The organism is Streptomyces sp. NPDC052701 (assembly GCF_040678355.1).
Classification (GTDB): domain Bacteria; phylum Actinomycetota; class Actinomycetes; order Streptomycetales; family Streptomycetaceae; genus Streptomyces.
This window is the reverse complement of record NZ_JBFATO010000034.1, coordinates 1-85,977: the sequence shown is the minus strand read 5'-3', so window position 1 is coordinate 85,977 and position 85,977 is coordinate 1. Positions and strand designations below refer to the sequence as shown.

70 protein-coding genes and 5 pseudogenes are annotated in these 85,977 nt (G+C 71.8%); 40 read left to right on the top strand and 35 right to left on the bottom strand.

The genetic code is table 11. The features are described from left to right. Window positions 1-262: transposase (locus tag AB0L29_RS28925; RefSeq protein WP_365831091.1), on the top strand; the 262-nt coding region annotated here is incomplete at its 5' end. Window positions 263-319: 57 nt separating this feature from the next. Here AB0L29_RS28925 and AB0L29_RS28920 read toward each other — a convergent pair. Next, complete coding sequence (locus AB0L29_RS28920) at window positions 320-790, bottom strand: hypothetical protein (protein WP_365831089.1); 471 nt, start codon at window positions 788-790, stop codon at window positions 320-322. A 160-nt stretch (window positions 791-950) separates the two neighbouring features. Between AB0L29_RS28920 and AB0L29_RS28915 the strand changes: the two genes are divergently transcribed. Next, the gene (locus AB0L29_RS28915) at window positions 951-1,145 is read left to right on the top strand and encodes a hypothetical protein (RefSeq protein WP_365831087.1); all 195 of its coding nucleotides are present in this window, start codon (window positions 951-953) and stop codon (window positions 1,143-1,145) included. A gap of 875 nt (window positions 1,146-2,020) precedes the next feature. Here AB0L29_RS28915 and AB0L29_RS28910 read toward each other — a convergent pair. Beyond that, window positions 2,021-3,187 (bottom strand): hypothetical protein, encoded by a 1,167-nt coding sequence (locus AB0L29_RS28910; RefSeq protein ID WP_365831085.1) that lies wholly within the window; start codon window positions 3,185-3,187, stop codon window positions 2,021-2,023. Continuing rightward, window positions 3,184-3,549, bottom strand: coding sequence for a hypothetical protein (locus AB0L29_RS28905; protein ID WP_365831083.1), 366 nt, complete (start codon window positions 3,547-3,549; stop codon window positions 3,184-3,186). The genes AB0L29_RS28910 and AB0L29_RS28905 overlap by 4 nt, the downstream gene beginning before the upstream one ends. 37 nt (window positions 3,550-3,586) lie before the next feature. Between AB0L29_RS28905 and AB0L29_RS28900 the strand changes: the two genes are divergently transcribed. Further along, the gene (locus AB0L29_RS28900; protein ID WP_365831081.1) at window positions 3,587-4,135 is read left to right on the top strand and encodes a hypothetical protein; all 549 of its coding nucleotides are present in this window, start codon (window positions 3,587-3,589) and stop codon (window positions 4,133-4,135) included. A gap of 86 nt (window positions 4,136-4,221) precedes the next feature. Here AB0L29_RS28900 and AB0L29_RS28895 read toward each other — a convergent pair whose 3' ends face one another. Further along, window positions 4,222-5,583 carry a DNA-binding protein gene (locus tag AB0L29_RS28895; protein ID WP_365831079.1) on the bottom strand — a complete coding sequence of 454 codons (1,362 nt, stop codon included), beginning with the start codon at window positions 5,581-5,583 and terminating at the stop codon, window positions 4,222-4,224. 131 nt (window positions 5,584-5,714) lie between these two features. Between AB0L29_RS28895 and AB0L29_RS28890 the strand changes: the two genes are divergently transcribed. Further along, complete coding sequence (locus tag AB0L29_RS28890; RefSeq protein WP_365831077.1) at window positions 5,715-6,431, top strand: class I SAM-dependent methyltransferase; 717 nt, start codon at window positions 5,715-5,717, stop codon at window positions 6,429-6,431. Window positions 6,432-6,590: 159 nt separating this feature from the next. Here AB0L29_RS28890 and AB0L29_RS28885 read toward each other — a convergent pair whose 3' ends face one another. Together AB0L29_RS28885 and AB0L29_RS28880 are read right to left on the bottom strand one after the other, a co-directional pair. Next, entirely contained in the window at window positions 6,591-7,148 is a 558-nt protein-coding gene (locus tag AB0L29_RS28885; protein WP_365831075.1) for an XRE family transcriptional regulator, read from the bottom strand. Window positions 7,149-7,161: 13 nt separating this feature from the next. Next, window positions 7,162-9,426 carry a helix-turn-helix transcriptional regulator gene (locus tag AB0L29_RS28880; RefSeq protein ID WP_365831073.1) on the bottom strand — a complete coding sequence of 755 codons (2,265 nt, stop codon included), beginning with the start codon at window positions 9,424-9,426 and terminating at the stop codon, window positions 7,162-7,164. Window positions 9,427-9,622: 196 nt separating this feature from the next. Here AB0L29_RS28880 and AB0L29_RS28875 point away from each other — a divergent pair, with 196 nt between their 5' ends. Beyond that, window positions 9,623-12,070: a Helicase associated domain protein gene (locus tag AB0L29_RS28875; protein WP_365831071.1), complete on the top strand. Its 2,448-nt coding sequence runs from the start codon at window positions 9,623-9,625 to the stop codon at window positions 12,068-12,070. A 264-nt stretch (window positions 12,071-12,334) separates the two neighbouring features. Here AB0L29_RS28875 and AB0L29_RS28870 read toward each other — a convergent pair whose 3' ends face one another. The 4 genes from AB0L29_RS28870 to AB0L29_RS28855 form a co-directional block, all read right to left on the bottom strand. Beyond that, entirely contained in the window at window positions 12,335-12,712 is a 378-nt protein-coding gene (locus AB0L29_RS28870) for a toxin Doc (protein ID WP_365831069.1), read from the bottom strand. Beyond that, window positions 12,712-12,951, bottom strand: coding sequence for a hypothetical protein (locus AB0L29_RS28865; RefSeq protein ID WP_365831067.1), 240 nt, complete (start codon window positions 12,949-12,951; stop codon window positions 12,712-12,714). Before AB0L29_RS28865 ends, AB0L29_RS28870 begins: the two co-directional genes overlap by 1 nt. Before the next feature lie 493 nt (window positions 12,952-13,444). Further along, window positions 13,445-14,677, bottom strand: coding sequence for a GNAT family N-acetyltransferase (locus AB0L29_RS28860; RefSeq protein ID WP_365831065.1), 1,233 nt, complete (start codon window positions 14,675-14,677; stop codon window positions 13,445-13,447). A gap of 2 nt (window positions 14,678-14,679) precedes the next feature. After that, complete coding sequence (locus AB0L29_RS28855) at window positions 14,680-15,075, bottom strand: hypothetical protein (protein WP_365831063.1); 396 nt, start codon at window positions 15,073-15,075, stop codon at window positions 14,680-14,682. Window positions 15,076-15,340: 265 nt separating this feature from the next. Between AB0L29_RS28855 and AB0L29_RS28850 the strand changes: the two genes are divergently transcribed. Beyond that, complete coding sequence (locus tag AB0L29_RS28850; protein WP_365831061.1) at window positions 15,341-15,553, top strand: hypothetical protein; 213 nt, start codon at window positions 15,341-15,343, stop codon at window positions 15,551-15,553. Window positions 15,554-15,755: 202 nt separating this feature from the next. On the opposite strand, the gene AB0L29_RS28845 is transcribed toward AB0L29_RS28850, so the two are convergent. Together AB0L29_RS28845 and AB0L29_RS28840 are read right to left on the bottom strand one after the other, a co-directional pair. Then, window positions 15,756-16,508, bottom strand: coding sequence for a hypothetical protein (locus tag AB0L29_RS28845; protein ID WP_365831059.1), 753 nt, complete (start codon window positions 16,506-16,508; stop codon window positions 15,756-15,758). A gap of 366 nt (window positions 16,509-16,874) precedes the next feature. Continuing rightward, complete coding sequence (locus tag AB0L29_RS28840) at window positions 16,875-17,258, bottom strand: hypothetical protein (RefSeq protein ID WP_365831057.1); 384 nt, start codon at window positions 17,256-17,258, stop codon at window positions 16,875-16,877. A gap of 654 nt (window positions 17,259-17,912) precedes the next feature. Between AB0L29_RS28840 and AB0L29_RS28835 the strand changes: the two genes are divergently transcribed. Continuing rightward, on the top strand, window positions 17,913-18,593 hold the full coding sequence (locus tag AB0L29_RS28835) for an HNH endonuclease family protein (RefSeq protein ID WP_365831055.1): 681 nt from the start codon (window positions 17,913-17,915) through the stop codon (window positions 18,591-18,593). Window positions 18,594-18,616: 23 nt separating this feature from the next. Here the strand turns inward: AB0L29_RS28835 and AB0L29_RS28830 are convergent, their stop codons facing one another. Further along, window positions 18,617-19,519: a hypothetical protein gene (locus AB0L29_RS28830; protein WP_365831053.1), complete on the bottom strand. Its 903-nt coding sequence runs from the start codon at window positions 19,517-19,519 to the stop codon at window positions 18,617-18,619. 260 nt (window positions 19,520-19,779) lie between these two features. Here AB0L29_RS28830 and AB0L29_RS28825 point away from each other — a divergent pair, with 260 nt between their 5' ends. From AB0L29_RS28825 to AB0L29_RS28815, 3 genes and pseudogenes are all read left to right on the top strand, one after another. Then, the gene (locus AB0L29_RS28825) at window positions 19,780-20,118 is read left to right on the top strand and encodes an ankyrin repeat domain-containing protein (RefSeq protein WP_365831051.1); all 339 of its coding nucleotides are present in this window, start codon (window positions 19,780-19,782) and stop codon (window positions 20,116-20,118) included. 488 nt (window positions 20,119-20,606) lie between these two features. Further along, window positions 20,607-22,229: an IS21 family transposase gene (gene istA, locus AB0L29_RS28820; RefSeq protein WP_365831095.1), complete on the top strand. Its 1,623-nt coding sequence runs from the start codon at window positions 20,607-20,609 to the stop codon at window positions 22,227-22,229. Between the two features lie 14 nt (window positions 22,230-22,243). Further along, window positions 22,244-22,459, top strand: a pseudogene (locus AB0L29_RS28815) (AAA family ATPase); the annotation flags it as partial. 157 nt (window positions 22,460-22,616) lie between these two features. Here the strand turns inward: AB0L29_RS28815 and AB0L29_RS28810 are convergent. From AB0L29_RS28810 to AB0L29_RS28800, 3 genes are all read right to left on the bottom strand, one after another. Next, a complete protein-coding gene (locus AB0L29_RS28810) occupies window positions 22,617-24,020 on the bottom strand; it encodes an IS1380 family transposase (RefSeq protein WP_365831049.1) in 1,404 nt (467 codons plus the stop codon). A gap of 316 nt (window positions 24,021-24,336) precedes the next feature. After that, window positions 24,337-27,663, bottom strand: a complete 3,327-nt coding sequence (locus tag AB0L29_RS28805) for a S8 family peptidase (RefSeq protein WP_365831047.1) — start codon at window positions 27,661-27,663, stop codon at window positions 24,337-24,339. Between the two features lie 874 nt (window positions 27,664-28,537). After that, a complete protein-coding gene (locus AB0L29_RS28800) occupies window positions 28,538-29,131 on the bottom strand; it encodes a hypothetical protein (protein ID WP_365831093.1) in 594 nt (197 codons plus the stop codon). A gap of 134 nt (window positions 29,132-29,265) precedes the next feature. Here AB0L29_RS28800 and AB0L29_RS28795 point away from each other — a divergent pair. Next, window positions 29,266-29,424, top strand: a pseudogene (locus AB0L29_RS28795) (IS630 family transposase); the annotation flags it as partial. A 56-nt stretch (window positions 29,425-29,480) separates the two neighbouring features. Here the strand turns inward: AB0L29_RS28795 and AB0L29_RS28790 are convergent. Together AB0L29_RS28790 and AB0L29_RS28785 are read right to left on the bottom strand one after the other, a co-directional pair. After that, on the bottom strand, window positions 29,481-29,879 hold the full coding sequence (locus AB0L29_RS28790; protein WP_189880498.1) for a hypothetical protein: 399 nt from the start codon (window positions 29,877-29,879) through the stop codon (window positions 29,481-29,483). After that, a complete protein-coding gene (locus AB0L29_RS28785; protein ID WP_358569927.1) occupies window positions 29,879-30,154 on the bottom strand; it encodes a hypothetical protein in 276 nt (91 codons plus the stop codon). Before AB0L29_RS28785 ends, AB0L29_RS28790 begins: the two co-directional genes overlap by 1 nt. 427 nt (window positions 30,155-30,581) lie before the next feature. Between AB0L29_RS28785 and AB0L29_RS28780 the strand changes: the two genes are divergently transcribed. The 6 genes from AB0L29_RS28780 to AB0L29_RS28755 all read left to right on the top strand — a co-directional run bounded on the left by AB0L29_RS28780 (window position 30,582) and on the right by AB0L29_RS28755 (window position 36,457). Then, window positions 30,582-30,917 carry a PadR family transcriptional regulator gene (locus AB0L29_RS28780; protein ID WP_365831045.1) on the top strand — a complete coding sequence of 112 codons (336 nt, stop codon included), beginning with the start codon at window positions 30,582-30,584 and terminating at the stop codon, window positions 30,915-30,917. After that, window positions 30,914-31,801, top strand: coding sequence for a hypothetical protein (locus AB0L29_RS28775; protein ID WP_365831043.1), 888 nt, complete (start codon window positions 30,914-30,916; stop codon window positions 31,799-31,801). Before AB0L29_RS28780 ends, AB0L29_RS28775 begins: the two co-directional genes overlap by 4 nt. Before the next feature lie 271 nt (window positions 31,802-32,072). Continuing rightward, window positions 32,073-33,029 (top strand): DUF4184 family protein, encoded by a 957-nt coding sequence (locus AB0L29_RS28770; RefSeq protein ID WP_365831041.1) that lies wholly within the window; start codon window positions 32,073-32,075, stop codon window positions 33,027-33,029. A 391-nt stretch (window positions 33,030-33,420) separates the two neighbouring features. After that, on the top strand, window positions 33,421-33,669 hold the full coding sequence (locus tag AB0L29_RS28765; protein WP_365831039.1) for a hypothetical protein: 249 nt from the start codon (window positions 33,421-33,423) through the stop codon (window positions 33,667-33,669). Further along, on the top strand, window positions 33,669-35,939 hold the full coding sequence (locus AB0L29_RS28760) for a heavy metal translocating P-type ATPase (RefSeq protein WP_365831037.1): 2,271 nt from the start codon (window positions 33,669-33,671) through the stop codon (window positions 35,937-35,939). Before AB0L29_RS28765 ends, AB0L29_RS28760 begins: the two co-directional genes overlap by 1 nt. Beyond that, the gene (locus AB0L29_RS28755) at window positions 35,936-36,457 is read left to right on the top strand and encodes a copper chaperone PCu(A)C (RefSeq protein WP_365831035.1); all 522 of its coding nucleotides are present in this window, start codon (window positions 35,936-35,938) and stop codon (window positions 36,455-36,457) included. The genes AB0L29_RS28760 and AB0L29_RS28755 overlap by 4 nt, the downstream gene beginning before the upstream one ends. 454 nt (window positions 36,458-36,911) lie before the next feature. On the opposite strand, the gene AB0L29_RS28750 is transcribed toward AB0L29_RS28755, so the two are convergent. Next, a complete protein-coding gene (locus AB0L29_RS28750; RefSeq protein ID WP_365831033.1) occupies window positions 36,912-37,541 on the bottom strand; it encodes a hypothetical protein in 630 nt (209 codons plus the stop codon). Window positions 37,542-37,884: 343 nt separating this feature from the next. Between AB0L29_RS28750 and AB0L29_RS28745 the strand changes: the two genes are divergently transcribed. After that, window positions 37,885-38,454, top strand: coding sequence for a peptide deformylase (locus AB0L29_RS28745; protein WP_365831031.1), 570 nt, complete (start codon window positions 37,885-37,887; stop codon window positions 38,452-38,454). Window positions 38,455-38,509: 55 nt separating this feature from the next. On the opposite strand, the gene AB0L29_RS28740 is transcribed toward AB0L29_RS28745, so the two are convergent. The 5 genes from AB0L29_RS28740 to AB0L29_RS28720 all read right to left on the bottom strand — a co-directional run bounded on the left by AB0L29_RS28740 (window position 38,510) and on the right by AB0L29_RS28720 (window position 42,559). Next, the gene (locus tag AB0L29_RS28740) at window positions 38,510-39,100 is read right to left on the bottom strand and encodes a hypothetical protein (RefSeq protein WP_365831029.1); all 591 of its coding nucleotides are present in this window, start codon (window positions 39,098-39,100) and stop codon (window positions 38,510-38,512) included. A 159-nt stretch (window positions 39,101-39,259) separates the two neighbouring features. Beyond that, window positions 39,260-40,024, bottom strand: coding sequence for a restriction endonuclease (locus AB0L29_RS28735; protein WP_365831027.1), 765 nt, complete (start codon window positions 40,022-40,024; stop codon window positions 39,260-39,262). Beyond that, window positions 40,021-40,230, bottom strand: coding sequence for a hypothetical protein (locus AB0L29_RS28730; RefSeq protein WP_365831025.1), 210 nt, complete (start codon window positions 40,228-40,230; stop codon window positions 40,021-40,023). The genes AB0L29_RS28735 and AB0L29_RS28730 overlap by 4 nt, the downstream gene beginning before the upstream one ends. 323 nt (window positions 40,231-40,553) lie before the next feature. Continuing rightward, window positions 40,554-41,921: a UDP-N-acetylmuramoyl-tripeptide--D-alanyl-D-alanine ligase gene (gene murF, locus AB0L29_RS28725; protein ID WP_365831023.1), complete on the bottom strand. Its 1,368-nt coding sequence runs from the start codon at window positions 41,919-41,921 to the stop codon at window positions 40,554-40,556. Further along, window positions 41,918-42,559, bottom strand: a complete 642-nt coding sequence (locus AB0L29_RS28720) for a C39 family peptidase (RefSeq protein ID WP_365831021.1) — start codon at window positions 42,557-42,559, stop codon at window positions 41,918-41,920. The genes murF and AB0L29_RS28720 overlap by 4 nt, the downstream gene beginning before the upstream one ends. Before the next feature lie 230 nt (window positions 42,560-42,789). Here AB0L29_RS28720 and AB0L29_RS28715 point away from each other — a divergent pair, with 230 nt between their 5' ends. Then, window positions 42,790-43,632, top strand: a complete 843-nt coding sequence (locus tag AB0L29_RS28715) for a sugar nucleotide-binding protein (protein ID WP_365831019.1) — start codon at window positions 42,790-42,792, stop codon at window positions 43,630-43,632. Window positions 43,633-43,782: 150 nt separating this feature from the next. Then, a complete protein-coding gene (locus AB0L29_RS28710) occupies window positions 43,783-44,358 on the top strand; it encodes a GNAT family N-acetyltransferase (RefSeq protein ID WP_365831017.1) in 576 nt (191 codons plus the stop codon). 524 nt (window positions 44,359-44,882) lie between these two features. On the opposite strand, the gene AB0L29_RS28705 is transcribed toward AB0L29_RS28710, so the two are convergent. From AB0L29_RS28705 to AB0L29_RS28695, 3 genes and pseudogenes are all read right to left on the bottom strand, one after another. Beyond that, a complete protein-coding gene (locus tag AB0L29_RS28705) occupies window positions 44,883-45,977 on the bottom strand; it encodes an NUDIX domain-containing protein (RefSeq protein ID WP_365831015.1) in 1,095 nt (364 codons plus the stop codon). Between the two features lie 49 nt (window positions 45,978-46,026). Beyond that, window positions 46,027-46,800 carry a PIG-L family deacetylase gene (locus AB0L29_RS28700; protein ID WP_365831013.1) on the bottom strand — a complete coding sequence of 258 codons (774 nt, stop codon included), beginning with the start codon at window positions 46,798-46,800 and terminating at the stop codon, window positions 46,027-46,029. A 293-nt stretch (window positions 46,801-47,093) separates the two neighbouring features. Beyond that, a pseudogene (locus tag AB0L29_RS28695) lies at window positions 47,094-47,813 on the bottom strand (tyrosine-protein phosphatase); the annotation flags it as partial. A 238-nt stretch (window positions 47,814-48,051) separates the two neighbouring features. Here AB0L29_RS28695 and AB0L29_RS28690 point away from each other — a divergent pair. Next, window positions 48,052-49,939: pseudogene (locus AB0L29_RS28690) on the top strand (DNA/RNA helicase domain-containing protein). Between the two features lie 67 nt (window positions 49,940-50,006). Here the strand turns inward: AB0L29_RS28690 and AB0L29_RS28685 are convergent. From AB0L29_RS28685 to AB0L29_RS28660, 6 genes and pseudogenes are all read right to left on the bottom strand, one after another. Beyond that, entirely contained in the window at window positions 50,007-51,935 is a 1,929-nt protein-coding gene (locus tag AB0L29_RS28685) for an ABC transporter ATP-binding protein (protein WP_365831011.1), read from the bottom strand. After that, a complete protein-coding gene (locus AB0L29_RS28680) occupies window positions 51,932-53,626 on the bottom strand; it encodes an ABC transporter ATP-binding protein (RefSeq protein ID WP_365831009.1) in 1,695 nt (564 codons plus the stop codon). The genes AB0L29_RS28685 and AB0L29_RS28680 overlap by 4 nt, the downstream gene beginning before the upstream one ends. Then, entirely contained in the window at window positions 53,623-55,293 is a 1,671-nt protein-coding gene (locus tag AB0L29_RS28675; RefSeq protein WP_365831007.1) for an AMP-binding protein, read from the bottom strand. The genes AB0L29_RS28680 and AB0L29_RS28675 overlap by 4 nt, the downstream gene beginning before the upstream one ends. A 37-nt stretch (window positions 55,294-55,330) precedes the next feature. Next, window positions 55,331-57,145, bottom strand: coding sequence for a condensation domain-containing protein (locus AB0L29_RS28670; RefSeq protein WP_365831005.1), 1,815 nt, complete (start codon window positions 57,143-57,145; stop codon window positions 55,331-55,333). Next, a complete protein-coding gene (locus AB0L29_RS28665; protein WP_365831003.1) occupies window positions 57,142-58,875 on the bottom strand; it encodes a carbamoyltransferase C-terminal domain-containing protein in 1,734 nt (577 codons plus the stop codon). Before AB0L29_RS28665 ends, AB0L29_RS28670 begins: the two co-directional genes overlap by 4 nt. A 144-nt stretch (window positions 58,876-59,019) precedes the next feature. Next, window positions 59,020-59,133: pseudogene (locus tag AB0L29_RS28660) on the bottom strand (XRE family transcriptional regulator); the annotation flags it as partial. 1,329 nt (window positions 59,134-60,462) lie between these two features. On the opposite strand from AB0L29_RS28660, the gene AB0L29_RS28655 reads away from it, so the two are divergent. From AB0L29_RS28655 to AB0L29_RS28615, 9 genes are all read left to right on the top strand, one after another. Continuing rightward, window positions 60,463-61,866, top strand: coding sequence for a lysine 2,3-aminomutase (locus tag AB0L29_RS28655; RefSeq protein ID WP_365831001.1), 1,404 nt, complete (start codon window positions 60,463-60,465; stop codon window positions 61,864-61,866). Window positions 61,867-61,885: 19 nt separating this feature from the next. Continuing rightward, entirely contained in the window at window positions 61,886-63,046 is a 1,161-nt protein-coding gene (gene vioD / locus AB0L29_RS28650; protein WP_365830999.1) for a capreomycidine synthase, read from the top strand. 5 nt (window positions 63,047-63,051) lie between these two features. Next, window positions 63,052-65,004 (top strand): amino acid adenylation domain-containing protein, encoded by a 1,953-nt coding sequence (locus AB0L29_RS28645; RefSeq protein ID WP_365830997.1) that lies wholly within the window; start codon window positions 63,052-63,054, stop codon window positions 65,002-65,004. Window positions 65,005-65,351: 347 nt separating this feature from the next. After that, on the top strand, window positions 65,352-66,386 hold the full coding sequence (gene vioC, locus AB0L29_RS28640) for an arginine beta-hydroxylase, Fe(II)/alpha-ketoglutarate-dependent (RefSeq protein WP_365830995.1): 1,035 nt from the start codon (window positions 65,352-65,354) through the stop codon (window positions 66,384-66,386). An 8-nt stretch (window positions 66,387-66,394) separates the two neighbouring features. Beyond that, window positions 66,395-67,138 carry a hypothetical protein gene (locus tag AB0L29_RS28635; RefSeq protein ID WP_365830993.1) on the top strand — a complete coding sequence of 248 codons (744 nt, stop codon included), beginning with the start codon at window positions 66,395-66,397 and terminating at the stop codon, window positions 67,136-67,138. Window positions 67,139-67,229: 91 nt separating this feature from the next. Continuing rightward, window positions 67,230-69,260 carry an NAD-dependent epimerase/dehydratase family protein gene (locus AB0L29_RS28630; RefSeq protein ID WP_365830991.1) on the top strand — a complete coding sequence of 677 codons (2,031 nt, stop codon included), beginning with the start codon at window positions 67,230-67,232 and terminating at the stop codon, window positions 69,258-69,260. After that, window positions 69,257-69,961 (top strand): PIG-L deacetylase family protein, encoded by a 705-nt coding sequence (locus tag AB0L29_RS28625; protein WP_234372319.1) that lies wholly within the window; start codon window positions 69,257-69,259, stop codon window positions 69,959-69,961. The genes AB0L29_RS28630 and AB0L29_RS28625 overlap by 4 nt, the downstream gene beginning before the upstream one ends. Then, a complete protein-coding gene (locus AB0L29_RS28620) occupies window positions 69,954-71,186 on the top strand; it encodes an ATP-grasp domain-containing protein (protein WP_365830989.1) in 1,233 nt (410 codons plus the stop codon). The genes AB0L29_RS28625 and AB0L29_RS28620 overlap by 8 nt, the downstream gene beginning before the upstream one ends. 128 nt (window positions 71,187-71,314) lie before the next feature. Continuing rightward, window positions 71,315-72,394 carry a glycosyltransferase gene (locus AB0L29_RS28615; RefSeq protein ID WP_064071453.1) on the top strand — a complete coding sequence of 360 codons (1,080 nt, stop codon included), beginning with the start codon at window positions 71,315-71,317 and terminating at the stop codon, window positions 72,392-72,394. Here AB0L29_RS28615 and AB0L29_RS28610 read toward each other — a convergent pair. Beyond that, window positions 72,359-74,050 carry a CocE/NonD family hydrolase gene (locus tag AB0L29_RS28610; RefSeq protein ID WP_365830987.1) on the bottom strand — a complete coding sequence of 564 codons (1,692 nt, stop codon included), beginning with the start codon at window positions 74,048-74,050 and terminating at the stop codon, window positions 72,359-72,361. The two genes, AB0L29_RS28615 and AB0L29_RS28610, sit on opposite strands and share 36 nt — an antisense overlap. 58 nt (window positions 74,051-74,108) lie before the next feature. Between AB0L29_RS28610 and AB0L29_RS28605 the strand changes: the two genes are divergently transcribed. The 4 genes from AB0L29_RS28605 to AB0L29_RS28590 are packed head-to-tail and all read left to right on the top strand — an operon-like array spanning window position 74,109 to window position 78,340. Beyond that, window positions 74,109-75,626: an amino acid adenylation domain-containing protein gene (locus AB0L29_RS28605; RefSeq protein WP_365830985.1), complete on the top strand. Its 1,518-nt coding sequence runs from the start codon at window positions 74,109-74,111 to the stop codon at window positions 75,624-75,626. Further along, complete coding sequence (locus tag AB0L29_RS28600) at window positions 75,623-76,729, top strand: macrolide 2'-phosphotransferase (RefSeq protein ID WP_365830983.1); 1,107 nt, start codon at window positions 75,623-75,625, stop codon at window positions 76,727-76,729. The genes AB0L29_RS28605 and AB0L29_RS28600 overlap by 4 nt, the downstream gene beginning before the upstream one ends. Next, complete coding sequence (locus AB0L29_RS28595) at window positions 76,726-77,565, top strand: alpha/beta hydrolase (protein WP_365830981.1); 840 nt, start codon at window positions 76,726-76,728, stop codon at window positions 77,563-77,565. Before AB0L29_RS28600 ends, AB0L29_RS28595 begins: the two co-directional genes overlap by 4 nt. After that, entirely contained in the window at window positions 77,555-78,340 is a 786-nt protein-coding gene (locus AB0L29_RS28590) for a nucleoside 2-deoxyribosyltransferase domain-containing protein (RefSeq protein ID WP_365830979.1), read from the top strand. Before AB0L29_RS28595 ends, AB0L29_RS28590 begins: the two co-directional genes overlap by 11 nt. On the opposite strand, the gene AB0L29_RS28585 is transcribed toward AB0L29_RS28590, so the two are convergent. Beyond that, entirely contained in the window at window positions 78,316-78,882 is a 567-nt protein-coding gene (locus AB0L29_RS28585) for a GNAT family N-acetyltransferase (protein WP_365830978.1), read from the bottom strand. The genes AB0L29_RS28590 and AB0L29_RS28585 overlap by 25 nt on opposite strands. Before the next feature lie 105 nt (window positions 78,883-78,987). On the opposite strand from AB0L29_RS28585, the gene AB0L29_RS28580 reads away from it, so the two are divergent. The 6 genes from AB0L29_RS28580 to AB0L29_RS28555 all read left to right on the top strand — a co-directional run. Then, window positions 78,988-79,293 carry a hypothetical protein gene (locus tag AB0L29_RS28580; protein WP_365830976.1) on the top strand — a complete coding sequence of 102 codons (306 nt, stop codon included), beginning with the start codon at window positions 78,988-78,990 and terminating at the stop codon, window positions 79,291-79,293. Next, window positions 79,290-82,022 (top strand): hypothetical protein, encoded by a 2,733-nt coding sequence (locus tag AB0L29_RS28575; RefSeq protein ID WP_365830974.1) that lies wholly within the window; start codon window positions 79,290-79,292, stop codon window positions 82,020-82,022. Before AB0L29_RS28580 ends, AB0L29_RS28575 begins: the two co-directional genes overlap by 4 nt. Before the next feature lie 351 nt (window positions 82,023-82,373). After that, window positions 82,374-83,387 carry an ABC-three component system protein gene (locus tag AB0L29_RS28570; RefSeq protein ID WP_365830972.1) on the top strand — a complete coding sequence of 338 codons (1,014 nt, stop codon included), beginning with the start codon at window positions 82,374-82,376 and terminating at the stop codon, window positions 83,385-83,387. Further along, window positions 83,384-83,863 (top strand): ABC-three component system middle component 2, encoded by a 480-nt coding sequence (locus tag AB0L29_RS28565; protein ID WP_365830970.1) that lies wholly within the window; start codon window positions 83,384-83,386, stop codon window positions 83,861-83,863. Before AB0L29_RS28570 ends, AB0L29_RS28565 begins: the two co-directional genes overlap by 4 nt. Continuing rightward, window positions 83,860-85,701, top strand: coding sequence for a hypothetical protein (locus AB0L29_RS28560; protein WP_365830968.1), 1,842 nt, complete (start codon window positions 83,860-83,862; stop codon window positions 85,699-85,701). The genes AB0L29_RS28565 and AB0L29_RS28560 overlap by 4 nt, the downstream gene beginning before the upstream one ends. A 40-nt stretch (window positions 85,702-85,741) precedes the next feature. After that, on the top strand, window positions 85,742-85,977 hold a 236-nt coding region (locus tag AB0L29_RS28555; RefSeq protein WP_365830966.1), incomplete at its 3' end, for a transposase.

Below are 85,977 nucleotides of genomic sequence, written 5' to 3'. Positions count from 1 at the left end.
CGTCCACAAGGCCGCCGACCTGCGGGAATGGGCGGCAGCCCAGGACTGGCTGACCATCTACTACCTGCCGCCCTACGCACCCGACCTCAACCCCGTCGAAGGCATCTGGTCCCTGCTACGGCGCGGCTGGCTCTCCAACGTCGCCTTCAGCACCCCCGAACACCTCGTCCAGCGCATCCGGCGCGGTCTCCGCCACATCCAGTACCGCAGCCACCTCATAGACGGCTGCCTTGCCGAGACAGGACTGACCATCAACCCCTGATCACCGAAGACGACATCACGATTTCAACCTCAGTAACGGAGTCCTATTAGTGACCGATCACTTGCGATAGTAATAGGCCTTGTCGTATCCCATATTACCGCGCACGTTTACATTGTTGCAGTTCAAGTGAGTTGACGAACCCCCTTGGTTTGCCCCTTTGAATTTAACAACATAACCAGGACTGTCCCAAGTTGCGCTAGCAGCTACCGCAATGTGTCCATGGGCGCCCGCGATTCCGGTATTGGCTGCCCAGATAGCAACGTCACCCTTGCTGGGAACAATCCCATGGCCGACATACTTAAAGCCGTTGCGTTTGAGGACAGGCCCCATATCCTTCGCGGAGGGAGCCATCTCCCCCGTAAGGCTGTAGTACCGCCGCACATACTCCCCGCATTGGCAAAATGAAGCAGCCTTAACCTCATAAGTAGGTGTACGCGCGACAGCGGATGCAAACGGTGGATGCAACTGCAGAGAAAGCGCAAATGCTAGGAATCCTGCGCTAGCAAGGCGTAATCCGCTCTTGCCCATACTTTCCTCCAGTGTGACCTAGCCGCCATGTCAGCCAGTGCAACAGGCAGAGGCATGAGGCTATCAGGGCAGCCCTTCCAGGGGGACATCGCTCCGTCGATTACTTCTCGCCCTTCCACTGGGCACCGCCAACGGCAACGAGCGTGGCTGCGAGGGAGGCATGCGCGTTGGCGAAGTGTCGGGAGGGGAAGCGACCGAAGCCGGTGGACTCGCCGCAGCGGATGCGGTCCTCGACGCGGGCGTGCGCCCGGTGGCCTACTTCCAGCTGCTGCAACGAGCCCTGGCGGTAGGGGGTGTCGGTGAGGAAGACCTGGTGGCGCATGCCTTCGGTGACCAGCGTTGCGTCGATGTCTAGGACGAGCCCGGGCAGGTCGCGCCCTCAGCCTGCAAGGCCGGTATTCCCGTCCGGGTCTCGGAGCCTGAAGCCAGGCGGACTTCCCGGGCCGTGGCTTGGGCTGCCCGCAGCGCGGCCAGTGCCTGCCTGGCCGATGCCTGCGAGCACGCGCCAGGCGGTCGGGGTGGAGGTGATCGGGCCGAACACTGCGGCCTGGTCGCGTAGCAGGGCCAGGTCCGTGATCGCCTCGCCGCCGTCGGCGGGCATCACCGCCAGATCAACCGCCACCCTGCCCGGGTCGTGTCCGGTGCCGCGCGGCCGCAGTCGGTGAAGGCACCGGTCAGGCTGGTGGCATCGGCGAGTCCTCCAGCAGACGGGACCCGGCATGGCTGACCACCCCGCGCCCGTCGGAGGAGACGACGAGCTTGGGGCGCGACCCGGTAGTGTGCACGCAGAGAGTGCCTTCCTGCTGGAACGACAGAAACCTTAAACAAACCCTATCGTCCCAGGCCATAAGGCACTTTCGCTTTCCCACTCAAGATCCGGGCGCCACTGCACGTGAAACGCGGAGGCTGGAAGAGGGCGTTCGTCTTTGGCTCCGCCTTCTGCACCGGCTCGCCGATGGGGAAGGTCAACTGTCCCGGATCGGGCCGCTCGGGAAGGTGCCGGCGCACCCGCCCACTCCGCTGGAGGCGCTGGACGGTATCGCGGTGGTGCTTCACTTGGACCGGCACCCGTTGGCGCAGCACGCCAGAACGATTCACCCAGAGCTCCCTGTTCGCCTGGACGTCCTGCCAGTGCCGCTTCGAAACCGTCCCGCTGCGCGGTGGGCCGCCAGGCCGTCCGCTCGACGTCCCCCGGCCTTCGGCCTTCGGTTGCCGTGCTGCGCCACACAGCTATGCGAGGCCTTCCGACTCGTTCATTCGCCGGAGGAGCCACTCGATGATCTCGCCTAGTCTCAGCTCCATCTGGATACGATTTTCCATGAGAGCGACCGGCATCCCGTACTTGAGCGCTGTCACCGGGATACACCGCTCAATGTTTCCGTCCGCTGGCCGACCGTACTCACCCTGGAGCGCGGCGAATTCAAGTTCGCTGATGGCCTCGTTAACCGCGTGCCAGCCAGCATCTACCGACTGCCGTGCCGCGTCAAAGTGCTGCGGGACGAAGCGTTTGAGGGTACCCAGGGTGACCTCGTGCGTGTGCTCGCTCCGCACGATGGGATGGGGATAGCTGCCATTGTCGTAGTCAAACACAACTCCCCGGTGAGTGTCATACAGGCTGAACAGCATGGTTGCAGCGAAAGAGAAACGTTCCAGAATTGCGTCAAGTCCATTGCTGGAGACTCCGATCGGAAACCCTTTCTCCTTCGCTCCTGGAGGATACGCGACCATAATCAGGCACTTAACTAAGGTTATAGCACCCATAATGTCGGCATTAATTTCTAGGCCGCGGCGCAGGACCGACAAGCTGATACCTCGAGGAACCAACGGGTCACCAGCGCGGGCGAGATGAAGAAGCTTGTCGTGACGGCTGCCGAGGTGCACCATCTCATGCATTGCGAGATACATCAGGCACATACTCATGATGTCGTTGGCAGCGGTATCGCGGTCTTGGTCGGCCTCAGTCTCCTGGTTAAACGCTTTCAAAGCATCCCACTGGTTTTTCTCGTTACCCGTGTATTCGCCGTACACGGGCACCAGACCGGGGAGTAACTCCCAGCCGGAGCGCTCATCCACCGGGTTGCCGACAACCCGGACGCGCCTGCGGTGGGCCAGGTGCTGGAGAAACCGCCGAGCCAGTGCTCGAGCGCGTGCGAGGGCGCCCAGCGGAATGAGAATGACGGAGGCCTCCCCACCGTCCACGCGCATCCCTCTGCACCGCATCGAGTTGGCTTTGACGACCTCGACCGACATGGGACCGTCGGGTCGGCCTACGGTTCCTAACCTAATGAAGGACAAGGCCTCACGCGCAGCGGCCGCACCGGCCGGTGTGAGAATGTCCTCGAACGTCTCGGCATCAACCACTCCACCGGCGATCGCCACGGCATCGGCCAGTCTCATACGCCCGTGGACCGCTCCAGCGACGGGCAGAGCTTGTCCACGCCATAGTGAATGATCTGCGCTGACAACGCCGTCACTGGAACCGTCATGCCGTACTGGCTTCCTAACACGTCAACCAAAGCGGTCAGGAGAGCGTTCCGGTCTCGGCCACTTGATGCGAACGCCGCGGCGATGGTCTGATTTCCACAGATCAGCTCCCTGAACTGCGAGAGGTTCGCCTGGAACCAGCGGCGTGCGGCTACGCGACGGTCGGAGTCGCTAGGGTCCTTGCCCCCGAAACCTTCGGCAAGTAGCGCCCCGCCGATCACCAGATCGAGCTCATCAGATGACTTCGCCAAGTAGTCCTGGTTCGAGTACGACACCGTGATACCCCCCCCGCGTCCAGATGATGCTGCATGCATGATCCCAGAGGCAGCACTGCCGTGTTCGCGGATCACTGAATCTCCAACGGCAGTCAGTAGTCGGACGTCCCAGCGCGCCCTGATCGCCGTCTCCAGCCCTGACGCCACGCTCGCCCACAGCGGCCTCCAGGCCCTCGATGAGCCCACCGTGCGCGCCGTGGTCCGCCAGGCCGTCCGCGACGTCCGCACGGCCCCGCCCCCACCGCCCGCCGGTCCGCCGGCGGACCCGACCGTCACCGCGCTGCGCCGAGCCGTCGACGACCTCACCGCCAGCACCCACGCGATCGGCGAGCTGATGCTCGAAGTCGCCCCGGCCTACCTCTCCGACACCGACAACGCCGACGTCCTGGCGCTGCTGTTCCACGCGATCGGCGAACCCCTCGAGCACGGCCTCGCCGCCCGCCGCTACGCGGCGTCCGGCGACGGCCGCGCCCTGCACGGCACCCTCCCTGTGGCGGGGCGAGGTCGGAGGGCAGAACTACGTACGTCGGACGAGGGGGATCACCTGCGCGGACGGTTGGAACAGCGAGGCGAAGGCACTGGTTAGAAGCGACTCTGGGACGTCCGGATCGGCCCTGCGGCCGGGGCGCGATGTGCAGCAGCTGAGAGGCGGCACACCGGCCGCTGCGCGCGTCAGCCCCGATCCTGGCTCGCTGCCACGAGCTCCGTCAGCTCCTGGGCGGGCAGGCGCGACCACGCCGCCACCTCCTCCAGCGCCACTCCCGCGGCGACGGCCGCCGCGGCGGTGTCCACCAGGGCCTGGTCGATCAGGGCGGCACTGTGGCTGAGGTGCTGAAGCAGCGTGCGGGCCACCTCGGCGGTGGTGCCGCTGTGCACGCCCCGCAGCTGCACCAGATGCTCCCGCGCCTGGCCGATCATCTGCTCGATGTGCAAACGGTGTTCGGCGCTCACTGTGGCCCGCCACCGGGTGCCCGAGCCGCCCGACTGCTGCTCGGCCGCCATCACGCGCAGCTGGCCGGCCATCGTGGCGGGCTGCTGTTGCCGCTTCAGCCGCCACGGATCGTCCCGCCACCCTGGCGGCCCTACCTCGCGGCGGGCGCGCACGAGGGCGCCCGCGAAGCCGTGCAGCGGGCTGCCATCGTCGGCAGCGAGCTTCGGCCCGAGCCAGGTGCGGCCCACCCGCTCGCCCATACGGCGGCAGAACGCATCCTCAGCGCCCCGCACCCGAGGCCGCGTTCCCCCGCTTGCCTGCCGGGCCAGCTCGGCCATCCCCGGCTCCAGCAGCGCCCGCGCCACGGCCACCACCTCCGGGAAGATCGCCGGCTCCCGGCCCACGATCCGCCACCACTTAAGCCGGGGACCTGCGTTGCCGCCCGCCAGCAGGTGCAGACGGCGCGGCCAGATCTCCTCCTGCTCCCAGCGCAGAGCCTGCTCCCACCAGCGGGCCACCACCGCATGCGCCACCGTGAACGCCTGCTCCGGGGCCACCCCTGACCGCACCGCACGCCGCGCCACACCCGTCCACCGCCGCTGCGCGGCCACCACCTCCGGCACGCCACGCAAATCGAGGTGCTCCAGCGGCTGGTCGGCGTCCGCGTCCAGCAGCCACCGCCCATGCCGGCCACACACCCGCTGCCAGCGCGGCAGATACCGCACCGCCCGCACCACCTGGCCCGTGCGCCGCGCGGTGCACAGCCGGCAGGCGAACGCCGCTTCTCCCGCCACCGCGCCAGCCGCCCGCCATCGCGCCTGTGCCAGGGCGGCCTCCCTGCCGGTGCCGATCTTGGGATCGTCCACGGTGAACGCCGGCAGGGCCCGGGCCAGCACCGCCGGCTCGACCCCGCACAGCTCGGCGAGCACACCCCGCCCGGCGTCGTTGAGCACGACCTCCGCATCGGCCCGCACGCCACCGCCGTCGTTCCGGGCGGGGGAATTGCGGCATGTCCACAGCCGCAGCACGCCGGCGGCCGGCAGGCCGTAGCGGTCCGCGACCCGGTTGATCAGTGACGAGGTCAGCTCCCCCGCCAGCGGCACGGCCCCTAACGCCCTTGCTGCCACAGCTCCCCCTCCAGTGCCCTTTCCTGTACGACTGAGCGCTTCAGTTGGCCGCTCTGAGTGTCACAGTTGGTCACGTCCCATGCCCTCAGCCAGAAGGAGTGTGCCTGGTGAACTCGATCGTGCAACCGGGCGGAGCCCCGGGCGAGCGGCGGGATCGAGTGGCCGCCGTACGCCGCAACCTCACCGAACACGGGCCGCCGCGGAGTCCAGAGGGCGGTCCGGACTTCGCCACCGTCACGCTGCCGGAGCGCGACTGCGATCAGGTACGTGACCTCCTGGTGGATGAGCGAGTCGGCACGGTCGTCGAGATCGGGCTCGCCTATGCCAGCTCGGCGCTGGCGATCGGCGAGGCGCTGCTGCACACCGGTTCACCGAACCCGCGGCATGTGGTGATCGACCCGTTCCAGTACACGGCGTACGACGGGGTCGGGTGGGAGCTGCTGCGCAGTGCCGGCCTGGACGACATCGCCGAGCTGGTGACCGAACCATCGCAGCGGTTCCTTCCCCGGCTGGCCGACGCGGGTTTCGCCTCGGACGCGGCGTTCGTCGACGGCAGCCACCACTTCCACAACGTGTTCGTCGATCTCCACTTCCTGGGCGAGATCGTCCGACCTGGCGGCATCGTGCTGCTCGACGATGTCTGGTGGCCATCGGTCGGCGCTGCCGTGGCGTACTTCGAGACCAATCTGGGGTGGCGTCCGATACTGGGCGCTTTGGCCGATGGGACCGCTGACCCGGCCAGCGGCCGGGCGCGGATCGGCGCCTACCGGCTACCCGATCCGCGCCCGACGCCGCACTTCAAGGAGTTCCGACCGTTCTGCTGATTCGGGTGGGGCTCGCGAGGCCCACCCGAATCGGGCCGCGGCGCGTCAGTCACAGCGATGGCACCGCGTTGAGCTTGAAGTGTCCAACCCGAGTGCTCACTGGCCAACTGAAGTGCTCAGTCACATCCTGCTTTCCACTTCTGTCCTAGCCCTGACCGGCTACAGCTCGAATTCCAGGTCGAGGAGATCGGTGAGTTCCACTTCGAGGCCGTGGGCGCGGCGGCCGCTGTCGCGGAAGTAGACCTCGCCCAGGGCCTCGGCGGCGACCTGACGGAGCTGGTCCTCGCTGGCGCCGTCATCCTGGGCCTGGAAGAGACGGGCGACCTGCTGGGGCGGCAGCGCGAGGGTCAGGTGACGCACGCGTGCGTCGTCGGTGCTGCCGGGGGCGGCGGTGTAGCCGAACCGGGCACGGACATCGATCATGATGCCGCCGGTGGTGGCCGCGGCCTGCTTCGCCCTGGCCCGGATCTGCGGCTGCCAGCGCGCGCGGACCTCGCGCTGCAGCCGCTCGGCGAGCTCGGGCCGGGGGTTTTTGATCTGGTTCTTCACATACCGCTCGACGGTGCGCTGGCTGATGCCGAGCAGTTCGGCCACCGGCTTCGTCCTACCGCCGTGCTTCCTGACCAGGTACCGCATCTGCGCCCCGGCCGACTTGGGCACGGGCCGCGTGAACGCGCCCTGCACCGCCTTATCGAGCTCCTCCGCGACCGTGACCATCGCCGTAACTCTCCTATTCTCCGGTATCCTTGGCGGTGACCTCGCCGGTCTTGATGTAGCGGGCGAGGTTGGCGACATGGCCATCGGCGCTGAGCTGCTCGAGGATGTCCGCGCCCCACAGCACGCTCTGGGTGCCCTCGTGCTTGACCAACCCCGGGGAGACACCGATCCGGAAGCTGCCCGGCACGGTCTTGCCGTCGGGCCCGTAGGGCAGCACATCCAGCGGGCTGGGGCCGTCGGCGGCGTACACGGCGCAGTCGGAGAGGACCGCGACCGGGTAGCGGCCGGTGGCCGCGGCGAGGTGGAGCATCTTGCGGTGCATGTTGATCCGGGCCCGGGAGATCACGGTTGCGCGGATGTCGGGGCGCCAGGTCGGGCGGGCGAGGGCGGGCCAGGCCTGCCCCGGCTTCCAGCCGCCGCCGCGCGCCTTCTCCTGCAGCTTGCCGATGCCGCCCTTGACGGTCATCTTGACCGCGTCCAGCACGATTCCCAGCTCCGCATCACGGCCCTTGTAGCCCTCCATCGCCTTCAGGTACTCGGCCGGGGCCAGGTGTTCCGCGACGCCGAGGTCCGCCATGGTGGCGACATAGGCGTCGCGCAGCCGCTTGTACCAGCCGTCCAGGAACCGGCCGGCCTCGCGGCGCACCCACGCCTCGAGCGGCGCGACGTCGTAGCCGAGCTCGACGGCGTAGGCGACCGTCGGCGTGGCGTACCAGGCCGGCCCGGCCGGGCACTGGCCGGTCGGCGTGAACGGACTGGGCAGCAGATCGCCGTCCAGCTCGCGCCACTGCTTGCCGACCTTCACCCGGGACAGGTCCACGTGGGAGAGATCGACCAGCCAGGAGCCGGGCACCGCCGAGTCGAAGACCGGGCTGGTGACATGCACGGGCGGCGACGCCAGACCGACGACCGCGCCGTTGGCGGCCGCGCCGAAGGCGAGGTTCACGTCGATGCCGACCAGGTAGCGCTGCATGCACTCGGCGTCGGTCAGATCCCGCGCCCAGTCGTAAGCCTCCTCGGACAGCTTCTCCTCAGGACCGCGCACGTGGAAGCGGAGCAGGTGGGCCAGGACGGGGTGCCCGTCGGTCGCCTCGCACGGCGCGGGGTCCATCGGCTCGGTGCCCAGCGAGCCGGGCCGGTGCTCGCGATGCCGCCTGCCGTTCTCGTCCGGCTCGCTGGCGCGGGTCGGCGGGTTGAGCGCGGTCATCAGCTCCAGCCCGGTCACGGCGGTGGAACCCACCGGCGTCATCACCCTTTGCGCGTACACGCCCAGCACCCGGGCGAGCTCGGCCGGCTCCAGCCGCGCGGCGTGCCCCCAGGCGCGGTCGTCCAGGGCGTCCCAGGAGGGCAGGCACAGCTGCACGCACTGCCGGCGGCCGCCCTGGAGGGGGCGGTAGATCCGCGCCCACGGTCCCAGCCCCCGCTTGGTGAGCTGCCAGCCGGCCCGCTGGAGCTGCTTGATGACCTTGTGCCCCTCCGGGAGCCGCCAGGCCAGCCGCTCGGCCTCGGACAGCTGACCGGGCAGGCCGTAGCGCTCGCACGCCGCCTCGGTGAGCACCAGCAGCGGATCGGCGTCCTTGCCCGAGCCGTGCAGCCTCTCCGCTCCCAGCCGCGCCTCGGTGAGTGTCCACTCCACCAGCGCGGGCAGCGACCTGGCGGGCACGTCCAGGATCAGGCCGCCGATCCCATAGCCGGTCACGTTCCGTTCGGTGTCGGCGTCCAGGACGAGCAGCGGACCGTGCGCGTACGCCCCGCCGGGTGCGGGTGCGGGTGCGGGGGCCGGGGCGGTCTTCGTCGCAGCGGGGCGGGGCGAGGCCTGCGGCGGCCGGGCGGCACGGGGCCGCGCCGGGGCGGCCGGTGCGGCGACGGCCGCCGGAGCAGTGGCCGCTGGAGCAGTGGCCAAGGGCTCCTCGGCCTCCGCCGGGGCAGCAGCTGGTGGTGCCTCGCCGCTGGGCTCGGCCTGCGCTGCGGGCGCCGCGGCGGCGGAGGTCTGTGCCGCCGCCGCGGTGGCCTCCTGCGGGGCGCCGGTGCTGTCGAGGGCGGGGTAGAGCTTGGCGAGCTGCCTGAGCAGGCGCGCGTATGCCTCCCGTTCGGGCGGCCGCGGCTCCGTCTTGCCCGTCTCCCAGCCGCCGACGGTCGCCCGCCGTACGCCCAGGGCGGCGGCCACTTCGTCCAGGGTGAGCGCGTGAGCCTGGCGCAGCCGCCTGCGCTCGGCCGGCGGCGGCAGCGGGGACCGGGACGCGACCAGCGCGTCGACCGCGTCGAACAACTCGGACATGGGGGCACCTCCGCCCCTCACCTTATCCGAATCGACCGGATCGCGTACCTAGTACGTACTTATTGCGTGCATTTTGCGTACGGGTGGTGTTCGGGGTGGTAGCGTCCCCGGAGGCCTCTCCGTGATAGCCGCACTGCCTTTTCGGCCCCTAACCGCCGCCCGGGGCCGTCCGCTTCGGGATCGAGGAAGAGCTGCCATGACAGTGATGGAAATGCCGCGCCCCGAACGCCCTGGGCGGGCGCGGCTCTTCCCCGACCAGGCCGAGGCCGTCGATCGGCTGGCACGGCATCTGCAGCGCGCCGGAACGCGAGGGCTGTTCGTGTCGGCGACGGGAACGGGTAAGACGCTGGTGTCGATCCGGGTGGCGGACGCCCTCGGCGCGCGGCTGGTGCTGTTCGTGGTCCCCACACTGGACCTGGCCGCGCAGACGGCGCTGGCCTGGCGCCGCGACGGCCACGGCGAGCACATGGTGATCGTCTCCTCCCTGGACACCAGTGGCCGCGACGACCTGGTCGCAGAGCGCGTCCTGTCGACCACGAACCCGCACGCGCTGGGCGGGCTGATGTCGGTGGTGGGGGAGAACGAGGACCAGATCCCCGCGTTGACGGTGATCTGCACCTACGACTCCCTGAACAAGATCGAGCAGACCCAGGGCAGCGGCTATGCGGTGCCACCGTTCGACCTGGCGGTCATGGACGAGGCCCACCGGATCGCCGGCCGCGCCGACAAGAAGTGGGCCATCGTCAACGACGCGCAGCGCATCCGCGCGGAGCGCCGCCTCTACATGACCGCCACCCCCCGTATCTTCGCCGCCCCCGAGCTGGCCGAGTCCGCCGACACCACCCGCCCGCGCCGCCGGCGCCCCGCCGCCGCGGGGACGGACGTGGACGCGTCCGCCAACTCCATGGACAACGAGGCCGTCTACGGCAAGAAGGTCTTCGAGTACCCCCTCGCGCAGGCAGTGGCCGACGGCCGCGCAGCCGACTACCGCATCGTGGTGCCCACCCTCACCGACACCGACCTGCGCCGCCGCCTGAACCTGCCCGCCCCCGGCACCGCGGCCCCGCCCGGCACCGCTGCCGAGGAGGAGAAGGACGACGGTGCGCTGCGCACCACCGCCCTGCACCTGGCGGTGCTGCGGGCCATGACCGAGCACGGTCTGAAGAAGGTGCTGGTCTACTTCAATCTCGTCTCCGACGCGCGCCGCTTCGCCCGCGAACTCCCGCACACCCTGCGCCTGCTGGCACGCACCGACCCCGGTCTGTGCCCCGAGCGCACCCCGGAGCTGTTCTTCGCCCACGGCGAGCACACCCCCGCCCAGCGCGCCGACATCTTCGCTTCCTTCGCCGCCGCCGACTGCGCGATCCTGGCCAACTCGAAACTGATCGCCGAGGGCGTCGACATCCCCAGCGTCGACGCCATCGTCTTCGCCGACCCCACCCGCAGCGTCATCCGCTGCGTCCAGGCCCTCGGCCGCGCCCTGCGCCTGGACGTGTCTGGCAAGACCGCCTCGCTGATCGTCCCCGTCTACGTTCCGCCCGGCGCCGACGGCGAGAACATCCTCGGCACCGCCTACGAACCCGTCTGGGCGATCGCCTGCGCGCTGGCCAGCCACGACCACCGCATCCTTGAGCGCCTCCCCGACAAGGCCAACCGCCTGCCCAAGGAGACCAGTACCGTCATCGAGCGCCGCTGGCACTTCGACTTCACCGTCCACCCCGAACGCATCGCCCAGGCGATGGACCTGGTCTCCTTCGATCCCCGCGACCCGGGCGTCTCCCGTTCCCGCCGCCTCGGGCTCGCTGCCGCCCGCTCCTATTGCGACCAGTACGGCCACCTCGACGTCCCCGCCGACTACAGCGACCCCACCGGCTACAAGCTGGGCACCTTCATCACCACCATGCGCGACGCCGCCAAAGCCGGCCGCCTCGAAGCCGACTGGATCGCCGAACTCGACGCGCTCGGCATGATCTGGGACAAGCACGACGCCGCCTGGCGCTCCCGCCTGGCCGCCGCCGCCGACTACCTGCGCACCCACGGCCACCTCGCCGCCCCCGCCACCGCCCCCGTCGGCGCCTGGCTCGCCGAACAGCGTCACCTCGCCGCCAAGAACACCCTCGATGCCGCACGCGCCGACGCCCTCACCCGCCTCGCTCCCGACTGGCGCCTGCCGCACGGCGCGGACTGGCACCGCAAGTACCACCTGCTGCGCGCCCACCTCGCCTCCGGCGCCGACCCGGCCGCGCTCACCCGCGACACCCTCCTGGCCGGTGTGAAGATCGGCTCCTGGCTGCAGCGCCAACTATCCGCCTGGCGCGCCCTGCACCCCGGCCAGCAGCAGCTGATGACCGCAATCGGCCTCACCCCCGACACCAACCCCCTCGCTCCGGCCCGCCGCACCCGCCGCACCTTCGAGGAGACCGTCCAGTTACTGGAGCTCTTCCTCCACCGCGAAGGCCGCGTCCCTGCCGCCCGCGAGACGATCCGGGTCGACGGCGACACCGTCAAGATCGGCGCCTGGCTCGCCAAGGCCCGCACCAAGCACCGCTCTGGCCGGCTCCCCGAAGCCCACGCACGCCTGGTCGCCGCGCTGTTCGACGGGGACTGGACGGCCGAGGGCGCCGTCCCGGCCGCCCTGGTGTAGACACCGGCGCTGTCGGGCGCGACCGGGGGGGGCACAACGCGTGCGGCATGTCGTCTCGGGGCGACATCAGTGTCAAGCAGCGGTGACATTCTGCTGCGCCAGGCCTGGCCCTCTTCGCCGCGCAGGAGTTCGCGGCAGCGCCGCGTGGTGTGCCAGTCGGCCGGCGACGGCTTCCAGCGGGGCCTGCCACTCACGGTGCCCTGCCAGCGCGCCCGGCCGCCTGCCTCATGGCAGAGGGCCGGCCCACCGCTTGATGTGCCTGGATCAGATGCGCCAGGACCGCAGGGCCTGGGCGACGGCGTAGACGCTCAGCCGGGTGTCCCGGACCTTTCGGATGAGGTCGGACAGGGCGCCGTATGGGGGGTCGATGCCTTCGCCGGACTGATCCATGTACTGAGCAGCCACGAAGGCGGCGAAGAGGCTGTTGCGGTGGGGGAGCGGCTCCAGGCGCACGATCGTGTGCAGGAGCGCGGCCGCACGCCAGGCGGCATCCGGGTCGGAGGCCTCAAGCGTCGGCATCCGGGTCTTGTGCCGGGCGACGGCCGCCACCAGCGCGGAGTAGTCCGTCACGGTCACGTCTTCGTGCCCGAGGGCGGCCTCCTGGACATCGAGGAGCCAGGAGACGTCGATGTGCACAACCATCAGGCAGCCGCAGCCCCGTCACCGCGCTGAGAAGGCGGAATCTCCTCGGGGAATGCCTCGTCGAACTCCCCGCGCAGCCTGTCGGCCCAGGCGGTGGCGCCGGCGACGAACCGCTTGCGGTGCATCTCACGTACGCCGAGGTCGTGCAGGTACTGCTTGAGGCTCTTGCCCTCGGCAGTGGCGGCGGCCCGGACGCCTTCCATTTCCTCGTCAGAGAAGGACACGTTCAGTGATGGCATGACCCGATGGTACCTACTTGGTACCACGCTCCTCAAGGCCGGTGAGCATGATCAGAACAAGCCAGACCACCACCGGCGTATGGATCCGATGAGGGGGCATCGGGGACGCAGCAACCGGGATGACGGACCGAGGTGGTGGTGGTGGGGGGCGTGCTTCCACCCCTCTGCTCGCGTCACCTCACCCTGCTGGCACCGGGCATGCCGACGCAGGCGTTTCGCGCAGCCGCCGCCGCGCGCCCTGGCCGGCAGGACGATGCAGGCGTGGACGAGCAGGACCAGGGCGACGTCGCCGGACCGCCGCGGCCGCCGCTTTTCCGCTGCCTGAGCCCGGGGGCCGGGCCCACCGCTGTCCGCCCGGGCCACGCCTGCCCCGCCGCCCGGCGCGCAGTGCCGCCCTCACCCGTGATCTGCGGCCCTGCCCGCCACCGCGGGCCCGGCCCGCTTCGGCCTCCGGCAGCCGGCACCGTGCTCTCGCAGCGGCAGGGTGACAGCACTACTGACCCGGTGCTCTGCCCGGCCGGTGCTCCGCGGACATCTGCTCATGCTCAGGCGCGGCGGGCCGGGACGGGCGCTGCGCAGGCGGGAGCGAGGCACGGGATGCCTGCTCCTTGCGAAGCCAGTCGGCCATGGAACGGACCCGCTGGGCAAGTTCGGCATCCCCGGCAAGAGAAGTCTCCGGTGCGGCAGGAGCGCGCAGGAAACCGTTTTCGTCGTAGCGGGCTTTGTATGCCGCGCTGGCGCGCCACCAGACGTAGGGGGCGATGGCGGCGTCGACGGCGGGCGTGAACGCGGCGGTGTGCGTGCGGTGCGGCTGCTGGGCGTCACGCCAGGACATTCCGGCCAGCTCGACCGGGATGTCGGCGATGGCAGGTGAGAAGTCCACGAGCGCGGACGTCACGGTGTGGGAGGGAAGAGAGGCCCTGCCCAGTCGGCTCAGCGTGAACACCACATGCGTGGCCCCCCGGGGGGAGCTCTGGTCCTGGAAGACCTCTTCGTGGTGGGCGTCCTCGAACGCCTGCTGCCGGGTGGCGTACCACCGGGTACGCGGAAGATTGCCGTGACCAAGATGCTCCAGAAGCGCCTCAGCCCGCGAAGCGGCGTCCTGGCGTTCGTCATGGACGTGAGCGTGCAGACGGGGCGGCAGAAAGAGCCGCGTGGCCCCATAAAGAGGCTGGGCAGCCGGATCCAGCATCGCGGCCCGCACCGGACGGTAGAGCCAGAGATAGCCGTCCGCCTCCTGCTCGCCGCGCTCCCCGTAGCGGTAGACGGCATCACGGTGGCCGTCGAGGCCCTCGCGGGTGTTCCTGTGAACGAGCTGCGCCTTGTCGGAGGCCACCTCCACCGGGTCGAAGTAGGCGGCCCACTCGCCGGGCGGCCGGTTGTGGACGTTGCGCCGGGGATCGGGCTCCCGGTAGCTGTTCCACCAGTGGGCACCGTCGCGGCTGCGCGTACCGTGATTGATCCACGCGGTGGGGTAGGCCGCGTACAAGGCGTCCATGAGCACGCTCGCCAGGCCACGCCGCTGGAAGCCGGGGTACACCTCGAGCCCCCATACCCGCAGGGCCTGCCCGTCGGGGTGGACATGGAAGTCGAGGCTCCCGGCGGCCGTCCGGCCGACCAGCGCGACAAGGCGGCGCCCCTCCCACGGCTCACCGACGTCCATCCGGTAGTCGGTCAGCCACAGCGACAGTCCTTCGTCGGGCAGCCCGCCCTCGTCCGCGGACACCGCTAGCCGGCGCCAGCAGGGGTCGGCGCCACGGCGACGAGTCGGCTGCGGGCCTCATGGACGCCCTCCAGCCCGGCCAGCGCGGCAGCAGCCGACTCCTCCAACTCATGGGCGGCCGCCTGCCCGGCCAACCCGGGCCAGCGGCCGGCGTCGATGCCCAGCACGCTCTGCACCACGGCCTCGGCCTTCCCCGACACCATGACCGGCTGAGGCCCGTCGTAGGTGACCACCTGGGCCGTGCACACCACATCCCCCCGCGCATCGGGTGCGGACCGGTGATCGAAGATGATCTCACCCGCAGCTCCCAGAGCGGCGATGAGACGTGCGACAGCCTCCGGCGGCCCGCTCAGATGGATCCTGGTGTAGGAGGGGTCCGGGTTTTCCGACGGTTCACTCACGGCTGCTCCCAAAAGCACGGATCACTGTGAGGAGAGAACTCGCCTGAATGCAGCAGGAGTTCCCGCTGATGACCGTCGAGATCCACGACACCCTGCCAACGGGTGCACCGCCCGGCCAGCGGGAGCCCGCCGAGGAGATGAGCCTGCACCTGGACCTGCCCACACTCCACCTCGCCCCCCTCGAACCGGGCGACATCCTCGACGCATGGCCCGACGACGCCCCCCCGTGCAGATGCCGGCCTCCCCCGGCGGCGAGTAGACCTGGATGCGGCTGTACTGCCACGCCGACGGCCCAGAGCCCGGCATCGGCGACCACGGCGAACGCCATCTCCTCCAGCTCTGGCCGGCACCCCCTACCTCTCCTGTCCACCCGGAGATCACCGGCGCGGACCGCCAGGCTCGCGCCGCCCACGCGGCCGACAGGGCCACGCCCGTGGAGGAGTACACCAGCACGTTCACCATCACCGAAGGCGAGTAACAACTGAACCTGCACTCCCAAGACCCAGAGGCGGTGCCCGCAGCCACACACCTCAAGCCCTGGCCTGCGAGGCGCCAGAGCACCCGCCAGCGCATCCGGGGCAGCCCCCGGATGCGCTGGACCTGCTCCACGCCGGACCAAATCAGGCCGCCGGGCAGACGCTCCGCGGCCGGCGGGCGCAAGACCCGCGGTGACACCAGCATCACAAATCAGGAGAACTGGCTGCCGCGGCCGATCCACGAAAGCCTGCCGCCACCCGAGCATGACGCAGGGCCTCCTCGAGCAGCTCGGCGGCCTCCGTCCACTCCTCGTCGTTGCCCGTGTACGGCACCCGTGCCGCCCGCGCCAGCGCCCGCACCCCGGCCCGTGCCGCCCGCGCCCACCAGGTGCCCGGGCCCGCCAGGTGCCTGTCCATCGCCTCGCACTGGCAGCCCACGAAAGAGCACCCCGAGCGGGAACGGGCACGCCCGGGGCAGCGCACCCAGTCGGAGAGCAGACAGGAGTCGGCCTGGCCGAGCACCACGGCGGCCGCAGCCGCCAGCCGACGGCCGTCCTCGACGCTGCCGGCACGTTCCAGCGCTGCCCCCGCCACCCACAGCACTTCCCGCGCCTCGTCCCATGGGTCACCGTCGTCGCCGTCATAGGCGCCCGCCAAGCGCAACGCGGTGTCGGCCTGCGCACGCAGCGTCTGCCGCTCGGCCTCGGAAAGACGCTCGTACCCGTCGTAGATCAGCCCCTCCAGGCGCTCTGCCTCGGCGAGATAAGGCGCCCGCCGACGCTCGGCCCGCAAGACGTCCTCCAGGCGGCTGACCGCCCAGCCCATCCTCTCGGCGCGCACCGCGGCGTACAGGACCTCACAGAGCCGCTGCGGGCGCCGCAGCGCGGCGGTGTACTTCACGCCGGTGGCCAGCTGGACCTCACGGGCCCGCCGGGCAGCAGTGGAACGCTTGGGCATCGTGTGCCTTCCCGGACAGCCCGCGCCTGTCCGTAGGCGATTCTGCCGGTACGGAAGAGGCACGGATCCCGGAAGACCTTGGCCGAAGGGCTGACCCGGCGCGGGCGGGGCTCAGCTCGGCGAGTGGCGTGCGTGGCTGCCGCAGGCAACCTGGCAGACAGACCAGCCCCTTGCGTACCGCGCGAACTCCCACCCGCCCGGAGACGTCCGCCAAGTCGGTGCCACCGGCCGATCCCCGGTGGCCTCCCCCGCGCCGCCTGGTGCAGTGACCGCCGCCGGTAGTGCCCGGCACGTTCACAGTGCCACACACCGCGCGTGTGAACCGACGGGCGTGGCGGGGCGAACGCCGCGCCGGACTGCGGCGGTTCAGCCGGCCACGGGTAGCTGGGGCGTGCAGATTCGGCACAGGCGGTAGCGGATGCCGCCGCGCGGGCCGATACGCTCGGCCACCCAGGCCGCCGCCTCGCCGGGCTCCATCATCCGCTTGTGCGTCGCCCACCCGGAGTTGAGGGTGCCTTCGTGGGCGAACCTCGTCAGCGCGCCCTGCATCCAGATGGAATCGTCCCCTTGGACGTGGCCGACGGACTGCTCGATCTCACGGCATGTGGCCTGGTGCAGCGTGTGCTTGCCCGCGGCGTAGGGGTACCGGTCGGGCTGGTCGAACCGGCGCCGCTGCTCCACCGACTCCGCACGGATGGCAGCAAACCGTTCGCGGGCTTCCGCGCAGACCGGGCACCCGGGAGCGCACACCGACACCTGGGCGGGGCCGTCGAGCCGCTCCGGGTCCACCGGCCCCGCAGACCCGGCCGCACGAGGCTCCGGCTCCGCGCGCCGCGACGCCGGAACCTGCGCGAGACGAAGAGCCGCCGCGGCCCGCCGGGCTGCCTCACCCGCAACGCGCTGCCGCCGGGAACCACGTGCCCGCTCCGCCATAAAAAACCCCTCCCCTTGTCAAACCGCTGCTCACCCAGAGCCGTCCAAGCGCTCGAGGCTGCTTTTGCGGCCACGGCGGCGCCACAGCACACCAGCATGGCAGCCTGCCGGGCACAGTTCGCAACACGGCGGGCGATTTTATCCGGTTTGACCGTCCCGGAGTGCGGTTATCTCCGCCCCGCACCGTGCCGTCCGGCCCGGTGCGGGGGCACACGCCCCTGGAGGATCCACCGGATCGCATCGCCGAGCGGGCAGGTGATGTAGGTCCATCCCGCCTTCGCGGCCAGCGTGCGCGGAGCCCACGTGCAGCGCGCCAGGCCGTGCCGCGGTGAAAGTGGGTGACGATCGGCGCACGGCGGTGTGACTTACCGTTCGCGCGGGTGACAACACCTCCGGTTTCCCGGCGTGTTGTGCGGCGGCCCGTTACGAAGACCCCAAGACGTTCGGGATCGTCGAAGGGACCGATGTTCCATGCGCTTCGCCCGCGCCGCGGCCACCGTTCTTGCCGCTCTGCTCCTGCCGGTCACCGCCCACACCGCCGCCGCGGCCGCGCCGGCGCGGGTGCGCGCCCCCGGGGAGACGGTGACCCTGCCCGTGCGGGACGCGCTCGACCAGCTGCCGGTACGGGTCGAGGACCGCACCGGCTACGAGCGCAGCAAGTTCAAGCACTGGGTGGACGCCGACAAGGACGGCTGCAACACCCGGCAAGAGGTTCTGAAGGCCGAAGCGGTCATCGCGCCCGAACAGGGCCCGCGCTGCGCCCTGAGCGCAGGGGAGTGGTACAGCCCGTATGACGACCGCTACATCAACGGCGCGCGCGAACTGGACATCGACCACCTGGTGCCGCTCGCCGAGGCATGGGACTCCGGCGCCTACGCCTGGACGGCGAAGCAGCGGAAGGCCTACGCCAACGACCTCGGAGACGCGCGGGCGCTCATCGCGGTGTCGGCGGCGTCCAACCGGTCGAAGGGCGACCAGGACCCCGCGACCTGGCTGCCCCCGGCCACCAGCTACCGCTGCCAGTACGTCACCGACTGGGTCGCCGACAAGATCCGCTGGGGTCTGACCGTCGACGCCACCGAACGCGACGCACTGGCCGGCCAGCTCGGCTGGTGCTCCGACGTGCCCATCACCGTGACCCTCGCCCGCTAGAGCAACCGGTCCGGCCGCGGCGTTCAGCTCGGTGCCAGGCGCATGCCCCGATAGCAGTCCGGCCGGATGCCGCGCTGGCCGGCATCCCGCGTACAGCGCTCCCGCGCCGCGCAGAAGGCCATGGGCGGCACGGGCAAGTGCACCGAGCTGGTGCGCGCCAACCCGCGCCCGCACGGCGCGCCCGCAGAAAGCCCACCCACGAACCAGCCCTCAGCCCGACCAGGTGTCGGCGAGGAGCGCGTTGACCAGATCGGGCCGGTCGCGGTGCGGGAAGGGATCCGTGCCCGCCACTTGGACCCCGCGGGCGCCGATCCGGTCGCGACGACCTCGCCGCTGACGGCGATGGCCTCGCCGAAGACGGCCGGCGGGCGGCGGCGGTCATCGCGACCACCGCCCCGTAGGAGTGACCCACCGCGTGGACGGCCCTCTACTCGTCGTAGGGCTCGTGGGCTGGCACCTGTCCGTCGGTGCGCCGCTGCCGGTCGCCGGTGAGCGCGACGATCCGGTGGACGGGCACCGAGATGGCCGGGTGGCCGCCTGTGGGGGAGAACCCCCACTCGGCCGGTGCCGGGCTCGTAAGAGGTCACCGTGCCATACAGCCGGTGCAGCACCGTCTCGTCACGCATTGCGCACTCGACGTCTAGGCACAGCATCCAGTCGTTGAGCCAGTGGACGGGCAGGTTCTCCATCTCGGCGGCTGCGGGACCGGGGTGATCGTCGTCGGGGACCCAGCTGTACTTGCCGACGACCAGGTCGTTGTAGACCTCCATCGAGTCGGGCCCGCTGTAGGCGGCCCGCCGCCCGAGCTGGGCGGCGCGCCGTACCGCCCGGGCCGCCGTCACCATGGCCGAGGGCCCGGCGCCCGGCCCGTCGCCTTCGGCGTCCGCCGGCAGGTAGGGGTAGGCGCGGCGCAGCAGCGCCAGCACGTCCCGCTCGTCCGGCCCGGCGCTGCCCCCCCGGCAAGGTCGGGTCCGAGGACGATCCGCTGCCGGTTGTCGCGGGCGTGGTCACGCCCCACGATCGCCCGCCCCCTGTCACGCTCTGCTACCCACGGTCACTGTGACACAAGGCCCCTACGGCCACTAAGCGATCAGCTCTTCCGCTCACCCAAGACGTCACCTCAAGGGGTGTCGGACGGCGTAGAAAGGCGCTGGCAGGCGTGCTGCGGGGCCGGTTGAATGTCGTGGTGAGCGACTACTGGACACCCGCGCATCAAGCGGTCGAGCAGGAGGACGCTGAAGCTCTGGCCCGGTTGCTGGCAGCGGGAGCCGATCCCGATGAGGTCTTCAGCAACATGACGCTGCTGACGCACGCGATCGACGCCGAGGGCGATGGGGCCCTGCAGAGCGGGCAGCCGCTGACTGTGCACACCACGGCCGTATTGCTCGCCTTCGGGGCAGATCCGGAGCTCGCAGACCCTGACGGCCGCACGCCCATGGACATGGCCGACCACTACGGCCACGACCTGGCGATGAAACTGCTGCAGACCCACATCAGCAGACGAGCCAGGACCCGGTGCGCTTGATGGTCCAGCGGCGGCGTCTGCTGCGATTTCCGGCACCTCCCCGGACGCCGACCACAACCACGCATGCCTCAGGCTCAGCCCACGCGTGTGCGGCGGTGGACCAGACGCATGCCGAGAGTGAGCAAGAGCTGCAGCCCGGCATGGTCGAACTGCTCCTAGACAGTGGACGCGCGGAAGAGATGGGCCAGTTGTCCAGCCTCCGCGGGCTGGCCGGCGACTGCCCGTCGCAGAACGTCAGCCGTCGGGCTCGCCCGCCGACCGGGCGGCGGCAGCGAGTTCGGCGCGAAGGCTCCTCCGCCCTGCGCCGGTCGCGTCCCGCTGCAGCTCCTCCAGCTCGGTTGGCTTTGTAGGTGAGTTTCAGGAACGTCTGATGCTCAGCGGCGGGAACGCTCGGTTCCACGGGAGAGTGATGTCGCTGAGTTTCGAGAACGCCCCGCTGCTTGCTTCGGGACCCTGGTTGTGCTCTGCACGACGAGGGGGCCCGGGTGCTGCCGAAGTCCAAGGTCGATCTGTACGCGGCGATCCGCCGTGATGCCAGGACGGGCATGTCGACGCGCGCGCTCATGCGGAAGTACGGCGTCGGTTTCAACACTGTGCAGAGGGCTCTGACCTCGGCCCTGCCGGAGCCGCGCAAGAAAATGAGGCCACGGGCAACGCGCCTGGACCCCTACAAGCCGGTGATCGACGCCATCCTGAAGACGGACCTGACCGCGCCGCGAAAGCAGCGCCACACGGTTAAGCGGATCTACGACCGGCTCCTGGACGAGCATGAAGCCGCCGACGTCACCTACCAGATGGTCCGCGCCTATGTCGCCGCCCGCCGTGAGGAGATCCGTCTCCAGGCAGGCAAGGGGGTGGTGGATGCGTTCGTCCCGCAGACCCACAGGCCAGGGGCGGAGGCCGAGGTCGACTTCGGCGATGTCACGGTGAAGCTGGCCGGCGAGCTGGTGACCTGCTACCTGTTTGCGTTCCGGCTGTCGTACTCGGGCAAGGCCGTGCACCGCATCTTCGCCTCGGCAGGGCAGGAAGCGTTCTTCGAGGGCCACGTCCACGCTCTCAACGTCCTGGGTGGAGTGCCGACCGGGAAGGTCCGCTACGACAACCTTAGAGCCGCCGTCGCCCAGGTGCTGGGCCTCTCCCGCCGCAGGATCGAAGCCGAACGGTGGACCGCCTTCCGCTCCCACTACGGCATCAACGCCCTTTACTGCCAGCCCGGCATCCGCGGCGCTCACGAGAAGGGCGGCGTCGAGGGCCAGATCGGCTGGTTCCGCCGCAACCACCTCGTCCCCGTCCCCGAAGTGGACACGCTGGCCGAACTCAACGAGATGATCGACCGTTGGGACCAAGAGGACGATGCCCGCCGCATCCGCTCCCGTCCCCGCACGATCGGCGAGTACTTCGCGGCCGAGCAGCCGTTGCTGGCGCCACTACCGGAGGAGCCGTTCGAGACCGGCCGGCTGTCCACACCACGGGTCGACCGCTACAGCCAGATCTGTGTCCGGATGAATCGCTACTCGGTGCCGGTGCGGCTGATCGGCCGCACCGTCCGCGTCATGCTCCACGCTTCCGAGCTCGTGGTCTACGACGGCCGCGAGGAAGTCGCCCGCCACGAGCGGCTCATCGCCCGCAATGGATCCCGCCTCGAACTCGACCACTACCTGGAGGCGCTGATCCGCAAGCCCGGTGCCCTGCCCGGCGCCACCGCTCTCGACCAGGCCCGGGCCGCCGGCCGGTTCACTCCCATGCACGACGCCTGGTGGGAAGCCGCCGTCAAAGCGCACGGTGAACGCGACGGCACCCGGGCCCTGATCGAGGTCCTCCTGCTCAGCCGCCACCTGCCCCACGAACACCTCGTCACCGGCCTCGCCGCGGCCCTGAAGACCGGTGCTCTCACCGCCGATGCCGTCGCTCTCGAAGCCCGAAAGGCAGCCGACGCCGACACCGGACGCGAAGAACCCCCGAAGCCGCCCTCCACCACCAGCCAGAGCGCCATCGCCCCGCTGCCCGCGGCCGTGAGGGCCAACCTGCCGCCCGACAAGCGGCCCATGCCCTCCGTCGCCCCCTACGACCAGCTCCTGCGGCTCCGCCGACCCGACCACCCCACTCCGTGAAAGAGGAGAATGCCGTGACCCTTCCCCGCCAGCGAGGACTCACCGAGCAGGCCGCCACCACCGCCGTCGACCAGGCATGCCGGATGCTCCGGCTGCCCACCATCCGCTCTCAGTTTCCCGACCTCGCCGAGACCGCGAGCCGTGAGCAGATGTCCTACCTCGGCTTCCTCGCCGAACTCTTGCTGGCCGAGTGCGACGATCGGGCCCGCCACCGCTCCGAGCGCCGCATTAACCTCCCTGTTTCGGTTGGTCGGCTGAGTTGGACTGATCATGGTGGGTTGCGGCTGTCGGCTGCTTCTGGCCCGATGGGCATGGCTGGGGCCCGACGCTCGGGTCGGGTGCTCCAGGGTTCCTCAGGTAGTGGACGGTCAGGGACAAAGCCGCAGGTCAAGTGACTGGTCTCGGCAGGGCGGCGAGGCATGCGAAAGCGTTCGCCAGTTCGTGGCGCCATGGCCAGGTGGCGGCGATCTGTAGGTGCAGGCGACGGGCGCCGCGGGTGATGCGGGCGGCGGCGTGCAGCAGCCGGTAGCGGAGTTTCTTCGGCTCTGCGGTGGCCAACTCGCCGCCCAGCAGGAGAGCTTGGGTCCAGGCGAGCAGGTCGATGGCGGCGAGGGACAGCTCCAGCCATGCGGCATTGATGGCGAAGTGCCGGGAGGGGAACCGGCCGAATCCGGTGATCTTGCCGCAGCGGATGCGGTCCTCGACGCGGGCGTGCGCGCGGTGGCGGACCTCCAGCAGTTGCAGGGAGCCCTGGCCGTAGGGGGTGTCGGTGAGGAAGACCTGGTGGCGCATGCCCTCGTCCAGGTCGAACAGGGACAGTTGGGCGCCGGGGTGGGGACGCTCACGGCGGACGATGATCCGGGTGCCATCGGGCAGGCCCGGCAGGTCGACCAGGCCGGTCAGTTCGGCGACCTGCGCGCCTTCTCGCAGGGAGCCGTCCTGTTCGAGGGCGGGATGCCAGACCCGCTCGGGCAGATGGCGTATCGCACGGCGGACGGGTTCGGTGATGGACCATCCGACGGAGAAGGAGGCGTGTATCCCGCGTGAGCGAAGGGTGCGGATGTGGGCCAGGAACGCCTTGGCGGATCCGGCGCTGTCGGCGCGGATGAGGATGCCGGTGCCGTGGCGGTGGTCGTCGGGAAGTTGGGCGAGCGCGGCATCCAGGACGCTGATGTGGTCGGCGGCGGTGTTGGCCGCGGCGTTGCCGGGCCGCAGCACACCGGCCAGCGCTTCCCCGGTGTTGTCCAGGAAGCACAGCAGCGGGTGGTAGCCGAAGCCATGCTTGTAGGTCGGCGCCGCGTGCTCCTTCTCGGAGTGGCAGGTGACGAGCGTGGCGTCGATGTCCAGGACCAGGCCGGGCAGTTCGTGCCCACCCGCGTACGAGGCAGGGATACCGCCCCGGGTCTCGCCCGCCTGCAGCCAGGCGATCGCGCGGGCGGTGGCACGGGCCGCGCGCAGGGCACCGAGGGCGGCGGGGTCGATGTTGGCCAGCAGGCGCCAGGCGGTGGGGATGGAGGCGACCGGGCCGAACACCTCGGGCTGATCGCGCAGCAGTGCCAGGTCGGCGATCGCCTCGCCGCCGTCGGCGAGCATCACTGCCAGGTCGACGGCGATCCGGCCCGGATCGTGGCCGGTGCCGCGCGGACGCAGCCGGCGCAGGGCGTCACTGAAGGCATGGGTCAGTCCGGTGACCTCGGCGAGATCGGCCAGCAGGCGGGATCCGGCATGACTGACCACCCCGCGCCCGTCAGTGGAGACGACGAGCCGGGGACGTGACCCGGTAGTGTGCACGTAGAAAGTGCCTTCCTGCTGGAACGACAGAAGCCTTAGACAAGCCCTATCGTCCCAGCTCAGAAGGCACTTTCGCGTTCCCGCTCATGATCCGGACACAGCCGCAAGTGAAACGCGCAGGCTAGGGCGAGCCTTGGCCGGCGAGGGCCAGTGCGTCAGGCACGAAGGTGGGCCGCCCCGCGTAGCGCGTGTGTGCCAGGGATGCCGGGGAGCAGTAACCCCTTCATCACTGAACCGCTCCCCGGACAGGCCAGAACCGGGTGTCCGGCTCGGATTTCCGGGGAGCGGTTGCCCGTACGAGTGCCAGGTCGGGCGATTAGTGCAGCTTGTACGCGTCGATCAGCGTCTGCTCCACGGAGTTGCCGGACGCGTCGGTCGCCCGGGCCCGCAACGACACCGATCTCGCGTCATTGGGGTGATGGACGACCGCGAACGCGTTCGACACGACGGTCACCGGCTTCCACGTCAGACCGCTGTCGAACGACGCGTCCACCGCCAACGTCCGTGGCACAGTGCCGGTGTTCGTCGCCTGGCGTTGAAGCGTGACGGGCACAATCAGCGAGCTACCCGCCGCCACCGAGTTGTCGTCGTCCAGCGTGGGCGTGAAGCGGATGACCGACAGCGGCAATCGAGTCCGGGTGGGGCCGGCGTGTGCGGAGTGGAACGTCCACTTGGCCCGCACGGTGGTGCTCACGTCGGCGGCACGGCTGCGGACCCCTTCGACGGACAGCACGTAATCACCGGCGTCCGGCGGGACTCTGAATTCTTCGACAGCGTCGGCACTTTCACCCACCTTCACGCCGTCCTTGTAGAGGACGATGCTCGACTTGTCCCGTAGCGAAGTACCGGCGTTGCCGGCTGCGTCTCCCCACAGCGGGACATTCACCAGGATTTTGTCGCCGGTCCTGGTCACGTATTCGACGTCGTACTTCGACTGTGGCAAAGCCGGTCCGAACACTCCTCGGTTAAAGGGCAGCTGGGTGGTTGTGCCCGCCCGGAACGACCGCGGCGGCGACATGAGCCTTTCCTCAAGCGCCCCGTCCGGACCCATCTGCCAAAACTCAGGTGACCAAAGCGCCTCGGGGGTGTAGTACTCGTTCCGTTCGCCAGGCAGCTCGACCGGCATGACCTTGGACCACCAGCCCGGCAGCCGCGGGCCGAACTTCGGAGCCGGGAACGACCATGCCAACCCTGACTTGCCCGGTAGCGGGACTGAGTACGTGGCGTGCACGCGACCGAGGTTTTCCTTCTTTTCCACGCGGGTGAACCCGGTGGGGAACGAACCGTTGGCGTAGTAGCCGAGACCGTAGAAGTCCCCCTTACCGCCGACCCACTGCGTGTTGTACTGCGTGACGAACTCGTTCGGCGGCAGCTCGGGGCCGACGCCGGCGGTCCACAGGTCGCTCGTGTCTCCGCCGTAGCGCACCCAGCTGAAGCCGTAGCCGTCGTCGTTGTGGCCGTTGTACCGCATGTACCTGACGTCAGCGATGCCCAGGGAGGCGTTGTCCGGCGGGGTGATGCTCGTCGGCCGCGTTGCCCGGAAGTCCAGGTCGACGCTCATGTCCTCGGTAAGGTCCAGCGACGGGTACACCAGCCATGAGGTGTGCCCGGCGATGAGCAGGCTGTCCAGGAGGTAACGTCCCTTGGGCATCCGGACCGATACGCGCCCTTCCGGGCTGAAGAGGTCGTAGTAGTCGCCGGTGTCAATGTTGTACGCGACGGTGCCGTAGTTGGCGGTGGCCGGTTTGCCGTCGAGACCGATGTGGTCGACGGTCAAGGTGTGGCTCTCCCCTTCGCGGGTGACCGCGATCGGGGTGAGCACCTGGGTGCTGCGCGAGGTCGCGGTCAGCAGCCCGGTGAACGTGCCGTCGAGCGTGCCCGGTCGCGTGTCGGCGATGACGTCGACCGATGCCGTACCGCCGCCCGGGATCGTCACGTGCGGCGTCGAGGCGGTCATCATGCCGGCCGGTGCGGGGCTCCCGTCGGGGCCGGTCGCGGTCACCGAGATGTCCAGCGTCACGTCCTGTTTGCCCGCGTTGTGGTACGTCACCGTTTTGCTCAGCGGCTGGTCGTCGTCGTGCGGCCATTCCTGGGTGCCGAGGACGAGGCTTGTCGGTTCCGTCGTCACCACCTGGCTGATCGCCCGGGCCGCGTCCACCCGGCCGGAGCCCTGGGCGAACGCGCTCAGCTTGGCGTTCGGCTTGGCCGACGCGGTCAGCGCGGCCTTGATTTGCTGCCCGGTCCACTCCGGGTGCTCCTGCGCCAGTAGCACGGCCGACCCGGCCACGTGCGGGGTCGCCATCGACGTACCGCTCAGCGCGACGTACCCGTCGCCAGTGGGGTCGCCGAGCCGGCCTTCGGCGGCCTTCGCAGCCATGATGCCCACCCCGGGCGCGGTGATGTCCGGCTTGATTGCGCCGTCGCCGACTCGCGGGCCACGACTGGAGAACGATGCCAGGTTGTCGTGGCGGTCCACTGCCCCGACCGTCAACGCGGCGTCCGCGCTGCCCGGTGACTGGATGGTGCCGTCACCACTGCCGCCGCCGTTACCCGCGGCAACCACAAACAGCGTGCCCGTCTTGGACAGTTTGTCCACGGCCTCTTCCAGCGGGTCGACCCCTTCGAAGTCGCGGCCACCCATGCTCATGTTCACCACCTGAGCACCTTGGTCGACCGCCCACTGCATGCCCGCGATGATTCCCGACATCATGCCGTTGCCGTCATCGTCGAGCACCTTGCCGTCGAGGAACTGCGCGTCATACGCCACGCCCTTGAACTTGCCGTCGGACTTGGCGCCTGTGCCGGCGATGATCGAGGCGACGTGCGTACCGTGGCCGTTGCGGTCCACGTTGTCCGAAGTGCCGCTGAAATTGCGTTCGGCTATCTGCCGGCCGGCCAGGTCGGGATGGGTTTCATCGACTCCGGTGTCCAAGACGGCCACCTTCACCCCTGCGCCGGTGTAGCCGGCCTCCCACGCCTGCGGCCCGCCGATCTGCGGGACACTGCGGTCAAGCGACGCGTGCATGACAGCGTCAAGCCAGACTTTCCGCACGCCGGCGCCCAGCACCGACTTCCAGGTGGACCCGTCGCGGCTCGCGCGCACCGCGGAGGAGTTGATGCTCGCCAGGTTCTGAGTTTGCTTGGCACCTGCCAGTTGCGCGCGGGCGACACCAGGTGCGTACGTCACGATCAGCGGGAGTGTGCTCCGCTTGCTGTCACCGTAGCCGGAGTCAAGCAGCATCGTCACGTCGAACAGTCGTTCGTCGACTCTTCCTTGCCTCACCAGGACAACCGCGTCCCGGGGAACCACGAATAGGTGACCATTTCGCTGGTACGTCGAGAAGGCCATCTTGTCCCGACCTTTGCCGGGCACGATGGTTTTGACCTCTCGCTTCGCATCGAGGAAAACGACTCGGTCGCCGGTCAGCAACGTGACCGACTGACCGCTGATGGGGCCGGCCGACGCGGCTGTGGCCCTCGGCGGTATGCCGAGTGTCATCCCGAGGGCGAGGGAGGCGACGGCCAAGAGACTGCCTGTTTTCAATCCGGCTGAACGCACGCGAAGTGCCTCCCAGAGAGTTTTCCGGGCGTTCGACGCCGAAGTGACGGTGGCTGCCGCCGTCGTCGCGACGAGGGAAAGCAACGCGACGAGTGCTCTCCACCCACCGCGTAGCGGTCTTACGATCTGCAATCGCATATGTCTTTCCTCCAAGAGGGAGAACTTTCGTGCCGCGCTGCCGCTGCGGCGGCAGCGCGCGGCCATCAGCGGACTGCCCACCCAGGCCCCCTACTGCGCAGGCTTTGACACGATTGCGTACGCATCAAGGCGAAACGTGAGGGCGCCGATGCTGACACGGTGGAACTCTGCCTGGGTGGGTATTTCGTGGTGTTACACGAACCGCCAGAGGTGATCGGTGGTGCCGTTTTCGTTGAACTGCACAACGTGGGGGCGTGGCCATCAGGTCGGCGCCCATGACCTTGCCAAATTTCCTATTGCGGATCAGCCGACACCCTCCACCGGAGCTGCCACCGTTGCCCGGGGTCAAGCTCCACGAGGGGGGTGCCCTGTTCTGGCGCTCACGTGGGGGGAGTTGTTGACACTGTGTTGATTCGTGGGGGGTCCTGCGCGGAGGGGACGCTATTGGACTGAACCAGTGCCGTCAAGGTTGTAGAACCGATCCAAGGCGCACAGAGTCAACCATGGCTGGATTGGCGCCATGCCGACAGCTGCACGGGTCGCGTTGCACACTCATCCTGGCCGAGTATCTCGGCAGCTCCTCTTGCCTGACCATGCGTTTTTGATCGCCAGCTCTATGGATCACTTTCGGTCATCTTCCGCGTTGCACGATCACGGGCCCTCGCCCTGAGGTGTACGGCTCGGCCATCTTGCATCAAAGGTGTAGACGTTTGGCCCGATGACTGGTGTGCTGCTCCTGAGCTATGCACCCGCCTACACCCTCAATCCCGGCTGTGCACAGCATCTTGGCCGCCGTGCAGCAACTCCCACACTTCGGTTGCTACTGACCTTTTAATTCGGTGGGTGTGCTGGTCAGGCGAGTGGGAGGCTTTTGGAGTGGCTTATCAAGCCTCGCCTTCGGCTGCCGGCTCGTCCCTTCCTCCTTTGTCGCGGCCTCAGTTGGCGGAGTCACGGCGTGTTCGGGCGGTCGAGTTGTTTGAGGAGGGCGCCTCGAATACGGAGATCGCGCGAGCGGTGAGGGTGTGGTGTGCCCAAAGTGTGCGGTGTCGGCGTCGGGTGTGGGAGGAAGGCGGCGTCCCGGCCCTGCGGCGGCGCGCTGCCACTGGTCGCCCGCCCCAACTGGACGACGCCCAGGTCGAGACTGCCCGGGCCGCGTTGGCGCGAGGTCCTCAGGCTTATGGTTTCGAGGCCGACCTGTGGTGCAGCGGATCCCGCGGCGGCGCAGGTATGCACGGTTTTTCCAGGAGGCGTAAACCTTATCGGCGCGCACTCGACTGGGGCGGACGCGTGGCTGGCCCAGCCCGATGCGGGGCACGCGAACCTTCTCCAACACGGGTTCGAACTGCGGTGAGTATCCGTGCTGTCCGGCCGTCACCACGATCGACATAGGCTTCTGACCCTGCTCGACTGCCAGGTGGAGCTTGGTGGTGAATCCACCACGCGACCTTCCCAGCCCGTGATCGCGGAGCTCGGTGAAGATGCCGCCCGGTGATTCTTTCTGCAGGTCGCCCTTCTTTCGGGCTCCGGCCGCATGCTGATGCGCGCTTCGAGGCCCAGTTCACCGCCCTGCGCTACTTCGCCCTGGACGGCACCGACCACGCCAGCCACAAGGAGCAGAGCAGCATGATCCGCCGCTACATCATCTGGCGAAACCGTCACGCAGCCGATCAACGACTACGACCCGTGGTCGACAGGGCGAACGTTGCCGATGCGGCACTAGCAGGAGCGGCACTGACCGTCTTCTGCTGTCGGTGGCTGGCCGGTTACTGACCGGGGTGGACGGCCTGGACGCCGGTGCCGGCGTAGGCCTTGGGGGTCAAGGTGAGAAGAAACCGCCCGGCGGGGTGGGCGGCGGATGGGCGGGCGGCGTGGATGGCGTGGACAGCGGCCCAGGAGTGGCCGAAGCGCAGCAGTTCGGTGGCGGTGACCGCGGCGTCAGTGTCGAACGCCTCGATCCGGATGAACCGCAGCCCCTTGATGTAGCCCAGCAGTCCGGGCCGCTCGGCGTCACCGGCCGTCAGCGACAGCACCGGCGCATACAGATCACCGAGCCCGCCAGAGGCCTGCACGTAGAACGCGGCGACCGCCTCGTTGAACGGATCCTTCGGGTCGTACAGAGCAGCGGCGGTCGTGTGGTCCAGGACGACCGAGATCGCCGCCACTAGGCGGCCGTCTGCGAGCCGTGGTGCGCCCCGCCCAGGCGCTCCAGCAGCGCCCGGGCCTTCGCCTCGGCCTCTGGGCTGGGCGCGCTGCCGAGGGCGGAAGCGAGCTCGGCACGGGCCAGCTCGGCACGCTCGGCGTATTCAGCCTGAGTCGGAGTGCCCTGCGCAAGATCCTCCACCAGGCTGCGAATGGTGGTGCCGTGCTCGGCCGCCAGCTGCGCCAGCCTGTCCCGCGCCGCCGCGCTCACCTTGATGCTCGTCTCATCTGCTGCCATATACCTCACTCTACCGCGCCCCTCTACTGCTGGTAGAGGAAACGTGACTATGCGGCAGCCCGCCCACGTTCGGAAGATCACTTGGGTGCGGGGCTCGACGTGTCCTATGGCCCGGAAGCCGGGTCACCGCCATCAGGGGGCGTTGGCCCGGCCGGGTCGTCCGGCCAGCCAGTACACGCCCGGATCACCGGTAGCCGTCACTGGCTGAGGTCAGGCAATGATCACGGAAGCACCGGGCGCGGAAATCCGGGAACCGCTCCGGCACGGTGGCCGGGCCTGGTAGAAGGCGCCCGGACAGGGGCCGCCGCTCTCCCCGTCCGGGCGCCTGGAGCCTACAGCCCGTGTCAGGGCCTCGGCAGCGGCAGGCCGGGCATCAGCGGGTGCCGCAGGTGCTGCGAAGGTCCGTCGGGCGGAATACTCTGTCGGTATGAGCGAACGAGGAATGCAAGAGCTGGCCCTGCTGCTGCTGACGGCGCTGGCGAATGCCCCTCGGCACGGGTATGCCATCGCCCAAGAGGTCAAGACCATCACCGACGGCCGAGTGGCGCCGCGTACCGGGGCGCTCTACGGGGCGCTGGACAGGCTGCTGGCGGAGGGTTTGATCCAAGTGGAGCGTGAGGAGGTGGTGGGCGGCCGGGCTCGTCGTATCTTCGCTCTCGCTCCCGCCGGGCGGGAGCGGCTGGAGGCCGAGGCGGAGCGGCTGGCCGCGACCGCCCGGGAGGTCAGGCGGCGTCTGGCCGCCGGTGCGGCGGCTCCGGCGTGAGCGATCCCCTCGCCCGTCTGTATCCGGCTGCATACCGGGCTGCTCACGGGCAGGAAATCATCGACGTGCACCGGGAGATGACGGCGGACATGCCGCGTCCGGCCCGGCTGCGTGCGGACGCCGACCTGGCCGCGCACGCCCTGCGGGTTCGACTGGGGCTTGACTCGGCGTCACCTGCGGGACGTTTCTTCGCCTTGGCCGCCCCGTTCGCGCTGGCGGCCGGTGCGGTGCACAGCGGGCTGCAACTGACACGCTGGTACGCCGGGCTTGTTCTCTCGCCGGCCCCGGTACGGGTACAGCTTTTCGCCATGGATGGTACGTGGGCTCTGTACATGCTGCTCTCACTGCTGGTGTGCGTCGGCGCGGTCATCGCCTTGACCGGCCGGTGGGGTCCGGGTGTGGGGATGGCCGTGTGCGGGCTGCTGGGGACGGCCATGCAGTGGGCCGTCGGCGATCACGCGTACGACAGGGGGGCCACCGCTCCGGTCGCGGCGTTGCTGACCGTCGCCGTCGTCCTCGCCTGCCCTCCGGATCGACGCGGTGACAGGCGGCTGTCGGCGGCGGCCGGAGCCATGGCTGCCGCGGGGTGGTTTCCCGTCGCCGTCGTGAATGCGGGGACCTATACAGAGGCCTTCGGTGTGACCACGGACTACGGCGCCTGGCCGATACTGGTCCTCGCCTTCACGGGGGCCGTCCTCGCCCTCCGCGCGCGTTCCTCAGGTCTGCGTGAGATGGGCGTGATGGCCGTGGCCTCTCCGCCGCTGGTCGCCTACTCCTACGCGACTGTCTGGGGCGATCTCCGGCCCGTCCTCGGCACCCTTTTTCTGCTGCCGGTCGCGGTCGCGCTCACCGCGTTCTTCCAGGCAGTGCGCCGCCGACGCTGACCCCTCCGTCACTTTCCGGCCGCCCGCCAACGGGCGGCCGGCTTTGCCGTGCCGACCATGTGTCTTGCCTGACGGCTTCCACGCGGGCAGCACACCGTGCCCCGCACACGTTGCAATGGTCCGTTTAGATGAATACTCTCTCCAGAGTTCTATCCGGGAGTGCCGTCTGGGCCAGCCGTGCGATCTCGGGGGTGCCCCGGCGAAAGGGCGCCCGCAGCGCGACGTGCAGTGACGCCCACCCGGTCCCTTCCGAGCAGAGAAGATCATTGAGTTGCCGTTCACCTTGTCCCACCCCGCAGCAGTGCTGCCGCTGATGCGTCGGCCCTTCGTTCCGGCGTCTCTGGTCGCGGGTGCCGTGGCACCCGACGTCCCGTACTTCCTGGCCGTCCTCGGCGTGTCCGAGACCAGCCCCCAAGACTGGTACGGGCCGCTCCTCAACGCCACGGAGACCCACTCCCTCGGTGTGGGCCTGGTGGTCAATCTGCACCTTGCCATCGGTCTGGTCGCCGCCTACCGGATGCTGCGCGCGCCGATCACAGCACTGCTCCCATCCGGCCTCCGCCTTCCGGAACCCGAGCGGACAACCGGCCCGCCGGCCAAGGTCCGCTACACCATATGGCTCCTGGTCTCCGCCCTGATCGGTATCGCCTCCCACCTCGCGTGGGACTCCTTCACCCACGGCGACGGCTTCCTGGTCACCCACGTGCAGCCGCTGCGCGCCTCGGCCCTGGGAGGCTTGACGGTCGCCCGGCTGCTGCAGTACGCGAGCACCGCCTTCGGCCTGGCGGCCGTCGGCTGGCATCTTTGGCGGCGCCGGGACCGTCTGGGCACCCGCCGCGGCACCGACACCGTTGCCCGCCTGGGTCCCGTCATGCGGTGGAGCGTGGTCACTCTGCTGGTTGCGGCACCCGTGCTGGGCGGCGCAGTCAACACCCGGGATGACTTCAACGCCTACCGCTATGTGACCGAAGTGGAGCACAGCCAACCGACTACCGTCGACCTGGGCGACGGCGCGAGCGAGACCACCTATCCCTCCAAGATGGTCCAAGCTCCGTGGGGGACCCTCGCCGAAGGCGTGTTGACCGGGGCCGCCAAGAGAGCGGGCGCCTCGTTCGCGGTCGCACTGCTGCTGTACTCCGCCACTTGGCAGATCTGCGCTATCTCGCGCCGGCCAGCGACGGCGCCCAGCCCCGCCCCCACGCCGCAACCGACTCAGGACGGGACGTGACGGCCCTCGGCAGACGGTTTCCGGGCCCCGAACGGCCGAGGTGCCTGGTTTCAGCCCCGGCGACGGGAGCGGGGTCGCGCTGCGCGACGTGATGCACACCCCGCACGGCTCGCCGTTGGCGAACTCACGGGCGGCTTCGACGTCGTCGGCCTGGACGGCCCGGAGGTAGCTCAACGCGCTGATGGCCGGTTCGCCGGATCGCGGGGCGAGTAGAGCGCCTGCCTGGCCGGCGGAGACCGGCCGGCCGGGCAACGGTCCATGGACACGCGGCCGCATGCGTGTGGCGCACGCCACATATGTGCTTCGGAACTTGGTCCTCGGCCGTTCCGACTGCTTCATCGTTACGGCTCGATCCGACGGCCGCCGTACGACGCGATCTGGAGACCCGGTGATGGACGTGCCCAGGCAATCTCCCACCGGCGCGGGTGTGGTGCTGCGCAAGCTCATGCCCCCGCCCGCGCTCTGCGGCTTCCTCCTGCTGCTGGCAGTGCTGTTCGCGGCTTCGTACGCCGTGGGGGCCGCCGCTGGGCCTGTCGCGCCCGGCATGCATGGCACGTCCGGCGGCAGGGGCGGCGGCACCGGTGGCACTGGCGGCAGCGGGGATATGGGGGACATGGACATGCACGGGGGAGACCACTGATGGGTGCGGAACCGGTGACCGCCCTGGTGACGACCGATCTGACCGTCGGCGGCATGACCTGTGCGGCCTGTGTGACACGCGTCGAGAGGAAACTCGGCAAGCTGGGCGGCGTCACGGCGAGCGTCAATCTGGCGACCGGGCGGGCCCGGGTGAGCCATCCGGTGGAGATCAGCCCCGAGGAACTCGTCGCAACGGTCGAGAAGGCCGGATACACGGCCGCCCTGCCCCAGCCGCCGAAGATGCGGCAGCGGGAGGAGGAGAACGGGGAGCCGAACTCCGAGGAGACCCGGCAGGAGGGTGACCGTCTGCTGATCACGGCCCTGCTCGCACTGCCCGTTCTCGTCCTGTCGATGGTGCCTGCGCTGCAGTTCCGCAACTGGCAGTGGCTGTGCTTCGTGCTGGCCGCGCCGGTGGCCGTGTGGGGCGCGTGGCCGTTCCATGCGCGGGCGGTGCGGGGGCTGCGGCACTCGGCGGCGACCATGGACACCCTGGTGTCGCTCGGCGTGATCGCCTCTTTCGCGTGGTCCTCCTACGCGCTCTTCCTCGGCGGCGCCGGTGATCCCGGCATGCGCATGCCGTTCAGCCTGGTGCCCTCGGCGTCGGAAGGCGTCGCGCACGTCTACCTCGAAGCGGCCGTCGCCGTGCCGCTGTTCGTGCTCGCGGGGCGGTTCCTGGAGGCACGGGCCCGGCGCGGGACCGGGGCGGCACTGCGGTCGCTGGCCGACCTGGCGACCAAAGAGGTGTCGGTCCGCGACGGCGACGGCTCCGAACGGCTCGTGTCTGCCGAGGAGCTGGGCGTCGGGCAGGTCTTCCTCGTACGTCCCGGGGAGCGGGTGGCCACCGACGGGCAGGTGATGGAGGGCAGTTCGGCCGTGGATCTGTCCCTGGTCACGGGGGAGAGCGAACCGGTCGAGGTCGGTCCGGGCTCGGCGGTCGTCGGGGGAGCCGTCAATGCCGGCGGGCTGCTGCTCGTACGGGCCACCGCCGTCGGGGCAGACACCCAGCTCGCACGGATCACCCGGCTGGTGACCGAGGCGCAGGCCGGCAAGGCGAAGACGCAGCGGCTGGCCGACTCCGTCGCCGGTGTCTTCGTTCCGGTCGTCCTCGCGCTGGCCGCCACCGTGCTCGGGTTCTGGCTCGGCGCCGGGGCCGACCCGCAGGCCGCCGTCACCGCGTGCGTGGCCGTCCTGGTCGTCGCCTGCCCGTGTGCACTGGGACTGGCCACGCCGACCGCACTGATGGCCGCAACCGGACGCGGGGCCCAGCTGGGCGTCCTGGTCAGCGGTCCCCAGGCGTTGGAGGGGCTCCAGCACCTGGATACGGTCGTAATGGACAAGACCGGCACGCTCACTTCGGGGCACATGAGTGTCGCCCGGGTCACGGCCGCACCCGAGGGCTTGGGCAGGGACGCGGTGCTGCGGCTGGCGGGGGCGGTCGAGCAGGGCTCAGAGCACCCGCTGGGGCGGGCTATCACCGCGTACGCCTGCCGGGCTCTGCCCAAGCGGCCGTTGCCGCAGGTGAGTGGGTTCACCGCAGTGCCGGGGCGGGGAGTGCACGGTCGCGTCGAGGGACGACTGGTGGAAGTACTCGTCCCGGAAGACGACTTGCCCGCCGCCCTGGCGGAGGCGTTGGCGGCTGCCGAAGCCGCCGCACACACGGCCGTGCTCGTGCGCGTGGACGGCGTGAATGAGGCACTGATCGAGGTCGGGGATGTCGTACGGCCCGGCAGTTACCGGGCTGTGGACCGGCTGCGGCGCCTGGGCGTGAAGCCCGTGCTCGCCACCGGCGACCGTCAGGCACCTGCCCAGGCCGTCGCCAAGGCCCTGGGCGTCGACGAAGTACACGCTCGCTGTACCCCCGAGGACAAGGCCGCTCTCGTACGGGACCTGCAGGAGCAGGGGTACCGGGTCGCGGTCATCGGCGACGGTGTGAACGACGCCGCCGCGCTGGCCGGCGCGGACCTCGGCATCGCCATGGGCACCGGTACCGACGTCGCCATCGAGGCTGCGAACGTGACGCTCGTGCGCGGCGACATCGAGGCCCTGGCGGACGCCGTACGGCTGGCCCGGCGCACGCTGGGCACCATCCGCGCCAACCTCGTGTGGGCCTTCGGCTACAACGTCGTGACCGTGCCACTCGCCATGGTCGGTCTGCTCAACCCGATGCTCGCCGCGGCGGCGATGTCGGTCAGTTCGCTCCTGGTGGTCGGCAACAGCCTGCGGCTGCGCGCCTGGCAGCCCGCTCCCGCGGTCCGGAGGCGTACCCGATGACCGACCAGAACCTCTGGCGGCCGACCCGCCGCCGGCTCACCGACACCGTGCTCGCCGCGCTCGCGCCCATCGCCGCCTGCGGGCTCGCCCTCGGCGGGCTGAGCGTGTGGACCGCCTATGGCAACGCGGGCAGCCCGGCGCGGATCACGGTCACTGAGGGACGGGTCTTCCTGCCGACGGGCGACAGCACGCAGACAGCGGCATTCTTCCGGATCACCAACAGCGGAGGCTCGCAGGACCGGCTGCTGAAAGTGACCTCCGCCGAAGCCAGCGGTGCCACCACGCTCAGCCGCCACCGTATGGTCACCGCCAACACGGCATCCAGGCAGACGGTGACATCGGTGCCCGTCCCGGCCGGCGACAGCCTCGCCATGTCCCCCTCCGGCCTCGACGTGATTGTGCCGGTGAATGGCAAGTGGCAGGCCGGTGATCTCATCGCCTTCACGCTGCACTTCGAACGCAGCGGGGCCGTGCAGAACCTTGCTGTGGTGGTCCGCCCGGGCCAGGACGGCGCGTGAATACCCCGTGGACGCAACTTCGACGAGCGTCCACGGGGAGGGGGCGTCCTCACGCAGCTGACGGCAGGGCGCCGACGAGCGGAGTGTCGTCGACGGGCAGACCGGCGTCAGGCCGACGCCACGGTCAGCCGGTCCAGGGCGCCGGCCTTGGCCTGGGCCACGAGGTCGGCGAACTGCTCCTCGCTCATCTGCACCTGCTGCCCGAAGTCGTCGGTGATGCGCACCCGCTTGTCCTCGGGTGCATCCGAGTCCAGGAAGAGCTGCGGACAACCGCAGTTGCACACCGTTCAAGCAGCGCAGCCACATAGGCCGCTATGCGTTCGGATGGAGGCTCTTCCACCTCGCCGTCGACGTAGCGGTCGCACAGCTCGTTGAAGACTCGGCCGGCAGTCTTGTCGTCCGCCGGCCTCTCGCCTTCCCAGACAGCCAGGTCGTAGCTCATGCCAGGAGACTCTCACGCCGCTCTGACAGCCATAAGAAACAGCGTCTTAGGGTCGTTGTCGCGGGCGTGTGCGCGGGCCTCGATGAGCTTGGTGAACGCCAGAACCCGCGGCGCCGCGTGTCCCTTGGCCCGCTCGAAGGCGCCCTGGGCCATGTCCACGGCCTCGGAAGCGAAGCCGCGCAGCAGGGACTGCATGGCCATGGTGGTCAAGACGTAGCAGCCGAGCTGGACGTCACGGCCGGCCCGGACCAGGCGCAGGGCCTGGATGAAGTGGCGCTGGGCGGCGTCGTGCTGGCCGACATCGAACGCGGTCCACCCGGCCAGCCGGGAGAGCTCCGCGGTGACGGAGAACAGCTCGCGGCCCACGGCGTCGGAGAACGAGCCGCGCAGCAGCGGGGCCGCGCGCTCGGTCAAGCACGCGGTGACGGAATTGGCCTTCCAGTTCCCGCCGCCGTACTTGGAGTCCCAGTGGCGGGCCTCGTCGGCGGCGTCCCGCAGCTCGTCGAGGTCGGCGCGGCCGACCTGCTGGCCGCCCGTGTGGTCGGCGGACCCGTCGGCGAGGGTGACCAGCCAGCGGGTGACCGGGGTGGTGAAGGCGGACACGGCGAAGCCGGATCCGGTGAGGAAGTCGCGGCGGTTCACGCTGCTCCAGAACGAGGTGCCTATCCGGACCGCGTCCGCGCGGTCCCGGGGGACATCCAACCTCACATCAGCATCCGGTGTCTCGGCCTCGCCCCGGTGCGCCCGAGCACGCCTGGGCCCTGGCAGCCTCGCCGCGCGGCTCCGGGACCTCACTGGAGCCCCGGCCTCGCTGGAAGCTGCGGCCTGAGCAACGTATTGCTGTTCTCCCGTCCTTCCTCTGCACGAGGAGGACGGGAGGCGGACCTTCTCCGGAGTACCGCCACACTCGCCCTACACGCCCGGTACCGTCTGAGACGCAAGAAGCAAGTTCGACGCAACATGGCGCATACCGACGGGAGTTCAGGTGACCCAGGTGCGGCCCAGCGAGCAGATGCGCGAGCTCGGAGTCGTGCAGCGCGGAGCCTCCATCCTCGCCGAGCCGGCCCGCGCCTTCGACCTTCCGGCCGAGCGCCGGGAGGCCGAGCAGACCGTCGAGCAGTTGTTCTCCGCCATGCAGCGGATCGGTCAGACTCACCCGTTCGCCAAGGGAATGGGACTCGCGGCGCCTCAGATCGCGATCGGCCGGGCCGCCGCCGTGGTCCAACCCCCCGACCCCGGCACCCCGCCGATCGTCCTGATGAACCCCCGCATCACCGACCGCTCCGACGAGACGGGGGAACAGTTCGAGGGCTGCCTCAGCTACTTCGACGTCCGTGGCCTCGTTCCGCGGCCGCTGCGGATCACTGTCGAGACCACGACCCTGGAGGGCCAGACGGTATCCGCCGTCTATGAGCGTGGGCTCGCACGGTTGATCCACCACGAGATCGACCACCTGGACGGCCTGCTTGACACCGCACGGATGCGGACCGGCGCCGCACCCATCTCCGTCGAGGAGTACCGCCAGACCGGCCGGGCATGGACCTACGAGCAGTAACGGCCGGCCGACGACGGAAACCGTCCACGCCGCCGGCGGACCGAAGCCAACCGGGCTACAGGGACCGGCAGATCTCGCGAGCCTGGCCCAGATCCTTCTTCACCGTTGCGTCGAAGTCGAAGACTTGGGCGTGGCGGTCCTGTGATCGGCGAATGGCCTGTGCGAGCTCCTTGTACTTGGGGTCGGCCGCTGCCGCCGACGCAGAAAGTGCTCCGGCTGCCGCATAGCGGTTGAGGGCGACTTCGCCGGCAGGGCCCTTGGCCGTGTACTTCTCCGGGTCGAACCCGTCGAGCGCCTCGCAGGCGGCACGCGCATCTGCGGCCGGGGTCCCGTCGACAGGGGAGTCGGAGTCGGCGTTCATCGCCCATGCAGCGCCCATCCCCGCGGTGCCGAGCACGAGCCCGGCGACGAGCGAGAGCACCACGGTCCTCGTGCGGGTGCCGGGCTGCTCGTAGGAGGTCGAGGTGGGCGCGAGGGTGGAAGGCTGCTGTGGCTGCATCCGGCCAAAGGTAGCGTGACCGGCCACGGACCAGGCAGGCACCCCTACATGCCGCTCCAGCGGCTTGCGGCGACCAGACGGCTGGGCCGCCATGTCGAGTGCGACGGCCCTGACCAACTGCTTTCCCCCTCCCTCGTTGCGATGCATCCGATGACAGTGCTGGATTCCGACCCGGCTGTGACACTGCTGGACGGCTGCGCCTGTGCGCGACCCCAGTGCAGACCTGGCCGTCGCGGGATGGGATGCGTTGAGGAAGTCACGTGAGTCCGTCCGTTCGGCCCATGCCCCACCGCGCCTCGGCAAGGATCAGGACCCAGAGGCGGGACGGCGGGGAGAGGGAACCGCGCTCAGGAGTTCCCACAGAGGAGTAGAGCCGGCGGCCCACCGGGCGAGCAGATGGCGGTCGACGAGGTGGAGTCGCTGGGAGCGGGCGAAGGCGACGGCTTTGTCCGTGAAGCGGCCGTTGGTGACCAGGACGACGACGTCGCCGTTGTGGACGGGCCTGCCGGTGCCGTTGAGGACGTGCAGGTCCGGGGTTCCGACCGCAGAGCCGGCCAGTCCGGCCTTGCGGTGCTTACATTGGATCACCCACAGGCGGCCGAACGGGTCCCTGGCCTTCACATCAGCGCCATTGTCGCCAGCCCCACCGACTCGGATCGCCTCGGGGTAGCCGTCACGGCGCATCAGATCTCGTACGGCTTCTTCGAACTGCCGGTGGTGCAGGGCGTCGATCTGCGGCATCGCGTAGCGCAGGCCCTGCTCCCGCACCCGGTTCCAGCGGGCGGCCTCCCGGCGCCGGTGCACCCATACCCCGCCGGCCGCCACCGCGACGAGCAGCAGCACGATCGGCACCCAGGGGTGCGCGGCCAGCCACCGCAACGCGCCGACCATCAAGCTCCACACCACGGCGAGCACCAGGAGCAGCAGACCGGCCTGCTCCCAGCCGAAGGCCCGCCTTGGGCGGTAGGAAGCCGGGCGACGCCTCGGCGTGGAACGGCGTCGAGAAGCGGGAGACGTACGGGGCTGGCGTCGGGCGGGGGAACGGCGAGTGCTCCGGGATCGAGGGCTCATGTGCCGGCCTGCGAGATGCCGCTCACCAGCTGCTCGATCACGTTGAAGATGCCCTGGCCCAGCGGGGTCGGCGCGATTACGATGCCCAAGGCCAGGACGAAGAGGGCAGTGTTGCGTTCCTCGACACGGCTTCGGGCCTGAGTCCTGCGGCGTAACCGCATCACCACGATGACCGCGAGCAGCACCCCCACGTTGATCGTCACCATGCGAACCCGCTCCCGCCCCGTCCTCGTCTCCTGCACTGTTCCTGGCTGCCCTGAAGGGCCGGGGAACAGTGCAGCCGATCAGGCGACCGAATCGCAGCGGGTCAGTGAACGTTGGCGGAACGTCGCCGGACGCTGTCCGGTTACCGCCCGGACACCCGTTCCCACAGGTGAAGAGGTAGAGGGACCCGAGCGGCCGTTCCGGCCCGGCGACCGCACTCGCCAGAGAAGAACCGGCCTCGACACCGGCCAACAGCAGCTCCGAGCAGGGCCGGGCCGGCGGCAGACAGCCATCCACAACGGGTGACTGCGGCCTCTGTCGTGGATCAGACGGTGAGGAGCTGGTCGGCGACGGCGTCCAGTTCCAGGGCGTGGGCACCCTTGACGAGCAGGACGTCGCCTGGGAGGAGGACGGCGCGGACGGCGGCGCTGACCGTGTCGGCGGTATGCCGGTCGGGGGCGGTGTGGGTGGCGGCGGTGTAGGCGTCGGCCAGGACGTCGGCGCCCTCTCCGCTGCCGACGACAAGGAGGTGGGCGAGGCCGGCCCGGGCGGCGGCGTCAGCGACGCGCCGGTGCCACTGGACGGAAGCGTCGCCGAGCTCGGCCATCTCGCCCAGGACCGCGATCCGTCGACGACCGCGCCCCACTTCGGTCAGTGCGTCGAGGGCGCCCAGGACGGACTCGGGGGAGGCGTTGAAGGCGTCGTTGATGACGGTGACACCGTCGGTGCGGGTGGTGACGGCCATGCGTCCTCCGGTGGCCATCCGTGCCTCGGACAGGGCCGTGGCAACGGTGTCGAAGGGCACGCCGGCGGCGAGCGCGGTCGCGGCGGCGGCCAGTGCGTTGGTGGCGTTGTGCCGGCCGTAGACGGTGAGTTGGACGGCCGCGGTACGGCCCTGGTGGTGGAGGGTGAAGGTCGGGCGGCCCTCGTCGGTGGTGATGTCGGTGGCGCGCACGTCTGCGCCCTCGTCGGTTCCGAAGGTGAGGATCCGGCCGTCGTGTTCCCGGCGCATGGCGGCCACGAGCGGGTCGTCGGCGTTGAGGACGGCCGTGCCGGTCGCCGGGAGGGCGCGGACGATCTCGGCCTTGGCCTCCGCGATGGCCTCCCGGGAGCCGAACTCCCCGATGTGCGCGGAACCGATGCCCAGGACGGTGGAGATACCGGGGCGGGCGATGTCGCACAGGGCCTGGATGTGGCCCTTGCCGCGCGCGCCCATCTCCAGCACGAGGTACCGGGTATCGGGCCGGACGGAGCTCACGGTGACGGGGAAGCCGATCTCGTTGTTGAAGGAGGCATGGGTGGCGACGGTGGGGGCGTGAGCGGCCAGGACGTGGGCGAGGAGGTCCTTGGTGGTGGTCTTGCCCGCCGAGCCGGTGATGCCGATGGTGACGCCGTCGTAGCGCTGGTGGACGGCGCGGGCGAGGTCGGACATGGCGGTCAGGACGTCAGGGACAAGGACGGCCGGGACGTGCACCGGGCGCTGGGCGAGCGCGGCAACGGCTCCCTGCTCGACGGCGAGGGCAGCGAAGTCGTGGCCGTCGACCAGAGCGCCGGTGAGGCAGGCGAACAGGGAGCCGGGCGAGGGATGGCGGGAGTCGAACGCGAGCGGCGCGTCGACGACGGGGGTGCCGTCGGTGGTGTCGAGTACGCCCCCGGTGGCGGCGGCGATCTCGGCGAGGGTCATGGGGATCATCGGACCGGCTCCTCGGTGTGCGACAGGACGATGCCGCGGCGGGCGTAGAAGCGGGGCAGGTCGGCCCAGGGGACGCGGTGGGCGCGCTGGCTGTGGCCGGGAAGGCCGCTGGGGTTGTTGATGCGCAGGGCCGTCTTGTCGGCGCCGACGGCAAGGACGAGGTGGCCGCCCTTTGAGGCGGGGTGCGGGGCGAGTGTCCGGATCGTCTTGTGGACCGAGATGACGACGAGGGAACCGGCGTGAAGGGCGTCGGCGATCTGCGTCTCTGCCAGGTCGGTGTGGACGGTGGCGGTGATCGCAGGCCATCGGCGGGTGACGTAGGCGGCGAAGGGCCGGTAGATCAGACCCGCCACGGTGTCGTCGGCGCGTACGTAGGCCCCGGCCTCGCACAGGTCAGTCACGAGCGGCATGACGGGCGGGACCTGCTCACCGAAGTAGTCCAGGGCCATGCGCAGGCAGGCGATGCCGCAGGTGCGGTCGGCCCAGAACGCGTCCTCGTCGGGGTCGGCAGCGCCGGACTTCTGCCACAGGGGGTCGTCACGGACCGATCTCGTCCCGGCGATGAACTCCGGGACGAGATCGGGTGATTCCCACTGCGAGTAGTACGGGACCTGGTGGAGCGTCGATCGGTCGGGCATACCCGTCAGTGTCACCCGCAGCACGTCGGGAGGCTGGTTGAACGCGCTGTCGACAGGCCGGTCAGCCGGACGGCAACCCGCGCGTGCGCGGGCTTCCATGCCTCTGCTTGCGTCTCTGGGCCATGGACCGCCCCGTCTCCCGACTTGGCCGGGTTACCCGGCTTCAGAGGATCAGCGGATCCCGCCAAAGCCGCCATGGGTGGCACCCGTCGCCCGTAACGTGAGGCGGCATGAGTGTGCTGATCATCGGCGGCAGCGGCTTCCTGGGTGCCGAGCTGGTACGCCAGGCGGTGTCCGCGGGCCGTCGCCCGGCCGCCACCTTCCACTCCCGCCCCGGCAGCGGCGACGGGGCGACCTGGCATCACCTCGACCTTCGTGACCCCGCCCGCCTGGAGGAGGTCCTCGACACAGTGGCTCCGGCCGCGGTGATCAACGCGACGAGCGGCGGCGCGGACTGGGAGGTCACCGCCGAAGGCGGTATCCGCCTCGCCCAAGCCGCGGCCGAGCGCGGCATCCGCCTGGTGCACGTCTCCAGCGACGCCGTCTTCTCCGGCACGGGCCGCGGCTGGTACGACGAGTCTCGCCTTCCGGATCCGCTCACGCCGTACGGGGCCGCGAAGGCGGCCGCCGAGACCGCCGTACGCCTCCTGTGCCCCCACGCAGCCGTCGCCCGCACCTCACTGATCATCGGCAACGGCCGCTCCGAACACGAGCAGTTGGTGCACGCGCTGGCCGCCGGCACCCGGCAGGGCGCCTTGTTCATCGACGACATCCGCTGCCCCGTCCACGTGGAGGACCTCGCCGCCGCCCTGTGGGAGATCACCGGGTCCGCCACCGCCGGCGTGTTCCACCTGGCCGGCCCAGACGCCCTGAGCCGCTACGAGCTGGGCGAGCTCATCGCACGCCGCGACGGGCTCGACCCCGCCCAGCTGCCCTCCGCGCGCCGCTCGGACACGGGACTGCCCGGCGGGCTCGACGTACGACTTGACAGCCGCGCCACCCAGCAGAAGCTGCACACCCGGCTCCGCGGCGCCCGCGAGTTCCTGAGCGGGAGCAGCCCGGGACAGACCTGACGGGCGTTCCTTCCGGCGCTGTGAAGAGGGGGCGGGCCCCTGCGAGGCGGTCTTTCAGCGGCTGCGGGAGAGGAGCCGGCCCGGCCGGCAACTGCGCGCCGCCGGACACGGTGATGCGCTCGAGGCCCTCCGCACGGCACTATCGACACCATGACCTCGCTGCTCCAGGCCGCCCCCCAATGGACGCTCACCGCCGTCCCCTACGGCAGCCCCGACGCCCGCGCGCTCGCCCATGCCCTCCACCAGGAGCAGCTGGCCACCTACGGCACCGCCGACGACCCCGAAGCCACCGAGGAGGCGGAATTCAACGCCCCCAACGGCCTGTTCCTCGTCGCCCGGTTCGGGGACGGACCGGCACTGGCCTGCGGTGGCTGGCGCACTCTCAACGCCTCGGCTGCCGAGATCAAGCGGATGTACGTCGCACCGGCCGCTCGCGGGCAGGGACTCGGGCGCCGGATCCTCGCCACTCTGGAACAGGACGTGCTCGGCCGCGGCCCCACCGAGATCCTGCTGGAAACCGGCATACGCAACGTCGCCGCCCTCGGCCTGTACACCGCATGCGGCTACGAGCCGATCCGCTCGTACGTCCCCGGCCGCAACCCCGAGATCAACCGGGCACTGAGGAAGGTCATCCGGCCGCAGCCGGCGTCCCACCCCCACACCGGCCTTCTCGTGCAGCACGCGCCTCAGGCCCAGGATCCGGTGCGGGTGACGGGACGAGGGTGATGTGCATCCACGGCACGGCGTGCTCGCGGAAGGAGTGGCCCAGTGGTTCGATGCCGCTCTGGTCAGCGAGGCTGAACCCGGTGACCATGGCCATGTCGGAGTCGTCGGCGATGGACACGAGCTGCGATCCGCAGTCGGGACAGAAGCCGCAGCGAAGGGTGGGGTAGGGGAACCACCATTTCGGCTCGCCGCCGGAGCCAGTCCAGCTCAGCGAGTCCTTGGGGAACCCCACCCACAGTACGGCGGGCCCGCCGGACACCCGAGTTTCTCGCTCACAGGAGCACAGGTGCGGATCGTCCGGAATACCTCTGACCTGGTAGGAAATGTGGCCGCACGCGCAGTGCCCTGTCCGGACCGGCATCTGGGGACCGGTGGTGGAGGCAGTGTTCGGCGACAGGCTGTGGGCAGCCTCGGTCGGCAGCGACGAAGTGGGCGCGGTCTGCTGGCCGACAGCAGGCGATGAGCTGGTCATGGGAGTCCTCGCTTCGAGACGGGCCCGGCCTCCTGGGGTCGGGCAGGGACTGTCAGAGGGCGAACGTGCCGACGGCCGGTTCGGAGACGGGCTGGCGTACGGCCTTAGGGATGCCAAGCCGGGTACGGGCCTGGTGAAGGGCGGCGAGCTGGTCGACGGCCGGCCAGCCCCAGTCGAAGAGCTCCAGAGCCTGTTCGGGCGTGGCCAGGATGCGGATGTAGGTACGGCCGGTGGCCGGATCGACAGGCGCAGGCCCCAGGCAGGTGAGCGCGGCGGCGTACCGCAGACGGGAGCACGATTCGTCGGGAGCGGCAAGGTGCCCGATGAACAGCGGCTCCCCGACCTCGGCCGCGGCCTCCTCGCGGCTCTCCCGGCGCAGTGTGAGCACAGGGTCGCCGCGGTCCTGGAGTTCGGGAGTGCCACCGGGCAGGCAAGCCGCGCCCGTGTCCGGCTCCAGTAGCACAAGCACGCGGCCGTCCGGGGCAAACAGCCAGCCCCACACCTGGTGTACAGGAAGGTGCTCCGGAGCCGGACCGGTATGGAAGGGGAAGTGGTGCCGGTCGCGGGCGGTGCGCAGGACACCGGCCCGGTCCAGAACGGTGGGGGCGATCGGGAGACCGTCCTCCAGCAGGACGGGGCCGGCGGCGTTGATACGGGCGCGCAGCGCGGACAGAGCCCGGCGGGCGTTGTCGGGCGACATCAGCTCGGGCAGTCGGGCGGGTTCGACGAACTCGACCGCCTCGATCTCACCTGCGCGGGGCCGGATGGCGGCGATCTGCTCGTCGTCCCACGTCCCGCCGTCGAAGACGTGCAGTACCTCGCCGGGAAACCGCATGGCGGGGCGCGCGTTGGCGCCGGCGGCGGAGACCCAGTCCACGGCGAGCCCGCGGTCGAGTGCCATCGTCACGCCGAGCTCTTCGTACAGTTCGCGGGCGGCGGCCCGGGCGGGTGACTCGCCCTTGTCGACCGCGCCGCCCGGCAGGAGGCGGGTGTCGCGGTAGCCGACGCGCTCGGTCAGGACCCGGCCGCGCCGGTCGGTGATCACTGCGGACGCTCCGGCCCACACGGCCGCCTCGGCGCGTTGAGCCCCGTACTGCTCGTCGGTGAAGGTGCTCGGTGTTTCGTCCGAGGTAGGTGTGGTGGTCATCGTGGACTCCAGTTGTGCGGTGCGCGCGGAGAGTGCGGGGGCGTGCCTGTCAGGCGAGGAGCCGGGACGGATCGCCCGGGACGGGGCCGGGGGTGAGCCTGGTGAAGGACTCGGTGCCGATGATCTCGTTGCGTTCGGGTTCGGGCAGGCGGGCGAGGATGCCGGGCAGGGGCCGTTCGCGTGCGACCTCCCCCTGGTGGGCAAGGATGGCCGACCACTTCACCCCGGCCCACGGGCTGACGTCGACGATCGTGGTCACATACGCGTCGGGGACGGTCAGCACGCTCTTCCCGACCCTCTCCAGCAGGGTCCCGAGCCGGCCCACGCCAGCCTCCGAATGCGTGGCCGCGTACAGGGCCGACGGCTGCCAGGGGGCGCCCGCCTCGGGGTAGAGGTACTCGAGACCGGCGGCCTCGACGGCGAGCAGGGTGATCTGGTGGGTGCGTACGTGGTCGGGGTGGCCGGTCAGCTGGCCGAGAGCGTCGTGAGTGACGACGATCTCGGGGCGGAAGTCGCGGATGTGGGTGACGAGACGGCTGACGGCCTCGTCGAGGGGCGCGTCGACGAGGCGGGACTCACCAGGGGCGGACTCGGGGTTACGGGCATCGCCGTAGCAGAGCAGCCGCGGATGCCCGGCGCCCAGGACCGCGAGAGCCGCGGCGAGTTCGGGCGCTCGCCGGCTGGACGGCGCCCAGGTGGCGGCGACGACACCGGTGCGCGCTCCGGCGGCGTGGTGCTGGGCGAGTACGCCGCCGGCCAGGAGGCTCTCATCGTCCGGGTGCGCGAACACCCCCAGCAGCGACGGCAGCGGCGGGCTGTTCATGACGAAGGGTTCTCCTCGAAGTGGTGGGGGCGGAAGGTTCAGATGACCGGCGGCCGGCCGGCGGTGGTGAGCCGGTACACGGCGCGCCAGCTCATCGGGCGCCGCAGCTGCGTACGCCGGGTCGTCCAGCCCTCGCGCATCCCACGCAGCGTCTGACGCAGCCCGCCACCGCGTACGGCACGGACCACGGTGATCACGGTCCACGCGCCCAGGTAGAAGGGGAGGAGCGGGGCGGGGAGGTTGCGGTGGGCGATCCAGATCCGGTTGCGGGCGGCGAGCCGGTGGTACAGCGCGAGCAACCGGTCCCGCAGCCGGGCGGTCACGGCGTCCGTGACGCCGACCCGCTGCCCGAGGTAGCCGCGGACCGACCCGTACCGGGCCGTCAAATCCGCGAACACCAGCTCCATGACGGCGGCGGGTGCGCGCCCGTACCCGGGCCACTTCAGCTCCCGGCCCGGGTGGGCGGCGCGCCAGTCGGCGGTGAGCCGTTCGGTGGCCAGCTCGGTGAGCGCGAAGTCCTCCCCGACCTGCTCCGCGGACACGCCGAGCAGGGTCAGCACGAACGCGGCGATGAGCCCGGTGCGGTCCTTTCCGGACGTGCAGTGGAACACGACGGGGCCCTCGTCCCCGGCGATGATCTCGATGGCCTGCCGGATCTCCGCGTGCCCGTCCTCGGTCACCTCGGCGAACCGGTCCGCGAGGTACCGCCACGGGTCGAGGGCGGGGTCGATCTCGGCCTGGTCGTACGGCCGGTGCTCGATGCTGCAGTTCGCGTACCGGAACCGGTGCGCCTCGGGCACCCTGCCCTTCGCCTCGATCTCCCACGGGTAGCGCAGGTCGACGACGGTGCGGACGCCCAGCCCGAGGAAGCGCTCCCAGTCGGCCCCCCGCAACTTCCCGAGCGAATCGGCCCGGTACACCCTCCCCCACGCAACGGTCCGACCGTCGACGGTCCGATATCCGCCCAGGTCACGGAAGTTGTGCAACCGCTCGAACCCGATGTGCCGCTCCACGCGTACGCCCCCCATGTTCGCCGACCTGCCCGGTGCCGACCGCCCATCGTAGGCGGCGGCGGCGTCGGCGCGGGCGGGGCAGGAGGGCGTGGTGCCGGACACTGCCCGGTGAATGGCCCGCTGCGCTAGGATTGACGGACCATCATTGCGGCCCGACGGGCTTCCGCTCCGCGTTCGCGGACCAGGAGGACATGCCCCCACCCGCACGAGTCACTTCGTGCTGCCTGGGGGCATTCTCTTGCTGTTCCGTGAGTCCGCGGCGTCGTTGGCCAACCGCACCCTCCTCGAAGGACGGCTGACGGATCTCCTGACCGAGAACTTCCTCCATAGGCACGGGCACAAGCCGCATCCCTCCGAGGTCCGTGCCTGGGACCGCAGCATCCCGGCGCTCACCCACACCCTGGTCGAGGCCGGCCTCGGAGAGGTCGAGATGCTGCTGGAGTACGGACTGCCTCTCACGAGCAAACGGGCGGACGTGATACTGGCCGGCGTGCACCCGACGAACGGCGAGCCGTCGTACGTGGTCGTGGAACTCAAGCAGTGGAGCAGCGCGTACCCGGAGGGCGGCGACCCGCTGCGGTGCCGCATCGACGCCTACCCCGATCCGGTCCTGAACCCGATCGAGCAGGTGCGGGGGTACTGCGACTACCTGGTGTCGTTCAACGGCGCACTGGAGCGGGTCCCCGATGCGGTGACGGGCGTGGCGTACTTGCACAACGCGACCGAGTTCGCCGTGGCCGGGCTCCGCGAGGTCGAGGAAGACCACCGCGGCCGGATGTTCACCGGGGAGCAGCGCGGGGCGTTCATGGACTACCTGCGCGCGCTTGGCCCCCAAGCCCGGAGCCGACGCGGCCGACGCCCTGCTCCAGGGGAAGGTTCGCCCCTCCAGGCAGCTGATGGCGGTGGCTGCTGAAGAGGTGCGTGACAGGGAACAGTTCGTGCTGCTGGACGAGCAGCGCCTCGCCTACGAGACGGTCATGGCGGCGGTGCGCAAGGCCCGCAGGGCCAACCACAAGCAGGTGGTGGTCGTGACCGGTGGCCCCGGGTCGGGCAAGAGCGTGATCGCCCTGTCCCTGCTGGGCGACCTGTACCGGCGCGGTGTGCCCGCCGTCCATGCCACCGGCTCCCAGTCGTTCACGAAGACGATGCGGAAGGTCGCGGGTGCCCGCAAACCCGAGGTGCAGCGGCTCTTCCGCTACTTCAACAGTTTCATGGAGGCGGAGCCGAACGACCTCGACGTCCTGGTCTGCGACGAGGCCCACCGCCTCCGCAAGACCTCCGCCAACCGCTACACCAGGGCTGCCCTCCGAACGAACCGCCCGCAGGTGGCGGAGCTCATCGACGCGGCCCGCGTCCCGGTGTTCCTGCTCGATCAGCACCAGGTCGTGCGGCCCGGCGAGATGGGAACGGTGGAGCAGATCCGGCAGGCTGCGGCCGATCAGGGCGTGGACTGCCAGGTGGTCAGGCTGGACAGCCAGTTCCGGTGCGGTGGCAGTGAGTCCTATCTCCGCTGGGTCACCGACCTGCTGGGGCTGGAGGGCACCGGCCCGACGGTGTGGGAACCGGACGGCAAGGTGCACCTGCTGATCGCGGACAGCCCCCAGGCTCTGGAGGATTTCCTGGTCGCCAGGCGCGCGGAGGGGTACGGCGCCCGTCTTTCCGCGGGCTACTGCTGGAAGTGGACAACGAAGATCACTCCGGACATGACCAGGCTGCCGTCCGACGTGGTGATCGGCTCGTGGTCGAAGCCGTGGAACCTGTCCGGCGACCATGCCGTGCTCGGAGCGCCGCCGGCCGCCCTGTGGGCGACCGATCCGGCCGGCTTCGGCCAGGTCGGCTGCGTGTACACCGCGCAGGGCTTCGAGTACGACTGGTCGGGCGTGATCCTGGGTCCCGATCTGGTGTGGCGCACCGACCGCTGGGTGGTGGACCGTACGGCGTCGAAGGACCCCGTTTTCACCAGGGCCACGCCGGACGAGGATGTCGACCGCCTCATCCGCAACACGTACAAGGTGCTCCTCACCCGGGGCATGATCGGCACGATCGTCTACTCGACGGACGAGGAGACCCGCGCGAAACTCCGCTCCCTGGTACCGCCGTGCGGTCAGGGACCTGCCCGCGGGTGACCGAGGCGGCGGCCGGGGCGCCGGGTCCGGCAGCGGCGTCCCCGGCCACCGTCCGCGAGCCCTCCCCTCACCCTGCCGTCGGGCCGTGTTCGGGGGTGGGGCGGGTTTTCGGGGTGTCGGGGTGGGTGGTCTGCCAGGAGTGCCAGAGCGACGCGTAGGCGCCGTCCGCGGTCAGGAGCTGGTCGTGGCTGCCGAGTTCGACGATCCGGCCGCGGTCCATGACCGCGATGCGGTCGGCGTCGCGGACCGAGTCCAGGCGGTGCACGATGGAGATCACCGTGCGGCCCTCGATCAGCGCGGCGAGCGAGCGCTCGACGCGGCGGGAGGCGGTGGAGTCCAGGAGGGCCGTGGCCTCGTCCAGGACCAGTGCGTGCGGGTCGGACAGCAGCAGCCTGGCCAGGGCCAGTTGCTGGGCGGCCGACGGGGACACCGGGGCGGCGCCGGGGCCGATCTCGCTGTCGAGGCCGTCGGGGAGGGCGCGTGCCCAGTCGGCCAGCAGGACGGTGTCCAGGGCCTTCCACAGCCGCTCGTCGGGCGGGGCCTCCTCGCGGGCGAGCGTGAGGTTGTCCCGTACGGTGCCGGTGAAGACGTGCTGCTCCTGGGTCACCAGGACGATCTCGCGCCGCAGTTGGCCCACCGGAAGGTCGGCGATGTCGGCGCCGCCGATGCGTACGGTGCCGCGGGTCGGGTGGTGCACGCCGGCCAGCAGCTTGCCCAGGGTGGACTTGCCCGCGCCCGAGGCGCCGACCACGACCAGGCGCTCGCCGGGGGCGATGTCGAGGTCGATGCCGGACAGGACCTCGCGGCCGGGGCCGTAGCCGAAGCCGACGCCCTCCAGCCGGATGGCGTGGCCCTCGGTGGCCGCGGGCGGCCGGGGCTCCTCGCGCGGGAGCCGGTCCACGCCGAGGATCCGGCGGAGCGCGGCGTTGCCGATCTGGAGCTCGTCGGTCCAGGTGAGCAGGTCGTTGAGGGGCTCGCCGAGGGCCTGCACGTACAGCACGACGGCGGTCAGCGCACCCAGCCCCACGGCACCGCGCTGGTAGGCGAGCCCGCCGATCAGCAGGGTCAGCGCCATGGGCACCATCGTGGCGAGGTCCAGGCTGGGGAACCAGATGGTCTGCAACCAGGTGGTGCGCTGCCTGGTGCGTACCACCTGGTCGACGGCGGCGCCGTGGCGCCGCACCTGGCGGGGGCCGAGCCCGAGGGCCTCGACGGTGGCGGCGCCGCGCGCGGTCTCGTGCGTGACGGCCAGGACGTCGGCCTCCTGGGCGAGCAGCCGCTCGTAGGCGCGGGTGGCGCGCGGCCGGTACCACCAGGTCGACAGGACCGCGAACGGCACCCCGGCCAGCAGCCCCAGCGCGAGGAGGGGCGAGGTCAGCAGGATCGCCGCGAAGGTGAACACCAGGGTGACGGCGGCCAGGGCGATGCGCGGCACGGCCTGCCGGATGCTCTCGTTGAGCCGGTCGGCGTCGGTGGTGGCCCGGCTGAGGAGGTCGCCGGTGCCGACGCTCTCCACCTCCGACAGCGGCAGCCGGAGGACCCGGCGGACGAAGTTCTCGCGCGTACGGGCCAGGACGCGCTCGCCCAGCAGGGTGGCCTGGGTGCGGGCGGCTCGGGCGAGGAGCGCGTGGCAGAGCAGGATCGCCACGAAGGCCAGGGCCAGCAGGTCGACCCGTCCCGTGGTGGTGCCCGCCTTGACGGACTCGACCAGGTGGCCGAGGAGCCGGGGCCCGACGAGGCCGGCCACCAGGGCGGCGGCGAACAGCGCGAAGGTGAGGAGCAGCCGGGCGGCCTCGCCGCGGAGGAACGCGCCGACCCAGGCGCGGACGTCGGAACGGTCGGCGAGAGGCAGCCGCCCCGGGTGGCCGGACGCGCCGGCGGGACCGGTGGCGGTGGTGGCGGTGCCGGTGGTCGCGGCGGAGGCGGACGGCGGGGCCGGGGAGGCGTTGCCGGACGGGGTGGTGGCGTCGGTGCGGTGGGCGGGGGTCGTCGTCACGAGGGCACTCCTGCGGAGCGGTCGGTGCTGCCGGGGACTCGGTCCGCGTCGAGGCGGATCTCTCGGTCGGCGACGCCGTGCCACAGCGGGCTGTCGCTGAACACGACGGTGGTCCGCCCGGCGCGCAGCGCGGCCACCCGCTCGACCACCCGGGCCTCGGTGTGGGCGTCGACGGAGGAGGTCGGGTCCTCCAGCACCAGGACGTCGGGGGCCGCGAGCAGGGCCCGCGCGAGGACGAGGCGCTGGCGCTGACCGCCGGAGAACGTCCGGCCGCCCTCGTCCACCCGGGTGTCCAGCCCCTCGGGCAGGGCCTCGACCACGTCGGCGGCGTCGGCGGCGTGCAGGGCGCGGTCCAGTTCCTCGGGCGACCGGGCGGTCCGGCCGGTCAGCTCCTCCCGCAGCGTGCCGCTGAACAGGGCGTCGGCGGGCCCCGACCGCAGGACGCGGGAGCGCAGTTCGGTCGGGTCCACCCGGTCCAGGGGTACGCCGCCGAGCAGGACGGCGGGGGTGTCGTCCCCGGCGACCGGAGGGAAGGTGAGCCGGTCGGCGAGCTCCCCGGTGCGGTCCGCGGGGGCGGTGACCACGGTGAGCCGGCCCGCCTCGGCGGTGACACCGGTGTACGGGTCGGTCAGCGCCGGCGGCCCGGGCGGCAGCGGCTGGGGGTGGACGGGCGGGGTGACGGCCGGGGTGAGGCGCAGCAGGGTGCAGACCCGGCCGGCGGCGACCTTGGCCAGGCTCAGCGTCTCCGCGGCCTCGGTCGCGGTGCTCACCGGCAGGGTCAGGAAGGCGGAAGCCCCGTAGAACGCGACCAGTTCACCGGCGGTGATGGTGCCCTGGAGCGCGAGGCGCGCACCGAGCCAGACGATGCCGACGGTGACGAGTCCGGGCAGCAGGACGCCCGCCGCCTGGAGCCACGCCTCCATCCGGCCGGCCGACTCGCCGGCGCGCCGCACCTCCTGGCTGGTGCGGCGGAAGCGTTCGGCGAAGCCGGCCTCGCCGCCGATGCCGCGCAGGATCCGCAGGCCGGCGACGATGTCCCCGGCCTGCGAGGTGGCCACGCCCATGTGCTCGCGCTGGGCCTCGTCGCGTTCCTGGAGCGGCCGCAGCAGCGGTCCGATGCCGAGGACGGCCGCGGGGACGCCGATGAGCACGGCGAGCCCCAGCACGGGCGAGGTCGCGGTGAGGGCGACGGCCACGAGCACGGCGGCGAACACCGCGCCGATGGTGCGCCCGACGACCTCGAAGGCGTTGCCGATGCTTTCGACGTCGGCGGCGGCCGAGGCGGCCACGTCACCGGAGCGGGCCTTGCCGCGCAGGGTCGCGCCCAGCCGGACCACTTGGCGCACCAGCACGCGGTGGGTGTACGACAGGGCGTGCGCCTCGGCGCTCACGGCGGCCTGGATGAGCCCGGCGCCGGCCACGGCCTGGAGCACGCCCAGGCCGAGTGCCGTCAGCGACCACAGGTACAGGCCGCCCTGGCCGGCGCCCCGGCCCGCCTCGTCGATGGCCCGTCCGATGACGAGCGGCACGAGGGCGAGGGGCACCATCCAGACGGTGCCCAGCACGGCGCTGAGGACCAGCGGCCACGGCCGGATGCGCACCAGCCACCACAGATACGCCCAGGGGCCGCGGGCGTCCGCCTCGGGTACGGCGGCGGGCGCCACCGATGCGTCGAAGAGCCGGTTCGTCACAGGTACCGGTCCCGGGTGGCCGCGCGGTCGACCTTGCCGGTGCGGGTGTGCGCCAGCTCGGGCACCGCGACGATCCGGTCGGGGACGAGGTGGTGCGGCAGGGTGGCGCGCAGCCGGGCCCGCAGCGCGGCGGGGTCGGGGGCGGGAGCGGTGGCGTGGACGGGGCCGGGAGCGGTGGTGGTGCCGTGAGCAGGGCCGGTGGCGTCGTGGGCGGAGTCGGTGCCGTCGGCGCCGGTGCTGTCGTGGGGTGCGGGGGCGTCGCCGTGCGGCGCGGGGGCTTCGGGTGCGAGGACCACGAAGGCGACCAGGGCGGTGTGTTCGCCCTTGCTGTGGGGCGCGGCGGCGACCGCGGTCACACCGGGGAGCCGGCCGATGGCCTCCTCGACGTCCAGCAGGTCCACCCGGTGGCCGCGGATCTTGACCTGGTGGTCGACGCGGCCGTGGAAGACCAGGGTGCCGTCGGCGGCCTCGTGCACCAGGTCGCCGGTGCGGTACCAACGGGCGGGGCCGCCACCGAGGTCCGCCTCGACGAAGCGGGCGGCGGTGCGGGCCGGGTCGTCGAGGTAGCCGGTGGCCAGCTGGGGGCCGGAGACGAACAGTTCGCCGGGGCCGTCGGGCGCGTCCGGGCGGGGCACCACCGCCTGCCGTACGGACGGCAGCGGGCGGCCGATCGGGACGCCGTCCGCGAACGGGTCGCCGCCGGAGGGCTGTTCGGCGTCCGCCGGCCCGGCCACGGTCGTTTCGGCCCCCGGGCCGGCGAGGACGGCGCTGTGGGTGACGAGCGCGGTCTCGGTGGAGCCGTACGTGTTGAGCAGCCGGACGCCGTCGGCGCCGAGCCGGTGCCAGCGCTCCAGCATGTCCGGGCGTACCGCCTCACCGCCGATGACGACGGTCTCGACGCTGCCGGGGAGCTTCCGGCCGGTCTCCAGCAGGTGGCCGGTGTAGAGATGCCAGTAGTCGACGGGCAGGTTGATCAGGGTGACCTCGTGGTCGGTGAGGACCCGGTCGAGGTCCGCCTCGGCGTCCCCGTCCAGGACGACCAGGCCGCCCGTCAGCAGCGGCGGGAGGTTCTCCTCCAGGCTGGTGTCGCCGTCCGCGCGGGTGAAGTTGAGCGACACGGTGTCCGGGCCGGCCCCGTACCGCTCGATCAGGTGCGGCAGTACGGCGTGCAGGGCGCGGTGGGGCACCGCCACGGCCTTGGGGGCGCCGGTCGAGCCCGAGGTGAACAGCACGTAGGCGGGGTCGTCGGCGCCCACCGGCCGGCCACCGTGCCGGACCGGTGCGCGGGAGGGGGTCCAGCGGGGGCGCAGGACCCGGTCGACGGCGGGCAGCGGGCCGGTGTCGGCGGTGGCGATCAGCTCCCGGCACCCGAGGGCGCGCAGGGCGTCGCCCGCGCGGCCGGCGTCCTCGCCGGGCACGACCACGTAGCCGCGGCCGGCGGCGAGGACGCCGAGGATCGCGGCGATGTCCCGGACGCTGTGGTGGGTGACGACGGCCACGGGCGGGTGCGGTCCCGGTGTGCGGGTGGCGACGAGGTCGGCCACCGTTCCTGCCCAGGAGGCCAGTTGGCCGTATCCGACGGTCATTCCGTTGTCGATGACCGCCGGCCGCTCGGGGTGCGAGCGGGCGGCGGCGAAGAAGGGATCGAGCACGCTGGGCAGGGTCATGGCAGGTGTCTTCTTCTCTTGTCCGTCCGGGGGGTGTTCAGCTGTCCGCCGCCCCGGCCGCACCGGGTGCCGCCGACCCGTGGCCCACCGCGTCGAGGAGGGCGGTGAGCGCGGCGCGGTGGCGGGCGGCGAGGTGGCGTACGGTCGCCTCGTCGTGCAGGGCCGTGGAGTACCACCACTCGGCGCGCAGCACGTCGTCGTCGGTCGTGGCGATCACCTCGATGAGGTGGGGCCGTGTCCAGTGCGGGGCGGTGATGTCGCCGATGGGCTCCGGTGCCACGTCCGGCAGCACGGTGCGCAGCGGCAGCGCGTCGGCGTCGTCGCCCTCGAAGTCGAAGGAGACGTCGCTGGGCGGGGCGGCGCGCAGGGCGGCCGAGATGCGCGGCCGGCCGTGCCGGCTGAGCGCGCCGAACCCCACTCCCCCGCCGGGCAGGGCCGCGAGGTGGCCGACGGTACGGGCGAGCCGTTCGGCGGCGGTGCCGGGTGCGAGGTCCAGGCGTACGGGCACGGTGGTGGTGAACCAGCCGGTCGTGCGGGCGAGGTGCGAGTCGCCGACGGCCTCCTCGCGCCCGTGCCGCAGGACGTCCACCCGGACGGCCGGCTCGTCGAGCCATCCGGCCAGCGCCTCGCCCAGGGCGTGGAGGACCAGGTCCCCGGGGTGCGCGCGGTGGGCGCGGGCGGCCGCGTCGAGGCGGGCGGTGAGTTCCGGCGGGAACTCCTCCCGGTGCGTGGCGGCCGTGCGGGCGGTGTTCACGGCCCGGGGGTCGTCGGCGGTGTGGTCCAGGGGCACGGTCGCGGGGGTGCGGACGACGTCCGTCCACCACTCGGCCTCCGCCTCGGCCTCGGGTGTACGGGCGTGCTCGGTGAGCGCCCGGGCCCACTCGGGGTACGACGTGCCCTCGGCGCACCGGGCGTCGGTGCGGCCGGCCTCCAGCGCCGTGTACAGCTCCTCGAGGTCTTCCAGGAGGACCGACCACGAGACCATGTCGAACGCGAGCTGGTGGACGACGATCAGCAGCCGCCCCGGCCGGATCGGGCCCGCGTCGAAGCGGACGAACCGGACCACCGGGCCGGTCGCCGGGTCGAGGGCGCCCTGTTCGACCGCGCAGCGCAGGGTGATCGCGGCCGCCAGGTCGGCGTCGGCCAGTTCGGAGATGTCGACCGTGTCCAGCACCGGTCCGAGGGCGGCGCCGGGCGGGCCGTCGAGCGCGACGGCCGCCACCTGCTGGCGGGGCCTGCGGGCCGGCGGGGCCACGACGGTGAGGCGCAGCGAGGCGTGCCCGGCGACCAGGCGGCGCACGGCCTCGGCGAACAGCTCCCCGTCGAGCCCCGGCCGGGTGGTGAAGAGCAGGGCCTGGTTCCAGTGGCCGCGGTCGCCGCTCTGCTCCTCCCACGCCTGTTCCTGCGGAGGGGTGAGCGGGACCGGGCCGTGGCCGGCGCCGGGCGGGGCGGTGTCGGCGGTACGCCGCCGGGCGGCGCGTTCGGCGACCAGTTCGGCCAGGCGGGCGGTGGTCATCGTCGGTACGGCCAGCTCCCGCAGCTGCACCCGGACGCCGAAGGCGGCCTCGATGCGGCGGGCGGTGCGGATCAGGTCGAGGGAGTCCACGCCCAGGTCGAGCAGCGGGGCCGACAGGTCCGCCTCCGGTGTGAGCACGGTGCCGCCGAGCCATGCCTCCAGCCGGACCCGTACGTCCTCGACGGCCGGAGCGGCGGGGTCGTCGCCCGGGTGCGCGGCGCCGGCGGCGGGGTGGTCGGGATCCGTGACCGAGCGGTCGGGGTGTGCGCCGGGGGCGGGTGCCGTGGGCGATTCCGGGGCCGTGTCCGCGGGGCCGGGGCGGGTGGGGGCGGTCATGCGCCGGCCCCGCCGACGGCGCCGTCGGGGCGGCGCACCAGGAACGGCCCGATGGCCAGCGCGTCCATCGGCAGCCGGTGGAAGGTGGCGAGGGCGTCGCGCGGGCTGCACACCACCGGTTCGTCACGGCCGTTGAAGGAGGTGTTCAGCACCACCGGGGTGCCGGTGTGCCCGCCGACCTCGCCGATGAGCCGGTGGTAGAGCGGGTCGACCTCGGCGGAGACGGTCTGCGGCCGCGTGGTGCGGTCGCTGTGCACCACGGCGGGCATGACGGCGGCGCCGGCCTCGGTGACCGGGGTGGTGACGATCATGTACGGGAGCGGGGTCGTCGTGCCGATGAGGGCCTCGGCCGCCTCCTCCTGCATGCTCGGGGCGAACGGCCGCCACGCCTCGCGGTCCTTGATGCGGACGTTGACCCGGTCGCGGGTCCCCTCGGGGTTCGGCACGGCGACCATGCTGCGGTGGCCGAGGGCACGGGGGCCGCCCTCGGCCCGGCCCTGGAACCAGCCGGCGACCCCGCCGGCGGCCAGGACGTCCGCGGTGGCGGCGGCGATGTCCGCCGGTTCGGTGTAGGCGGTGCCGGACGCCTCCAGGACACGGCGGATCGCGTCGGCGTCCCACTGCGGTCCCCAGGCCACCGAACCCTCCATGGGCCGGATGCGGTCGCCCTCCTGGGCCGCGCACCAGACCGCCGCGCCGAGCGAGACGCCCTGGTCGCCGGCGAGGGGCTGGACGAAGAGGTCCTGGACCTCGAGCATGCGCATGAGCTTGCCGTTGAGCGTCGCGTTGAAGCCGACGCCGCCCGCGACGAGCAGGGTGGTCTCGCCGCTCTCCCGGAGCAGGCCGCGTACGAGTGCCATGACCGCATGCTCCAGGGCCGCCTGGGCCGTGGCCGCGATGTCGCGGTACTCGAACGGGTCCCGGTCGGTGACCTTGGTGTAGCGCCCCACGCGGGGGTCGAAGCGGCGGACGGAGCGGTTGGGGGCGTCCGGCAGCACCTTCTCCAGGTGCCGCAGCCAGTGCCGGATGGTGGCCGTCTCCTCGTCGGTGCTGCCGGTGGACCGCAGGTCGGGCGGCACGACGCCGACGGTGAAGTCCTCGTCCGTGAAGTCGAGGGCGCCGCCGAAGGTGAGGTCCCGGGGGGTGCCGTACGAGGCGAGGCCCATCATCTTGCCCGCGGCGTCGGCGCCGAGGCCGGCGTACTCGCAGACCGCCGCGTAGAAGTAGCCCAGTGACCAGCCGGGCGTGTGGCTGCGCAGGGTCTTGATCTCTCCGTCGATGCCGACGGCGAGCGTGGTGCTCACATCCTCGCCCTGCCCGTCCAGGACCAGGATCGCGCCGCGGTCCCGTCCGGAGAGGTGGTAGGCGCTCGCGGCGTGGGCGATGTGGTGGTTCACGAACGTCAGGCGCGGGTCGCGGGAGCGCGGGAACAGCGCCTTGGGCAGCAGGTGCTCCAGTGCGGCGGCGTCGTCGGCGAACCAGTCCAGGCCGCGGTCGCCGAACAGCTTGGGCAGGTCCCAGCCGTGGGCGACGACGTCGATGTCGTCCAGGGTGAAGCCGCCCTCCGCGAGGCAGTGCGCGGCGGCGTTGAGGGGCGCCTCCCCGTAGGCGTGCTTGTTCCTGGTGAAGCGTTCCTCCTCGGCGAGGGCGACGACTTCGCCGTCCACGACGAGGCAGGCGGCACCATCGTGGCTGGCCCCGGGCCAGCCGTTGACTCCGAGCACACGCATGGTCAGTCCCCAAAGGTCGGTCGGGATCATGCGGTGCACCCCGCGCCTCATGGGCGCGGGGTGCACCGGTCACGCGGACCGATCTTGTCGACCCGGGGAGTTGTACACGACCTTCGACGTTGTGCGGAGATCGGCGGCGAAGATGGCGGACGCCGCCTTGAGCACCTCGTTCGCGCGCCGCAGCTCCTCCACCTCGCTGCGGAGCCTGCGCAGTTCGGCCCGTTCGTCGCGGGTCAGCGCGCCGGGGGCGCGGCCGGCCGGGGAGGCGGCGGGCGGCGGGGCGCCGTGGTCCCGCCAACCGGGGTCCTGGCCGCGGGCCGAGGCCCGGTCCGGGCCCCGCTCCGGGCCGCTGTCCGGGCCCCGGTCGGCGGCACGGGGGCGGCCGCGGTCCGGTGCACGGTCCGTGGTCCGGTCGGCGTCGCGGTCGGTTGTCCGGCCGGTGACCCCGTCCGTTGTCCGGTCTGTTATCCGGCCCGGGGTTCGGTCCGTCGTCCGGTCGGTGACCCGGCCCGTTGTGCGGTCCGTTGTCCGGCCCGGGGTTCGGTCCGTCGTCCGGTCCGTCGTCCGGTCGGTGGCGCGGTCCGTCGTCCGGCCCGGGGTCCGGTCCGTTGTGCGGCCTGCGGTTCGGTCGGTTGCGCGGTTCTCCTGGCCCCGGTCCGTGGGCCGGTCCGGCACCCGTTCGGAGCCCCGGTCCACCGCCCGTTCCGCGGTCCGGTCCCGGTTCCCGCCCGGACCGCGGTGCGGGGGATGGTCCGTCCCCCGGGCCGCGTGCCATCCGGGTTCGGGGTCCGGGTGGTGGCCCGGAGGACTCGGCGCGGGCCGGCGGCGACCGGCACGGAGCGGCTCCCGGGGAGGTTCCCGTTCCGCTCCGCCCGGGCACCGCCGTCTCAGGACGTCGCGGGCCTCCAGTTCGCTGCTGACACTGTGCCAGCGGCGCGACCACACCTCCTCGTCCCCACCGCACGCGGCCACATAGGCGAGCGTCACCTTCAGCGAGGGTTTGTGCAGCCCCCGCGCGGCCTCGGCGAGGGTGGCCACGGAGTAGTGCGCCCGTTTCGCCATGGTGCGGTACGACGGGTTCCCGGCCCGCCTCCGTAGAATGCGCAAGTCGTGGGCGAACGCCTCCAGTGGTCCTGCAGTTGGGTCCAGTAACCGCTCTGGCCTGGGCATGTTTCCCCCCTGGTACTCGGTTGTCTCGACGAGGCACAGGTCCCGCGGGCCGTACAACCGTGGTCAGCGGCGTCCGGTCCCGACGGGACGATCAGCCGGAGGCTGCCGGCCTCCCGGCAGGGAGACCTTCGCATCCGATCCGGGGTCATTGGTACATGCCAGTGACATACACATCAACTCATCAACCAACTATTCAGGCCAGCGGTCGCAGCCGGTCGCACCGTCCCCCGAGCGCGGCCGTCCGCTCCCCTCCTACCCCACCGGGCGTCTTCCGCTTCGCGCCGAACGGCCCGGAGTTGTACAGGGGCACTCACTGTTCGCGCCCCGTACAACTTCCCCTCGTGTACAACCCCTCACGCTCTGCAAGATCGATGGCAGGCGATACGGCCGAAACCGATGGGATTGGGTGGCGGGTTGGTGGACACAGCACGCAGCCAGACGGAATCAGCAGCACTGGAAGGCGTCTACGAGTACCGCAGCCGTCCGCTCGTGGAGCCGGACTGGCGGCGCCTGCCCGGGTGGCGCGACGTCACCGCCGCCGAGTGGGCGGACCCCCAGTGGCAGCGCGCCCACTGCGTCAAGGACGCGAAGGGCCTGCGCGCGGTCATGGGCGACCTGCTGGACGAGGGCTTCTACGAGGACTGGGGGCAGGACCGGCTGCACCGCGCCACCATGTCGGTGCTGCTGCCGCCCCAGATGATCAACACCATGGCGCCGGAAGCGACCGGCGGCCGGCCGGGCGAACTCACCAAGGCGTTCTACGACGACCCGGTACGCCGCTACATGCTGCCGGTCCTCTCCGACCGCCACCCCGAGTGGCCGTCGCACCCGATGGCCTCCCGGGACTCCCTGCACGAGCAGGACATGTGGGTGGTGGAGGGGCTGACCCACCGCTACCCCACCAAGGTGCTGGCGGAGCTGCTGTCGACGTGCCCGCAGTACTGCGGGCACTGCACACGGATGGACCTGGTGGGCAACTCCACGCCCCAGGTCGCCAAGAACAAGCTCCAGTTGAAGCCGACCGACCGTGCCGACCGCATCCTGGAGCACCTGCGGGCCTCCCCCGGCATCCGGGACGTCGTGGTCTCCGGCGGCGACCTGGCCAACATGCCCTGGCCGCGACTGGAGCGCTTCATCGACGGCCTGCTGGGGATCGAGTCGATACGGGACATCCGGCTGGCGAGCAAGGGGCTGGTCGGACTGCCCCAGCACTGGCGCTCCGGGCCGGTGCTGGAGGGTGTCGCACGGGTCGCGCGGACGGCCCGCTCGCGCGGGGTGCGCATCGCGCTGCACACCCACGCCAACGCCGCCCAGCAGATCACCCCGGCGGTGGCGGAGGCGTCCGGGGCGCTGCTGGGCGCGGGACTGCACGACGTGCGCAACCAGGGCGTGCTCATGCGCGGCGTCAACGACAGCGCGCACGACCTGCTCGACCTGTGCTTCGCGCTCATCGATCACGCGGGGATCACGCCGTACTACTTCTACATGTGCGACATGATCCCGAACGCCGAGCACTGGCGGGTTCCGTTGCACCGGGCCCAACTGATCCAGCATCAGATCATGGGCTACCTGCCCGGGTTCTCCACGCCCCGCATCGTGTGCGACGTGCCGCTGGCCGGCAAGCGCTGGGTGGACCAGGCCGACTCGTACGACCGCGTGCTCGGCGTCTCGCACTGGAGCAAGAGCTTCCTCACCCCGCTGGAGGCGGCGGACCCGGAGGCCCGCAACGGCTCGTACCACTACTACGACCCCATCGACACGCTGCCGCTCGCCGGGCAGCAGTGGTGGCGGGAGACCCACCAGGGCGCCCGTCAAGGGTAGAAGGGACAGTTGCACACCCATGAGCAGTCTGCGTCCACCGCGTGAGGACCCCCCGGTGCTGGAGGAGTGGTACCGCCGCCACCTGGGCCCCGACATCCACGACATCAGCTCCAGCGGCGTCCACCCGTACACCTTCGCCGAGATACGCGAACTGTGCGGCATCCCCGCCGAGGACCTGGACGCCGTCGTCATGGACGACAGCGTCTCCCAGGGGGGCGCCGGCATCCGGCAGGCGATCGCCGACCGGTACGCGGGCGGCGACGCCGACCGGGTACTGGTCACCCACGGCTCCAGCGAGGCCATCGCCCTCACCCTCGGCACACTGCTGCGGGCCGGCGACCGGGTGGTCGTCCAGCAGGGCATCTACCACTCGCTGGGCCACTACCCGCGGGCGGCGGGCTGCGACGTCGCCGAGCTGCCGGCCGCGGCCGTGCGCGACGGCGAGATCGACGAGGACGTACTGGAGGGCCTGGTCACGCCCGGCACCGCGGCCGTCGTCGTCAACTTCCCGCACAACCCCTCCGGCGTCACACTGTCGCCGCAGGGCCTGAAGGCGCTGACCGAGCGGACCGCCGCCGCGGGCGCGACCCTGGTCTGGGACGCCGCCACCGCCGAGATCGCACACCGCTGGGACGTCCTCCCGGACCCCGCCGCCACCCGTGGCGACACGATCTCCTACGGCACCTTCTCCAAGACCTTCGGCCTGCCCGGGCTGCGGGTCGGCTGGGCCATCGCGCCACCGGACATCGTCCCGGCCGTCTTCCCGCTGCGCGACCGCACCACGCTCTTCCTGTCCCCGCTGGTCGAGCTGATCGCCGAGCGGGCGATGCGCCACGCCGACGTGCTGATCGGCAGGCGCGCGGCCGAGGCGCGGCGCAACCTCGCGCACCTCACCGAGTGGATGGCCGAGCACGAGAACCTGGTGCGCTGGACGCCGCCGGAGGGCGGGGTGTGCGCGCTGCCGGTCTTCCGGGAGCTGGAGCGGGCGGCGGACGGTCCCGCCGCGGTGGAACGGTTCTGCCTGGAGCTGCTGTCGCGCCACCGCACGCTCCTGGTGCCGGGCACCGCCTTCGGCGCCCCGCACGGCGCGCGGCTGGGCTTCGGCGGCCCGGAGGAGGGCTTCCGGGCCGGACTCGCGGGGCTGTCGGAGTTCCTGCGCACCCGCGGGGCGGGACGGTGACCGCCGTGGACGCACCCGACGTACTGGACCTGTGGGACCTGCGCGTACGCCATCAGCCGGACGCGCCCGCGCTGGTGACACCGGACCGGGTGCTCACCCACCGGTCGGTCGACCGGCTGACCGATGCCTGGGCGGCCTCCCTGGCCGGGCGCGGGGCGGGCCCCGGGCGGCTGGTGGGGCTGGCGTTCGCCGACCCCGGCCGCACGGTGCTGGGCATGCTCGCGGCGCTGAAGGCGGGGGCCGGGTTCACCGTCCTGGACGACCGGCTGCCCGCCGCCGCGCGGGACTCGCTGGTGCGCCGTACGGAGGCGGCGGTGTGGCTCGGCGACGGCGCCCACGCACCCGCGGCGGCGTACGTACCGGACGGCGCGGCCGACGGGACGGCCGGCGGGGCGGCGACCGGAGAGGGGGCCGGAGAGGGGGCCGGGGCGGCGGACGCCGGCGGCCGCCCGGTGCGGCCGCCGGCCCGGGCCGCCGGACACGACGTGGCGTACGTGCTGTTCACGTCGGGATCCACCGGGCAGCCCAAGGGCACGCTCATCGAGCGCGACTCGCTGCGCAGGTTCGCCGCGGCGGTCGCCGAACGGCTGGAGCTGGCCGCCGGGGACCGCTGGCTCCAGGTGGCCTCGCTGGGCTTCGACGTCCTGATCGAGGAGGTGTTCCCCGCCCTCGTGGCCGGCGCGGCGGTCGTGTGCAGGGCCGACACCCGGGCCCTGGACGCGGAGGAGCTGCACACCCTGATGGCCCGTACCGGGACCACGGTGGTGGAACTGTCCACGCAGTACTGGCTGGAGTACGCCCGCTGGCTCGACGCGCGGGGCCTGACCACCCCGGCCGGGCTGCGCCTGGTGGTGGTCGGCGGCGAGCGCATGGACCCGCGGCCCTACCGGGAGTGGCAGGCCCGGCAGCCCGCCCGGCTCGCCCATGTCTACGGGCTCACCGAGTGCACCGTCAGCTCGACCTTCTACACCGGGCTGCTCCCGGCGGACGCCAGGGAGGTTCCGCTCGGCACCCCGCTGCGGGACGTGGAGATCAGCGTCCGGCGCGACGGACGGCCGGTGCCGCAGGGCGAGGCGGGCGAGATCCACATCGGTGGGCCGCTGCTGGCACGCGGGTTCCTCGACGACGACGCCGCCACCGCCCGCCGCTTCGTCCCCGATCCGCTGTCCGCCGTCCCCGGCGCGCGGGTCTACACGACGGGCGACCTGGGGCGCATCGACGCCGACGGGAACCTGGTCTTCCTCGGGCGGCTCGACGACCAGGTCAAGATCCGCGGCCACCGGCTGGAGCCGGCGCGGGTGGAACGCGCCCTGTGCGAGGACCCCTCGGTGGAACAGGCCGTGGTGTTCCCCGACCCGGCGACCGGAACCGTGCTGTGGGCGTTCACCGTCCCGGCCGACCCGGAGCGGGCCCCGCTCCCCGGGGAGGCGGTGCGCCTGACGGCGGTGGAGAGGGACGCGCTGGTGGCGCCGCTGGAGGAGCAGCTGCCCGACTGGGCCGTGCCCAGGGTGCTGTACCGGGTGTCCGTCCTGCCGAAGAACCCGCACGGCAAGATCGACAAGCGCCGGCTGAGCGACTGGGCGACGGCGACGGTCACGAACGCGGCGGCGTCCACGGGCACGGCGGCCACCGTTACGGGGGCCGGGCGCACCGTCCCCGGAGCCCCGGGACCCGGCGGTGAACCGCTGTCCACCGTCCTCGGCCTCTTCCGCGAGGTCCTCGGCGCACCGGAACTCGGCCCGGACGACGACTTCTTCGAGCACGGCGGGCAGTCCCTGCTCGCCATGCGGCTGCTCGCGCGGCTGCGCGAGTTCCTCCCCTCGGCGGCCGGGCTGCGGGCGAGCGCCCTGCTCCGGTGTCCCACCCCCCGGCTGCTGGCCGGGGCGCTCGCGACCGCCGGTCCACGGGAGGCGGGCCCGCGCGAGGCCGGCCCACAGGAGGCGGGCCTGCCCCGGTAGACCGGTCCGCCGCAGGGGACCACCGGCCCCGCGCAGCCGCCCGGCCCCGAGCAGCCACGGCACGCGGAGGGCCGCCGACCGGCCTCCCGGCAGCGGCAACGCGTGGGCGGGCGCCCGGCGCGTAACACCGGCCACCACGCCACACCGACCGCCCCGCGCATCACAACGACCAACACGCGTCCCACCGGCCATCACGTCACACCGACCACCGGGCGCCACGCGCATCACACCGACCAACGCGCACCCCACCGACCATCGCGTCACCACGCACCACCCGAGGGCCCGCGGGCCCGGCTCCGGCCGCCCGCGAGCGGTAACCATCCCCGACCACTCAGCGAGAGTTGGCAATGTCGAACCTCACCGACCAGTCCACACGCAGCTACACCCTCACCTCCGACGAGGCCGCCGCCACCGCCGCGCTCACCCGCGAACTGGCCGCCGCCTACCCGTCCTTCGGCGACCCGGAGCTCCTGCGCGACCTGCCGCGGCTCGCGGCCCGGCTGCCGCTCGGCGTGCAGCACTTCCTGCGCGACTTCAAGCTGGGCGACCGCCACGGCCATGTGGTCGTCCGCGGCCACGAATTCGACCAGCGGCGCATCGGGCCCACCCCCGAGCACTGGCGCGGCCGCCACCGGCCCGGCCCGGAGTTCCCCGAGGAGCTGCTGCTGATGCTGTACTCGGCGGTGCTGGGCGAGCCTTTCGGGTGGGCCACGCAGCAGGACGGCCACCTCGTGCACGACATCTTCCCGATCCGCCAGCACGAGAACGACCAGCTCGGCATGGGCAGCAAGGAGCTGCTGACCTGGCACACCGAGGACGCGTTCCACCCGTACCGCAGCGACTACCTGATCCTGGGCGCGCTGCGCAATCCGGACCACGTGCCCACCACGATCGGCGAGCTGGACCTGTCCTCGCTGTCCGACGAGGACATCGACATCCTGTTCGAGTCGCGGTTCTACATCGCCCCGGACGAGTCCCACCTGCCGAAGAACAACACCATCACCTCCGAGGAGGAGGCGGCCCGCTTCGCCACCATCCAGCGGATGATCGACGAGCGGCCGCTCGGCCCGCTGCTGTACGGCTCGCGCCAGGACCCGTACATGCGGCTCGACCCGTACTTCACCTCCGTGCCGGAGGACGACGCCGACGCCCGGCGCGCGTACGACGCGCTGTTCAAGGTGGTGGACGCCGGTATGCGGGAGGTCGTCGCCGACCAGGGCGACGTGCTCTTCATCGACAACCACCGGGCGGTGCACGGCCGTCTGCCGTTCCGGGCCCGCTACGACGGCACCGACCGCTGGCTCAAGCGGGTGTGCGTCACCGCCGACCTGCGGCGCTCGCGCCCGATGCGGGCCTCGGCCGAGACCCGGCTGCTGGGCTGAGCGCACCCGTGGCACTCACCCTCACCGACCTGTCCCGAGACCCGTGGCTGCTGCCCGAGGTGGACGCCCTGATCGGCGCCAACATGCCCGCGTTCATGAGCTGGGAGTCCCCCGGCAACTGGCGCTGGCACGGGATGTACGAGCGCTACCCGGACCACCAGCTGTGCCTGGTCGACGGCGGCGGCAGACTCGTCGCGGCGGCCAACGGGCTCCCGATGCGGTGGGACGGCACGGCCTCGTCGCTGCCCTCCGGCAGTGACGAGGTCCTGGTGCGGGCCGTCGACGACGGCCCCCCGGAACGGCCGGACGCCGTCTGCATGCTCTCGGTGTCCGTCGACCCCGCCCACCGGGCGGCCGGCCACGCCGAGCGGTTGCTGACCGAGGTCCGCGCCAGGGCCGCCGACCGGTGCCCGCGCGGGGTGATCATCCCGGTGCGGCCCACGCGCAAACCGCGCTACCCGCTGGTGCCGATCGAGGAGTACGCCGCCTGGCGCCGTCCCGACGGGCGCTGCTTCGACCCGTGGCTGCGCACGCACCTGGAGCTGGGCGCCCGGCAGCTGGGCATCACGCACCGGTCGCTGGTGATCCGCCAGCCCGTGTCCCGGTGGGAGGAGTTTCTGGGCTACCCCCTGCCGGGGCCGGGCGACCACCCGCTGCCCGGCGGCCTCGTGCCGCTGCGGGTCGGCGACGACGGGCACGGCACGTACGCCGAGCCGAACGTCTGGGTGCACCACTCGGCCGGGGCGCCCTGACCCGCACCGCGCGCCCCACGGCGTACGACCGACCGGGCGCCTCCCTCCCCGACCATCCCCGCCACTCCCTTCCGACCCTCTGGAGAAACCCATGCCTCCCGTACGCCTCGCCATCGTCGGGTGCGGTGCCGCCGCCCGCGGCTGCCACCTGCCCGCCCTGCCGCCGCTGAAGGGCGACGTCCGGCTGACCGCGCTCATCGACCGCGACCCGCGGCAGGCGCGCGACGCGCTGGAGCTGTACCGCGAACTGGGCGGTACGGGCGCCGACGAGGTGGTGATCGCCACCGACCCCGCCGAGGCCGCCGGTGACTTCGACGCCGCCGTGGTCGTCGTACCGCACAGCGCGCACGCGAAAACCGTGGAGTCCCTGCTCGCGGCCGGCAAGCACGTGCTGCTGGAGAAGCCGATGACCACCTCGGTCCAGGACGCCCGGCACTTGGTCGAGCTCGCCGCGGACGCCTCCGCGCCGCTGCTCGCCATGGCCCATCCGCGGCGGCTCTTCCCCGCGTACGCCTGGGTGAAGCGGCTCATCGACAGCGGTGACCTGGGCGACGTGGTGCGCGTCGACTGGTCGGAGGGCCACCCGTACGCGTGGGAGCCGGTCTCGTGGTCGATGTTCGACCGGCGGCTCGCGGGCGGCGGGGTGCTCACCGATACCGCCTCGCACGTCTTCGACACGCTGCACTGGTGGCTCGGCCACGACGTCGAGGTCGTCCGCTACCGGGACGACACGCTGGGCGGGGTGGAGACCGACGCCGAGGCCCACCTGCGCTTCGGCGCGGTCAACGTGCACTGCGCGTTCAGCCGGGTGCGCGACCTCGGCATCTCCTGCACGGTGACCGGCACCCGGGCGACCGTCACCATCGGCACCGACTTCCCGGCCGGCGAGTGCACCCTGGTCACGGCGGACGGCGTGGAGCTGCACCGAGGCGACGTGGAGGCGGTGGCGCCCGCGCAGGGCGAGTGGGAGCTGCTGTTCACCGAGCAGCTCGCCAACTTCGCGGCGGCCGTGCGCGGTACCGCCGCCGTGCACTCCGGCCCCGAGGACGGTCTGCGCGTCGTGGAGCTGATCCAGGAGTGCTACGGCGGCGCCCACGAGGAGGCCGTCCAGCCCTGGACCGCGCGCGCCGTCCCGGACGAGTGCGCCGCCGCGGTCGCCGACCGCACGGTGGCGGTCACCGGTGCCGGCGGGTTCATCGGGGGGCGCGTCGTCGAGCGGCTCGCCCTCGGCACCCGGGCGCGTGTCCGTCCCGTGGTGCGCGGCTTCGGCAGGGCCGCGCGGCTGTCCGCGCTGCCGCAGGAACGGCTGGAGTTCCGCCGGGCGGACCTGCTGGACACCGACGCGCTGCGGGAGGCCTTCGAGGGCTGCGACACCGTCGTGCACTGCGCCTTCGGCAGCGCCGGTGACGAGGCCGACCGCTGGGCCGCCTCGGTCGAGGGCACCGCGAACGTCCTGGCCGCCGCGCGCGCGGCGGGCGTCCGGCGGGTGGTGCACCTGAGCACCGTCGACGTCTACGACCCCGCGGTCACCGGAGAGCTGACCGAGGAGTCGCCGGCCCGCCCGGCCGACCCCGCCGACCGCGAGTACGAGCAGCAGAAGCTCGCCGCGGAGCGGCTGGTCCTCGACGCCCACGGCCCCGACCTGGAGACCGTCGTGCTCCAGCCGGGCGTGGTCTACGGACCGTGGGGCGGCCAGTGGACCACCGCCCAGTTGCAGCGCCCGGAAGGCGACTTCGCCGCGCTGCCGACGGGCGAGGACACCGGCGTGTGCAACGCCGTGTACGTCGACGACCTGGTGGACGCGGTGCTCCTGGCCACCGGGACCGGGGCGGCGGCCGGTCAGCGCTTCCTCGTCGGCAACGGCGAGCAGCTCGGCTGGGGCCGCTTCTTCGACGCGATCCGCTCGCTGCGGGGCCTGGGCGAGCCGGGGGCGCAGGGCTCCGGCACCGGCGACCCGGTGCCGGACTGGGAGCTGGAGCTGTACCGCTCGACGGCCCGGGCCCGGTACGACAAGGCCGCGCGGCTGCTGGGCTTCACCGCCCGCACCTCCTTCGCCGAGGGCGCCGGGCTGACCGGGCAGTGGGCGGGCTGGGCCCGGCAGGTGCCGGAGGTGCGGTCGTGACCGGGGTCACCGATGTGCTGGTGGTCGCACCGCATCCGGACGACGACGTCATCGGCTGCGGCGGCTCCATCGCCAAACACGTCCGCGACGGCGCCCGGGTGACGGTCGTCATCGTCATCGGGCGCGAGCGCAGCGCCCTCGACGACGCCGTCACCGACGCCGAGTTCGCCGCCGAGACGGAGGCGGCCGCGAAGGCGCTCGGTGTGCACCGCTGCATCCGTTTCGACGAGCCGTCGCGGGACTTCACGCTCTCCCGCCGCGTGCACCTGAATCTGGTGCGGGTGCTGCGGGAGGTGCGGCCGCAGGTGGTCTACCTGCCGCACGACAACGACGACGACGTCGAGCACCGGATGGTGCACCAGCTGACCACCGAGGCGTTGTGGATGGCGCAGTCGGAGTTCTTCCAGGAGGCGGGCGACCGGCCCATGCCCGCGCCGCGGCTGGTCCTCGGGTACGAGGTGTGGGCGCCGATGGCCCGGTTCCAGTACGCGGAGGACATCGACGGCCAGATCGGCACCAAGGTCGAGGCGATGCGCGCGTACGTGTCCCAACTGCGGCACGCCGCCTGGGACGAGGCCATCCGCGGGCTGGCGCGCTACCGGTCCGCGGTGTCCACGGGCACGGGCCACGCAGAGGTGTTCCAGGTCCTGGGCCTGCGCACCCCGCCGCCGGCCGGCGGACCGGGAGGCGTCCGTGACTGAGCGGCTGCTGGTCTGCGGGCTCGGCTCGGGGATGGACCGCTCGCTGGCCGAGCTGCGCTCGGCCCGGCGGGAGCTGGTGGTGGCCACCGACACGCCCACCGAGCGGGCCCGGGAGGCGGCGGACGTCCTGCTGGTCTGCGACCCGGCCGACGGCACGGCGGTCCTCGCGGAGCTGTCGGCGGCGGGGATCGACCGGCTGGACGGCGTGTTCTCGCTGGGGGCCGACAACCCGCCGGCCGTCAGCGTGGTGGCGCACCGGTTCGGCTGCCCCGGCCTGCCCCTGGAGACGGCGCTCGACTGCACGCTCAAGGACCGGCGGCTGGCGATCCTGCGGGAGGCGGGCCTGGACCTGCCCCGGTTCGCGGCCGCCGAGAGCGTGGAGGAGGCGCTGCGGGCGGTCGCCGAGGTGGGCCTGCCCGCCGTGATCAAACCCAGTGACCAGACCGGGTCGCTGGGCGTCGTCAAGGTGGACTCGCCCGGGGCGGTACGGGAGCTGGCGGCCGAGGCGCTGCGGCTCAGCCCCGCCGGGCGGATCGTCGTCGAGGAGTTCCTGGAGGGCACCGAGCACACGCTCGCCGCCTTCATGGTCGACGGAGAGCTGCACCGGTTCGGGTTCGCCGACCGGGAGTACGGGCGCAAGGAGGAGTTCGCCCCGTACTTCTTCGAGGGCGGCGACACCCTGCCCAGCCGGCTCACCGGGGAGCAGATCGAGGAGATCACCGACACGGTGCGGCGCGGGGCACTCGCCCTGCGGCTGGACCCGGCGGTGATCAACACCGACATCCTGCGCACCCGTGACGGCCGGGTGGTGCTGTTGGAGATCACCTGCCGGATCACCGGCGCGCGGATCGCCACCGAGGTGATGCGGCTGGCGACGGGCGTGGACCCGCTGCCCAACGTGGTGCGCCTGGCGCTGGGCCGGCCGCTGGACCTCTCGGAGCTGCGTCCGACCCGCGACGGGGCGGCGGTCCAGCGGTTCCTGCCGGCGGACGGCGGGGTGGTGGAGTGGGTGGGCGACCCGCGGGACGTCGCCCGGCGGGCCGGGGTGCACGACGTCTTCTGGGGCATCGAGCTGGCGCCGGGCACCGTGGTGCCGCCCTACCGCGGCGGGGCGGACGTCCTGGCGGGGGTGATCGCGTACGCCGGTGACTCGGCGGAGGCGGAGGCGATCGCCGAACGCACCCTGCGCGCGCTGCCCCTGCGGTTCAAGGCGCCGACGCGATGACCACGACACCGCCGGCGGACGGGCGCGGAACACCGGCCGCGCCCACCCGCCCGTGTACCCGTACGGACAGCCGTACGCCCAGCCGCGGCGAGGCCCGCGGACACACGAACAGAACGAGGGAGAACGGGATGGCCACCGACCAGGTGGACGAAGCCGCGGTCGACCGGGGGATCGCCCGCACGGCCGTCGTCATCGCGCTGCGCGACGACCTGCGGATCGCCGACTGCATCGCGTCGATCGACGAGGACGTCGAGATCGTCCTGGCGCTCAACGGCCCCAGCGACGCCGTACTGAAGCTGATCGCCGACCACCCGCGGCCGCTGACGGTGACGGAGATCGAGGACGTCGGCAACCTGGGCGCCGCCTACAACGCCGGGGCCGCCGCCACCGACCGGCAGTACCTGCTGCTGATGGACTCCGACTGCACCTTCGCACCGGGCGTGGTGCGGGCGATGGTCCGCGCCGTCCTCACCGAGCCGGTGGTCAAGGGCCAGGTGGTGTACGGGGAGTCGGACGGCCTGCTCAGCCGGCTGACCGCCCGGGTGCGGGAGTTCGACGAGGGCGACTACGTCAGCGCCCTGTCCCCGCCGCTCATCTACAACCGGGCGATCGTCGACCACATCGGCGGCTACCACTTCGACGAGCTGATCCACTGGTGCGAGGACCGGGAGTTCGACTTCCGGCTCCAGCTGGCCGGCATCCCCGTGGTGTACCTGCCCGAGGCCCGGATCTTCCACGACGCCCAGCACGGCTTCGCCAACATGCGCAGCTACTTCCGCTACGGCGTCGGCGAGGGCATCGCCCAGGAGACGGGTGTGTTCACCACGCCGGCCGTGCCGGTGCTGTGGCGGCTGTTCGAGGCCACCAGGACCCTGGTGCACTGCGCCCGCGACAAGGGCGCGGGCGCCGCGGCGTACTACGCGCTGCTGAAGGTGGCCTTCCACGCGGGTACCGCGCACCACCTGCTCAACGACCCCTACCGGGTACGGGACCGCTACCCGGCCTCGGCCAAGCGGGCGCGCATGGTGCGGTCGATCCCGCAGCACAGCACCCGCCTGACCAAGGCCCAGTTGCGGCGGCTGAGGCGGGCGCACTGGGAGGCGGGCCGGCGGATCGAGAAGGTGGCCGACCTGTCGGTCTTCCATCCGGACGCCGCCGGCCCGGCCGCCGCGTCAGCCGCCGGCGAGGCGCGGCAGCAGCAGGTGTGAGGGATGGGCACCGCCGTGGTGGACCGTGTGGTGCGCGACCACCCGGGGGTGGACGTCGAAGCGCGGGGTGTTGCCGGCCGCGACCTCCAGGCGTACGCGGTGGCCGGTGCGGAACACATGGCCGATCGCGCCGAGGCGGACGGTGACCTCCGTCGGCCGGCCGGGGGCGGGCGCCCCGCCCGCCCCCGGGCCCGGGACGGTGTCCGGCACCGGGTCCGGGCCGGTGTCCGCCTTCGGGTCGGGATCCGGCGTCGCCCCGGGGACCGGCTCCGCCGGTTGCGGTGCCAGCCGGTGGATGCCGTCGCACAGCAGCTCCGCCCGGCCGTCGGGCCAGACGTCGACGAGCTTGCCGGTCACGTCGGCGCCCGCCGCGTCGGGAGTGACGTACACCGTCAGGACGGTGTCGCCGACCACGGTCAGCGGGGCGGTGAGCGGCGCCCCGGTGAAGCACAGGACGTCGTCGCGCCGCTCCACCTCGCGCTGGTCGAGGGGGCCGCAGTCGCCGCCGGTGAACTGGCCGGGCAGGGCGGTGGCCCCACCGGCGGTGGGCACCGGGTCGGCCGGGTCGTGGCGGATGACGTCGCTGCCGGGCGCCTCCGGTGCCGGGCCGGCCACGAGCCGCCGGCCGTCCAGGTGCAGCACGTACGCGTCGGTGCCCGGGACCGGCCAGTCGGGGAAGGCGCGCCACTCGTCGGCGCCGGTGAGGAAGAGCCGCACCGGTTCCGGGGCCGGGCCGGCGGCCGGGCGGCCGCGCAGGTGGCGGTCGAAGTGGTCCAGGTGCAGGCCGGTGACGTCGAGCCGCTGCTCGTCGGCGGCGAGTCCGTAACGGCGCTGCGGAAATGTTCCGCCGGTGACGCAGTGGGACCAGGGTCCGACCACCAGACGTGTCTCCACGCCCTGTTCCCGAATTCCCCGGTAATTCTCCAGGGCCCCGGCCAGGAAAAGGTCGTACCACCCCGTCAGATTGAGCACGGGAATGTCGATCTCCGCATACGCGTCACGGGGTGCTGCCCGTTTCCAGTAAGGGTGTCCGGTGGGATGCGCGAGCCATTCCCGGTAATAGGGCGCGAGCCGGTCCAGGAGGTCGGCGGCCGCGTCCGGGTCCCGGTACAGCTCGTCGATCCGGTCGACCGCGCCGGCCACCTCGGCCAGCTCCGGTCCGCTCAGGCCGGCCCCGTCGAGCAGCAGGTCGTACAGCACCCAGTAGAGGAGGAAGCCCAGCTGGAGGGCGCCGCCCTGGCGGGTCCAGCCCTCGTCGAACCCCGAACCGGCCACGTGGGGCGCGACGGCCCGCAGGCCGGGCGGCCGTTCGGCCGCCGCGAGCAGCGCGGCCATGCCCTCGTAGGAGCGGCCGAACAGGCCCGCCGAGCCGTCGCACCAGGGTTGCCGCACCGCCCAGGCGACGGTGTCGGCGCCGTCCCGGGCCTCGTTCCAGTACGGCTCGAAGGTGCCGCCGGAGGCGAACCGGCCGCGGACGTCCTGCACCAGCAGGGCGTATCCGGAGCGGACCAGCCGCAGCCCGTCGACGGAGGCCCCGCCGGGGCTTCCCGCTTTTCCGTAGGGCGTCCGCCGGATGAGCACCGGCACTTCGCCTGCCGTGTCCGGGCGGTAGAGGTCGGCAGTCAATAACACGCCGTCCCGCACGGGTATCTTCACATCGTGTTCCACAACAATACGCACCCGCCAATATTCCAACAGAATCCGGGAATTCACAATGGAGTCCTCCGCATCCTCCTTTCTGGGGCCGTTCTTCGACACGGCACGCGACGATCCGGACCGGCCGGCCGTCGTCGACAACGGTCTCGTCCTGACCTACGGCACCTTCGCCGCCTGGGTGGCACGGGTGGCGCGTGCCGTGGAGCCGCGCACGGCGGAGCCCCAGCCGCCCGTCGGGGTCGTCGCGCACCACTCGGCGCGTGACGTGGCGGCGATCCTCGGCGTGCTGGCGGCGGGCCGGGCGTACGTCCCGCTGGAGGCCCACCATCCGGAGCCCCGGCTGGAGGAGATCCTGCGCCGGGTCGGGTGCCGGGAGGCGGTGGCGACCGCGGAGACCGGCTGGCAGCCCCCGGTCGAGATGGTGATCCGGCCCCGCTGGACGCCGGCCGCCGGGCCGTCCGCGTCGCCCGAGCGGGCGTCCGCGCGGCGGCCACGGCCCGAGGATCCGGCGTACGTCCTGTTCACCTCCGGGTCCACCGGGGAGCCGAAGGGCGTGGTGGTCCCCCACCGTGCCCCGGCGGCCGTGGTGCCGCCGCTGCGCGACCTGTACGGCATCGGAGACGGCGAGTCCGTGCTGCACTTCCACGGCGTGGGCGGCGACACCAGCCTGGAGGAGATCCTGCCGACCCTGACCGGTGGCGGCACCCTCGTCCTGGACGACGGGGCGCGGGAGGGGTTCGCGCGGGTGGCGGAGGAGCAGCAGGTGTCGGTCGCGGTCCTGCCGACCGGCTTCTGGGACAGCCTGACGGGTGACCTGCTGCACCACGGGGCCCGGCTGCCCGCGTCCCTGCGCACCGTGGTGATCGGCGGGGAGGCGGTGCGCGCCGACATGCTGGAGCGCTGGCACCGGGTGCGCGGCGCCGAGGACGTCCGGCTGCTCAACACCTACGGCTCCACGGAGACCGCGCTGGTCACGCACGCGGTGCAGCTGGCCGGGCCGGGCGCCCCGGTGCTGCCGGAGACCGGCGGGGACCTGCCCATCGGGCTGCCGCTGCCGCACGTCGGCCAACTGGTCGACGGGTCGGGCGAGTTGTACGTCTCCGGTCCCGGCCTGGCCCTCGGCTACCACGACGACCCGGGGGCGACGGCCGCCCGCTTCACCGAGCGGGACGGCACCCGCTGGTACCGCACCGGCGACCTGGTCGGCGAGGCGGCGGGCGGGCTCCTGGTGTTCCGGGGCCGCTCGGACCACCAGGTCAAGATCCGTGGCTTCCGGGTGGACCTGCTCGACGTCGAGGCGCTGATCGGGCGGTGCGAGGGGGTGTCGTCGGTCGCGGCCGCGCGGGTGGAGCGCGCCGGGCACTCGTCGCTGGCCGCGTTCTTCGTCCCCCTGCCGGACTTCGCGCCGGGCGAGGTCGCCGCGGCCATCCGCGAGCGCCTGACCCGGACGGCGGCACCGCACCTGGTGCCGGGCCTGATCGTGCCGGTCGACGCGCTGGAGCGCACCCACACCGGCAAGGTGGACCGCAACGCCACCCGGGACCGCCACCTGGGCACCGTGGAGGCCGCCCGATGAGCGCCGCCGCCACGACACCGCCTGGCGCGGACGTCACGACACCACCCGGTACCGACGCCACGACACCGCCCGGCACGGATGCCACGACACCGCCGGGCACGAGCACCACAACACGGCCGGACGCGGGCGTCACGACACCGCCCGGTGCCGACGCCACGTCACCGCCCGGCACGGACACCGCGGCGCACCCGGGCGCGGACACCGTGGAGCTGGCCGCGTACGCCTCGCGGCGGCTCGGCGTGGAGCTCGTGCCCGAGTCCGCGCGGGCCGACGACAGCGGCTGGGACTTCCGTGTCGTCCACATCCGCGCGAGCGACGGCACGCACTGGATCCTGCGCCGGCCGAGGCGGCCGGAGGCGTCCGCCCAACTGGCCGTCGAGGGCGCGGTGCTGGCCGCCGTGCGCGGCCGGGTCGCGGTTCCGGTGCCCGACTGGCGGCTGCACACGCCGGAACTGGTGGCCTACCCCCGCCTCCCCGGCGTGGCCGCGGGCAGCGAGGACCCGGAGACCCTGGTCTATGGCTGGTCGATGGACCCGCTGGCCCGGCCGGACCGCTACCTGGAGCCGCTCGCCCGCTGCCTGGTGGCGGTGCACTCCACGCCGCTGGACGGCACGTGGGAGCTGCCGGGCGCGCACCCGGCGGACCCCGGGACCGTACGCTCGCGGATCGCGGACAAGCTGGCCCGCGCCCGGGCCGAACTGGAGCTTCCCGCCCACCGGGTGGCGCGGTGGCGGAAGTGGCTGGACGACGACCGCCTGTGGCCCGACCGGTTGGTACTCGTCCACGGCGACGTGCACCCCGGCCACACCCTGGTGGAGTCCCGTCCCTCCGGCCCCCCGGCGTTGTCGGGTCTGCTCGACTGGGCGAACGCGGGCGTCGGCGACCCGGCGGCCGACTTCGTCGACATGCTGTACGCCGGCGGCACGGACGTCCTCGACCGGCTCCTGGACGCCTACCGGGCGGCGGGCGGCGAGGTCCGCGACGGCATGCGGGCGCACGTTCTGGCCCGGGCGTCGTTCCTCTGGGTCCACGTGGCGCTGCGGGGCCTGGACACCGGTCGCCCGGCGTGGGTGGAGACCGCGCTGCGGAGGCTGGCCCGGTGAGCGGCACGGCGTACACGGTGCACGGCAGGGGGCGGCCGGTGGTCCTGGTCGCCGGCGCCGGGGGCGACGGCCGGATCTGGGAACACCACCAGGTGCCCGCGCTGACCGAGGCGGGCCACCAGGTGCTCACCTTCGACCACGACGCGGCCGGTTCCCCCGTCCAGGAACTCGCCTCCATCGTACGGGACTTGGTCACGACGCTCGGGTTGCCGCCCTGCCCGCTGGTCGGCCACTCCCTCGGCGCCCTGGCGGTGCAGGAGCTGCTCGTGAGCGATCCGCACCTGGCGAGCGGTGCGGTGCTGGCCGCGACACGGGGACGGCCCGACGCGGTCGGTGACGCGCTGTCCCGCGCCGAGACCGCGATCGCCGGGTCCGCGGCGCCCGGGCCGGTGCCGGCCCGGGCGGGCAACCGACTGCCGCCGGAGTACGAGGCGTTCGTACGGCTGGTGCAGAACCTCTCCCCCCGGACCCTGGCCGACGAGGGCGCGGTCACGGAATGGCTGGACCTGTTCGAGATCGCCGCCCTGAGCGGCACCTCCGCCGCGCACCGCCCCCGCCCGCCGGTCCCGGACCGGCTGGCCGCGTACGCGCGGATCACGACGCCCGTGCTGGTGGTCGGCTTCGCCGACGACGTGCTGGCCCCCGCCTACCTGGGGCGCGAGGTGGCCGCCGCGGTTCCCGGCGCCCGCTACACGGAGCTGGCGGACACCGGCCACCTCGGGTTCCTGGAACGCCCCGCCGCCTTCAACGCCCTCCTGCTCGACTTCCTCGCCACCCTCGCCGCCCTCACCACGACCGACACCACCGACGCCGACGGAGCACCCCGTGTCCACTGACTCCCTGCCCACGACACCCGCCACGCACCCCGCCTCCGCCTCCGCCTCCGCCTCCGTGGAGGTGGTGTACGTCGGCCGGGAGGCCCCCGACTCCTGGGACGCCTCCGTGTACCTGTGCGGGCCCACGCCCACCGACCCGGCGGAGCCGTCGTGGCGCCCGGCCGCCGTGGCAGCGCTGCGCGCCGCCTGGGCCGGCCCCGGGCGGCTGGCGGTCTTCCTGCCGGAGCCCGCGGACGGCGGGGACTACCCGGCGTACGCCGACCAGATCGCCTGGGAGGAGGAGGCGATGCACCAGTCGGACGTGGTGCTGTTCTGGATCCCCCGGGACATGGCACGGCTCCCCGGACTGGTCTCGAACATCAAGTGGGGAGCCTGGTACGACTCGGGCCGCGCCGTCCTGGGAACGCCCCCGGAGGCCGAACGCATGGACTATCTGCTGCACTTCGCGGACGCCCGCGGCGTACCGGTGGAGCGCACCCTGCCGGGGGCCGCGGAGGCGGCCCTGCGCGCGGTGGGCACGGGCGGCCGCCGCACCGGGGGCGAGCGGGCGGTCCCGCTCCCGGTGTGGCGCTCGGAGCCCTTCCGGAGGTGGTACGCCGACGGGCGTGCGGCGGGCCTGAGGCTGCTGGACGCGCGGGTGGAGTGGTATCAGTCGGCCCCGTCACCCGGCGCCGATCCGGCCTGGCTGCTGACCGTCACGGTGGCGCCGGGCGACGGGGCCGCGCCGTCCGTGGTGCGCCTGCTGGCCGCTCAGGGGCAGGGCATGCTCATGTAGAGCGCCTGCTCGCCGTCCGAGGGGGTGCCGTCGTACAGGGCGGTGTCCAGGCCGCAGAAGGTGAACCCCATCCGCCGGTACGCGTGGATCGCCGGTGCGTTGACGTTGGTGACCTCCAGCCAGAGGTGCCCGGCGCCCCGCTCGCGGGCGAACTCCGTCGCGAGCCCCATCAGCGCGCGCCCGACCCCGCGGCCCCGGTGCTCCGGGGCGACCTCGATGTCCTCGATGGTCAGCCGGCGGTTCCAGCCGGAGTACGAGACGGCCACGAAGCCCGCCAGGTCGCCGGCGTCCCCGTACGCGACGAACGTCCGGGAGTCCGGGTCGCCGTCCTCGCCGTCCTCCCCGTCGTCCGAGTCGTCGTCGGGGAACACCTTGGTCAGGGGCGGGTCCACCGGCACCTCCCGCACGGTGAAGCCGTCACCGGTGGCGGTGACGCGGAAGACGGTGTCGGTGGTGAAGGACCCGTCCAGTGCCTCGATGGCCTCGGCGTCCCCCGGGACACTGGTGCGGTACCGGTAAGCCGTGTCGTCAAGAGTGGTCATGGCGCGACGCTACGGCCACCCCGACCGCCCGACGGCATGTTTCGGCCGACCGCACCCCCGCCCCCGCCCCGCCCCCGGCGCCGCCGAGGCCGTGGGCACCGGTCAGTGCGGAACCACCGGAGCGGCGCGGAGGTCGAGGGCCGGCTCGACGAGGACGCCGCGCTCGTCGCGACGGCCGCGGACGCCGAGTCGGCCGACGCCGCACGACAGGCGCTCGCGCCCAGCTGGGCGCTGAAACTGCGCACCCTGCTCGCCGCGCACCCGGAGTACGCCGAGGAGTTGCGTGCCCTGCTCCCGGCGGAGGGCGGCGCGCCCCACTTTGTCCAGTACAACACCGCGCGCGACCAGGGACGGGTGTTCGGCGTCCAGCACGGCAGCATCGTGATCCACCAGGAGCAGCAGGAGGCGTGAGCACCGAACAACATGTCACGGCCCACGCCGGATTCGCGTACGGGGTGATCGGGGCAGATCTCCACGTCTTCGGCGACGGGGCGCCCGTCTATCTGCTCCACAACTGGCGGCCCGCCCCGGCTGCCGACCCCGACTGGCTGCGGGAGCTGCCGAGCCGGATGCTGAACGCCCGCTTCGAGGTGGTGCCGTTCACCGGCCGGGAGGCGGAGCTGGCCGAGTTACGTGCCTGGCGCGACGAAGGGCCCCGGCTCGCCGTCCGCTGGACGCACGCGCCCGGCGGGCAGGGCAAGACCCGGCTCGCAGCCCAGTTCGCCGAGGAGACCCAAGGGACCGGCTGGCGGGTGATCACTGCGGTCCACGGCCCCGGTTCGGTGCAACCGCCGCCCGGCAGCGAGGACGTGACGGTCGACGGGCACGCCGGGGTGCTCCTCGTCGTCGACTACGCCGACCGCTGGCCCCTCACCCACCTCACCTGGCTCCTGAGAAACGCGGTGCTGCACCGGCCGGGCGTACGCACCCGGGTACTGCTGCTCGCCCGTACCGTCGACGCGTGGCCCGCCGTCCGCTCCGCTTTCCGCAACATCGAGGCCGCCACTTCCAGCCGGCTCCTCGCCGAACTCCCCAACACCGCCAGGATGTACGGGGCCGCGCACGCCGCCTTCGCCGAACGGTACGGGCTCCCGCCCGCGCCCGGCCCTCCCCCTCCCCCGTACGGGCTGACGCTCGCCCTGCACATGGCCGCGCTCGTCGACGTCGACGCCACCGCCTCGGGCCGCCGCCCGCCCACCGACTTGGCCGGGCTCACCGTGTACCTGCTCGACCGGGAGCACCTGCACTGGGCCACCCTGCACGCCAGAGGCGGACCGCACGCCACGCCACCGCCGGCCATGAATCGGGCCGTCTTTGCCGCCGCGCTCACCGGCACGCTCGACCGGCCCACGGCGTCGGCCGTGGTGGCCGGGCTCGGGACCGGCCACCCTCCCGGCCGGGTCCTCGACGACCACGCGTACTGCTACCCGGCCGCCGAGCCGGGACGCGGCACGGTCCTGGAGCCGCTCTACCCCGACCGGCCCGCCGAGGACTTCCTCGCCCTCACGCTCCCGGGGCACGACGCCGACTACCCCGCCATGACGTGGGCCCCCGAGATCACCGCCCGCCTGCTCGGACCGCACGCCGGGCGGGCGATTACCTTCCTGGCCGCCGCCGCGCAACGCTGGCCGCACGTCGGGCCCCGGCACCTCTACCCGCCCCTCGCTTACGCCTCGCGCCTCGCGCTCGCCGTAGGCAGCGCCGCCCTCAGCGCGCTCGCCGCCCTGGACGACATCCCCCTCGCGCTGCTGGCCGCCATCGAGGAGGAGTTTCCCGCCGGCGGGCATGTGGAGCTGAACGCCGGGATGGCGGCCCTGACCCGGCGGGTGGTCGCCGAACTCCTCGCCCGGGACGGCAGCCCCCGCGCCCGCGCCGCCGGCTACTACCACCTGAGCACCCGCCTGCTGAACGCCGGACTTGACGACGAGGCCCTCGACGCCGCCCGGCGGAGCGTCGACGCCGCCCGGGACCTCGACGACGTCCCGGAGCTCGCCGCCTCCCTCGGCCGGCTCGGGGACTGCCTCACCCACAACGGGCGCCCGTCCGAGGCCCTGCGCGCCACCGAGGAAGCCGCCGCCCTTCTGCAGCCGCTCGCCGAGGCCGCCCCGGCGCGCCACGAGCCGCAGTACGCCGGACTTCTCTCCGATCTCGCCGGGCGGCTCGCGGCGGTCGGCCGGCACCGGGAGGCCCTGGTCGCGAGCGAGAGCGCGACGGCCCGCTGGCGCCGGCTCGCCGCCGCCGACCCCAGCCACACGCAGGGGCTGGCCGCCGCCCTGCAGGCCCTCGGCGGCCACCTCAACAACCACCGCCGCTGGGACGAGGGCCTCGCCGCCACCCGCGAGTCCACCTCCCTCCGGCTCGCGCTCGCCGAAGGAAACATGGCGGCGCACGAGCCCCATCTCGTCTCCGGTCTCGTCACCCTCGCCGCGTCGCTCGCCGCCCTGGGCGAGCAGGAGATGTCGCTGAAGGCCGCCCGGCAAGCGGTGGAGTCCCTGCGCGCCCTGGCCCGCGTCGACCCGGTGGCCTACGAGCCGGGCCTCGCGGCTGCTCTGATGGACCTGGGTGTGACCCTGAACGAAGCGGGACTGCACGCCGAAGGGCTGGACACGACGGCCGAGTCCGTCGCGGTCCGCCGCCGCCTGCACCGGACCAACCCGGACGCCCACGCCCGTGACCTCGCGAATGTCCTGTCCAACCTCAGCCACCTCCTCCTGGAAGCGGGCCGCCCGAACGAGGCGCTGGCGGCAGCCGGGGAAGGCGTCCAGCTCCTCGACCCCCTCCACACCGACACGCCCGAGATCCACCGCGCCGACCTCGCGAAGTGCGTGTCGCTCCAAGCCGTCTGCCTGGTGGCGACCGGCCGGCACAAGGCGGGCCTCGTGATGGCCGTCCGCGCCGTACGGCTGTACGAGGCCGCGTGGCAGGCGGACCCCGAGCGCCATGGCTTCGACCTCGCCCGGGTCCTCCGTCACCTCGGCCTGCTGCTGGCGGACTCCGGGCACGACGCGGAGGCGCTCGGCGTCTGGGAGAACGCCCTCGCGCTGGCGGAGGCGTACGGTCACCTCATCCCGCCCGCGTATGCAGGTTTCACCGCCGAGCTGCGCGCCGATCTGGACGCAATACGCGCGCGGACACGATGAAGGCGGTGACACCGGGGACGCCGCTCTTCGATGACGAGCAGCTGCTGCGCGGCCGGGTCTACGGCCACGACCACGACGACCCCGGGTTCGGGGCCGGCCGGCTGCCGCCGCGGGTGATCGACTAACAGCTTCAAGGGGTGAGGCTGCCCGGCTGCCTTCCTGGCGGACCGTGTGGGGTGATATCACTACGGTCAGTGATTGCGCGTGGGGCGGGGGTGGGCTGTGGCAGGAGGGCTTGAGCCGGGGAGAGATGGAGCCCGGCCGGTATTCGAGGGCTTTCCGGAGCCCAAGTCGCCGGAGGTCGTCGTGGTTGCCCCGCCGACCCATAGCGCTCCGTTGCCTACGCCTCAGGTGTACCTGAAGTACATCTACAACGAGGACGAGTGGGAGGACTTCACCGTCGAGTGGGTCCACCAGTTCGGTACGTGGGCCGGGCGTCCCTACGTCCGGGTGCAAAGGATGGGCGGGGCCGGCGACCGCGGAGCGGACGTCGCGGCCTGCCTCTCTGCGCAGGGCACCGCGGGCGAATGGCACTGCTACCAGTGCAAGCACTACGCCAAGGCGCTTGGGCAGGCGGACGCCTTTCCGGAGATGGTCAAGATCTTCGTCGCGAAGATCCTCGGTACGTACGAGCTGCCCACGCGCTACGTCTTCGTCGCGCCTAGGATCGGCACTGGACTGGAGCGGCTTCTGCTCAACCCGCCCCAGCTGAGAGACGAGTTTTTCGCGGCGTGGGACGACAAGGACTCCAAGCTCGGAAAGAAGCTCACCCCCGAGATGCGCACCGCTGTGGGTGAGCTGGCGCGGGCGACGGACTTCTCGATGTTCGAAGCCGGAGACCTAGACGAGATTCTCGATCTGCACGCCGCGACCCCCCACCACGTAAGACGCTTCCCGAAGCAGCTCAAGGAGCGCCCCGCCGCCGACCCGGCCCCACCAGACCAGGCACCCCATGAAGCTGTCTACGTCCGCAAGCTGCTGGACGCCTACAACGCTAAGCACGGCCTCGCTCTGGAGACGCTTCAAGAGGCCCGCGACCATGCGAAGGTCCGTGGCCACCTTTTCCGTCAGCGCGCCGCCTTCTTCCACGCCGAGTCGCTCTGGCGCTTCGCGCAGGAGAGCGTCCCGGAAGCGACCTACACCGCGATCGAGACCGACCTATACGACGCCGTGATCGAGATCGAAGACCGAGACCACGCCAGCGGTTACGCGCGGCTCGAAGCCGTTCTCGACGCGGCCGTCGCGCACCAGCCGAACCCGGCGAACATCCTCGCCCCCGTGGTGAAAGTCATTGACCTCAAGGGCATGTGTCATCGCCTTGCCAACGACGACCGGCTGACCTGGTGCAAGGAGGAGACCTTGTGACCCCCCTCAACGGCCCCGTGGAGGCCGGGATGCGCGCTCTGGTCCTCCTGTCAGAGACCTTCCCCCGCCGCTTGGACGTCGCCCAGCTCGTCTACCTGGACCACGCCATGCTCCACAGCGGCGACCTCGACCACGGCCCCGCCAGCCTCCACCCCGACCTACCCGCCAACCCCGGCGAGCTCGGGCTGCGCCGGCGCCTCATCGAGCAGGGCCTCATGGTCCTGCTGCGCGCCGGCCTCGCCGACATGAAGACCACCGACCACGGCTTCATGTACGGGGCCACAGACGAGGCAGCGAGCTTCCTCAGCGCCCTGGAAGCCCCCTACGTCAGCCAGCTCATCGAGCGGGCCGACTGGCTCACCAGCACCTACATGCATGAAGGAACGGATGTCCGCGAGGGCATGAAGCAGATCACCCAGCGCTGGTTTGACCGTATACACGTGAGCCCCGGCGACCTGGGAGAGGACGTCCTGTGATCAGACTGACGCTCGTCCACCTGACCTTCCTCGGCATGGACAGGCCCTCGGCGGCAGTGGAATTCAGTCCCGGCTTGACGGTCATCTACGGAGCCTCCGACACGGGCAAGTCCTACGTCGAAGAGGCCGTGGACTACATGCTGGGCGCCAGCGAACTCAAGTCCATCCCTGAGGACGACGGCTACACCCGCATTCTCCTCGGTCTACAGGTGAGCGACGGCCGCAGCCTCACCCTGTCCCGCGCCATCGGCGGCGACACCATCGAGGTGTTCAACCACGATCTCCGAGAAATGCCAACGGAGACAGCGGACGAGACTCTCAAGTCAAAGCACAACGCCAAGTCGAAGAAGAACATCTCCCGCTACCTGCTGACTGTCCTAGGGATCGACGGCCAGCGGATCCTCCAGAGCGGCCGCGGCAACGTGCTGCCGCTGAACTTTCGGGACCTCGCGCGCCTGGCCGTCGTCAACGACACACGTATGGCAGACCAACACTCTCCGGTACTCGGCACCCGGAATCCGCTGAACGAGACCAGGGAGAAGTCGGTCTTCAAACTCCTCCTCAGCGGAGAGGAAGAGCCGGAGCGTCCTACGGCGCCCAGTAATCTGGAGAAGCAGTTCGGCAAGGGGAAGATCGCGGTCATCGACCACCTGATCGATGAGAGCCGCGGAAAGCTCACGATGGAGGCGAACCAGTCGCAACTGCGGGAGCAACTCGACCGCCTGCAGGCGGCCCTCGGTGAGGTGACCGCCGCCGCCGTCGAACTCGCTGAAGTCCGCACCAGTCTCCTACGTAGCCGCCGGGGCCTGGAAGAGGCCGACCTCGCGGCGCAGCAGCGGGGCGACGAGGTCCAGCAGCTGCTGGCACGATTCGCTCTGCTGAAAGAGCAGTACGAGTCAGACTTGGCCCGGCTCCAGATGGTCGGCGAAGCAGGTACCCTCCTGGGCTACTTCCAGACCGGGACCTGCGTCTTCTGTGGCGCCGAGCCCCAGCACCAGCACCCGGAGCACCACCTCGCCGAAAGCACCCAGCTGGCGGCGTCTGTATCTGCGGAGATGCGTAAGACAACGGACCTGCTCAGCGACCTGCTCCACATGATCGAGGACTTGGAAGAGCAGGCAGCGGACATCGAATCGGCCCGCGCTGCCCGACACGAAGAGCTCACGCACAACGCTGCGGAGCTCCGCGCACTCGATCAACGGATGCAGCCGGTCGACACGGACGCCACCGAACTACTGAACGCCCGCTCACGGGTCGAAAACGAGTTGGCCCTGCACGCTCAGATCGAGCAGCTCGAGGACCTCAAGGCATCGCTGTCCACCGTGGCTCCTGCTCCGTCGGCTGCCCGTCCCGACGGCATCCCTGCCGCCGACGTCGCCGACTTCGAACGCATGATCCATGAGACCTTGGAAGCCTGGCATGTTCCGGGGGGCAACCGCGTCCGCTATGACCCGACGACTGCCGAGCTCTCCGTTGACGGACAACCGCGAAAGAGCCGCGGCAGGGGTATGCGGTCCATCCTCCACGCCGCCTTCGCTGTATCACTCGCGCGTCGGAACACAGCCCACGACCTGATCCATCCGGGCTTCGTCGTGCTCGACACTCCGGTCCTCACCTACCGCCGGCCCGAAGACCCGCACGAAGACCGTCCCGAGCTGATGACCGCCGACGTCGCCGAGAACTTCTACCACGACCTCCTGGAGAATCCACCGGGCCAGGTCGTCGTGATTGAGAACCCGACACCGCCAGCGAGCATCAGAGGGCGTGCCACCGTCCACGCATTCAGCGTGGACGGCTCGGAACGCCAAGGATTCTTCCCACCCCGAGACAGGCAGTAAGACAACGTTTCTGATGGCGTGATCGCTCGTTGAGTCGTGCATGACGGATCTGGTGGAGCGGTTGGTACCGGACGAGCTGTGGACGCTGTTTCGGCGGGTGGTCCCGCCGACAGAGGTCATACGCCCGCAGGGCGGCGGCAAACGGAGGGTCGGTGACCGCGAGTGCCTGGCGGCGATCATCTTCGTGGCCACCTCGGGCTGCACCTGGCGGCAGCTGCCGCCGGTGTTCGGGCCGGCCTGGCCCACCGTCTACCGGCGCTTCGCCCAGTGGAGCCG

What these genes read in the sequence shown, in the direction of transcription:
- AB0L29_RS28920 (WP_365831089.1), bottom strand. Translation starts at nt 790, where the DNA reads ATGGGCAAGAGCGGATTACGCCTTGCTAGCGCAGGATTCCTAGCATTT.
- AB0L29_RS28915 (WP_365831087.1), top strand. Translation starts at nt 951, where the DNA reads ATGCGCGTTGGCGAAGTGTCGGGAGGGGAAGCGACCGAAGCCGGTGGA.
- AB0L29_RS28910 (WP_365831085.1), bottom strand. Translation starts at nt 3,187, where the DNA reads ATGAGACTGGCCGATGCCGTGGCGATCGCCGGTGGAGTGGTTGATGCC.
- AB0L29_RS28900 (WP_365831081.1), top strand. Translation starts at nt 3,587, where the DNA reads ATGATCCCAGAGGCAGCACTGCCGTGTTCGCGGATCACTGAATCTCCA.
- AB0L29_RS28885 (WP_365831075.1), bottom strand. Translation starts at nt 7,148, where the DNA reads ATGGTCACGGTCGCGGAGGAGCTCGATAAGGCGGTGCAGGGCGCGTTC.
- AB0L29_RS28880 (WP_365831073.1), bottom strand. Translation starts at nt 9,426, where the DNA reads ATGTCCGAGTTGTTCGACGCGGTCGACGCGCTGGTCGCGTCCCGGTCC.
- AB0L29_RS28875 (WP_365831071.1), top strand. Translation starts at nt 9,623, where the DNA reads ATGACAGTGATGGAAATGCCGCGCCCCGAACGCCCTGGGCGGGCGCGG.
- AB0L29_RS28870 (WP_365831069.1), bottom strand. Translation starts at nt 12,712, where the DNA reads ATGGTTGTGCACATCGACGTCTCCTGGCTCCTCGATGTCCAGGAGGCC.
- AB0L29_RS28865 (WP_365831067.1), bottom strand. Translation starts at nt 12,951, where the DNA reads ATGCCATCACTGAACGTGTCCTTCTCTGACGAGGAAATGGAAGGCGTC.
- AB0L29_RS28850 (WP_365831061.1), top strand. Translation starts at nt 15,341, where the DNA reads ATGCGGCTGTACTGCCACGCCGACGGCCCAGAGCCCGGCATCGGCGAC.
- AB0L29_RS28845 (WP_365831059.1), bottom strand. Translation starts at nt 16,508, where the DNA reads ATGCCCAAGCGTTCCACTGCTGCCCGGCGGGCCCGTGAGGTCCAGCTG.
- AB0L29_RS28835 (WP_365831055.1), top strand. Translation starts at nt 17,913, where the DNA reads ATGCGCTTCGCCCGCGCCGCGGCCACCGTTCTTGCCGCTCTGCTCCTG.
- AB0L29_RS28785 (WP_358569927.1), bottom strand. Translation starts at nt 30,154, where the DNA reads ATGGCAGCAGATGAGACGAGCATCAAGGTGAGCGCGGCGGCGCGGGAC.
- AB0L29_RS28780 (WP_365831045.1), top strand. Translation starts at nt 30,582, where the DNA reads ATGAGCGAACGAGGAATGCAAGAGCTGGCCCTGCTGCTGCTGACGGCG.
- AB0L29_RS28765 (WP_365831039.1), top strand. Translation starts at nt 33,421, where the DNA reads ATGGACGTGCCCAGGCAATCTCCCACCGGCGCGGGTGTGGTGCTGCGC.
- AB0L29_RS28760 (WP_365831037.1), top strand. Translation starts at nt 33,669, where the DNA reads ATGGGTGCGGAACCGGTGACCGCCCTGGTGACGACCGATCTGACCGTC.
- AB0L29_RS28755 (WP_365831035.1), top strand. Translation starts at nt 35,936, where the DNA reads ATGACCGACCAGAACCTCTGGCGGCCGACCCGCCGCCGGCTCACCGAC.
- AB0L29_RS28740 (WP_365831029.1), bottom strand. Translation starts at nt 39,100, where the DNA reads ATGCATCGCAACGAGGGAGGGGGAAAGCAGTTGGTCAGGGCCGTCGCA.
- AB0L29_RS28735 (WP_365831027.1), bottom strand. Translation starts at nt 40,024, where the DNA reads ATGAGCCCTCGATCCCGGAGCACTCGCCGTTCCCCCGCCCGACGCCAG.
- AB0L29_RS28730 (WP_365831025.1), bottom strand. Translation starts at nt 40,230, where the DNA reads ATGGTGACGATCAACGTGGGGGTGCTGCTCGCGGTCATCGTGGTGATG.
- murF (WP_365831023.1), bottom strand. Translation starts at nt 41,921, where the DNA reads ATGATCCCCATGACCCTCGCCGAGATCGCCGCCGCCACCGGGGGCGTA.
- AB0L29_RS28720 (WP_365831021.1), bottom strand. Translation starts at nt 42,559, where the DNA reads ATGCCCGACCGATCGACGCTCCACCAGGTCCCGTACTACTCGCAGTGG.
- AB0L29_RS28715 (WP_365831019.1), top strand. Translation starts at nt 42,790, where the DNA reads ATGAGTGTGCTGATCATCGGCGGCAGCGGCTTCCTGGGTGCCGAGCTG.
- AB0L29_RS28710 (WP_365831017.1), top strand. Translation starts at nt 43,783, where the DNA reads ATGACCTCGCTGCTCCAGGCCGCCCCCCAATGGACGCTCACCGCCGTC.
- AB0L29_RS28705 (WP_365831015.1), bottom strand. Translation starts at nt 45,977, where the DNA reads ATGACCACCACACCTACCTCGGACGAAACACCGAGCACCTTCACCGAC.
- AB0L29_RS28700 (WP_365831013.1), bottom strand. Translation starts at nt 46,800, where the DNA reads ATGAACAGCCCGCCGCTGCCGTCGCTGCTGGGGGTGTTCGCGCACCCG.
- AB0L29_RS28675 (WP_365831007.1), bottom strand. Translation starts at nt 55,293, where the DNA reads ATGACCCTGCCCAGCGTGCTCGATCCCTTCTTCGCCGCCGCCCGCTCG.
- AB0L29_RS28670 (WP_365831005.1), bottom strand. Translation starts at nt 57,145, where the DNA reads ATGACCGCCCCCACCCGCCCCGGCCCCGCGGACACGGCCCCGGAATCG.
- AB0L29_RS28665 (WP_365831003.1), bottom strand. Translation starts at nt 58,875, where the DNA reads ATGCGTGTGCTCGGAGTCAACGGCTGGCCCGGGGCCAGCCACGATGGT.
- vioD (WP_365830999.1), top strand. Translation starts at nt 61,886, where the DNA reads ATGAGCAGTCTGCGTCCACCGCGTGAGGACCCCCCGGTGCTGGAGGAG.
- vioC (WP_365830995.1), top strand. Translation starts at nt 65,352, where the DNA reads ATGTCGAACCTCACCGACCAGTCCACACGCAGCTACACCCTCACCTCC.
- AB0L29_RS28630 (WP_365830991.1), top strand. Translation starts at nt 67,230, where the DNA reads ATGCCTCCCGTACGCCTCGCCATCGTCGGGTGCGGTGCCGCCGCCCGC.
- AB0L29_RS28615 (WP_064071453.1), top strand. Translation starts at nt 71,315, where the DNA reads ATGGCCACCGACCAGGTGGACGAAGCCGCGGTCGACCGGGGGATCGCC.
- AB0L29_RS28605 (WP_365830985.1), top strand. Translation starts at nt 74,109, where the DNA reads ATGGAGTCCTCCGCATCCTCCTTTCTGGGGCCGTTCTTCGACACGGCA.
- AB0L29_RS28600 (WP_365830983.1), top strand. Translation starts at nt 75,623, where the DNA reads ATGAGCGCCGCCGCCACGACACCGCCTGGCGCGGACGTCACGACACCA.
- AB0L29_RS28585 (WP_365830978.1), bottom strand. Translation starts at nt 78,882, where the DNA reads ATGACCACTCTTGACGACACGGCTTACCGGTACCGCACCAGTGTCCCG.